At 63.2% G+C, this 114,025-nt stretch carries 109 protein-coding genes, 2 tRNA genes, 1 pseudogene and 1 riboswitch (2 of these 113 only partly in view); of the genes and pseudogenes, 61 read left to right on the forward strand and 51 right to left on the reverse strand.

The window, feature by feature from the left end; all coding sequences use genetic code 11:
• From SB659_RS00830 to SB659_RS00845, 4 genes are all read left to right on the forward strand, one after another.
• Nucleotides 1–475: the 3' portion of a GNAT family N-acetyltransferase gene (locus SB659_RS00830; RefSeq protein WP_284978972.1), read on the forward strand. Its footprint begins 137 nt before the window's first position; the window shows 475 of its 612 coding nt (coding positions 138–612); its start codon lies beyond the left edge, outside the window; the stop codon is at nt 473–475.
• Between the two features lie 135 nt (nt 476–610).
• A complete protein-coding gene (locus SB659_RS00835; protein WP_410549207.1) occupies nt 611–1,531 on the forward strand; it encodes a hypothetical protein in 921 nt (306 codons plus the stop codon).
• Nucleotides 1,532–1,534: 3 nt separating this feature from the next.
• Nucleotides 1,535–2,335 (forward strand): SDR family oxidoreductase, encoded by an 801-nt coding sequence (locus SB659_RS00840; RefSeq protein WP_410549208.1) that lies wholly within the window; start codon nt 1,535–1,537, stop codon nt 2,333–2,335.
• Between the two features lie 36 nt (nt 2,336–2,371).
• Nucleotides 2,372–2,447 (forward strand) — tRNA-Ala (locus tag SB659_RS00845).
• A 72-nt stretch (nt 2,448–2,519) separates the two neighbouring features.
• On the opposite strand, the gene SB659_RS00850 is transcribed toward SB659_RS00845, so the two are convergent.
• From SB659_RS00850 to SB659_RS00870, 5 genes are all read right to left on the reverse strand, one after another.
• Nucleotides 2,520–3,884, reverse strand: coding sequence for a protein kinase domain-containing protein (locus SB659_RS00850; RefSeq protein ID WP_410549209.1), 1,365 nt, complete (start codon nt 3,882–3,884; stop codon nt 2,520–2,522).
• Nucleotides 3,885–4,196: 312 nt separating this feature from the next.
• Entirely contained in the window at nt 4,197–4,922 is a 726-nt protein-coding gene (locus tag SB659_RS00855; protein ID WP_410549210.1) for a multidrug DMT transporter permease, read from the reverse strand.
• A complete protein-coding gene (locus SB659_RS00860) occupies nt 4,892–5,179 on the reverse strand; it encodes a hypothetical protein (RefSeq protein ID WP_410549211.1) in 288 nt (95 codons plus the stop codon). The genes SB659_RS00855 and SB659_RS00860 overlap by 31 nt, the downstream gene beginning before the upstream one ends.
• 9 nt (nt 5,180–5,188) lie before the next feature.
• The gene (locus SB659_RS00865) at nt 5,189–5,329 is read right to left on the reverse strand and encodes a hypothetical protein (protein WP_410549212.1); all 141 of its coding nucleotides are present in this window, start codon (nt 5,327–5,329) and stop codon (nt 5,189–5,191) included.
• Between the two features lie 12 nt (nt 5,330–5,341).
• On the reverse strand, nt 5,342–6,601 hold the full coding sequence (locus tag SB659_RS00870) for a phosphatidylserine decarboxylase family protein (protein ID WP_410549213.1): 1,260 nt from the start codon (nt 6,599–6,601) through the stop codon (nt 5,342–5,344).
• 449 nt (nt 6,602–7,050) lie between these two features.
• On the opposite strand from SB659_RS00870, the gene SB659_RS00875 reads away from it, so the two are divergent.
• Nucleotides 7,051–8,238 (forward strand): S-layer homology domain-containing protein, encoded by a 1,188-nt coding sequence (locus SB659_RS00875; RefSeq protein WP_410549397.1) that lies wholly within the window; start codon nt 7,051–7,053, stop codon nt 8,236–8,238.
• Between the two features lie 4 nt (nt 8,239–8,242).
• On the opposite strand, the gene selB is transcribed toward SB659_RS00875, so the two are convergent.
• From selB to SB659_RS00890, 3 genes are all read right to left on the reverse strand, one after another.
• Entirely contained in the window at nt 8,243–10,066 is a 1,824-nt protein-coding gene (gene selB, locus SB659_RS00880) for a selenocysteine-specific translation elongation factor (RefSeq protein WP_410549214.1), read from the reverse strand.
• 3 nt (nt 10,067–10,069) lie between these two features.
• Complete coding sequence (gene selA, locus SB659_RS00885; protein WP_410549215.1) at nt 10,070–11,461, reverse strand: L-seryl-tRNA(Sec) selenium transferase; 1,392 nt, start codon at nt 11,459–11,461, stop codon at nt 10,070–10,072.
• 35 nt (nt 11,462–11,496) lie between these two features.
• A tRNA-Sec gene (locus tag SB659_RS00890) sits at nt 11,497–11,591 on the reverse strand.
• Nucleotides 11,592–11,648: 57 nt separating this feature from the next.
• Here SB659_RS00890 and selD point away from each other — a divergent pair.
• Complete coding sequence (selD, locus tag SB659_RS00895) at nt 11,649–12,659, forward strand: selenide, water dikinase SelD (RefSeq protein ID WP_410549398.1); 1,011 nt, start codon at nt 11,649–11,651, stop codon at nt 12,657–12,659.
• A 4-nt stretch (nt 12,660–12,663) separates the two neighbouring features.
• Here selD and nrfD read toward each other — a convergent pair whose 3' ends face one another.
• From nrfD to SB659_RS00935, 8 genes are all read right to left on the reverse strand, one after another.
• Nucleotides 12,664–13,770, reverse strand: a complete 1,107-nt coding sequence (nrfD, locus tag SB659_RS00900; RefSeq protein ID WP_410549216.1) for an NrfD/PsrC family molybdoenzyme membrane anchor subunit — start codon at nt 13,768–13,770, stop codon at nt 12,664–12,666.
• Entirely contained in the window at nt 13,767–14,762 is a 996-nt protein-coding gene (locus SB659_RS00905; RefSeq protein WP_410549217.1) for a 4Fe-4S dicluster domain-containing protein, read from the reverse strand. The genes nrfD and SB659_RS00905 overlap by 4 nt, the downstream gene beginning before the upstream one ends.
• Nucleotides 14,763–18,062: a formate dehydrogenase gene (gene fdh / locus SB659_RS00910; RefSeq protein ID WP_410549218.1), complete on the reverse strand. Its 3,300-nt coding sequence runs from the start codon at nt 18,060–18,062 to the stop codon at nt 14,763–14,765. It lies immediately after the preceding gene.
• A gap of 83 nt (nt 18,063–18,145) precedes the next feature.
• Nucleotides 18,146–19,114 (reverse strand): NAD-dependent epimerase/dehydratase family protein, encoded by a 969-nt coding sequence (locus tag SB659_RS00915; RefSeq protein ID WP_410549219.1) that lies wholly within the window; start codon nt 19,112–19,114, stop codon nt 18,146–18,148.
• Nucleotides 19,111–21,798: an alpha/beta fold hydrolase gene (locus SB659_RS00920; protein WP_410549220.1), complete on the reverse strand. Its 2,688-nt coding sequence runs from the start codon at nt 21,796–21,798 to the stop codon at nt 19,111–19,113. The genes SB659_RS00915 and SB659_RS00920 overlap by 4 nt, the downstream gene beginning before the upstream one ends.
• A complete protein-coding gene (locus tag SB659_RS00925) occupies nt 21,792–22,814 on the reverse strand; it encodes a 3-oxoacyl-ACP synthase III (protein ID WP_284975914.1) in 1,023 nt (340 codons plus the stop codon). The genes SB659_RS00920 and SB659_RS00925 overlap by 7 nt, the downstream gene beginning before the upstream one ends.
• A gap of 291 nt (nt 22,815–23,105) precedes the next feature.
• Nucleotides 23,106–24,386, reverse strand: a complete 1,281-nt coding sequence (locus SB659_RS00930; RefSeq protein WP_410549221.1) for an ABC transporter permease — start codon at nt 24,384–24,386, stop codon at nt 23,106–23,108.
• 1 nt (nt 24,387) lies between these two features.
• Nucleotides 24,388–25,329, reverse strand: a complete 942-nt coding sequence (locus SB659_RS00935) for an ABC transporter ATP-binding protein (RefSeq protein ID WP_410549222.1) — start codon at nt 25,327–25,329, stop codon at nt 24,388–24,390.
• 229 nt (nt 25,330–25,558) lie between these two features.
• On the opposite strand from SB659_RS00935, the gene SB659_RS00940 reads away from it, so the two are divergent.
• The 5 genes from SB659_RS00940 to crcB are packed head-to-tail and all read left to right on the forward strand — an operon-like array spanning nt 25,559 to nt 29,169.
• Nucleotides 25,559–26,095 carry a PadR family transcriptional regulator gene (locus tag SB659_RS00940; protein ID WP_284975917.1) on the forward strand — a complete coding sequence of 179 codons (537 nt, stop codon included), beginning with the start codon at nt 25,559–25,561 and terminating at the stop codon, nt 26,093–26,095.
• Nucleotides 26,096–26,098: 3 nt separating this feature from the next.
• Nucleotides 26,099–27,811 (forward strand): ABC1 kinase family protein, encoded by a 1,713-nt coding sequence (locus tag SB659_RS00945; RefSeq protein ID WP_410549223.1) that lies wholly within the window; start codon nt 26,099–26,101, stop codon nt 27,809–27,811.
• Nucleotides 27,812–27,858: 47 nt separating this feature from the next.
• Entirely contained in the window at nt 27,859–28,371 is a 513-nt protein-coding gene (locus tag SB659_RS00950; RefSeq protein ID WP_410549224.1) for a universal stress protein, read from the forward strand.
• Nucleotides 28,361–28,801: a fluoride efflux transporter FluC gene (locus SB659_RS00955; RefSeq protein WP_410549225.1), complete on the forward strand. Its 441-nt coding sequence runs from the start codon at nt 28,361–28,363 to the stop codon at nt 28,799–28,801. The genes SB659_RS00950 and SB659_RS00955 overlap by 11 nt, the downstream gene beginning before the upstream one ends.
• On the forward strand, nt 28,798–29,169 hold the full coding sequence (gene crcB / locus SB659_RS00960) for a fluoride efflux transporter CrcB (RefSeq protein WP_410549226.1): 372 nt from the start codon (nt 28,798–28,800) through the stop codon (nt 29,167–29,169). Before SB659_RS00955 ends, crcB begins: the two co-directional genes overlap by 4 nt.
• A gap of 60 nt (nt 29,170–29,229) precedes the next feature.
• Here crcB and corA read toward each other — a convergent pair whose 3' ends face one another.
• Both corA and SB659_RS00970 read right to left on the reverse strand, forming a co-directional pair.
• Entirely contained in the window at nt 29,230–30,225 is a 996-nt protein-coding gene (gene corA, locus SB659_RS00965) for a magnesium/cobalt transporter CorA (protein WP_284978953.1), read from the reverse strand.
• 17 nt (nt 30,226–30,242) lie between these two features.
• Nucleotides 30,243–30,746, reverse strand: coding sequence for an Lrp/AsnC family transcriptional regulator (locus tag SB659_RS00970; protein ID WP_284978951.1), 504 nt, complete (start codon nt 30,744–30,746; stop codon nt 30,243–30,245).
• A gap of 154 nt (nt 30,747–30,900) precedes the next feature.
• Here SB659_RS00970 and SB659_RS00975 point away from each other — a divergent pair, with 154 nt between their 5' ends.
• Nucleotides 30,901–32,136, forward strand: coding sequence for an MFS transporter (locus SB659_RS00975; protein ID WP_410549227.1), 1,236 nt, complete (start codon nt 30,901–30,903; stop codon nt 32,134–32,136).
• Between the two features lie 17 nt (nt 32,137–32,153).
• On the opposite strand, the gene SB659_RS00980 is transcribed toward SB659_RS00975, so the two are convergent.
• Both SB659_RS00980 and SB659_RS00985 read right to left on the reverse strand, forming a co-directional pair.
• A complete protein-coding gene (locus tag SB659_RS00980) occupies nt 32,154–32,660 on the reverse strand; it encodes an Lrp/AsnC family transcriptional regulator (protein ID WP_284975925.1) in 507 nt (168 codons plus the stop codon).
• 68 nt (nt 32,661–32,728) lie between these two features.
• Entirely contained in the window at nt 32,729–33,952 is a 1,224-nt protein-coding gene (locus tag SB659_RS00985) for an MFS transporter (RefSeq protein ID WP_410549399.1), read from the reverse strand.
• Between the two features lie 159 nt (nt 33,953–34,111).
• On the opposite strand from SB659_RS00985, the gene SB659_RS00990 reads away from it, so the two are divergent.
• The gene (locus SB659_RS00990) at nt 34,112–35,086 is read left to right on the forward strand and encodes a LysR substrate-binding domain-containing protein (RefSeq protein ID WP_410549400.1); all 975 of its coding nucleotides are present in this window, start codon (nt 34,112–34,114) and stop codon (nt 35,084–35,086) included.
• Here SB659_RS00990 and SB659_RS00995 read toward each other — a convergent pair.
• Nucleotides 35,061–36,101, reverse strand: a complete 1,041-nt coding sequence (locus SB659_RS00995) for a nitronate monooxygenase (protein WP_410549228.1) — start codon at nt 36,099–36,101, stop codon at nt 35,061–35,063. The two genes, SB659_RS00990 and SB659_RS00995, sit on opposite strands and share 26 nt — an antisense overlap.
• Nucleotides 36,102–36,142: 41 nt before the next feature.
• Here SB659_RS00995 and SB659_RS01000 point away from each other — a divergent pair, with 41 nt between their 5' ends.
• On the forward strand, nt 36,143–37,090 hold the full coding sequence (locus tag SB659_RS01000; protein ID WP_410549229.1) for an N-acetylglucosamine kinase: 948 nt from the start codon (nt 36,143–36,145) through the stop codon (nt 37,088–37,090).
• Between the two features lie 30 nt (nt 37,091–37,120).
• Here the strand turns inward: SB659_RS01000 and SB659_RS01005 are convergent, their stop codons facing one another.
• Complete coding sequence (locus SB659_RS01005; protein WP_284978947.1) at nt 37,121–38,152, reverse strand: pirin family protein; 1,032 nt, start codon at nt 38,150–38,152, stop codon at nt 37,121–37,123.
• A gap of 50 nt (nt 38,153–38,202) precedes the next feature.
• Here SB659_RS01005 and SB659_RS01010 point away from each other — a divergent pair, with 50 nt between their 5' ends.
• From SB659_RS01010 to SB659_RS01045, 8 genes are all read left to right on the forward strand, one after another.
• Entirely contained in the window at nt 38,203–39,999 is a 1,797-nt protein-coding gene (locus SB659_RS01010; RefSeq protein ID WP_410549230.1) for a glycoside hydrolase family 35 protein, read from the forward strand.
• A 37-nt stretch (nt 40,000–40,036) separates the two neighbouring features.
• On the forward strand, nt 40,037–40,489 hold the full coding sequence (locus SB659_RS01015; protein WP_410549231.1) for an NUDIX hydrolase: 453 nt from the start codon (nt 40,037–40,039) through the stop codon (nt 40,487–40,489).
• 183 nt (nt 40,490–40,672) lie between these two features.
• The gene (locus tag SB659_RS01020; protein WP_284978946.1) at nt 40,673–41,767 is read left to right on the forward strand and encodes an ABC transporter ATP-binding protein; all 1,095 of its coding nucleotides are present in this window, start codon (nt 40,673–40,675) and stop codon (nt 41,765–41,767) included.
• Nucleotides 41,767–42,444 carry an ABC transporter permease gene (locus SB659_RS01025; RefSeq protein ID WP_410549232.1) on the forward strand — a complete coding sequence of 226 codons (678 nt, stop codon included), beginning with the start codon at nt 41,767–41,769 and terminating at the stop codon, nt 42,442–42,444. Before SB659_RS01020 ends, SB659_RS01025 begins: the two co-directional genes overlap by 1 nt.
• Complete coding sequence (locus SB659_RS01030) at nt 42,441–43,184, forward strand: ABC transporter permease (protein ID WP_284975932.1); 744 nt, start codon at nt 42,441–42,443, stop codon at nt 43,182–43,184. Before SB659_RS01025 ends, SB659_RS01030 begins: the two co-directional genes overlap by 4 nt.
• Nucleotides 43,181–44,137, forward strand: a complete 957-nt coding sequence (locus tag SB659_RS01035; RefSeq protein WP_410549233.1) for an ABC transporter substrate-binding protein — start codon at nt 43,181–43,183, stop codon at nt 44,135–44,137. Before SB659_RS01030 ends, SB659_RS01035 begins: the two co-directional genes overlap by 4 nt.
• A gap of 121 nt (nt 44,138–44,258) precedes the next feature.
• The gene (locus SB659_RS01040) at nt 44,259–45,479 is read left to right on the forward strand and encodes a pyridoxal phosphate-dependent aminotransferase (protein ID WP_410549234.1); all 1,221 of its coding nucleotides are present in this window, start codon (nt 44,259–44,261) and stop codon (nt 45,477–45,479) included.
• Between the two features lie 50 nt (nt 45,480–45,529).
• Entirely contained in the window at nt 45,530–46,384 is an 855-nt protein-coding gene (locus tag SB659_RS01045) for a polyphosphate kinase 2 family protein (RefSeq protein WP_410549235.1), read from the forward strand.
• On the opposite strand, the gene SB659_RS01050 is transcribed toward SB659_RS01045, so the two are convergent.
• Nucleotides 46,381–46,644, reverse strand: a complete 264-nt coding sequence (locus SB659_RS01050; RefSeq protein WP_410549236.1) for an exodeoxyribonuclease VII small subunit — start codon at nt 46,642–46,644, stop codon at nt 46,381–46,383. The genes SB659_RS01045 and SB659_RS01050 overlap by 4 nt on opposite strands.
• Nucleotides 46,645–46,673: 29 nt before the next feature.
• Nucleotides 46,674–47,951 (reverse strand): exodeoxyribonuclease VII large subunit, encoded by a 1,278-nt coding sequence (gene xseA / locus SB659_RS01055; RefSeq protein WP_410549237.1) that lies wholly within the window; start codon nt 47,949–47,951, stop codon nt 46,674–46,676.
• A gap of 223 nt (nt 47,952–48,174) precedes the next feature.
• Between xseA and SB659_RS01060 the strand changes: the two genes are divergently transcribed.
• On the forward strand, nt 48,175–49,035 hold the full coding sequence (locus SB659_RS01060; RefSeq protein WP_410549238.1) for a hypothetical protein: 861 nt from the start codon (nt 48,175–48,177) through the stop codon (nt 49,033–49,035).
• 27 nt (nt 49,036–49,062) lie between these two features.
• On the forward strand, nt 49,063–50,148 hold the full coding sequence (locus SB659_RS01065; RefSeq protein WP_284978940.1) for a 4-hydroxy-3-methylbut-2-enyl diphosphate reductase: 1,086 nt from the start codon (nt 49,063–49,065) through the stop codon (nt 50,146–50,148).
• Nucleotides 50,149–50,237: 89 nt separating this feature from the next.
• Here SB659_RS01065 and SB659_RS01070 read toward each other — a convergent pair whose 3' ends face one another.
• Nucleotides 50,238–51,482, reverse strand: coding sequence for a DNA recombination protein RmuC (locus tag SB659_RS01070; protein WP_410549239.1), 1,245 nt, complete (start codon nt 51,480–51,482; stop codon nt 50,238–50,240).
• Nucleotides 51,483–51,617: 135 nt separating this feature from the next.
• Here SB659_RS01070 and ychF point away from each other — a divergent pair, with 135 nt between their 5' ends.
• The gene (ychF, locus tag SB659_RS01075) at nt 51,618–52,703 is read left to right on the forward strand and encodes a redox-regulated ATPase YchF (RefSeq protein WP_284975941.1); all 1,086 of its coding nucleotides are present in this window, start codon (nt 51,618–51,620) and stop codon (nt 52,701–52,703) included.
• Between the two features lie 44 nt (nt 52,704–52,747).
• Here the strand turns inward: ychF and SB659_RS01080 are convergent.
• Together SB659_RS01080 and SB659_RS01085 are read right to left on the reverse strand one after the other, a co-directional pair.
• Nucleotides 52,748–53,018, reverse strand: a pseudogene (locus SB659_RS01080) (cupin domain-containing protein); the annotation flags it as partial.
• 31 nt (nt 53,019–53,049) lie between these two features.
• Entirely contained in the window at nt 53,050–54,267 is a 1,218-nt protein-coding gene (locus SB659_RS01085; RefSeq protein WP_410549240.1) for an MFS transporter, read from the reverse strand.
• Nucleotides 54,268–54,403: 136 nt separating this feature from the next.
• Here SB659_RS01085 and SB659_RS01090 point away from each other — a divergent pair, with 136 nt between their 5' ends.
• Entirely contained in the window at nt 54,404–55,303 is a 900-nt protein-coding gene (locus tag SB659_RS01090; protein WP_410549241.1) for a helix-turn-helix transcriptional regulator, read from the forward strand.
• Between the two features lie 22 nt (nt 55,304–55,325).
• Here SB659_RS01090 and SB659_RS01095 read toward each other — a convergent pair whose 3' ends face one another.
• A complete protein-coding gene (locus SB659_RS01095) occupies nt 55,326–56,390 on the reverse strand; it encodes an LLM class flavin-dependent oxidoreductase (protein WP_284978935.1) in 1,065 nt (354 codons plus the stop codon).
• 120 nt (nt 56,391–56,510) lie between these two features.
• Entirely contained in the window at nt 56,511–57,536 is a 1,026-nt protein-coding gene (locus SB659_RS01100) for a DUF6454 family protein (RefSeq protein WP_410549242.1), read from the reverse strand.
• Between the two features lie 346 nt (nt 57,537–57,882).
• Between SB659_RS01100 and SB659_RS01105 the strand changes: the two genes are divergently transcribed.
• The 4 genes from SB659_RS01105 to SB659_RS01120 all read left to right on the forward strand — a co-directional run bounded on the left by SB659_RS01105 (nt 57,883) and on the right by SB659_RS01120 (nt 63,362).
• Complete coding sequence (locus tag SB659_RS01105; protein WP_284975947.1) at nt 57,883–59,520, forward strand: ABC transporter substrate-binding protein; 1,638 nt, start codon at nt 57,883–57,885, stop codon at nt 59,518–59,520.
• Nucleotides 59,521–59,732: 212 nt separating this feature from the next.
• Complete coding sequence (locus tag SB659_RS01110; RefSeq protein WP_284975948.1) at nt 59,733–60,662, forward strand: ABC transporter permease; 930 nt, start codon at nt 59,733–59,735, stop codon at nt 60,660–60,662.
• Entirely contained in the window at nt 60,652–61,635 is a 984-nt protein-coding gene (locus SB659_RS01115; RefSeq protein ID WP_284975949.1) for an ABC transporter permease, read from the forward strand. Before SB659_RS01110 ends, SB659_RS01115 begins: the two co-directional genes overlap by 11 nt.
• A gap of 11 nt (nt 61,636–61,646) precedes the next feature.
• On the forward strand, nt 61,647–63,362 hold the full coding sequence (locus SB659_RS01120) for a dipeptide ABC transporter ATP-binding protein (protein ID WP_284978932.1): 1,716 nt from the start codon (nt 61,647–61,649) through the stop codon (nt 63,360–63,362).
• Nucleotides 63,363–63,455: 93 nt separating this feature from the next.
• Here the strand turns inward: SB659_RS01120 and SB659_RS01125 are convergent, their stop codons facing one another.
• Nucleotides 63,456–64,331 (reverse strand): SGNH/GDSL hydrolase family protein, encoded by an 876-nt coding sequence (locus SB659_RS01125; RefSeq protein ID WP_410549243.1) that lies wholly within the window; start codon nt 64,329–64,331, stop codon nt 63,456–63,458.
• 247 nt (nt 64,332–64,578) lie between these two features.
• On the opposite strand from SB659_RS01125, the gene typA reads away from it, so the two are divergent.
• On the forward strand, nt 64,579–66,495 hold the full coding sequence (typA, locus tag SB659_RS01130; protein WP_284975952.1) for a translational GTPase TypA: 1,917 nt from the start codon (nt 64,579–64,581) through the stop codon (nt 66,493–66,495).
• A gap of 80 nt (nt 66,496–66,575) precedes the next feature.
• Here typA and SB659_RS01135 read toward each other — a convergent pair whose 3' ends face one another.
• Nucleotides 66,576–66,812, reverse strand: a complete 237-nt coding sequence (locus SB659_RS01135) for a hypothetical protein (RefSeq protein WP_284978930.1) — start codon at nt 66,810–66,812, stop codon at nt 66,576–66,578.
• 134 nt (nt 66,813–66,946) lie between these two features.
• Between SB659_RS01135 and fdxA the strand changes: the two genes are divergently transcribed.
• The 3 genes from fdxA (at nt 66,947) to SB659_RS01150 (ending at nt 69,951) form a co-directional block, all read left to right on the forward strand.
• Nucleotides 66,947–67,273 carry a ferredoxin gene (fdxA, locus tag SB659_RS01140; protein WP_144648485.1) on the forward strand — a complete coding sequence of 109 codons (327 nt, stop codon included), beginning with the start codon at nt 66,947–66,949 and terminating at the stop codon, nt 67,271–67,273.
• A gap of 14 nt (nt 67,274–67,287) precedes the next feature.
• Nucleotides 67,288–68,436, forward strand: a complete 1,149-nt coding sequence (gene dapC, locus SB659_RS01145; protein ID WP_284978929.1) for a succinyldiaminopimelate transaminase — start codon at nt 67,288–67,290, stop codon at nt 68,434–68,436.
• 231 nt (nt 68,437–68,667) lie between these two features.
• Nucleotides 68,668–69,951 (forward strand): citrate synthase, encoded by a 1,284-nt coding sequence (locus SB659_RS01150; protein WP_284975955.1) that lies wholly within the window; start codon nt 68,668–68,670, stop codon nt 69,949–69,951.
• A gap of 69 nt (nt 69,952–70,020) precedes the next feature.
• Here SB659_RS01150 and galE read toward each other — a convergent pair whose 3' ends face one another.
• Entirely contained in the window at nt 70,021–71,064 is a 1,044-nt protein-coding gene (gene galE / locus SB659_RS01155; RefSeq protein WP_410549244.1) for a UDP-glucose 4-epimerase GalE, read from the reverse strand.
• An 83-nt stretch (nt 71,065–71,147) separates the two neighbouring features.
• On the opposite strand from galE, the gene SB659_RS01160 reads away from it, so the two are divergent.
• Complete coding sequence (locus SB659_RS01160) at nt 71,148–71,789, forward strand: TetR/AcrR family transcriptional regulator (RefSeq protein ID WP_410549245.1); 642 nt, start codon at nt 71,148–71,150, stop codon at nt 71,787–71,789.
• A 118-nt stretch (nt 71,790–71,907) separates the two neighbouring features.
• Nucleotides 71,908–72,519: a hypothetical protein gene (locus tag SB659_RS01165; protein ID WP_284975958.1), complete on the forward strand. Its 612-nt coding sequence runs from the start codon at nt 71,908–71,910 to the stop codon at nt 72,517–72,519.
• Nucleotides 72,520–72,553: 34 nt separating this feature from the next.
• Here the strand turns inward: SB659_RS01165 and SB659_RS01170 are convergent, their stop codons facing one another.
• The gene (locus SB659_RS01170; RefSeq protein ID WP_410549246.1) at nt 72,554–73,396 is read right to left on the reverse strand and encodes a hypothetical protein; all 843 of its coding nucleotides are present in this window, start codon (nt 73,394–73,396) and stop codon (nt 72,554–72,556) included.
• A 13-nt stretch (nt 73,397–73,409) separates the two neighbouring features.
• Nucleotides 73,410–74,435, reverse strand: coding sequence for a 2,3,4,5-tetrahydropyridine-2,6-dicarboxylate N-succinyltransferase (dapD, locus tag SB659_RS01175; RefSeq protein ID WP_410549247.1), 1,026 nt, complete (start codon nt 74,433–74,435; stop codon nt 73,410–73,412).
• A gap of 96 nt (nt 74,436–74,531) precedes the next feature.
• Between dapD and dapE the strand changes: the two genes are divergently transcribed.
• Complete coding sequence (dapE, locus tag SB659_RS01180) at nt 74,532–75,656, forward strand: succinyl-diaminopimelate desuccinylase (protein ID WP_410549248.1); 1,125 nt, start codon at nt 74,532–74,534, stop codon at nt 75,654–75,656.
• Between the two features lie 20 nt (nt 75,657–75,676).
• On the opposite strand, the gene SB659_RS01185 is transcribed toward dapE, so the two are convergent.
• From SB659_RS01185 to SB659_RS01200, 4 genes are all read right to left on the reverse strand, one after another.
• Entirely contained in the window at nt 75,677–76,528 is an 852-nt protein-coding gene (locus SB659_RS01185; RefSeq protein ID WP_284978924.1) for an amino acid ABC transporter permease, read from the reverse strand.
• Nucleotides 76,525–77,175 (reverse strand): amino acid ABC transporter permease, encoded by a 651-nt coding sequence (locus SB659_RS01190; protein ID WP_284975963.1) that lies wholly within the window; start codon nt 77,173–77,175, stop codon nt 76,525–76,527. Before SB659_RS01190 ends, SB659_RS01185 begins: the two co-directional genes overlap by 4 nt.
• Nucleotides 77,176–77,270: 95 nt before the next feature.
• Nucleotides 77,271–78,149: a glutamate ABC transporter substrate-binding protein gene (locus tag SB659_RS01195; protein WP_410549249.1), complete on the reverse strand. Its 879-nt coding sequence runs from the start codon at nt 78,147–78,149 to the stop codon at nt 77,271–77,273.
• A 52-nt stretch (nt 78,150–78,201) separates the two neighbouring features.
• On the reverse strand, nt 78,202–78,957 hold the full coding sequence (locus SB659_RS01200; RefSeq protein WP_410549250.1) for an amino acid ABC transporter ATP-binding protein: 756 nt from the start codon (nt 78,955–78,957) through the stop codon (nt 78,202–78,204).
• 182 nt (nt 78,958–79,139) lie between these two features.
• Between SB659_RS01200 and SB659_RS01205 the strand changes: the two genes are divergently transcribed.
• The 4 genes from SB659_RS01205 to SB659_RS01220 all read left to right on the forward strand — a co-directional run bounded on the left by SB659_RS01205 (nt 79,140) and on the right by SB659_RS01220 (nt 82,036).
• Nucleotides 79,140–79,979, forward strand: coding sequence for a TIGR00730 family Rossman fold protein (locus tag SB659_RS01205; RefSeq protein WP_284978921.1), 840 nt, complete (start codon nt 79,140–79,142; stop codon nt 79,977–79,979).
• Nucleotides 79,980–79,997: 18 nt separating this feature from the next.
• Nucleotides 79,998–80,339, forward strand: a complete 342-nt coding sequence (locus SB659_RS01210) for a DivIVA domain-containing protein (RefSeq protein ID WP_284975966.1) — start codon at nt 79,998–80,000, stop codon at nt 80,337–80,339.
• A gap of 80 nt (nt 80,340–80,419) precedes the next feature.
• Nucleotides 80,420–81,643 (forward strand): hypothetical protein, encoded by a 1,224-nt coding sequence (locus SB659_RS01215; protein ID WP_410549251.1) that lies wholly within the window; start codon nt 80,420–80,422, stop codon nt 81,641–81,643.
• 225 nt (nt 81,644–81,868) lie between these two features.
• Nucleotides 81,869–82,036, forward strand: a complete 168-nt coding sequence (locus tag SB659_RS01220; protein ID WP_284975967.1) for a DUF3117 domain-containing protein — start codon at nt 81,869–81,871, stop codon at nt 82,034–82,036.
• 95 nt (nt 82,037–82,131) lie between these two features.
• On the opposite strand, the gene SB659_RS01225 is transcribed toward SB659_RS01220, so the two are convergent.
• Nucleotides 82,132–82,764: an O-methyltransferase gene (locus SB659_RS01225; RefSeq protein WP_284975968.1), complete on the reverse strand. Its 633-nt coding sequence runs from the start codon at nt 82,762–82,764 to the stop codon at nt 82,132–82,134.
• A 204-nt stretch (nt 82,765–82,968) separates the two neighbouring features.
• Between SB659_RS01225 and sigE the strand changes: the two genes are divergently transcribed.
• The 3 genes from sigE to SB659_RS01240 are packed head-to-tail and all read left to right on the forward strand — an operon-like array spanning nt 82,969 to nt 84,935.
• Nucleotides 82,969–83,592, forward strand: coding sequence for an RNA polymerase sigma factor SigE (gene sigE / locus SB659_RS01230; protein ID WP_284975969.1), 624 nt, complete (start codon nt 82,969–82,971; stop codon nt 83,590–83,592).
• Nucleotides 83,593–83,599: 7 nt separating this feature from the next.
• Nucleotides 83,600–84,514 (forward strand): hypothetical protein, encoded by a 915-nt coding sequence (locus tag SB659_RS01235; RefSeq protein ID WP_410549252.1) that lies wholly within the window; start codon nt 83,600–83,602, stop codon nt 84,512–84,514.
• A 31-nt stretch (nt 84,515–84,545) separates the two neighbouring features.
• Nucleotides 84,546–84,935 (forward strand): Sec-independent protein translocase TatB, encoded by a 390-nt coding sequence (locus SB659_RS01240; RefSeq protein WP_284978917.1) that lies wholly within the window; start codon nt 84,546–84,548, stop codon nt 84,933–84,935.
• 33 nt (nt 84,936–84,968) lie between these two features.
• Here the strand turns inward: SB659_RS01240 and SB659_RS01245 are convergent, their stop codons facing one another.
• Genes SB659_RS01245 through SB659_RS01255 form a run of 3 tightly spaced genes read right to left on the reverse strand, consistent with a single transcriptional unit; the run spans nt 84,969 to nt 88,127 of the window.
• Entirely contained in the window at nt 84,969–86,096 is a 1,128-nt protein-coding gene (locus SB659_RS01245; RefSeq protein WP_410549253.1) for an Mrp/NBP35 family ATP-binding protein, read from the reverse strand.
• A gap of 2 nt (nt 86,097–86,098) precedes the next feature.
• Nucleotides 86,099–86,851, reverse strand: a complete 753-nt coding sequence (locus SB659_RS01250) for a DUF1003 domain-containing protein (RefSeq protein WP_410549254.1) — start codon at nt 86,849–86,851, stop codon at nt 86,099–86,101.
• A complete protein-coding gene (locus SB659_RS01255) occupies nt 86,844–88,127 on the reverse strand; it encodes a magnesium transporter MgtE N-terminal domain-containing protein (protein WP_284978915.1) in 1,284 nt (427 codons plus the stop codon). Before SB659_RS01255 ends, SB659_RS01250 begins: the two co-directional genes overlap by 8 nt.
• A 76-nt stretch (nt 88,128–88,203) precedes the next feature.
• On the opposite strand from SB659_RS01255, the gene SB659_RS01260 reads away from it, so the two are divergent.
• A complete protein-coding gene (locus SB659_RS01260; RefSeq protein WP_284978914.1) occupies nt 88,204–89,031 on the forward strand; it encodes a general stress protein in 828 nt (275 codons plus the stop codon).
• Between the two features lie 3 nt (nt 89,032–89,034).
• Here the strand turns inward: SB659_RS01260 and SB659_RS01265 are convergent, their stop codons facing one another.
• A complete protein-coding gene (locus SB659_RS01265; RefSeq protein ID WP_410549255.1) occupies nt 89,035–90,618 on the reverse strand; it encodes an aminopeptidase P family protein in 1,584 nt (527 codons plus the stop codon).
• Nucleotides 90,619–90,698: 80 nt separating this feature from the next.
• Between SB659_RS01265 and SB659_RS01270 the strand changes: the two genes are divergently transcribed.
• Both SB659_RS01270 and SB659_RS01275 read left to right on the forward strand, forming a co-directional pair.
• Nucleotides 90,699–91,544, forward strand: a complete 846-nt coding sequence (locus tag SB659_RS01270) for a PHP domain-containing protein (RefSeq protein ID WP_284978912.1) — start codon at nt 90,699–90,701, stop codon at nt 91,542–91,544.
• 67 nt (nt 91,545–91,611) lie between these two features.
• Nucleotides 91,612–92,220, forward strand: a complete 609-nt coding sequence (locus SB659_RS01275) for a MarC family protein (RefSeq protein WP_284975977.1) — start codon at nt 91,612–91,614, stop codon at nt 92,218–92,220.
• On the opposite strand, the gene SB659_RS01280 is transcribed toward SB659_RS01275, so the two are convergent.
• The 4 genes from SB659_RS01280 to thiE all read right to left on the reverse strand — a co-directional run bounded on the left by SB659_RS01280 (nt 92,158) and on the right by thiE (nt 97,303).
• Nucleotides 92,158–93,084: a DNA-methyltransferase gene (locus SB659_RS01280; protein WP_284978911.1), complete on the reverse strand. Its 927-nt coding sequence runs from the start codon at nt 93,082–93,084 to the stop codon at nt 92,158–92,160. The genes SB659_RS01275 and SB659_RS01280 overlap by 63 nt on opposite strands.
• 8 nt (nt 93,085–93,092) lie before the next feature.
• Complete coding sequence (locus SB659_RS01285) at nt 93,093–94,808, reverse strand: DEAD/DEAH box helicase (RefSeq protein WP_284978909.1); 1,716 nt, start codon at nt 94,806–94,808, stop codon at nt 93,093–93,095.
• 232 nt (nt 94,809–95,040) lie between these two features.
• Entirely contained in the window at nt 95,041–96,552 is a 1,512-nt protein-coding gene (locus tag SB659_RS01290) for an RNB domain-containing ribonuclease (RefSeq protein ID WP_284978908.1), read from the reverse strand.
• A gap of 67 nt (nt 96,553–96,619) precedes the next feature.
• A complete protein-coding gene (gene thiE / locus SB659_RS01295) occupies nt 96,620–97,303 on the reverse strand; it encodes a thiamine phosphate synthase (protein WP_284978907.1) in 684 nt (227 codons plus the stop codon).
• A gap of 26 nt (nt 97,304–97,329) precedes the next feature.
• Nucleotides 97,330–97,446, forward strand: a riboswitch (TPP riboswitch).
• On the opposite strand from thiE, the gene thiO reads away from it, so the two are divergent.
• The 3 genes from thiO to SB659_RS01310 all read left to right on the forward strand — a co-directional run bounded on the left by thiO (nt 97,439) and on the right by SB659_RS01310 (nt 99,783).
• Nucleotides 97,439–98,719 carry a glycine oxidase ThiO gene (gene thiO, locus SB659_RS01300; protein ID WP_284978906.1) on the forward strand — a complete coding sequence of 427 codons (1,281 nt, stop codon included), beginning with the start codon at nt 97,439–97,441 and terminating at the stop codon, nt 98,717–98,719. Its footprint overlaps the riboswitch before it by 8 nt.
• Entirely contained in the window at nt 98,716–98,952 is a 237-nt protein-coding gene (gene thiS / locus SB659_RS01305; RefSeq protein WP_410549256.1) for a sulfur carrier protein ThiS, read from the forward strand. The genes thiO and thiS overlap by 4 nt, the downstream gene beginning before the upstream one ends.
• Nucleotides 98,953–98,955: 3 nt before the next feature.
• Complete coding sequence (locus SB659_RS01310; RefSeq protein WP_284978905.1) at nt 98,956–99,783, forward strand: thiazole synthase; 828 nt, start codon at nt 98,956–98,958, stop codon at nt 99,781–99,783.
• Nucleotides 99,784–99,895: 112 nt separating this feature from the next.
• Here SB659_RS01310 and SB659_RS01315 read toward each other — a convergent pair whose 3' ends face one another.
• From SB659_RS01315 to SB659_RS01325, 3 genes are read right to left on the reverse strand one after another with little or no spacing between them, the layout of a single operon-like run.
• Nucleotides 99,896–100,198, reverse strand: coding sequence for a hypothetical protein (locus tag SB659_RS01315; protein ID WP_284978904.1), 303 nt, complete (start codon nt 100,196–100,198; stop codon nt 99,896–99,898).
• A 44-nt stretch (nt 100,199–100,242) separates the two neighbouring features.
• Nucleotides 100,243–100,467, reverse strand: coding sequence for a DUF3107 domain-containing protein (locus SB659_RS01320; RefSeq protein ID WP_144659727.1), 225 nt, complete (start codon nt 100,465–100,467; stop codon nt 100,243–100,245).
• A gap of 50 nt (nt 100,468–100,517) precedes the next feature.
• Complete coding sequence (locus SB659_RS01325) at nt 100,518–101,252, reverse strand: TetR/AcrR family transcriptional regulator (RefSeq protein ID WP_284978903.1); 735 nt, start codon at nt 101,250–101,252, stop codon at nt 100,518–100,520.
• Nucleotides 101,253–101,258: 6 nt separating this feature from the next.
• Here SB659_RS01325 and moeB point away from each other — a divergent pair, with 6 nt between their 5' ends.
• Both moeB and SB659_RS01335 read left to right on the forward strand, forming a co-directional pair.
• Complete coding sequence (gene moeB / locus SB659_RS01330; RefSeq protein ID WP_284978902.1) at nt 101,259–102,461, forward strand: molybdopterin-synthase adenylyltransferase MoeB; 1,203 nt, start codon at nt 101,259–101,261, stop codon at nt 102,459–102,461.
• Between the two features lie 47 nt (nt 102,462–102,508).
• On the forward strand, nt 102,509–103,498 hold the full coding sequence (locus SB659_RS01335; protein ID WP_284978901.1) for an SDR family NAD(P)-dependent oxidoreductase: 990 nt from the start codon (nt 102,509–102,511) through the stop codon (nt 103,496–103,498).
• A 16-nt stretch (nt 103,499–103,514) separates the two neighbouring features.
• On the opposite strand, the gene SB659_RS01340 is transcribed toward SB659_RS01335, so the two are convergent.
• On the reverse strand, nt 103,515–104,837 hold the full coding sequence (locus tag SB659_RS01340) for a glutamyl-tRNA reductase (RefSeq protein WP_284978900.1): 1,323 nt from the start codon (nt 104,835–104,837) through the stop codon (nt 103,515–103,517).
• 180 nt (nt 104,838–105,017) lie between these two features.
• On the opposite strand from SB659_RS01340, the gene hemE reads away from it, so the two are divergent.
• From hemE to hemL, 9 genes are all read left to right on the forward strand, one after another.
• Nucleotides 105,018–106,133 (forward strand): uroporphyrinogen decarboxylase, encoded by a 1,116-nt coding sequence (hemE, locus tag SB659_RS01345; RefSeq protein WP_284978899.1) that lies wholly within the window; start codon nt 105,018–105,020, stop codon nt 106,131–106,133.
• Nucleotides 106,134–106,138: 5 nt separating this feature from the next.
• Complete coding sequence (hemG, locus tag SB659_RS01350; RefSeq protein WP_284979040.1) at nt 106,139–107,629, forward strand: protoporphyrinogen oxidase; 1,491 nt, start codon at nt 106,139–106,141, stop codon at nt 107,627–107,629.
• Nucleotides 107,630–107,707: 78 nt separating this feature from the next.
• Nucleotides 107,708–108,409, forward strand: a complete 702-nt coding sequence (gene hemQ / locus SB659_RS01355) for a hydrogen peroxide-dependent heme synthase (RefSeq protein WP_410549257.1) — start codon at nt 107,708–107,710, stop codon at nt 108,407–108,409.
• Nucleotides 108,406–109,629, forward strand: coding sequence for a ferrochelatase (locus tag SB659_RS01360; protein ID WP_284978897.1), 1,224 nt, complete (start codon nt 108,406–108,408; stop codon nt 109,627–109,629). The genes hemQ and SB659_RS01360 overlap by 4 nt, the downstream gene beginning before the upstream one ends.
• Nucleotides 109,626–110,624, forward strand: coding sequence for a hydroxymethylbilane synthase (hemC, locus tag SB659_RS01365; protein WP_284978896.1), 999 nt, complete (start codon nt 109,626–109,628; stop codon nt 110,622–110,624). The genes SB659_RS01360 and hemC overlap by 4 nt, the downstream gene beginning before the upstream one ends.
• Nucleotides 110,611–111,486, forward strand: coding sequence for a uroporphyrinogen-III synthase (locus SB659_RS01370; protein WP_410549258.1), 876 nt, complete (start codon nt 110,611–110,613; stop codon nt 111,484–111,486). The genes hemC and SB659_RS01370 overlap by 14 nt, the downstream gene beginning before the upstream one ends.
• Complete coding sequence (gene hemB, locus SB659_RS01375; protein WP_284978894.1) at nt 111,483–112,463, forward strand: porphobilinogen synthase; 981 nt, start codon at nt 111,483–111,485, stop codon at nt 112,461–112,463. Before SB659_RS01370 ends, hemB begins: the two co-directional genes overlap by 4 nt.
• Nucleotides 112,463–113,539 (forward strand): LLM class flavin-dependent oxidoreductase, encoded by a 1,077-nt coding sequence (locus SB659_RS01380; RefSeq protein WP_410549259.1) that lies wholly within the window; start codon nt 112,463–112,465, stop codon nt 113,537–113,539. The genes hemB and SB659_RS01380 overlap by 1 nt, the downstream gene beginning before the upstream one ends.
• Before the next feature lie 67 nt (nt 113,540–113,606).
• Nucleotides 113,607–114,025: the 5' end (the start) of a glutamate-1-semialdehyde 2,1-aminomutase gene (gene hemL, locus SB659_RS01385; RefSeq protein ID WP_410549260.1), read on the forward strand. 901 nt of this gene lie beyond the right edge of the window; the window shows 419 of its 1,320 coding nt (coding positions 1–419); the start codon lies at nt 113,607–113,609; its stop codon lies beyond the right edge, outside the window.

The raw sequence follows: 114,025 nt of genomic DNA on the forward strand, positions 1-114,025 counted from the left end.
GAACCCGGAACCCGGGGGACGCCTGCCCAGCTACCGCCAAATGGTGGCGTCGCTCCATAACCAGGCAAGACAGGCCACTGCGCTGCCGTTCCTCATCACCGAACGGACAGCTGGCTACCGCGATCCTAAAATCGTCGGTCAACTGACTGTTTCCTCCATCATCTGGGGTTCGGCAATGATGGCAACCCTGGGTTATTGGGTTGACAAGGATCGGGCCGGCCATGGCATTGCGCCTACCGCGGTTGCCATGGCCACCGATCACTGCTTCGCGGTGCTGGGCTTGCACCGCATGGAAATCAACATTCGCCCTGAGAACGCGCCAAGCCTTCGGGTGGTGGAAAAGCTGGGGTTCCGTGATGAGGGGTACCGCGAACGGTATCTCCACATCAACGGGGAATGGGCCGACCATCGCTCCTTCGCGTTGACTTCCGACGAGGTTCCGGAGGGACTGCTCCGCCGCTGGCTCCGAGGATAAAACGGCAGGTCAAGCGCTGGTTTTGGACCTCGGAGCGACCCGGTTCGCCCGCATCTGCCGTCATTTGCCGACTCGGCCACGACACACCGACGGCAATGCGGCTGACCTCAGCTATTTGCTTCTACCGTTTTGAATGTGGACTTCCCTCTCAGCAGCTCCCTGGTGCTCGTTGTCACTGTCGCGCTGTGGATGGTGTGGGTGGCGCCCTATGTTTTGCGGAACAGGCGGCAGCAAGTCCTCACGGCCTCGCTGCCAGTTGAGGCATTCACCGACGAACCCAATCAACCGCACCCAGGGGTGGTACTGACTTTGGCACCTCAGCAGGAGAAACCGATGGAGACCATGCACGGCAAAGCACAGGCGTCGCCCACGGATTCCGGAGCGGTTGGGATGCCCAGGAAAAGGCCGGCAGCGGACCCCTTCAGCATTCGTTATGCCCGGTTCACCATTGCGCTTGCCGGGCTTGCCCTGCTGCTGACGGCCATTGTTTCAGGCGTCCTGCGGGTTCTCGGTACGGGCTCCGCTTGGGTGCCGGTGCTTTCCCTTTTCGGTGCGGTGATCGCCGTCGTTATCCTGCGCAGGCTCGCCCTCAAGGATCGCCGTGCCCGGCGGGCGGTGCGTCCAGCGCCGGTCCAGTCGCCAGCGTGGATCCGCAGGGAAGAAACCCCGGCGGCGCCGAAAGAAACCACAGTGTTCGACGCCGAAGCCGGGCGCAAAGAGCCGGCACGCCTTTCCGCTTCGGAACTTCGTCAGGCAGCCTTGGCTGTCGCGCTGGCCGCGGGGGATAAGCCGGGCGAAGCAACTCGAGAGGCAAAGGGAGCCAGTTGGGAGCCGGTGGAAGTGCCGAAGCCCACGTACGTTGATGCTGCCAAAGCGTCCCGCCCTGCTCCCGAACCGCTGGATCTCCCGGAATCCCCCAAGCCGGTGGGCAAGCCGGTCCTTAAACAAGGTGCTGAACAGGTCGAAGCTGCTGTTGCCGCGCAAGCATCGGTTACGGCCAAGGGCAGCAGTGCGCTGAGCAACCTGGACTCTGTGTTGCAGCGCCGCCGCGCCTGACCCATGGCCACCATTTGCGTCGCGGGGGGAACGGGGCAGGTGGGCCGTGAGGTTGTCCGTATGGCGGTTGCCGCGGGCCATACGGTTTCCGTACTCGCCCGCCATGTGCCGGCCTCCGGCTCGTCGCAGCACCACGACGGCGCCACCTACTTCGCGGGCGACGTCACCACGGGGGAGGGCCTGGACGCGGCCGTAGGCGGTGCCGACGTCGTTATCGATTGCCTTGAGGCTCAGTTCGGCAAGGCGCAGAAGCAATTCGCCGACGGCGGCGGGAGGCTTCTGGCTGCGGCCCACCGGGCCGGCGTGGCCAGGGTCGTCATGTTATCGATCGTCAACTGCGACCGCACCACATATCCGTACTATGCGTCGAAGGCCAAAAAAGAGGCGGTCTACGCGCAGGCATCCTTGGAAACAGTGGTGGTGCGGGCCACCCAGTTCCACAGCCTGGTTGCCGCGATCTTCCAATCGGGAGCGAAGCTTCGCCTGATCCCGGTCTTCAGGGGCGCGAAATTCCAGTCCATTTCACCCACCGACGTTGCCCGTGGCCTGCTTGAATCCGCGTTTGCAGTCCCGGACACGGAGCAGCACAGTGTCCGCACTCTCGGTGGCCCGGAGGTCCAGTCCATGCGGCAGATGGCTGAGCAGTGGCGCGAGATTACCGGACGAGGCGGCAGGATCGTAGAGCTGCCGCTACCCGGACGGCTTGGGGATTTCCTCCGCGCCGGACACAACCTGAGCCCGGGTGAATGGCGCGGAACGGAGACGTTCGTGTCGTGGTTGGAAATGCGCCGCGAAACTTTGTAGCCTAGGGACACTGGCTGCGCGGAAATGCATGGTCCGGGGGCTATAGCTCAGTTGGTAGAGCGCTTCGTTCGCATCGAAGAGGTCAGGAGTTCGAATCTCCTTAGCTCCACCATTGCAAGGGCACGCAATGCGCCGACGACGACGCCTAGTGTCGGTCGCTGGCGCCGTCTGCGGATGTTCCTTGTTAAGCGCGGCTGGCGGCGGTACTGTGCAGGCGCATCTCCAAGTCGTTCATCACAATCGCCGCAAGATCTTCCAGGGAGCGGACATCTTCCGCTGAGAATTCCCGGGCTTTCCTGTCCAGTACGCACATCGTCCCGAGGTTGTAGCCGTCCTGGGTCCGCAGTGGTACTCCTGCGTAGAATTTCAGCCCGAAGTCGCCCGCGACCAGTGGATTGGTGAGCGTGCGTGGGTCGGCGGGCGCGTTGGTGATGATCCACGGATCGTCCTGCAGGATCGCCGAGGCGCACAGCCCGGGGTCCCGGCTGATTTGCTCGACGTCAGTTCCGTGGTGGGATTTGAACCAGATCCGGTCGTGGTCCACGATGCTGACGATGGCGATAGGTACGGAAAACAACCTGGCGGCTAGGGACGTAATCCGGTCGAAGGCCCCATCGGGGGGTGTATCGAGAATGCCGTAGCGATGCACCGCTTCCAGCCTGGCTTCTTCGGTATCACCGCGACCGGAAGTGTCGCGGTGGCGCCCTGTGCCGGTGATGACTTCCTGCCTTAAAGCCAGTGAGACCTCTCGTGCCGAGGGCCGTTCCGCGGGCTCCCGTGAGAGCATCGCGGTCAGCACTCGGGCCCATGCCGGGGCGAGGTCTTCGGGGATGTGGGGATCGCGCAAGAGTCGGGCAAGAGCAGACTCCAGTGGCGCCCCCGGGTAGGGAACAATACCGGTCAGGCCCTCAAGGAGGACCAGGCCCAGGGAATAGACGTCACTGGCGGTACCTACGGGCTCACCTAAGGCTTGTTCGGGACTCAGATAAGCGGGAGTGCCTGAAGTTCCGGAGTTATCGTCTAGCCGGTCCTTGGCTGCGAGCATGGCGACGCCGAAGTCGGTGAGTTTGGCACGGACGCGGCTATCGTCGTTGTTGTAGTCGACCAACAGGATGTTCGCGGGCTTGATGTCGCGGTGCACAATGCCGTGATGGTGGATGTAGGACAAGCCGTCGGCGAGATCGTGGCCGATAAGGGCCATGTGCGCGGCTGATAGTGGCCCCTGGCGTTCCCTGACGCGCAGGTCCGGGCCGCGGACCAGTTCCATCACGAGGTAGCCCTTCCGGTCATCCGGGTCCGTCAGATCGGCGCCGGCATCGAGAAGGGTTACCAAGGCGTGGTGGCTTAGACCGGCCAGAATCCGCACCTCATTCTCCTGGCGCGGGATTTGGGCCGGTTCGGCGCCCACGTTCCGGAAAAGCTTCACCGCGACTTCCCGTAACAGGAGTTCGTCAGTGGCCCGGTAAACCGTTGCCAGGCTTCCGCGTCCGAGCACTTCGTGCAGGCGGTAGCGGCCCCCTAAGAGGAGCCCCGGTTTCAGCTCAGCCACAACAACCCCTCCAACGCCCAGTCCCGCAGTTACCCGTCATCACCAAATGATTCATCGTCGCCCCGCGACCCCGTCCTTTTGCTGTGACGTCCGCCTCATGGCCAAGCACTGCGAATACCCGGAGAATAGTAACCCTACTTACTATTCGGCGCAAAACGCCTCCCACTTGAGCGGTCCTCGGCTGAGGTGACGGTGATGTCTTATATCGGTGGTGACTCCGCGCGCGGTCGGCCAAGGGATTCAGTTTCAGGTGCCGCAGAGGGCTCCGGACCGATCGGGTCTCCCGGCGTCGGCTATTGCTGCCGCGTCCGGTTAAGGACGGGGAGACCCTTCGCGCGCGACCTTTAGGTCAGGGCTTGGTTGCTGGTTTTTGACAGTGGCCAGAAGGATGACTCCGGCGATGGCGACGGCGCCCGCGAGCCCGAAGCCGAGGAACGCCAATGGCGGGGCGGCGGCGGCTTCACCGAGGACGGTGATGCCAATGGTAACGGCGACGAGCGGATCGATGACTGTCAGCCCAGCAACGACGAGCTCCGGTGTGCCGCGGGTGTGCGCGTTCTGGACCAGAAACGTCCCGGACAGGGCGGCGATGATCAGCCCTGCCAGACAGCTCATCGACAGCCATTCGAAATCACCTTGGAAGAGCCGGGCGATGACGGTCTTGGCCAGGGCCGCGACAAACCCGAAGAGGATCCCGGCGCCGGCGGTGAACACCACCGCTCCCCAGCGGCGGCGCCACAGACCAAATCCCGTGCCCAATGCGGCGAGGACGACGCCGAGCAGGATCAGGATGGTGATGAGGTGACGGTCGCTGATCTCGACGTCCTGCGCGGATACGGCCGCGACAGCAACGAACACGCCCACCCCAACTATGCACAAAGCCACTGATGTGAGAGCCCGGCGGCCGGGGGACCGGCGGGTCATCCTGGCCGTGGCCAGGGTGGTGACGACCAAGGCCACAGCGCCGACGGGTTGCACGACGATCAGGGGTGAGAACCTCAGGCTGGTCAGCTGTAGAAGGATCGCTGCTCCGAGCATCCCGGTCCCGGCGAGCCAAACAGGTTTGCGCAGGAGAGCCTGCAGGCGGCCCCCGCCCATGCTTCCGGCCGCCCGCCCCGGTGCGGGCGGCCCCCGCCCATGCTTCCGGCCGCCCGCCCCGGTGCGGCCTCCTGGCCCTCGACGGCTTTGTGCTGGAAGAGCGTCCCGAGCGCCAGTAGGACGGCCCCGGCAACGGCGATCGGAATACCGAGCCAGTGATAGGACGACAACGCCGACACAGCTGAAACGTTGATCATGAACCAACCCTACTGATTCGTCGTTGGCGCTGCCCATCCCGGATCGCCAGGTCCGGCCGTGCGGGTTCCAGTGATGCCGGCGCGCACTTCGGTGGCCAGATTCTCCCGCTCGGTGCAACTCAAGAACCAGGTACTGGCCTTACCGTTCACCCAGTCCTCCTTTCAGGACTTGGCGGTTGCAATCTTTGACCGAACCCGCACAAGGGGAGCGTTCGGATCGTGCGGCTGGGGCAGCGCATTGAGGGCGAACTGGTCGATGACGCCGGGCCGGACGACCAGGCATTCCGTCGAGCCACCGAACTGGAAGTACCCCAGCTCATCGCCCTTATCTACATGGTGGCCGGGGACGATTTCCGGGTTGATAACGCACGACGAGACCTCGAGCATGCCCACCGGGATCACGGCCATGAGGCCGATGACCGGGTCGTCGGCCTGGATAAGGATGATCGCCCGCGCCGCGACATGGGCAAGATAGGACTGTGAGACAGTGGGCTCGACGGCGTCGGCGCCCTCGGATTCCGCCTCGGAAAAGTACGTACCGTCTTTGAGGTATGCACGCACGATCGTTCCCGCGACGGGAGCGTGCCACCGGTGATAGTTCAAGGCGCTCAAGAACGCCTGGTATACGGTTCCACCGACAAATTCATCCACGGACTCGTCCCGGGCGAGCAGGTCATCGAGTGAGTAGGGCTGGTTCTTGACCCAGAAGCGGCTCTGGCGTTGAACGTCGGAACTGATCTTGTAGGGGGTGGACTCGCAGGCGCTGACGATGACCTTGTCATCCTCGGGTGCAGCGACGGGCCTGGAAGTTGGAGTGAGCCGGCGGGCGAAGAAATCATTCCACGATGTGAAGCCCCAGTGCTCGGCGAGGGCATCGTGTTGGTAGTCGTCCATCCCGACGACCTGCCGGGCCTTTTCGGACATCCACCCCGACGGGGAATCGTTGAGCACATACAGCGAATCCTCGCTGGTCAGGAACTCGCACCATGCGTCCAGGACCTTGCGGAACATGGCCACGATCCGCGGATCACGGTGGGCTGCGAACCCCGCCTCGGTTCCCATCGTCCAGTCAAGGATCGCCGTCAACGGCGTGGTGACCATGCCGCCTTCGCTGAACTCGGGTGCCGTCGTCAGCACTTCATTGATCAGCCGGAGCAGCTGGTCAACGCTGGTGAGGTGACGTTTGCGGTAGGGCTTCGACTTGGGGACCTGGTCGATCATCTCGGTCATGTAGAGACGGACGACCGGGTCGCTGGCGATCAGTTCCTGGAACTCTACAATCACCGGGTGCAGAGGAGCGTCTTCGCCCCGGGCCTCGACCCGTTCGCGGTGCCCCGCGATCCAGTCTTCGAGGTCATCGTGGTTCTCGGGCAGCCAACCGCCCGGGCGTGGGACGCGGCGGGATGAAGTGTCGATAGTCATGACGCTGAGCCTACCCGTCCTGTTCTCGGTGAAGGCTTCGGGCCCGGGACGGATAGGTCGACTTTTACCTGAATCCCGTCCGGCCTGGTTGCTGGAATCGGCGGCGCAGGCATAGGGTACAAAGGTCGGTTCGTCAGCGCCGGCGCTATTGGGGGACGGGCATTCCGTCCGTTGGCGGGAAGGCCTTTTGTATGCTCCGTGGTGTGGTGGTGCGTGCATTGGTGTGCGTGGCTTTGGTGATAGCGGGCATATCGACGTTCCCACCGGTAGCAGAGGCCGCACCCGGAGGAAGGTCCCTCACCGCACCTGCTTCCTCCCTTCGGATGGCAACGACTCGCATGGCAACGACGAGCACGTCATCGGGCTCGTTCGCCGATGTTCCGCACGGAGCGCAGTTCTTCACGGAGATCCAGTGGCTGGCGGCGCAAGGCATCTCCACCGGCTGGATCATGCCTGATAACAGCAAACAGTATCGCCCGCTGCTTCCTGTGGCCCGCGACGCGATGGCCGCTTTCATGTACCGTCTGGCCGGCTCCCCGGCGTTCACGGCCCCGCAGAACTCACCCTTCACGGATATCACGCCGAGCACAAAGTTCTACAAGGAGATCACCTGGCTGGCCTCCACCGGCATCAGCACCGGATACGTCGAGTCCGACAAGTCCAAAACGTACCGGCCAGGGAACTCCGTGGGACGTGACGCGATGGCGGCGTTCATGTACCGCCTGGATGGCTCCCCGGCGTTCACGGCCCCGCAGAACTCACCCTTCACGGATGTGACGCCGAGCACCACGTTCTATAAAGAGATCACTTGGCTGGCCTCCACCGGTATCAGCACCGGATACACCGAGTCGGACGGCTCCAAGACGTACCGGCCACTCTTGCCTGTGGCCAGGGACGCCATGGCGGCGTTCATGTACCGCTTCTACCAGCTCACCCACCCAGCGGTGGGCAACGATGTCTCCTGGCCGCAATGCGGCTCGACTCTTCCCAGCGGACAGGCCTTCGCCATCGTCGGTGTCAATGGAGGCCGTGCGGACACCACCAATCCATGTCTCAGTACGCAGCTATCCTGGGCTGCCACCTCTTCTGGCGGGACCAGCCAGCCCGCAGTGGCCCTCTACGTCAACACCGGCAACCCTGGCACGTCCGGGTCGTGGTGGCCTCAGAGCAACACGTACGGCGGAAAAGCCGTCACCAACCCCTACGGCAACTGCACCCCCGGTTCGGTCGGCGCGGCCTGTTCCTATATGTACGGCTATGCCAAGGCTTATGACGATGCGACAGCGCGCGGGGTTGTAAACCCGGCTTCCTTCATTTGGTGGCTGGACGTGGAGACCAGCAACAGCTGGTCAACTGATACTGCTGCCAACAGGGCCGACCTCGAAGGAATGGCCGCCTACTTCATCAGTATTGGCGCCCGGACCGGGCTCTACTCGACCACCTTCCAGTGGAGCGGGATCACCGGCACCGTGCCCTTCACCAGCAACCTCTACACGCTGAACAGCTGGATCCCAGGGGCCGCGTCACTGGCCGATGCAAAAAGCAAATGCACCACCGCGCCGTTGACGGGCGGCGGCAAAGTCGCCTTGACCCAATACATCTCCGGTGCCTTCGACTACAACGTCGCGTGCCCTTGAAGGGTCAGCGCACCACACTTCGGTGACCGGCATCCAACCGTCGGGTCCAACCCCGTGAGTCAAGATACTCCAGGAGCGGAACTGCCACCCGCCTTGTTGTTCCCAGCGCCTGCCGGGCCTGGCTCGTGGTGAAGGGCTGCTCCAAGCGTGCGAGTTCGCGCATGGCCAGCGCCGGCGCCGTCGGCAGCAGGACCACACCATCGCCCAACCTCAGCAACCGCCCGGCGCGTCCGGCAGCAGCCAGCTCCCGTGCACCCAAACCGAGCGAGACCAGTTCATCGGCCTCAGGGGCCCTGAAGGGGGCTGAAGCGAGTTTGGCCTCCACAGCTGAGACGGCCGGTTCGACGGCGCCAAGCTCACCACCGCTGCCCGCCAACCGCACGTGACCACTGTCCTGCTCCAGGCCCGCATCGCGAACCACATGGCCCAGCAGTGCCTCGGCCGGAAGTTGCAGCAGGTCTCGTGCCGCACCTTGGGACAGGCCAAGGGTCAGCGGGTCCCGCTCATGCAATGCCTTTAGCTCCGTGCGCAACCGCTCTTGCCATGCTTGATAAAGCGGGGCGTGGACCCACCAACCGCCGATGACCTTCACCCCGTCGGGAGCAGCGGCGGTGGGAGCAGCGCCGTCGTGTCCGGTTTCATCGGCTGCGGGCAGCAGGCCTAGACGGCGCAGGTGCTGTTCCTCCATGGCACCACGGCCGGCGACTTCTCCGAGCAGATCTCCACCGGCGTCCAAGCGCGAAAGGCGCTTCGCCCACTGGAGGCCATCGCCGCGGCGGCGCAGTGCCGGGGGGTCGGCATCGAGGACTTGTGCACCGCCCAAGACCATTCGGCTCCCCGGATCGCGTAACACCAAGCGGTCGCCGAGGACCAGTGGCAAAGGCCGATCAAGAACGAGCCGCGCGTGGTCTGCATCAAAGGGCCGCAGCCGGCACGGCACCGCCGCTGTGCCAGCGTGAACCATCAGGCGTTCCGGTACGTCGGTGTAGCTGACGCCGGTGGTGCGTCGGACACCAAGGACGCTAGTGGCGGCCCAAGCGCCGGGGGTGAGCAGCGCATCGCCGCGCCGGACACCGCCAGCGGAGACATCACGCAGATTCAGTGCGACCCGGTTGACCGGCCCCAGCGACGAGTATGACGTGTCGCGGCTTTGCAGCCCGCGAACGGCAACGGAACGGGACCCATCGTGACCGAGCAATTCCAATCGGTCACCCTGAACGAGCGTTCCCGCTGCGAGGGTTCCTGTCACCACGGTTCCCGATCCCGCGATGGTGAACGAGCGGTCCACCCACAACCTGACCCTCCCCGAGGCGGTGGGCGAAGGCACCTTGGCCAGTACGTCGTCGAGGGTGGCGCGCAGTTCCGCTAGTCCGGTGCCCGCCGGGGCGGAAACGGCGACGGCGGGGGCATTCGCCAACCCGGTACCGGCCAACTCGCTCCGGGTTCTGGCGAGCACTTCGTCAACCCGCCCCGGAGCCCTGTCGATCCGGCTCAGGACTATGACGCCGTGTTCGATGCCCAAGGCGGCGACCGCGTCACGGTGGTCGCTCGACTGCGCCTGCCAGCCCTCGTCGGCGGCAACCACAAAGCAGACCACGGGTGCCGGTCCGATGCCGGCGAGCATGTTTCCGAGGAACCTCTCGTGCCCGGGGACATCCACGAACGCGACATCACGCCCGGATGGCAGCTCTGTCCACGCATAACCCAAATCAATGGTCAGGCCCCGCCGTCGCTCTTCCTCCCAGCGGTCCGGTTCCATGCCGGTGAGGGCCCGTACAAGGGTGCTTTTCCCGCAATCGACGTGCCCGGCGGTGGCGACAACATGCACCGGCTAGGCCGTCCGTCCGGCAATTTCTTCGGTGCCCGCCACCAAAGCACGTCCCGGGCCTCGCAGCTTCGCCGTGGCCTGACGAATTGCCCGGAGAACCAGGTCGTCGTCTTGTTCGGGCACGCACCTCAGGTCCACCAAGCAGGAGCCATCGTGGACGCGGGGGAGCACCGCCGGATCGCCGGTACGCAAGGTGTGGGCCAGTGCTGCAGGGAGTTTCAGTGCCCAGCCTGGCAGTGGCACACCGGGAGCGCCACCGCCGCCAACCCGGCCGTCATGCTCCACCACCGGTACCGCCAGCGCCGCGGCCAGTCGATCAGTCCGCCTCCGCAATTGCGCCGATGTTGCATGCAGCGCCCGGGCCACCGGCGGCTCGCCGCCATTGAGCGTGGCCTCGAGCGCGGCGAGAGTCAGTTTGTCGGCGCGGACAGCACGGGCCAGGGGGTGTGTGGCGAGCCGGGAGATCATCGCGGACGTGCCCAGCAGCAAACCAGCCTGGGGACCGCCCAGGAGCTTGTCACCGCTGGCTATGACGACGTCGGCCCCGCTTGCCAAAGCTGTGGCGACGTCGGGTTCTTCCGGCAGCAGCGGATCGGGCGCCAGCAGGCCGCTTCCCAAGTCCGCGACAAGTGTGGTCCCGCGCTCCGTGGCAAGGGCGCTAAGTTCGCGTAACGGCACGGCGGAGGTGAACCCGTCCACTCGGAAGTTACTGGGATGAACCTTGAGTATGCAGGCGGTGTTCGGCCCGACGACGGCCTCATAGTCGCGTAGGTGGGTCCGGTTGGTGGTGCCTACTTCGCGCAGAGTGGCACCAGTGGATTCGATCAGGTCAGGAAGCCTGAAGCCCGCGCCGATTTCCACCAGCTCCCCGCGGCTCACCACGACTTCCTTGCCGGGGCCCATGGGGGCAGTGCCTGCGGAAGCCGCTGCCAATGCGGTAGTGGCCAGTACCAGTGCTGCGGCGCCGTTGTTGACCACCAAAGCGTCCTCGGCCGCGGGACAGGCCGCCAGCAACGCTGCCCGGACTCCCGCTCCGCGGCGCGAACGCGTGCCCGTGGCCAGGTCAAGCTCCACATCTACATAACCGCTGGCCGCCAAGAGCGCTTCAACGGCCGCCCCGGACAGCGGAGCTCGGCCGAGGTTGGTGTGGACAACAACACCTGTCGCGTTCAGCACCGGGCGCAGGGTAGTCGCAGTACGCGCGGCCACCGCAGCCAGCAAGGCAGGTTCAACCTCATCGGGATGAAGCTCACCGCGGCGAGCCTGCTCCTGGACCTGGCGGACGAGTTCGCTGATGACGCGGCCGCTGAGCCGCTCCCGTGCGGTCTCGACGGCAGGAAGTCCCAACAGATCGTCGGTGCGCGGTATGCGGCGGCGCGGATCGATGTGGCTCATGGTCCCTCCTCGGTCCGCGGGTTGTTGCCCGTAGTTGGCGGAGGCGGACGGGAATCGAACCCGCCAGGCCGAGATGCTCGGCCTCACCGGTTTTGAAGACCGGGGGGCCCACCAGGACCCAGACGCCACCGCGTTCAATTTAGCAGATCATCGGCAGGGGTACGCTAAGGAGGTGAACCACGCCCCTATGTCCAGCCCGAAACTTCACGAGCATGCCGCAGGCGCAGTCCGACTCACCGGCTTCGCCCACGGGGGCGGGTGTGCGTGCAAAATCCCACCCGGCGAACTCGAAGACGCCGTTCGGGGCCTCACGGGCCAGCCCGGGGCCGATGTTCTCGTGGGTCTCGACAGTGGCGACGATGCCGCAGCCGTTAGGGTCGCGGACGGTCTTGCCGTCCTCTCCACGGCCGATTTCTTCACTCCCGTTGTGGATGACGCCTTTGACTGGGGCCGGATCGCCGCCGCCAACGCGCTCTCGGACATCTATGCCATGGGTGGTCGTCCCATCATGGCGATCAACCTCGTCGGCTGGCCCCGGGACGTGCTGCCCATGGAACTGATGACCGAAGTCCTCCGGGGCGGCCTCAGCATCGCGTCCGAGGCCGGGTGTCCGGTCATCGGCGGGCATTCCATCGACGATCCAGAGCCGAAGTACGGCATGGCGGTAACCGGTCTGGCCCACCCGGACCAGCTGCTGCGCAACGACGCCGCCACTGCTGGATTGCCGCTCACGCTCACCAAGCCCATCGGCGTCGGACTGCTCAATAACAGGCACAAGCAGACCGGTGAAGTGTTTGCGGAAGCCATTGCAACCATGACGGGCCTGAACCGCGACGCCGCCACTGCCGCGGTGGCGGCAGGCGCCCGTGCGGCAACCGACGTCACGGGTTTTGGTTTGCTCGGACACCTTTACAAGATGTGCCGGGCGTCCGGCGTCGGCGCGGTGATAGACGTGGCTGCAGTGCCCGTCGTCGACGGCGCCCGGCAGGCACTGCGGGACGGTTACGTCTCAGGTGGAACAAGGCGCAACCTCGATTGGGTGCGTCCACAGCTGCGGTTCGCCCCTGGAGTCAGCGGGGATGACCTGCTGCTTCTCGCGGACGCGCAGACCTCCGGCGGCCTGCTGGTGGTCGGAGAATTGCCGGGATATCCCGTGATCGGACACACCACTGCCGTTCCTGGGATTGAAATTCGCTGATCACTCAGTTGGCGGTGGTGATCGAATCGTTGGTGACGCCGGCGGCCCGGCGCGCGGCGAGCCGCTTCTTTTGCGGTTCGATCGTGTAGCGCGGATCCCTTGCTGAGGAAAGCCCCGCTTCGAAGACACCGAACCGGGTCAGCGCGGAGGCAGTCAGTAACGCCACACCGGAGGCAGCGGCGACCACTCTATGGCGTCCTCCCAGCAAAGTCCCCAGAGCTCCTGCGATGGCCAGCCGTTCGCTCCACTTAAGCATGGTCCCCGCTTTGCCCAGGTGCAGTGGCTCGGCAACCACGGGATCCATCCTGTGCTCCATGACGCGCATGGCAAGGACATCCCCCATAACCCCGACGACGGCAAGTTTCCGTGCCGGACCGGCCTCATAGACGGGAGTGGTGATCATGGCAAGCCCGGCAGAGGCCAAGGCGGCGGAACTGACGAAGACGAATGGCAATTCCTCGTGGGCTGCGTTCCATGTGGGCGTGGCCGTATCGCCGAGCAGCACCGCCGTGTACGCAGCCAAAGGTCCGGCGAAAATGGCTGCCTCGAATCCTGCAGGGCCTTCCACTGCCCGCAAGACAGTCCGCAGCGGACCCAACGGCAACCGGGCCCCCGTCAGTCGATCGAGCTCCGCCACAGCAACCACGCCGGCGCCGGCACTGAACGCACTGAGGATCCAGGAACCCACACTCATGGGTGATGTCACCTTGAAGGTGCGCAGCATGTTCAGGAAGCGCTCAGGCCTGCCAAGGTCCTTGACCAAGGCAACAGCACCCAGCCCTACAGCCCCAAGCGCACCCAGCCGCGCATTCCGGCGGAGCGTGGGACGGCCGGTCAGTTGCCCGCCGAGGCCAAGGAGCGCCGAACCGGCGGCCACGCCACCTAAGAACAGATATGCTGCAACGTCCTCTGCCCAAGGCGCTGGTTTGACCACGGGACGGCCATAGTACGAGCTGAATTCCGGCTCCGGGACCATGGACATTTCCCGTGAGCCGTCACCGCCGTCGCGGCGCCGTCCATTGCTGCGCTGTCCGTTGCTGCGCACGCCGCCCGTTCGACGACGACGCGCCGGCTCAGGGGGACGGAAGGCATCGAACTCTGAGTGGGTCACGCTTTTCCTCCGAGGAAAGCAAAGGCGGCGGCAGCGACCATGCCGGCGACGGCCATCCCTGCGCGGCGGTACATCTGGGGTAGGTCGGCCGTGGGCACCCGTGGGTCCGGCGGGAGTCCGTACACTTCGGGTTCGTCCAGCAGCAGGAAGACCGATCCGGTTCCGCCGACGCCGTCGAGCTCGTTGGCCCCGTAAAGCCTTGCCTCGGTGAGGCCTTGCGCGTGCAGTTCTGCCACCCTCTCGCGGGCGGTCTCAACCATCGTGTCGTGGTCACCGAACTTGATGGACGTCGTCGGGCATGCCTTCGCGCAGGCAGGTGTCTCATCGTCGACAAGCCGGTCGTAGCAGAGTGTGCACTTCTGCGCGACGCCTACGTTCGGAATAGCAGGATGATCGGTGTGCTGTTCCTTCCGTTCGGAGGCGACCATGGCCGTGCCGTCGCTGCGCCGTTCAATCACGCCGAACGGGCATCCGGCAACGCAGGTTCCGCAACCGTTGCATACGTCGTCTTGAACCACCACCGTGCCGAATTCGGTGCGGAAAAGGGCTCCTGTGGGGCAGACGTCGAGGCAACCGGCGTGCGTGCAGTGCTTGCAGACGTCCGAGGACATCAACCAACGGAAATCAGCCGTGTCAGGCGGCGTCGTATCCGCAGACGCAAGGTCCGGCTGAGAGGGAGGACCGAATTTGGGCATTCCCAAACTCACGAGTGCCCGCCCTGTCTCGCGTGCTTCCTTGATGCGTTCCTGCCCCTGCTCCACGAACGCTACGTGCCGCCATGTGCTTGCCCCGAGTGCCCCGGTGTTGTCGTAGGAGGATCCGAGGAGTTCCAGGTTCCCGTCTCCGGGATTGTGGTTCCACTCTTTGCACGCTACTTCGCACGCCTTGCAACCGATGCAAATGGACGTGTCCGTGAAGAACCCCTTGCGGGACTCGTGGTGCTCCCAGTGGGCGTCCACGGCCGGGTCCGTTGGTCCTGACAGCTGTCCCATCTAGTCCTCCAACGTCGAGCCGCTGCCCGGATCGGTGATTCGGGCATTTCCGGTTTCGGGCGTTATTCCTGCACGTGCTTGGTATTCCGCCACCAGGGCGAGCAAGTCCGCGCCCCGTGGCCGGCGGCCAGGTCGGATATCACACGAGGCTGCCTTGGATTCCTGGATCTGGACGTTCGGGTCCAGTGTCACGCCCAGAAGGTCGTTGGCGGCGTCACCGCTGACAATCGCGTTCGTTCCAACTCCCCAGTGATAGGGGAGCCCAATCTGGTGAACGGTGTGGCCCGCTACGGTCAGGGGCGTCATCCGGTCGGTGACCAGCACCTTCGCTTCAATGGCGGAGCGTGCCGAAATGATGGTGGCCCAACCAAATGGTTCAAGTCCGCGCTCGGCAGCGAGCTCGGGCGATACTTCGCAGAACATTTCCGGCTGCAACTCCGAAAGGTAGGGCAGCCACCGGCTCATCCCGCCGGCCGTGTGGTGCTCGGTGAGGCGGTACGTGGTGAAGACGTACGGATAGATGTCCGCACCGGGGCTGCCGGCACTTGGTGCACTCAGATTATCCTTGCGGCCGTACGTCATCCGTCCGGGATTCTGCTGCTGCGGATAGAGCGCGTTGGACACAGGCGATTCCTGTGGCTCGTAGTGCGTGGGCAGCGGGCCGTCCACGAGTCCCTTGGGGGCGAACAACCACCCCTTCCCGTCGGCTTGCATGATGAAAGGATCATCTCCAGCCAATGCGGCCGAACCACCGAGTTCCGGGTCGGGCCGGCTCCCAGGGGCACGGTCAATCGGGAAGTCGGGGACGTCGTCGCCGACCCATTGGCCCTTTTCCTGGTCCCACCAGACGTACTTCTTCCGCTCGCTCCATGGTTTCCCGGCCGGGTCCGCTGATGCACGGTTGTAGAGAACACGCCGGTTGGCCGGCCATGCCCAGCCCCATTCAGGCGCTACCGGCCCCTGTTCCTGGCCCGGCTTCCTGTTGGCGGCGTGGTTTACACCGTCTGCGTACACGCCGGTGTAAATCCAGCATCCCGAGGACGTGGAACCGTCTGCACGTAACTGGGTGTAGGCGGAAAGCGGCTTACCGGCATCCGGACCGGTCAGATGGCGGCCGTTAATCTCAGCGAGCACGGCTTCGGGCTCCGGATCGCCGTGTTCGTCAACTGGGTAGTCCCACGTCAGGTCAAGGAGCGGGCGATCCCGTTCATCGGTGGAGCCAGCCAGCTTTTCACGGATCTTTTGCCCCAACAAGAAGAAGAACTGCAGCTCGCTCTGGCACTGTCCCGGTGGCGCCACGGCCTGGTGGCGCCATTGGAGGAGCCGCTGGGTTTGCGTAAACGAGCCAGCCTTCTCCACGTGGGTTGCTGCGGGCATGAAGAACACTTCGGTCTCGATGTCCTCGGTCCGCAGTTCTCCGGATTCGATCTCGGGGCCGTCCTTCCACCAGGTCGCGGACTCGATGAGGTTCAGGTCGCGGACAACCAGCCACTTCAAGTGGGACATGCCCATGCGCTGCATGCGGCCGTTGGAAGATCCGACGGCGGGATTCTGACCGAGAATGAAGTAGCCCTCCACCTTGTCCTCGAGCATGGACATCACGGTCTGGTAGGTACCGTGCGGCCCGTTAAGCCTGGGCAGGTAGTCGTAGGCCCAGTCGTTGTCCTTGGTTGCGGCGTCGCCCCACCAGGCCTTCAACAGGCTGATCGTGTAGGCATCAGCCTCAGCCCAAAAGCCCTTCTGCTTCTTGGACCCGATGGATTCGACGAACTCACGGAAGGTGTCATGACGGCCGGCGCTGGGCATCGGCAAGTATCCAGGCAACAAGTTGAACAGCGTGGGGATGTCGGACGAGCCCTGGATACTGGCATGGCCACGGAGTGCCATGATTCCGCCGCCCGGGCGGCCCATGTTTCCCAGCAACAGCTGCAAAATGGCAGCAGCACGGATGAACTGCGTTCCCAAGGTGTGCTGTGTCCATCCAACGGCGTAGGCAAAGCACGTTGTCCGGTCACGTCCGGAATTTTCCGTGATGGCACGCGCCATGTACTCGAAATCCTCCGTGGTGATGCCACACATCTGCTGCACCATCTCCGGCGTGTACCGGGCGTAATGCCGTTTCACGATCTGGAAGACGGTCCGCGGGTCCTGCAGGGTGTCGTCCCGCTGGACTTTAGCGTGCTCCAAGGGAGGGCCACCGCTGCCGAACTGATGGCCGGCGGCACGGTCCGAAGCATCGGAGCCGTGTTCCGTTCCTGGGCCGGGCTCGTCGATGGTGTCGCCGCCCTCTTCTGCGTAGGACCACGAAGAGGGGTCATACGCACCTGTTTCGGGATCGAATCCGGAAAACAGGCCGCCGAGGTCTTCGGCGTCACGGTAATCGGCATGAACCAACGTTGCCGCATTGGTGTACGCGCTCACGTACTCCTTGAACCAGAGGTCATGAGAGATGACGTAGTTAATCAAGGCACCCAAAAGCACGACGTCGGAACCAGCCCGGATGGGAATGTGCTTGTCAGCTACCGCGGACGTACGCGTGAAACGGGGATCCACGTGGATGACTTTAGCTCCGCGTGCCTTGGCTTCCGCTACCCACTGGTAGCCCACGGGGTGGCACTCCGCCATGTTGGAACCCTGAATGACGATGCAGTCGGCGTTAGCCATGTCCGGCAGTGATTGAGTCGCACCACCTCGACCAAATGAGGCTCCCAAACTGGGAACCGTGGCGGAGTGTCAAATGCGGGCTTGGTTCTCGATCTGCACGGCCCCGGCGGCGGTGAAGAGCTTCTTTATCAGGTAGTTTTCTTCATTGTCCAGAGTTGCGCCGCCCAGGGAAGCAATGCCCATGGTGCGGCGGAGCAGGCGGCCTTCCTCATCTTCCTGCTCCCAGGTTCTGCGCCGGGTCTCAATGAAACGATCTGCCACCATGTCAATGGCAGTGTCGAGGTCCAAGGTCTGCCATTGCGTGGAGCGGGGCGCCCGGTACAGCACGCTGGTCTGGCGCCCGGGGGAATTGACGAGCTGCTCGCTGGCTGACCCCTTGGGGCACAGGCGGCCGCGGGAAATCGGCGAATCGGGATCGCCTTCGATCTGGATGACCTTCTCATCCTTGACGTACACGCGTTGCCCGCAGCCAACTGCGCAGTAGGGGCACACGCTCTGTACAACGCGGTCTGCGGTGGCGGTCCGGGGGGTGATCGCTTGTGTGTGCGGCGAAGTCACAGAGGGCCCACGACCCAGTAGATCGCCCGAAGTCACCTGCCGGACGACCGGCCACTGAAGAAAACTGCGGCGTGCCATGTCAGGAGCTTATCCCAGGCCGCGGCAGAATCAACAGACCCCGATCCGGCGTGGTGGCGGAAAGTACGTCAGGGTGTGCCGAATCAAGCGCGGTAGTAGTCCGCTAGCCGGGCCAAACCTTCATCGAGGGTGACGGCGGGCTTCCAGTCGAGGAGCTCGTGCGTTTGGCGCTGGTCGAACCAGTGGGCAGTGGAAAGCTGCTCAGCGAGGAACTGCGTCATGGGTGGTTCTTCTTGGCGCCCGGCCCAGGTCCAGGCTTTTTCCACCAGTTTTCCTGCCGTACGTGCCAGCCGCCCAGGAACAGCCCAAGGAGGAGCGGGCACACCGCCCGCGGCACATATACCGGCCAGCAGCTCGCCGATGGGGCGGGGCTCGGCGTTGGTTACCACCAAGGCCTTGCCGTGAACGTAGTCCATGCGGCCAAGGGCTGCGACGATCGCTGCCGCCGCGTTGTCGATGTAGATGGTGTCGATCAGGGCCGCCCCGGCGTCCAGAAGCGGCAGGCGACGGCGGCTGGCCCGGTCAAGAACCCGTTCGACCAGTTGGGTGTCACCCGGGCCCCAGACGATATGCGGACGCAATGCCGTCACACGGAATCCTGGTGCGTCAGCAGCCAAGGCCAGAAGTTCCGCCTCAGCTTTGGTCCGTGAGTACTCGCCATGGGCGTGCACGGGGTCAGGCGGCTCCGCGCCCAGCCCGGCGATCGCAGTTCCTGAGTTCGCAACGGAAGGGGAGGAGATGAAGACGAGATCCCGCACCCGTGCCCGCCGGGCATGATGGACCAAGCGGCTGGTGCCTTGGACGTTGATGGCATCGAACTCTGCGGCCTTGCCGGTGAAGGAGACCTTCGCGGCGAGATGGATGATTCCTTCTGCGCCCTGGACGGCATCCCGGACCGCTTCATCGTCCGTGACCGACCCGCGCACGTCAGTAACGCCGTCGACTCCGGAAGCCCTGCGTTGAAAGGTCGTGACGTCGTGCCCATGAGTCACGAGCAACCGGGCCACTTCCCGGCCCAGCAGCCCGCTTGCTCCGGTGACCAGGACCCTCATGGCTTTCCGGGGCGGCCGCCGGCAAGTACGCGCGTAGCCCACCGGGACAGCCGGCTCCTGTCGATCTTGGCGTTGTGCCTGATGTCCGTGGGAAGGGTGGGAACCACCAGGACAGCGGACACGGCGACTCCCGCCTCGCGGGCTGCAGCACGAACCCGCTGTGCGAGTTGGGGCGTGGCGGGACCAGCGGTGCGGCTGGCCGGCTCAGTTTCGACGACGGCGACGACGACCTGGGTCCCTGCGGGCCCGACGCCACCTATGGCTGCCGCCTTGATGCCGTCCAAGCGTTCGATGCATTGCTCGGAGCCCACCGGCGTGACCACAGCGTCCGGCGCGGTAACCACATGTGCCAGGCGCCCCTCAACCCACAGGCGTCCTGCCCCGTCGAAGTGTCCAACATCGCCGGTGCGATGCCACCCGGGGACGTCGGTGCTCCCTTGCTGGGTCAGCCAAAGCCGGTCGTACGAGTCCTTCACGTGCGCAGCGCTGACCAGGATTTCTCCTGTCACTCCCGCATCCGTTAGGGGTGTGGAGGCGGGTGCGCTGCCGTCGCTCGCCAAAGGCACGATTGCCACCCGGGCACCGTGGACGGGCCAGCCGACGCACACGCCGTTACCGGCGCCGACGACGATGCCTGCGGACGCATCCGAGGCCGCGGCTTGGATCTGCTCAAGGGTGATGTCGGCGACGGGCAGCGCCTCGGTCATCCCGTAAGGGGTCCGCAGTGACGCCGCGGGCAGCAAGCGCTGGACTTCTGCCAAGAGCGGTTCGGGGATGGGAGCACCGGCAGAGAGCAACAGGTCCACGCCCGCCAGTCCTTTCCGGTCTGTCTCCCGCAGGCCGTCTTGGGTTGCCAACACGTTGCGCAACGCTGCGGGCGAGGCAAAAACGACCGTAGCATTGATGGCAGCAATGGCGTCGGCCAATGCTCGTGCGGTCAGCGTGCGGGGGGAGGTGACGTCCATCGCGGGCGTAACGGAAACGGCGCCTAGTGCGGGCCCCAGCAATGCGAAGGGCGCGAATCCAGCCACCAGCCGGGCACCCGAACGGATTCCGAAGGTCGCGGCCAGCGTGTCCCGGGTCGCGGCCAACTGCTGGTGCGTGTAGACCACGCCTTTCGCCGGGCCGGTGGAACCGGAGGTAAAGAGGACCGCGGCCGGAGCTGTGGGGTCGCCGACGGCCCCAGGAGTTTGCCCGTCACGTCCAGCTGAAGGCCTGCCCAGGGAGGTGAGCGAGGTGCGCACTCCGAGGAGCCGACGCCGGGCGGCTGGAAGGTCGTTAACGCTGATACGCTCACCGGGCCAGCCCAATGCCGAGGCTGCAGCCAGCGCCTTATCGATGCCAATGAGGAAATCGGGTGTGGCACCTTTCACGGCACGGCTGAGGCCCTTGGTTCCCAGCCCGGCGTCGGCAACGATCACGACGGCACCCAACCGCAGGCAGGCGTACAGGGCAACTGTCAGATCCACGCCTGGCGGAACCATCAGGCTCACCCGGCTGCCAGGGCCCACTCCGGCGCCAGCTAGTCCGGCAGCGAGATCCAGGACGTTTCGGCGCAGTTGTTCCCAAGTCAGGGAGCGGGCAATGGTGCCGTCCGCGGCCATTTCCACGACGGCGGTTTCGGCACCGCCGGGCGACAAAGCCTGCTCGTCCAGGAGGTCCCAGAGGGGTCGGAAGCCTTCGGATGTGGTTGCGCCTGCCAGGCCCGTGTCTTCGGCGCCTGCATCTTCTGCCGCGCCGGGGGACCCTGCAACGCCCTCGTTCGCGGCGAGCCATTGGAAGATTGGTCCGGCAATATCCCGGTCTTCGGCCACAAGGTGCCCAGCACCTTCGAAGCGGTGCACGTCCGCATGGGGCAGGCGGTTGATCAAGTCCTTGAGGTACCGGTCCGAGAAGATAGGGTCCCGCGGGCCCCAGAGCATGAGGGCGGGGACATCCAAGGTGCGGAGGCCTTCGGCGATGTCCTGCAGCGCCGGAAAACTCGGATGGGACAGGGTGCGCGGAATATCTTCCACGAAGTTCCCCACTCCGGCCCTGCGGTGCCGTCCCCGGTACGGCGCCATGTATGCCTTCCGGACATCGGCGGGCAGCGGCGGGTGGGCCAGAGAGTGTGTCACTCGCAGGAAGGCGTCCGACGTCGTCGTTCCCCATTGGTGCACGGCCGGGTGCAGGGCGAGCCGGAGCGCCGCGGGGAGCGGGCTCGTAGCGGGCTGATGGACGGCCGTGTTGGTCAGGACCACGCCCGTTACCAGCTCAGGATGGGCCAATGCCCAGCCCAGGCTGATCACGCCGCCCCAGTCATGGCCAACCGTCACCACCGGTCCTTCCACACCGAGCGCGGCGGTCAGGTCTCCAAGGTCATTGACCCGGTCCGGCAACCGCCTAAAAGTGTTGGTGCGGGCCGAATAGCCCATGTCCAGTTGGTCCACGGCGATGACGCGCCACGGATGCGCGGGATCGGATCCGGCGGCCAGCAGGGTTCGCCACAAATAGGACCAGGTGGGGTTGCCATGCACACAGAGCAACGTGCCGACAGGAACCAGGCCACGGCGGGAGAGCTGGGCCTCGTTGTCAAGCAGGTGCCACCGCCGGACTGTTCCCGGAGCATCAACAGCTGTTGTGGATCTTACGGATACGGTCCGGGACCATTCCGGATCAACGCCTGGCCAATGTGCGGTTACCATACGATTTCCAGCATGCCCGCATTCAGTCCTGAGCCGACGCCCATGCACAGGACGCGGTCCCCGGCGCTCAATGATTGGGCCTCCGCAGCCAGTGTCATCGGCAGGGACGCCGGGCCCACGTTGCCCCAGTGGGGGAACGTGATGGGGACCCTGTCCGGGTCCAGGCTGATGGCATTAATGATGGCCTGCGTGTAGGCGTTGCTGACCTGATGGGTGACATAACGGTCCATCGTTGCCCAGTCCCATTCGGGCTGCGCTTCGTGCCACGCGTCGACTACCAGTTGCAGGCCGCCGTCGAGCAAGCCCTTGGTATCGGTGGTCATGCCATCGATACCGCCGACGCATAGTTCGTGGTGCTCGGTGCCGGCACGCATGACACCGCCCACCAGCCGGTGGCCGCCCTGGTGCTCGTCCGCCGGGCCGAGAACGGCTGCAGCCGCGCCGGATCCAAGCGTGAGGGTGGCAAACTCCCGGCTGAAGTCTTCACGGGTGGTCTCGGGCCTTTGGAGTCGCGCCAAGGTGGCCTCTTGGGTGAGCTGGGAGTCCTCGCCATTGACGATGATGGCGTACCTGATCTGGCCGGAGTCGATCATGTTGGCTGCCAGGATCAGGCCGTTCACGAAACCAAGGCAGGCGTTGGCCAAGTCAAAGTTCATGGCCGAGGACGGGAGCCCGAGCTCGTGGTGGATCTTCACTGCCACGGAAGGTTCGAGGTTGCGCCGCGTCACGGACGTATTGATCAACAGGCCGATCTCGGAGGCTTCGACGCCGGATTCAGCCAAGGCTTTGGCGCCTGCTTCCACCGCTGCGTCGTCAAAAGACGTGCCGTCGGCCCACCAGCGCCGGTGGGTAACGCCGGCCACCCGCTCCAGTAGGCGGGGAGGGAACTTCAGTCGTCGCAGTGTCGGGGCAAGTTTGTGGTCGAAATCCTTGGAACTCACGATCCTCGGAGCTTCGATGCTGCTGATCGAGAGCAGCGCGGTGTTGCTGTGCCGGAAGGTTGCGTTCCCTGCCAATTCAAGCCCCTGTTCATTTCCGTCCTGCAGTCTTGCGGTGACTGTACCCCGTAAGACTGAGCCCAAGCCCATTGCATGTGGTGCTTTTGGTGGGTGCCCCATCCTCGGCGCAGCCTAGGCAGCCGTTAAGGCGCCGAACGGTGTTAGCACACCCAGCGGTTTTAATGCACCGATCGGCCTTAACGCACCCATCGGCCCTTAATGCACCATGCAGGCTTTTAATCATGACAGACAACCGGAGCAGTTCTGACCGGCCGTGTAGGCGGACAGTGCCAGCGACAGTGCCAGGGTCTACTTCCCGGCGAGTTCGGCAGGCCGCCGTCGGAGGGTTTTGGTGATGGAGAGTTTGGAGCCGTACTGGATGGAGCCGTAGCGGAAAAGGTGCACAGCAAGGCGCAGGATGACTATTCCCAAGAGGAAAAGCATGGCGATGACCACTATGGCTTCACCGGTGCTCAGTGTCCCGAACCCGTTCCGGAGCATGGCCGTCACCGGGGCGGAGAGCGGGAAGAAAGTAAAGACCCGGACGATAGGCGCGGAGGGATCGGACAAGATCAGGCTAATGGCGTAAAACGGCACAAAGATCAGGGCCATGAGGGGGCCAAAGACCACTGCCGCCTCCTTGGCTGTGGGCATGACCGCGCCGATCGCCACCAGTACGGCGGTGAAGAGGGTGAAACCGCTGATCAGTAACAGCGCCCCGACGATCATGGGACCGGGTTCGAACGTCAGCGAGGACAAATCCACGTCCGGGAGTGCAAGCCGGTCACGGAAAAAGAGATAACCGATCACGATCGGAGCCAGGAAAACGGTGACTTGGACCAGCCCTACCAAGAACAGGGAGATGATCTTTCCCACGATCAGTGTTGTGGGGTTCAGGGTGGTCAAGATCATCTCGGTGACCCTGTTTTCCTTCTCTTCAAGGGTGCTGTTCAGCATCTGGTTGGAGAGCAGGATGATGACTACATAGAACAGCAGCAGGAACATCAACGGCGGGAGGGCCGCCCCCAACCCTCCTGATGGTTGGCCTTCCCGGAAAGTTTCAGTGTCCACACGAACGTCGCCCCCTGTAGCCGCGGTGAGTGTGGGAGAACCGATCTTTTCCTGCGCCGCGACGGCCAAGACTTGCTTGGCGACTGCCTCGTAGGTGTTGTTGGCGAAGACGCCTTTGTCCACGCCGTACACCTTGACAGGGTCCTTGGCCGGATTCGCTGGGTAGGCAAAGTAGGCCTCGCTGGTGCCGCTTTTTACTGCCGCCAAGGCCGTGGCCGGGTCCTGTGCCTTCTTTCCGCCCATGGCTCCGGCGAGGGATTCAGGGATGATGCCGGAAGCGTCGGTGTACATGAAACTCAGTGCGGCGTTCTTCTGCGCCTGGGTGGTTGCACGGGTTGACGAGTTACTGGCAAAGACCAGCACGAAAATGACGGCCATGACCACGGGGATGGCCAAGGTGGCGATCCAGAACCGTCTTTTCTTGATGGTGCGGGTGAATTCGAAGCCCACCACTGTCCCCAGGTTGTGGTGGGCTTTTGTGGTTCGCCCTGCACGGGCAAGTTTGGGTGCCGGTGTCATGTCAGGCCTCCGTTAAGGTGTTCTGGTCGCCGTACACGCGGATGAAAATCTCCTCCAACGAGACCCGTTCCGTAGTGAAACGCTTGACCTCGACGCCGGCTCGGATGAGTTCACGAACGACGGCGGCTTCGGTGGCGCCCTGCAACGGAACCAGATCGGCTGTGCCGTTGCTGGTGGATGTGACTCCGGTGGCGCGATACAGCGTCGACGGCGGGAGGTCGCCGTCGTACGCCACGCGGTAGACGGTCCCGCCGAACTGTTCCTGAACGGCGGAAATGGTGCCGTATGCCTTGGCGGTTCCGTCTTTGAGGAGGATCACACGGTCGCAGAGCCGCTCCACCTCTTCCATCTGGTGGGTAACCATGATGACCGTAGCGCCGGCGCGTTTGTGCTCTTCGATGATGTCCATCAATAGGCGTCGGTTGACGGGGTCGAAGCCTTTGGTGGGTTCGTCGAGGATAAGCAGTTCGGGGTTATTCATGATGGTGACGCCAAGCTGGATCTTTTGCTGTTGGCCGCCGGAGAGCTTGTCGATATTCACTGCGGCCTTGTCCGCGAGTTGCACACGTTCGAGGTATTCCAGGGACCAGTTGCGTGCCGCGGCCTTGCTCAGGCCTTTGAGCCGGCCGAAGTAGACCATGACGTCCAGGACGCGCTCCTTCTTATACAGGCCGCGTTCCTCGGGCAGGTAGCCCAGGCGTGCCCCGTCCCGTGGTTCAAACACTTTGCCGGCGATATGCAATGTGCCGGCAGTGGGCTGGTAGATGCCCAGGAGCGCCCTCAGGGTGGTGGTCTTTCCGGAGCCGTTGCTGCCAAGGAAGCCAAACGTTTCACCAGCGTAGACATCGAAGGAAAGGTCCTTGATGACCGTTGTGTCTCCGAAGTCCATCCGGAAATTCTCGATGTGCACCAACGGCTCTTTGGCGCTGCCCCCTGCAGTCATAAACTCACTGTATAAGTTCTTGAAATTTTTGCGTCACGATTCGATGCGGAAGCGCACTGTTCCTTTAGGAGTCTTCTATCTGTTCCTTTAGAGGTGTTCTATCCGTCGGCGCCATCCCTTCTTGTACTGGGGTGTTTGACCTTTTCCTGGACCTTGCTGTGGCCCTTCCCGTTGAGTATGTCGTTGGCTATCGTTGAGTATCGTTATCGATCAAATTGAGGTGGGCGCGATGCGTGATTCATTCCCTGGCACCGGTTTCATTGGAAGTAATCTGGACGGCATGTGGCAGGCGGTCGAAGAGTTCCGTTCAAGGTTCGAAAAGCGGTCGGGCACACGTGCCGGGCGGGGCGAACTGCGCACTGCAGTACTGGCGCTGCTGGCCGAACGTCCCATGCACGGGTACCAGATCATTCGCGAAATCGAGGAACGTAGCGGCGGCAACTGGAAGCCCAGTGCGGGTTCGGTCTACCCGACGCTCCAGCTGCTCTCAGATGAGGGCTTGGTCAGTTCCGAGGAGTCCAACGGCAGGAAGATCTACTCACTGACGGAGGCAGGACGTGAGGACGTTGCTGGCGCCGAAACGTCGTCGCCCTGGGAGTCCGCGGCCAGTGGACCCGGGTTTGCAGCGTTGCCCAAGGCGGGCGTGGAGCTTGCCCAAGCGGCGGCCCAAGTAGGCCGCACCGGAACGCCGAAGCAGGTGCAGGAGGCAGTGGGAGTGCTCGAGGACGCCCGGCGACGGTTGTACGCAATCCTCGCCCAGGACTGACGGTTGGCGTCGGTTCACCACGCTCGGGCTGATCCGGACACCCGTGCCGGAAACACCCGTGCCCGTTACCGTCGGATCCTACGCTTCGCGGCCTGGCAGCTCGCAGTAGCGTGGTGGTTCGAACTTTTCCTTCCCCGGATCGGCCTGCGCCATATTGCGGATCGGAACCGGTCCGATCGGATGCTGAGGTTTGCACGGCGATTCCGCAACCTCGCGGTGGATCTGGGCGGCTTGATGATCAAGGTGGGCCAGTTCATGTCCTCCCGGTTGGACGTCCTGCCGCCGCAGATCACCGCTGAGTTGGAGGGCCTCCAGGATGAGGTCCCACCTGTGCCCTTCCCGGCAATCCGCGCGCTGGCCGAGGCGGAACTCGGTGCACCACTGGAGACGGTGTTTGCCTTCGTGGAGGAGACACCCATGGCCGCCGCCTCCCTTGGCCAGGCGCACCGGGCGCACCTCCTCCCCGGCAACGCCGCAGACACGGGACTCGGACGCGTTGTGGTTAAGGTGCAGCGCCCGGGGATCGCCGCAATTGTCGACGTCGACCTCGCCGCCCTTCGCAAAGTGGGCCGCTGGCTCAGCCGAATCCGCGCGGTAGCCAACCGCGCCGACGTGCCGGCCCTGGTGGAGGAGTTCGCGCAGACCAGCCTGGAAGAAATCGACTACCTCAACGAGGCCGCTAACTCGGAACGCTTCGCCGCCGACTTCGCCCACGATGACCGGGTGACCGTTCCAGAGGTCGTCTGGGAGCGGACCACCCGGCGGGTTCTAACCTTGGAAGACGTCACGGCAATCAAGATCACTGATGCCGCGGCCCTCCGCGCGGCCGGCATCGACCCCGCGGAAGTGGCCCCGGTGTTTGCCGCCGTCATGTTCGACCAGCTGTTCACCAACGGCTTCTTTCATGCAGACCCCCACCCGGGAAACATGTTCATTACCCCCGTGGCCGGGTCCACGTCGGGGCATCCATGGAAGCTGACGTTCATCGACTTCGGCATGATGGGGGAGGTGCCGCCACAGACCAGGGCGGGGCTGCGGAAACTGTTGATTGCTGCGGCCGCCCGCGATGGCAAGGGACTGGTAGCGGCGATCCGCGACGTCGGCGTGCTGGTTCCGTCCGCGGATCCTGCCGGGCTCGAGCGGGCCATGACCCAGCTTTTCGCCCGCTTCGGCGGAATGGGATTTGCCGAACTGCGCGACGTCGACCCCAGGGAGTTCCGGGACTTTGCAGCCGAATTCGGAGATGTGGTCCGTTCACTGCCGTTCCAGCTGCCCGAGAACTTCCTGCTGATCATCCGGGCGATGTCCTTGACCTCCGGAGTATGCAGTTCCTTGAATGCGCGCTTCAATCTCTGGGACTCGGTGGAACCGTATGCTGCCCAGTTGTTGCGCGACGAGCGCGGAAACCTTGTCAGGGACGTCGCTGCCCAAACAGTCGACACCGTCTCGCTCGCTTTGCGCATGCCCCAACGCCTCGACAACGTCCTCAGCCGGATTGACGAGGGCTCGGTGCAAGTGGCCATCCCCAGGCTCGAACGGCAGGTTTCGCTGCTGGTGCGCATGGGTCAACGGGTTGCCTATGCTTTGGTCTTTGGAGCGCTGTTGCTGGCTGGCGCCGTGATCCGGGTCAACGACACGGCGCTGAGCAACGTGCTCATGATCGGCTCCGTGATTCCGCTGCTCTTCGGGCTTGTGCTGGGACGCCGCCGGCCGTAGACCAGCGGAATCCCGAAGGACAGCCAGCGTTCGTGAAAGGATGTGCCATGACCGAACCCCCGGCTTCGAGCTCCCCGACCCTCAACGGGCCCGTCGTAGTGGGCGTCATGCCCGGGCAGCGGCCCGCCGTCGTCGAACAGGCTGCCAGGCTGGCGGCCAGTGCGGGACTGGCGCTGGTGTTCGCCTATGCGGATGTGACCGTTTATCCGGTGGACGGTACTTTGGGCGGACCTGCAGCCCCGATCGATCCCGACGGCGTTGACGACGTCGCAGCAGGCTTCCCCGAGTCCCTGGCAGATGACCTCCGGCGGCAGTTGGCGCCCTTCGGTGTTCCCTGGTCCACCGTGCTCCTGGCCGGCGAACCCGCCCACGCACTGGCGCGCGAAGCTGCAAACGTTGGAGCGTCGATGATCGTGGTGGGCACACGCGGGCACCGGTTATCGGCAACGCTGAAGGACTTGGCGGGCTCGGTGGCACGTCAATTGCTTCGCCGCCAGGACAGGCCGGTGCTGGTTGTACCCGTTGATTCCCGGGGCGCGGACCGTCACGATGAGCACTAAGCCTAAACGCCCGGTCCATCTTCACTGGGGCTTTATAGGAATCGTGGGGCTAGGGGGCATTGGGGGAGCGCTGGTGCGGTATGGCTTGGGCCTGGTGCTTCCAGCGCCCGGTGGTTGGCCGCTACCCACGCTGTTCATCAACCTCACCGGGGCGTTGGCGCTCGGCGCCCTTCTGGAAGGGCTTTCCCGTAGAGGGCCCGACGTCGGACGCCGCCGGGTCCTGCGGCTCGCCTTGGGGACGGGCTTCTTGGGGGCGTACACAACGTACAGCACCCTGTCATTGGACGCCGTGCATTTGTTCGCTGCCGGGGCTGCTCCGGCAGCAGCGGGCTACCTTGCCGCCAGCTTGCTTGGTGGTGTCGTGGCCACCACTGCAGGCATCTGGCTCGGCGCCTGGCAGCACAGGCGTGTCCTTGGTCGGGTCCGATGACGGTGGTGCTGCTGGCCCTGGCCGGGGGACTTGGTGCCATCGCACGGTTCGTGGTGGATGGGCTCCTCCGGGCCAAAGTGCGCACAGCCCTCCCGTGGCCCACCATCCTGATCAACATCTCAGGCTCGGCGCTCCTTGGCTTTCTCGCCGGACTGGTGATGCGCGGGGCCGCGCCCCAGTCGCTGCAACTGGTCCTCGGGACGGGTCTCATGGGCGGCTACACAACGTTCAGCACAGCGAGTCTGGAAACCGTCCGCTTGGTGCAAAGCGGACGGACGGGGTTGGCCTTGGTGAACGCGCTGGGGTCGATGGTGGCTGGCGTCCTGGCAGCTGCCTTCGGCCTAGGGGCGGCGTTGATGTTGCCCTGACCACTGGTGCCCTGACGAAGGTTGCCCTGACGAAGGTTGCCCTGACCACTCCGTGGGACGTTACAACCAGCCCTTGCGCTTGAAGATCAGGAACATCACCAACGCGGCGCCGATCATCATCCCGATCGCCATGGGATACCCGTACGCCCAGTGCAGTTCCGGCATGACATCGAAGTTCATCCCGTACACCCCGGCCACAAAGGAGGGGGCAAAGAAGATCGCTGCCCAGGACGAGATTTTCTTGACCTGCTCGTTTTGCGCGGCGCTGGCCTCGTTCTGCCGATTTGCCGTGAGCGTGCCGTCAAGGGTCAATGCGTTTTGGAGCAGGTCCCTGAAAGCGTTGGCCCTGGAGATGAGGTGCTGGACGTGGTCCTCCACGTCGCGCAGGGAGCGTTGGAGTTCGATGTCCACCCCATATTTTTGGAAGCCCCCTTCAAGGAGGCTGATAATGTCCGGAATTGGCTGGATGGCCCGCTGGAACTGGATGACCTCGCGGGCGAGCTCGTAGATTCGCCGGGAAACGGTCGAATCGCCGGCGAAGAGCTGGTCTTCGATCTCGTCAATGTCATTTTCGAGCCCGGCGACAACCGGTCCGTAGTCGTCCACCACCTGGTCAAGGAGGGCATACAGAACGGCCTCGGGGCCGTGGCACAGAAGGTCCGGACGTTGTTCCAAACGATGGCGTACTTGGGCGACGCCAGGGGTTTCCGCGTGCCGGATGGTGACCACGAAGTTCGGGCCGGTAAAGACGTGCAATTCACCAAATTCGACCGTCTCCGCTTCATCCACGTACCTCGCTGGCCTCAGGACGGTGAAGAGGTTGTTGTCGTAGCGTTCCAACTTGGGTCGTTGGTGTGCGGAAATGGCATCCTCCACGGCGAGTGCGTGGAGCCCGAACTCTGCGGCTACTCCAGCCATCTCCTCTTGCGTGGGCCGGTAGAGCCCGATCCACGCCATGCCTCCGTGCCTGGCAAGGGTCTCGAATGTTTGCTCAAGGCTATCCGGGGTGGCTGTCCGTACACCGTCTACGTAGACGGCATTGTCGATAATGGTCACGGAAGAACGCTACTCCATCACTGGGGCCGACCCGCCCCGGCAGCCATCCGGCCGATCAGCGGCTCGGTCCTGTAAGGGATGTGGGTGTGCAGCGCCAACACGGTTTCAGTCCGGATGACGCCTTTGGTGCGGAGAACCGAGCGCAAGGCCGATTGCAGGTTGTGGGTGTCCGTTGCCACCACCCGGCACCACAAGTCGCCGCGACCGGAAATTTCGTGCACTTCCAGTACCTGCGGTATCAGGCGGAGGGCGCCGATCACGCCGTCGAGCTCCCGGTGCGTCACTTCGATAGTGACGAAAGCGACGACGTCGTATCCCACCTTCTCCAGGTCAACTTCCCGGCCCGCTGCGTGCAGCACACCGGAACGAAGCAGTCGCTTCAGGCGGCTCTGGGCTGTGTTGCGGGCAATCCCCAACGCCTCGCTGAGTTCCGCGATCTGGATCCGCGGGTCCTTGATGAGTTCGAGCAGGATTTTCAGGTCCATCGGGTCGAGGGTGTTCAAATGATCACTCCAGCTCATTGGTGAGGCACGTCTTTGCTTGTTTTGATCAATCTTCGCATCTCATTCGTTCTTGCCGCGCAGTGATGCGGCATTCTGTTGCCACCAATACGTTGCTGCCCGGAAACGTCCCACAAGGATGGAGCCGGTTGCTGATCAGCCCGAGGACATGGAAATGACTGTCTTAAGCGAACTCCGCATGCGTCCGGCCACCGCCGGGCGTGCGGGATGGGACGCGTCCACCACTGCCAGGCTGGTGCTGGCCGGCGTCGTAATCTTCACGTTGCTGGTGGGCGCCAACCTCGCCACGCCCCTGTATCCCTTGCTGCAGGCCAGGCTGGGCATGTCCTCGCTGGATGTGACGGTCGCTTTCTCCAGCTATGTGCTGGCACTCGTGGGCGTCCTCATGGTGGCCGGGCATTGGTCGGACTATATCGGCCGTCGGGCTGCCTTGGTGTTGGCGGTATTGGTGGGCCTTGCAGGTGGCATGATCTTTGCCGGTGCCCACAGCCTGGTGGAGCTTTGCCTTGGACGCGCGCTGCAGGGCGTGGCTGTTGCGCTCGCAACAGGAGCCAGCTCAGCTGCTTTGCGTGAGTTACTCCCGCAACGGCCTGACTGGGCTTCCCGGTTTACGCTGCTTTCCTCGGCCGGGGGAGTGGCCGCTGGCCCGGCGATCGGCGGCATGTTGTCGCTTCTTCCCGATCCGACACGGACGCCCTACTACATTCACTCGGCAGTGCTGCTCGCTGCCCTGGTTCCGTTATGGATGCTGAAGGCCAGGCCCGCCATTGCGCCCGCCCCGGCGACCAAGGCGTTCAAAGTCCTGGCGCCACGAAAGCCATCGGTCTCCCGGGACGCCCGCGGAGCCTTTTGGATGGCGGCCTCCACCGGCTTCCTCAGCTTTGCCGTTTTCGGGTTCTGCTTGTCCTTGGCACCGGGCTACTTCGCCGTCGTGGTGCATGCAGACTCCCGGCCATTGATCGGTGTGCTGGCCGGAGTCACGCTGGGCTCGTCGGCCCTCAGCCAATTGCTCGGCGTCCGTGGCCGATTGGTTGTTCCGGTCAGCTTGCTGGTGCTCGGAGTGTCCGTTGTCTTGGTAGGCGCTGCAGCAGCCTGGTCCAGTCCTTGGCTCCTCGTGCTGGCAAGCATCACCGCCGGCATGGGCCAGGGAATTGCCTTCCGCCAGGTTTTCAACGAGGTGGCCGGAAAAGTAGAGGCGGCACGCCACGCACAAGTCATCAGCACGGTCTATGTGATCACCTACTTGGGAAGTGCTGTTCCGGTGATCGGCCTCGGCCTGGCCGTTTCCACGGTCGGGCTCCAAGCCGCCGTCGTCGGATTCACGGTGCTCTGCGGTGCGGCAGCGCTGCTGCTTGCCGCTGTCTCCTTCAGGCAAACAGCACGCGCCTAAGGGGCACTCAACCCGAACTATTCCGGCAGCGGTCCTCGGTTGCCGGGGATGTGCTGGAAGACCATGGTGGTTTCCGTGTGGCCCACCACGGGGTCGGTGGCCAGGTTGTCCAGCAACCAGTTGCGCAGGTCATCGGTGTTTGCGACGGCGATGTGCAGCAGGTAGTCGACCGAACCCGTTGTGTGAAAGGTCGAAATGACGGCGGGAAGTTTGGGCACCCGCGCGGTGAAACGATCAATCTGGTCACGGTCGTGAGCCCGGAGGCGCACAGCGATCAGCGCCTGAACCGAGCGGCCGATCGCCGGAAGGCTAAGGACCGCCTCGAAGCCTTCAATAATGCCGCGTTCCGACAACGCCCTGGTCCGCATCAGCGCTGTGGAGGGCGCGATCCCCACCAGCTCGGCGAGTTGTTTGTTGGAGATGCGGGCATCATCCACCAAGGCTGCCAGGATCCGTTCGTCGATAGCGTCCAGCGGTTCTGCAGCGCCCGTGTTGGGGCGAATATTCTTCGCGGGGTTGCTCACGAATCCTCCTGAAAGTGCGTTTGATTCATCCTAGTGGCTCATTTCAGGCAATCGTCCCACCGAGCGGATCAGGTGGCGCGGCGTCCCGGGCGGTGCACTACCCAGATGACTGCCGCCGTCGTGCAGGAGAGGACGATGACGCCGCCCGCCAGGGCCTGCCAACCAAAGGTTTGGAATGCCAGTCCGCCTGCCCAGCCGATGACACTGGAGCCAAGGTAATAGGACAAGTTGTACAGCGATGCTGCCTGTGCGCGCCCGGTTGTGGCAATGGCTCCCGTCCAGCCTGAGCCGACGCTGTGGGCGGCGAAGAACCCGCCAGTGAAGATCACCAGCCCGGCCAGGATGGCTGGCAGGTTGCCGGCGAGCGTCAGTGCCAAGCCTGCTGACATGATCGCGATCCCGCTGACCAGGACGTTACGGCGTCCGTAGCGAGTGGTCAGTCCGGCGGCCCATCGGGAGCTCAGGGTCCCGGAAAGGTAGGCCACGAAGATGAGGCTGACAAGGGAAGCAGGAAGGGCGAACGGTTCTGCATGAAGGCGGAAGCCGAGGTAGTTGTACACGGCAACGAAACCGCCCATGAGGAGGAACGCCTGCAGGTAGAGGGACAAAAGCCGGGGGTTGCGGGCATGGCCTGCCAGAGTCCGTAGCGCTCCGCGAAATCCCATCGCCGCTGCCGGGCTGAACCGGCGTTGCTTGGGGACAAGGACCAGGAACAGGATGGCCGAGATGGTTGCGAGCACCGAGACGGCCCAGGTGGCCGCACGCCAGCCCCACAATTCGCCCACCGGGCCGGCCACCAAGCGGCCGGCAAGGCCGCCAAGGGTGGTCCCGGCTACGTAGCTCCCTGCCGCGAGGGCCGTGTGCATTTTGGTGACTTCCTCGTTGAGGTAGGCAATGGCAATTGCCGGGATACCTCCCAAAGCCATGCCTTCCAAGGTCCTGATCGCCAGCAGCAGGGGCAAGCTGGGGGCCAACGGAACCAGCAGGCCAAGCAACGTTGCCGCCGCGATGCCGATAGCCATGGCACGGACCCGTCCAATCCTGTCCGCTACGAAGGACCAAGGCAGTACGGCGATGGCCAGGCCGACGGTTGCCAGGGAGATGCTGAGAGCGGCCTCGGCCGCAGTGATCCGGAGATCGCTCGCCATGATCGGCAGGACAGCTTGGGTGGAGTACAGCTGCGCGAACGTCGCCACACCGGCCAAGGCCAACGCGATCAGAACCCGGCGATACCCGGACGAGCCTTTTGCATGGCCGTCCCACTTATCGACGCCGGTTTCCCCTGTACTGATTTCTGCTGTACCGATCTCTGCTGTACTGATCCCTGCTGTGCCCAGCTCCGCTCTATCCACCCAACAAGGCTAGGCGGGGCCGAACCTGCTATCCAATGCATGAGTTGCCTAGAATTGATGCACTAATGCATGAATAACGTCAGTTGGCAGGGGAGCCCCGTGGAACCGGATCATCAACAGCTCGTACAACTCCTACCCCTCATGCCCTTACTGGCCGAACTCGGGCGCACCGAGCACATGACGGAAACCGCGGAGGTCCTGGGAGTTCCACAATCGACCGTCAGCCGGGCGGTATCCCGTGCCAGCGCGATCATCGGCATGGACCTTCTGGTCAGGGACGGACGGGGAATTCGCCTGACTCCCGCCGCAAAAACACTGTTGCCCTATATCGAAGCAGCGCTGGAGGACTTCCAAGCCGGGCTGGACAGGGTCCGGCAGGAATCGGATGTAGTTCGGGGACGCATCGGGGTCTCCTTCCAACACACCTTCGGTGAGGCAACGCTTCCATTGCTTATCAGTGCGTATCGCAGTGACCATCCGCAGACCCTTTTCGAACTGCGGCAAGGGCCCCGAGATGATTGCCTGAAGGAACTGGCCGCGGGCGAAACGGACTTTGCCCTCACTGCACCCCTTGCCCCCGAAGGTAAGGGCATCCGCTCGCTGCCGCTTTACCGTGAGCCGTTGCGGGTAGTCCTTCACTACCGCCATCCTTTGGCGGAGCGGTCCAGCATCCACCTTTCTGAACTGCGGCACGAGCCCTACGTAACACTCCCGGTGGGCGTGGGCCTGCGGTCATTGGGTGAAGCGCTTTTACGGGAGGCCGGCTTCCGTCCCCGGATCGCTTTCGAAGTCCAGGAGTCCACCTCTGCGCGGGGCTTGGTTTCAGCCGGGCTGGGATTCAGCATCCTGCCACCCGCTGGTCCTGGTTACGGCACCGGCCAGTTCCTGCCCAAAGCGGAACTCGGCCTCGTTGAAGTGGCGATTGAATCCGACATGGCGTTCCGGCAAATCGGCATTGCGTGGCGCGAACGGAGCTTCGAGCCGGAAGCGGTCCGCCTGTTCCGCCAATTGGTGGCCACGCGGGGTGAAGCCTTGTTGTCAGAGTTGGTCAGAGCCCGCTCAGGAACTCACTGACTATCACTCGGGCAGGTCGTGTACCGGCATTCCGCCAGCCGGTCCCCGCCCAGAGGTTCAAACGGTGCGGATCGCCTGCTGCGGATGCCGCAGAGCGGATCGAAGAGGTCAGGTGATGGATAGCCGGGTAGCCCTCCGGTGCATCCTCATGGTCACGCACGAAGTCGTTGACCAACGCACGCGCCCAGCGCCCGGTAAAGGCCCGGGTCATGGTTGTCCGCGTAAAAGCAGGGTCACCCAAGGCATCCTTATGCAGCTGCCTGGCACCACTTTCCGGGGTCCGAACCAATGCAGTTCCTATCTGCCCGGCCACGGCTCCCGCTGCCAGCACCTTACTCAGGTCAGATCCGTCCATGATCGAACCCGCCGCTATCAGCGGAAGTCCGACGGCGGCACGCACTTGGGCGACCAGTTCCGCCGTGGTGCTGGCAGCCGGCGAAACCGCAGATCTGTCCGCCGGAAGGAAGGCCGCGGAGTGCGCGCCCGCAGAGGCGTGCTGCACAACGAGGGCGTCCGGACCCTCCTCCGCAGCTGCCAATGCTTCGGACACACTTGTGACGCTGGATATGACGCGGGAACCTGCTTTCTGCAACGCGCGGACCACGGCCCTGCCCGGCAGTCCGAAAGTGAAGCTCACAGCTTCCACCGGGTCTTCCAAGAGGGCGTCGATCTTGTCCCGCCAAGCGTCGTCATCATCGAAGCGGAGAGCGGGTAAAGGCACCCCGAACCTGGCGGACTCAGGCTCGAGCGTGGCGCGGTAGGCCGCAAGCCGGGCCTTGGTTTCGCTCGACGGGGCAAGTTGGGCCACATCCGGCACGAATACATTCATGCCAAACCGGATGCCCAGCGCCTCGGCCGCCGCGATGTCCGCCGTCATCGCCGTCGGACTCTTGTAGCCGGCGGCAAGGAAACCGAACCCGCCGCCGTCGTGAACTGCCTGGACCAATGCGGTGGTGGAAGTTCCACCTGCCATCGGTGCTCCAATGAAGGGCGTATCAAACAAGGAATCAGACATGGGCGGTTTCTCCTCCGGGCGCTCCACGCTAGTCTTTCACGGTGAACAATCCTGACTCCTCAACGCATTCCCGCACGCAGCCGGACTCTACCGACAGCTCGGTAGGCGGCACGGTCATCGGACTCGACATCGGGGGCACCAAGACCCGGGGAGTGCGGTTCGAACACGGCACAGCGGTACGGGATGAGAGCGCCGGAAGTTCCAACGTCCAAAATGTCAGCCGCGACGTGGCCGCAGCGAACCTCGCCGAGCTGTTCGGCAAGATCGGCGGGGGCGAGGTGGACGAGGTCTACGCGGGGGCCGGCGGTATCGACACGGACGAGGACGCCCAGGCGCTCGCTGACTTGATCGCACCACACGTGCCCGGAGCGCGGATCACGGTGGTTCACGACTCACGGCTGCTGCTTGCAGCCGGTGGCGCGAGCACAGGAGTCGCCGTTATCGCCGGTACCGGCTCGGCCGCCTGGGGAAGAAACGACGCCGGAGAAGAAGCCCGCGCCGGTGGTTGGGGCTACCTGCTGGGGGATGAGGGAAGCGGGTACTGGCTGGGACGCGAAGCGGTACGGCACAGCCTCCGGCTCATGAACAAGGGCCTCGCGCCGGACCGCCTGAGCAGTGCGCTCCTGGAGTCCTGCGGGTTGGACGAGCCAGGCAAATTGATCGCACTCTTCCATTCGCCGGCAACAGGCCGCCGGTACTGGGCGCAGCAAGCCAGGGTTGTTGTCGAGGCCGCGGACGACGGCGATCCGACAAGCCAAGAGATGGTGGACCAAGCCGGGCGGGACCTGGCAGTCCTGGCTGAGCAGGTGGTTCGCCAACTGGGCCTGGACGGACCTGTCATCTTGGGCAGCGGGCTCGGGATGAACGTGCGGCGGCTACAGGAGGCGTTCATTGCCACGTTGTCCGGGAGGGGCATTGAGGACGTGCGGATCCTCGCCCAGGACCCCGTGTTCGGCGTCCCCCGGCTGGTGGCCGAGCAACGGGGCTAGCAGGCCAGGCCGGACAGCCCGTCAGCACACTCAGCCGCGGGTCCGCGGACGAAGCTTGACCCCCGGGAGCTGAGGGGCGGGTATGCGGCCGGCCTCGGGACCTGCGTCCGGGCCGTGGCCCGGCACCAAGCCGAAGCGTGAGGCGGCGGCAGCATCGTCGTCGAGCAATCCCTCGGCTTGCCATTCTTCCCGGGCTTTCTCCACTTCCTCGTGCGTGCGCCCCACGAAGTTCCACCACATGAGGAGGTCTTCGCCGAACGGCTCGCCCCCGAGCAGCATGAAGCGGGTCTCCGCAGCAACCTCCAGCCGGAGGTTGGAACGGCCTGCGCCGAGATAGGCCAAGGGGCCTGGTTGGACGTCGACGCCGTCGATCACTGCGCTGCCGTCCAGAATCAAGATTGCATGTTCGAAATCCGGGCGCAGCGGCAGTTCCAGGCTTCCGGTCCCAGTGATGTCCGCTCCAACGATAGGGCTGAACATTGTGGCAGGGGAGCTCTTCCCGGCGAATTCGCCCACCATGACTGTGGCGGTGAAACCGGGGCCCTCGGCCACCGGGAGGTCGCGCTGCTGCTCGAACGACGGCGCGCGGTGCCGGTGCTCCTCGGGGAGGGCCACCCAGAGTTGAAGTCCGCGGGAGACAGGGATCTCATCCACCAGGGGGCTGGATCCATCCGGGGTGGTGGCAGGCAGGGCCGAAAACTCGGAGTGGGAAATTCCGTGGCCCGCGGTCATGATGTTGAGCTCGCCGGGCTGGACCACGACGTCGCTCCCAACGCTGTCCCGGTGGCGCACTGCACCCTCGAGCGGCCAAGTAACGGTTTGCAAGCCCATATGCGGATGCGGCAGGACACTCATGGCCACACGATCCGGACCAAATCTATCCAGGAAGCACCAAGCGCCCACGGTGGGAAGCCCGCGCTGGGGCAGGGTCCGGAAGACGTTCATGGCGCGAACACCGCCCAAGGGAACCTCGCGCTCGGGCCACAACTGGACGCATGGTCCTTGACCCTCCGGCGCAGCGGGGCAAACTTCCTGCGCCGGGGAAATGTCGAGATTGGTCATTTGTTCATCACCTGTGCATAAATGTTGTATTTTGAGCTAATCTGCTCACTATGAACAACGCCCTGCTGAGCTATGGTGACGCTGTCCTTTACCGCTCGGGTGAACCGTACCGCATCCTCGCAGGAGCCATCCACTATTTCCGTGTCCACCCGGAACTCTGGCAGGACCGGCTGCGTCGGCTCAAAGCGATGGGTGCCAACACCGTGGATACCTACGTGGCGTGGAACTTTCACCAACCCAAGCGCGGCGCGGCTCCGGACTTCACTGGCTGGCGGAACCTCGGCCACTTTATCGACCTCGCCCAGCAGGAGGGCCTGGACGTGATCGTCCGTCCGGGTCCGTACATTTGCGCCGAATGGGATAACGGCGGGTTCCCGGCGTGGCTGACAGGTATCCCCGGAATCGGCCTCCGGTGCCTTGACCCGATGTTTACGGCCGCCGTCGAGGAATGGTTCGGTCACCTTCTGCCCATCATCGCCGCCCGGCAGGCGGCCAATGGCGGTCCGGTGGTCGCCGTGCAGATTGAAAATGAATACGGCAGCTACGGCGATGACCATGAATACATCCGCTGGAACAAGCGCCTGCAGGAACAAGGCGGCATCACTGAACTCCTGTTCACGGCCGACGGCGGCACGGACTATTTCCTCGACGGCGGCTCAGTGGAAGGAACGTGGGCGACGGCGACGCTGGGAAGCCGGGGCGATGAAGCCGTGGCGACATGGAAACGACGGCGGCCTGATGAACCCTTCTTCAACGTCGAATTCTGGGGCGGTTGGTTCGATCATTGGGGCGAGCCCCATCACCGACGCGACGCCGAAGAGGCCGCACAGGAAGCCCGCAAGATCCTGGATCTCGGCGGTTCTTTGTGTGTCTACATGGCCCATGGAGGAACCAACTTTGGCTTGGGCTCGGGCAGCAACCACGATGGCACCAGGCTTCAACCGACGGTGACCAGTTACGACTCCGATGCTCCTATTGCCGAGAACGGCACGCTGACATCGAAGTTCCATGCCCTGCGCCAGGAGTTTTATGGAGCGCAGAAAATAACGGAGCTGCCTGAGCTCCCGCCGGAGCTGCTCGCGGATAATCCAATTGTTCCTGCGCGATCGTTGCCGCTATCCGGAGGGCAGGACGTGCTGACGCTGGCACGGGGTGCCGGCGAGCCGGTCCACAGCGCCAGGCCGCTCAGCTTCGAAGAGTTGGGGCTCGACGGCGGGATGGTCCTCTACGCGGCAACGGCCATCCTGCCGGGACTTCCGGATGCACCCGCCGAGTGCCGGTTGAGAATCACCGGGCTTCACGACCGCGCCTATCTTTGGATCGACGGGATGTTTGCCGGGGTACTGGACGACACATCCGGGGACGAGGGTGTGGTGGCTACCGGCACAGGAGCTCCGGCAAAGATCGAGATCCTGGTGGAAAACCTTGGCCGGATCAACTACGGGCCGCTGATCGGACAGGGGAAGGGGATCCTGGGCGGCGTCCTGGTCAACCAGCGGTATACGTTCCATTGGACGCACATTCCTCTTGCGCTCGCCGAGTGGGAACCCGCACGCCTGGAAGGCCTGGCCGTGGCCGAGTTCGACGTGGACGTTCCTGCCGATACCTACATTGCACTCCCGGATTCGGGCAAAGGATTCCTGTGGCTCAATGGCTTCTTGCTGGGCCGTTATTGGAACAAAGGTCCGCAAGTCACACTGTACGCACCGGCCCCCTTGCTCAAGGCCGGACGCAACAGCGTCAAGGTGCTCGAACTGGGCAAGCCGGGGACCGTCGTCGAACTTCGGGACGCGCCGGACCTGGGACCCGTGGAAGCGGGCCCTATCGCGGCAGCGGAACTCCCTTAACGTCCGGCCGCCTGGAGCGCACCCCTAAGCTGGCATCATGAGCCTGGACTTCGACACCCGCCCTGCCGCCTACGCCGTCATCATCCGCGATGGCCTGATTCTGTTGGCCTATTGGAAGCAGGACAACAAAGAGGGTTGGACCTTGCCCGGCGGCGGGCTGGACCTCGCCGAGCATCCCGTGGACGGGTGTCGCCGGGAAGTTTTCGAAGAAACCGGATATCACGCCAAGATCGAACGGATGCTGGGAATCGACGTCGGGCACTGGCCCCGGGGCGTTCAAGCGGACGGTTCCGTCAGGGACTTCCAAGCTCTTCGGTTGGTCTATGAAGCCACTGTGGTGGGCGGTGAACTAACCCATGAGGTGGATGGCAGCACCACGCATGCGGCCTGGATTCCCTTGGAGAAAGTGCCGGGGCTACAGCGGGTGTCCTTGGTGGATGTCGCCCTACGGCTGTACTGGGAGCGTCCGGTGGACGGAAAACTCGCCTGAAGACAGCAGGAAGATTGCCGATTCATTACGGAATACGTGGCGCCGCTGACATCCTCGGCCGGGCTGGTTACTCTGGGGGAAGATTTTACTGTGCGGCCAGATAGCAGCGTTGCGGCCTCTCAATAAGAGTGACGGTCGTTAGGCTCCACCAAAGTTGTCCTCCACAGATAGGTAAGCCCGGGTATGGCTGAAGCCATGATTGAGTTCCAGAGCGTCACCAAGCAATACCAAAGTGGGCAACCGGCCGTGGACGCCTTAACCATGTCCGTGGACAAGGGCGCTATTACCGTATTCGTGGGTCCCTCGGGGTGCGGCAAGACCACCTCCTTGCGGATGATCAACCGTATGGTCGAGCCCACCAAGGGGACCATCACCGTGGGCGGCAAGGACGTTTCGCAAGTGCCCGCTGCTGAGCTTCGCCGCTCCATGGGCTACGTGATGCAGTCGGCCGGGCTGCTGCCGCACCGTTCGGTACTGGACAATGTGGCAACAGTTCCGCGGCTCAACGGAGTTTCGAAGGCCGTGGCGCGCAAGCGGGCCGCGGAACTGCTCGACGTCGTGGGGCTCGATCCGGTACTGGGCAAACGCTACCCCTCACAACTCTCGGGCGGCCAACAACAGCGCGTCGGCGTTGCCAGGGCGCTGGCGGCGGATCCGCCTGTGCTGCTCATGGACGAGCCTTTCAGCGCAGTGGATCCCGTTGTCCGCGACGAACTCCAGCAGGAGTTGCTGCGCCTTCAACGCGAACTTGCCAAGACCATCGTCTTTGTCACGCACGACATCGACGAAGCGACCGTCCTCGGTGACAAGGTGGCCGTGTTCGCTGTCGGGGGCAAACTCGCGCAGTACGCAGCGCCCGAGGAGATCCTCCGGGCCCCCGCCAACGACTTCGTCGCGTCATTCGTCGGTCGCGACCGCGGGTTCCGCCACCTTGCCTTCAACGTGGCAGACGCCGTGACGCTTCACCCCGTTGCAACGGTCAGCGCCTCCGACGGAACAAACGCCGGCCGGGAAACGGGGGAGTGGGCGCTTGTTGTGGACGCGGACTCGCGTCCTTTGGGTTGGTCCTCGCCCCGGGATGGTGCCGGACTGATTCCCGGTGGCTCCCTCTTCCGCAAGGGAGACACCTTGCGCCGCGCGCTGGACGCAGCGTTGTCCTCGCCGTCGGGCCTCGGTGTAGCGGTGGACGACGACGGCCGGGTGGCCGGAGTCTTGAAGGCGCCCGAGGTCCTGGCGCTGATCGAAGAAGTCCGCCACCACAGGGAGGACGCCACCTGATGGAATGGTTCCTGGCTAACAGCGGCATGATCTTTGGGTTGGCCGGACAGCACCTGCTGCTGGCCGTCATCCCTATGGTTTTGGGACTCGTGATCTCAGTTCCCTTGGCTCAGTTGGCCAGGCAAAACCGGGTCCTGCGTTCGGTGGTCACAACGGCCACCTCGCTGCTCTACACCATTCCTTCGTTGGCCCTTTTCATCATCCTTCCCACGATCCTGGGCACCAGGATCCTGGACCCCCTCAACGTGGTGGTGGCCCTGACGATCTATGCAGTCGCACTGCTGGTCCGGGCTGCCATGGACGCCTTTGACTCCGTGGATGATCAACTCCGCAACGCCGCCGTGGCCATGGGCTTCAAGCCCACCGCTCGCTTCTTCCGGGTGGATTTGCCGTTGTCACTTCCAGTGCTGTTCGCTGGCCTGCGGGTTGTCTCGGTCAGCAACATTTCCCTGGTCAGTGTCGCCGCCCTCTTGGGCGTCGGTAACCTCGGTATCCTCTTCACGGACGGCCTCCAGCGCAACTTCGTCACCGAGGTGGTGGTGGGAATCCTCGCCATCCTGGTTCTCGCCCTGCTCATGGACGCGGTCCTCGTTGTCCTGGAGAGGCTGCTGACGCCTTGGACACGGGCACTTGGGGGCAGCAAGGCTGTGCCTAAACCGGCGGGAGCGCCCGTATGAACATCTTCGCCGACACTCTTGCCTGGCTAGCTGATCCCGCACACTGGCGCGGCATCAGCGGCATACCCAACCGTCTTCTTGAACACCTTCAGTACAGCGCCTTGGTATTGGTTATCGCAGCCGTGATCGCGGTTCCGATCGGCCTGTTCATCGGCCACACCGGCCGTGGTCGCGTGGTCGCTGTCGCCGTGGCAGGTGCCCTGCGCGCACTGCCCACTCTTGGGTTGTTGGTGCTCTTCGCCTTGCTGGCCGGGAGCGGGCTGATGCCGCCTGTCTGGGCGCTCGTCATCCTGACGGTGCCGCCGTTGTTGGCAGGAACGTACGCCGGCATCTCCAGCGTTGATGCCACAGTGGTGGACGCTGCCCGGGCCGTGGGCATGACCGAACTCCAGGTCTTGTTCCGGGTTGAGTTGCCCAACGGCCTTCACGTGATGTTCGGCGGTATCAGGACGGCCGTCCTGCAAGTGATTGCAACAGTGTCTGTAGTGGCCTACCTGCCGTTGGGCGGATTGGGACGCTACCTGTTCGATGGCCTTGTCCTGCAGGATTTCCCCAGGATGCTGGGCGGCTCGTTGCTGATCGCTGCGCTGGCGATCGCTGTAGACCTCATCCTTGCCGGGGTGCAGAGACTGGTTCTCTCGCCTGGCTTGACTCTCGACTCACGCGGACGCCAGACGGCGGCCGACGATCTCGCAGCCCCAGCTCCCGCCGGAGCTGTCCTTCAAGGAGGTACACCATGAAAAACCCTGTATCCATGCCCCTGACCCGCCGTGGGTTGGGTGGGCTCGCCGCCGGCATCGGCGTGGCCCTCGCCTTGAGCGCCTGCGGTGGCAGCCCGCTGGCCACGCCCTCGACGTCGGCAGCGAGCGGGGGCGCCGCCGGCGGTCCGTTGGTTGTCGGCTCTGCCGACTTTCCGGAAAGCCAGATCATCGGTGAAATCTATGCCGGTGCCTTGAACGCCGCAGGCATCACTGCCACCACCAAGCCCAACATCGGATCCCGGGAGATCTATTACAAGGCCGTCCAGGACGGTTCCATTGACCTTGTTCCGGACTATTCCGGGAACCTGCTGTCCTATTTGGACACGTCGGCTACCCAGGTCTCCGCCGATGACGTGTACAAGGCGCTCCAAGGGAAGCTGCCGTCCGGTCTTGGGGTGCTGGATCCGGCGAAGGCTGAGGACAAGGACGCCATGGTGGTGACCAAGGCGACGCAGCAAAAGTACCAGCTCAAATCCATCGAGGATCTTGCCAAGGTCTGCAAGGACCTCACCATGGGGGCCCCGGCAACTTTCGAGACACGGTCCTACGGGTTCCCTGGCCTGAAGGCCAACTACAACTGCGAGCTCAAGGGCCTGCAGCCGTTCAACGACGGCGGCGGGAACCTGACCCTGCAGGCTCTGCTTTCGGACCAGGTACAGGTGGCAGATATCTTCACCACCACACCGTCAATTGCGGATAATGACCTTGTCATCCTCGAAGATCCCAAGAACAACTTCAAGGCCCAGCAGGTGCTGCCCCTGTACAGCAAGGCCAAGATGACGGACAAGGCCAAGGATGCACTGAACAACGTGTCCAAGATCCTCACCAGCGACGACCTGGTGAAGCTGAATCGCGCCGTCAGCGGCAACCAGAAGCAAAGTGCCAAGGATGCAGCTGCCGCTTGGTTGAAAGACAAGGGAATCGTTAAGTAGGTCTCCTAAAAAACAGCGTACGACGACGGCGACAGACCCAGGCGGGTCTGTCGCCGTCGTCGTACGCGTGTGTGACGGACATCTCCGAAGGAGTCCATCACCCATGTGGCATATTTGAGGAATGGCGAATTTCAAGCAGTCCACGAAGCTTCATAATGTCCTCTACGACATCCGTGGACCGATCCTGCAGGCCGCCCAGCAGATGGAAGCCGAGGGTCACCGGATCCTCAAACTGAACATCGGCAACCCGGCGCCTTTCGGTTTCGAGGCGCCCGACGCGATCTTGGTGGACATGATCCGGCACCTGCCCAACGCCCAGGGATACAGCGATTCGCGAGGTATCTTTTCCGCTCGCACGGCGGTCTCGCAGTACTACCAGACGCGTGGCATCCAGAACATCCACGTTGACGATATCTACTTGGGAAACGGCGTCAGCGAACTGATCACCATGTCCCTCATGGCGCTTTTGGACGACGGTGATGAAGTCCTCATCCCCACGCCCGACTACCCCTTGTGGACCGCGTCAGTGGCCTTGGCCGGCGGCCGTCCTGTGCACTATTTGTGCGACGAGAACTCCGGCTGGCAGCCCGATCTTGAGGACATGGAGTCAAAGATCACGCCCCACACTAAGGGAATCGTGGTCATCAATCCCAACAACCCCACGGGTGCCGTCTACCCCGAAGAGACGCTCAAAAAAATTGTGGCCTTGGCAGAGAAACACGGGCTGGTGGTGTTTGCCGATGAGATCTACGAAAAGATCCTGTACGAAGACGCGGTCCACGTAAACCTGGCGTCACTCACCGGCGATGACGTCCTCTGCCTGACCTTCAGCGGATTGTCCAAGGCGTACCGTGTGTGCGGTTACCGGGCAGGCTGGATGGCCATTTCCGGCCCCAAGAAAAATGCTTCGGACTACCTTGAGGGCATCAATCTCTTGGCCAACATGCGCCTGTGTGCCAACGTTCCGGCACAGCATGCCATCCAGACGGCGCTCGGCGGGTACCAAAGCATCAATGACCTCATCCTGCCCGGCGGCAGGCTCTTGGAACAGCGCAACAAAGCCTACGATCTCCTCAACGCCATCCCGGGCGTCAGCACCCAGCAGGCACGGGGGGCGCTTTACCTCTTTCCGAAGCTGGACCCCGAGGTCCACCACATCAGGGACGACGAGAAGTTCGTCCTGGACCTTCTCAAGGAACAGAAGATCCTGGTGTCGCACGGCAGGGCGTTCAACTGGGTCCGCCCTGACCACTTCCGAATGGTCACTTTGCCCAACGTCAAAGACATTGAAGAAGCCATCAACCGCATGGCGGACTTCCTGTCGAGGTATCCGGGCAACTAGCCTGAGGTCCAAGGCGAGCCACGGGGGCCGCCGGGCAGAAAGGCATGCCAATGGTAGATGCACTTGAGTTCGCCAAGAGTCCCGCCAAGACCCTGAAAGTGGAGCCCGGGTTCTCGCTTGCCGGCGTCGATCCGAACTCCACGCCCGGTTACAAGGGCAAGAAGTCCGATGGCAAGCAGCTTCTGGCCGCCCAAAAGACCCGCCTCGCCGGACTTCAGGAAAGGCTCTTTGCCGAGGGCAAGTTCGGCAGCGACAAACGGCTCCTGCTCATACTCCAAGCCATGGACACAGCGGGCAAAGGCGGAATCATTGGCCACGTGGTGGGTTCGATGGATCCACAAGGCGTGCAGTTGGCGGCCTTCAAAGCCCCGACGGATGAAGAGAAGTCCCATGACTTCCTCTGGCGGATCGAAAAGCGGTCCCCTGAGGCCGGAATGGTGGGCGTTTTCGACCGTTCCCATTACGAGGACGTACTGATCCACAGGGTCCATGGGTGGGCTGACGCCGCCGAACTGGAACGGCGGTACGCCGCCATTAACGACTTCGAGGCCCGGCTGGTCGAGGATGGCACTACCATCATCAAAGTCATGCTCAACATTAGCCAGGACGAGCAAAAGAAACGCCTTATCGCCAGGCTTGACGATCCCAGTAAACACTGGAAATACAGTCAGACTGACCTGGCCGAGCGGGCGTTCTGGGGCTCCTATATGGATGCTTACAGCGTTGCTTTCGAGAAGACCTCCACCGGGATGGCGCCGTGGCATGTGGTTCCGGCCAACAAGAAATGGTATGCGCGCATCGCCGTGCAGCAGCTATTGTTGGAGGCTCTCGAAGGCATGTCCCTGACGTGGCCGTCCGCAGAGTTCGACGTGGCGGCCGAACGCACGCTCGTCATGAACTCCTAGGGCTGCGGCTTCGTCCGGTCTGCGTTGGGGTCCGTCTGGGCGTCCCGTGCGCTGGCCAGGCGCTTGCGGGCACCCTCAAGCCAGTCCTCGCAACGCTTGGCCAGTGATTCGCCCCGTTCCCAGAGGGCGAGTGACTCCTCCAAGCTCGCGCCGCCGGCTTCGAGACGGCCCACGACGGCGACCAGTTGTTCGCGGGCTTCCTCGTAGCTGAGGGCATCCAATGAGTCGTGGGCCGGCGCTGCCGGAGTCTTCTCAGTCATGGTGATCCTTACGTCAGGTGTTTCGAAATTCATGGTTCGGCGATTTCGCCATGACCGGACGACACCGCCCGGAAACGGCCTTCGGCCACGCGTATGGCCAATTCCGTGCCTTTTGGGGCTTGCCTCGGGCTGCTCACCACCGTATGCCCTGCGTGGTCTGCCCCGACCACTTGGACCACCGCGTAGCCCCGGTCCAAGGTCTTTTGGGGGGACAATGCCCGTACTTGGGCGCGCAGGTGATGCACTTGGTCCAAAGACCGAACAAGCGCAGTGGACACTGCTGAATGTGCCCGCTGTTGGAGACGTGCAACGTCATCCGCGCGGGTGGCCACCATCGAATCCGGCGACGCCAGGACAGGCCGGGACCTCAACGAGTGGAGCCGGTCCGTCTCCCGATCCACCATGCGGCCCACACTGCGCCGCAAGTGCTCGCGCGCTTGGCGCACCACCGCCAATTCCTCGCTCACGTCGGGCACGATGCGCTTGGCGGCGTCCGTGGGCGTGGAGGCACGGAGATCGGCCACGTCGTCCAGGATAGGGCGGTCCGCTTCGTGGCCGATTGCGCTCACCACAGGAGTGGAAGCAGCGGCTACGGCCCGGACGAGGTCTTCATTACTGAACGGCAGGAGATCCTCCAGAGCCCCTCCACCACGGGCCAGTACGATGACGTCAATGTGTGGGTCGGCGTCCAGCGATGTGAGGGCGGCGATGATCTGCGCTACGGCCGTGTTGCCCTGCACCGCAACCTCCCGGACATCGAATTCGACGGCGGGCCAGCGGAGTGCCGCGTTACGCAGCACATCCTTTTTGGCATCGGAATCACGGCCCGTAATCAGCCCGATTCGGTGGGGAAGGAGCGGGAGCTTCCGTTTTCGGGAATCCGCGAACAGTCCCTCTGCTGCCAAGGCCTGCCGCAGGCGTTCGATCCGGGCAAGGAGGTCGCCGAGGCCGACGGGCCTGATGTCTTTGACGGACATGTTGAGGCGACCAGTCTTTACCCAGAAGTCCGCCTTCACCAGCGCGACCACCCGCGAACCCCGTTCCAGGGGCACCGGCTGGCGGTCCAGGACAGTGGACCAAACAGAAGCAGGCAAAGAGATTTCGGCGTCGACGTCGCGCAGCGTGAGGAACGCATTGCCGCCCCGGCGGTTCAGTTCGATGACCTGGCCTTCGATCCAAGCGGCCGGTGCCCTTTCAATATGGGCTTTCAGCTTGCGTGAGAGCAACTGAAGGGGCCACGGGTTGTCCGGGCTGGTTTCTGCCGCGGTCCCAGGCAGCGTGGATTCCGGGGAGGCGTCAGCGGACATGTCTGCTCCGAACCTGAGCCAGGGGCCGCAACGGTGATTCCATGGTGATAGTCCTTGCTAGGGGTACGGCGCTTGATCCAGGGCGTTTGTGTGAGTGCGCTTGTCTTGGGGTGCTTGGGTGCCGGTCAGTCTTCCAACTCTATCCAGCTATAGCGTGTGGCTGAGACATTTTTCCTATCCTGTGGACAGTCCTAGGATGGTTCCTTGACCCCCGACTCAAAGGATGGCTTTGCGAACTTTTGTCTCAGCGTTGGGAGTGGTGGTCGCCTTGCTGCTCACCGCCGTCGCAGTTCCTGCGGCTTGGGTGGACGAGAACATCGTCAAAGAGGACGGTTTTGTCCGTCTGGCGGGTTCACTAGGTAGCGATTCCGATTTCCAGAGCCGCCTGGCCACGGCCGCCGTCGGCAGTTTTGAGTCCTCGGTTAATCTTCCCGAACCGGTCCGATCCCTCGCCGCGGGAGTCCTCAAAAGTGCCACCGCGGGAATGCAATCATGGAGCGACTACCCCCAGGCGTGGCAGGACACTGTGAGGAACAGCCATCGCCTCAACTTCGGCGCCGCCGCCCAACCGGGGAGTGGTTCGTCCAGTACGGCCCTTGTCCTCGACGTCGGACCCTTGGTCAGACTGGTGCGCGACCACGTCGCCGGCACTACTGGATTCAAACTGGACGTCCCATCGGAAAATCTGGTCACTCTAGGCCAACCCTCGCAGAGGCAACTCGTTGAGCGGGTCTCGGCCTTCGCGCCACTGTGGTGGGTGGCCGCACTTGGCGCCGTGGTATCTGCCTTGTTGGCGTTGGTGTCTGCCCGTCGGCGCGCCCTGGTATTGCTGTTCTTGGGGCTTGGAGGACTCGCATTGGCCGCGCTCTGGATGGCCGGATCCCAGCTTGCCGGTGGAGTGGTAGGCAATCTGTCGAGTTCGAACAGTGTGGCGGAGCTTTTCAAACAGGAGTTCCTCTCAGCAGCAACAAAGGGCTTTGGTGAATGGGTGTGGGACGCTGCGTTCGCCTCGGGCATCCTGCTCGTCGTAGGCCTCGTAGGTCTGATCGTCTCAAGGCGACGATGGTCACGTTCCGCCCGTTAGCGAGGGTCGGGCCGCTACCATTGAAGGATGACCAGCACAGCCGTTTCCATTCCCATGCCCACGGTGCCCCGCCGGCGGCGTTCCCCGGAAGAGATTCAGGCGGCGGCTCCCGTTACAGGACCCAAGAAGGTTCTCCTGGCAGCCCCCCGGGGTTACTGCGCCGGCGTTGACCGGGCCGTCATCGCCGTCGAAAAGGCTTTGGAACACTACGGCCCTCCGGTGTACGTCCGCAAGCAGATCGTTCACAACGTGCACGTCGTGTCCTCGTTGGAAGAACAGGGCGCCATCTTCGTTGACGAAACGGACGAGGTGCCCGAGGGCGCCTTGGTGATCTTCTCCGCGCATGGTGTTTCTCCTGCCGTGGTGCAATCAGCGGAAGATCGAGGGCTGCGCACCATCGATGCCACGTGCCCGCTGGTCACCAAGGTTCACCGCGAAGCTGTTCGCTTCGCCAAGGAGGACTACGACATCCTTTTGATCGGCCATGACGGCCACGAGGAAGTCGAAGGAACCGCCGGCGAAGCCCCGGAGCATATCCAAATCATTAACGGGCCCCATGAGGTAGACAAGGTCACGGTCCGCGATCCTGAAAAGACCATCTGGCTATCGCAGACTACCCTCAGCGTGGATGAAACCATGGAGACCGTACGCCTGCTGAAGGACCGGTTCCCCACTCTGCAGGATCCGCCCAGCGACGACATTTGCTACGCGACCACCAACCGCCAAGTGGCCATCAAGAAGATCGCCCCGCAGGCCGATCTCGTCATCGTGGTCGGTTCGGCAAACTCCTCCAACTCGGTCCGGTTGGTGGAAGTAGCACTTGAATACGGTGCGCGAACCTCCTACCGGGTGGATTTTGCCAACGAGGTTGACGAGGCGTGGTTTGAGGGCGTGGCCACTGTCGGCGTGACATCAGGGGCCTCCGTTCCCGAGGTGCTTGTCCAGGACGTTCTGCGGCTCTTGGCCGACTACGGCTATGGCGAGGTCCAGGAAGTGGTCACAGCTGAGGAAGACCTGCTCTTCTCTTTGCCCAAGGAGCTGAGGGCAACCCTAAAGAAGGCTGGCGATGTGTCCAGGGCACTCGGCGGCCGCGGGAGCCGTCCCACGTCCTAGAGCCACCGTGCCGACGTCCTAAGAACCACCCGCAGCGCAGCCACCCGCAGCGTGCCCCCGTTTCCGGGGACGCACTGCGGGCGAGTTCGTTAAGCGGCTGATTCCTCGGTGTCCACCGTGAGCAGTTCAGGGGCGGCCAAACCGCGGGGGACGGCCTCCACGGACATTGGCGTGGCCAAACCGGAGTCATCCATGCTATTGAGCTTCCGGGCCGTGGGAAGAACCCGGGCCTCCAAGGTCCCTACCAGGGCGTTGTAACGGTCGACGGACGTCTTGAGGGAACTTCCGAGTTTCCCCACGTTCTCCCCGAGGGTGCCCATGCGCTCATACAGCTGCTTGGCAAGCTCGAAGAGTTGGTGGGCGCTGTCCGTCAGGACATCCTGGCGCCATGTGAAGGCCACGGATTTGAGGACTGCCAGTAGCGTTCCAGGCGATGTGAGCACCACGTTTTTGGACAAGGCGTACTCAAGCAACCCGGGATCGGCTTCGAGGGCCGCAGCCAAAATAGACTCCGCCGGGAGGAAGCAGATCACCAGCTCTGGTGAGCTCCCGGGAATGTCCCAGTACTTCTTGGCTGCCAGGGCATCGATGTGTGCCTTGAGGGCCTTGGCATGCTTAGCGAGGAGCACCTTGGGGTCACGCAATCCGGAGTTAAGCTGCCCGGCCGTCGCCACTGATTCGCCTGCGGAGCCGCCGTCGTTGATTTGCTCTTGGGCCTCCAAATAGGCCGAAAGCGGAACCTTGGCATCCACTACCAGTTGCTTGCCGCCCGGCAGTTGAACCACGAGGTCCGGCCGCAGGGTGTTCTCCGTGCTGCCGGAGTGGACCTGCTCATGGAAGTCGACGTGCCGGAGCATTCCGGAGGCTTCCACCACTCGGCGCAGCTGGACCTCGCCCCACTGTCCGCGTGCACTGTTGGACCGGAGGGCCGAAGCCAAGGCATGCGTGGATCGCAGCAGTTGTTCGTCGGACAACCGGGCATCTTGGAGCTGCTGGGCGAGCTGACCATATTGCTCTACCCTGTCCCGTTCCAGGAGTGCGACTTGTTGTTGAACGGCCGTCAGCTTTTCAGCAACGGGAGCCAAGGCCTGGAGCACGTTGCTGTCGGTGTTCCTGGCAGCGCTGAGTTCACGGTTCTGGGTAAACAACAGGCGCCGTTCGGCGTCGGCCGCAGCCAGTTGTGCCGTCACCTCCGAGAGCCGCGACGATACGGCGTCGAAGTCTTCCTCCAACCCCACGCCCCGACGCCGGAAGAGCACGTAACCGGCACCGAGACCGACGACGGCGCCGATCAGCAACATCAACAGGGCCAAGACCAATCCAAATCCATCCATGGAGCAACCCTGTCACAGGGGTACGACAGTTTTAGCAAAGCAGGCGCGCCGTGGCACTGCGCCGGGCACCGCGGCTGGGGCGTGCTTTGGGAGCGGTAGGCGCCGAGAACACCCCAACGGGTAGAATCTATGCTCGTGGCTCTTACTATTGGCATCGTCGGACTGCCCAACGTCGGCAAATCAACTCTTTTCAACGCACTGACCCGTAACCAGGTGCTTGCTGCGAACTATCCGTTCGCAACGATCGAACCGAATGTCGGCGTCGTGAACCTGCCGGATCCCCGTTTGGCTAAGCTCGCGGAGATCTTCGGTTCGCAGCGTCTTTTGCCGGCGCCGGTCTCCTTCGTGGACATTGCCGGGATCGTTAAGGGCGCATCGGAGGGTGAGGGCTTGGGCAACAAGTTCCTCGCAAACATCCGCGAAGCCGAGGCTATCGCGCAGGTGGTGCGCGTGTTCGACGACCCGGATGTTATCCACGTGGACGGCAAGGTAGATCCGCGCTCGGACATGGAGACCATCAACACCGAGCTCATCCTGGCCGATCTCCAGACCATCGAAAACGCGATCCCGCGCATCGAAAAAGAAGTCAAGATCAAGAAGCGCGACGCAGCGGAACTGGCCGCCATCAAGGCCGCACAAGCTGTACTCGAGCGCGGTGACACCATTTTCTCGTCCATCAAGAGCGACAAGTTGGAGATGGCACACCTCAAGGAGTTGGGCCTCCTCACCGCAAAGCCCTTCATTTACGTCTTCAATGCGGATGAAGGAATTCTCGGAGATCCGGCAAAGCAGGACGAACTCCGGGCCCTGGTGGCCCCTGCGGACGCCATCTTCCTTGATGCCAAGCTGGAATCGGACCTCGTTGAACTGGACGAGGACGAAGCTCGCGAGATGCTGGAAATGAACGGTCAGACCGAATCCGGCCTCGACCAGCTGGCACGCGTCGGTTTCCACACGCTGGGCCTGCAGACCTACCTGACGGCTGGCCCCAAGGAAACCCGTGCGTGGACTATTCGCCAAGGCGACACCGCACCCCAAGCCGCTGGCGTGATCCACTCCGACTTCCAACGCGGGTTCATCAAGGCCGAAGTTGTTTCCTTCGACGACCTCATCGACGCGGGTTCCATGTCTGAAGCCAAATCCCGGGGCAAGGTTCGGATCGAAGGCAAAGAGTATGTGATGGCCGACGGCGACGTGGTGGAGTTCAGGTTTAACGTCTAGCGTTTACCTCCTGAAGCTTCTGCGACCCCCGCTGAAGTTGTCATCTACCTGCCGTTGTACTCGTCGGCGGTGACGTGCTCTCCCCGGTCGTCGGGCGGAGGGGTCTTCGCCGGTTTGGAGGGCGATGTGTTCCATGAAGCAACCGGGGGCGGCCGCGTGCCAGTGCTCCTGGGTGGACCTCGATGACAGTGCCATCCCGGCCTCCGAAGCGGGCCACACCTGGGTGACTGGAAGGTACTGGCCATGTCTGTGGGAGTGCCAGGCGGTGCGGGCTCCGGGAGCGAAGCGCACAGTGGCAACTACCATCGTCTGGTCGGTCCTGCTCGTGGCGTACTGCGATCGGGCATCATTGACCTTTTTTCGGTGACGAGTTGGGGAGGAACGCCGTGCGGCGTCCGTAGATGGTCAGTAGGAGTGCGGCCAGACCGCCGACGATCATCACGATCGTGAGTACCAAGGCGCTGAAGTTCGTCAGCAACGCGGCTCCGAGAACGCCGGCGGTGAAGATGGCGAGGTTGAACGCAACTGGCAAGAAGGAGTTTGCGACGTCGGAGTCCGCGCCTCCAGTGACAATTAGCGCAGCTTGCAGCTGGGCAGGAGCCCCGCCGAATGTGATGCCCCACAGGATGGTGGCCGCGATGATCGCGGGGCCCGACGTATTGCCGAAGAGCAGCACCACTGCCGCGGCGATGAACGCGATGACGCTTCCGTGCAAAAGGGGGCGGGGGTGGCGGTCCAGGACCGCACCGGTAATGATGATTCCGGCGATCGAGGCCACACCGAAGATGAAGAGTTCGACGTCGGCCGTGAGACTGGTGCCTGTGGTCCTCAGGTACGGTGCGATGTAGGTGTAGATGGTGTTGTGGGCCAGCATCCACGTGAAAATGACCGCTAGGATCACTGCGATACCCGGAATGCGAAAGACCCGGACCAGGGGGAGCGGTGAGGTCCCGGATTGCCCTGGTGCGTCGGGCGCGATCACAGCAATTAACGCAGCAGCGATGAGGGCAACCCCTGTGAGGCCGGCGAATGCCCAGCGCCAGCCAAGACTCGTTCCGATCCAGGAGCCAAGGGGTGTGCCGAGTGCGAATCCGACGGGCGCCCCGACGGAGACGACCGCCAAGGAGAGCCCGGCTCGGGAGGGAGGGCTGATCTTCCGGCCGTAGGCGGCCAGCATTCCCCAGATGATTCCGGAGAACGCCCCAGCCAGGAAACGCGATGCCAGGGAGAGGGCTACGTCGCTTGAAAGGGCAGTGGTGGTATTAGCCAGGATGAGGCCGCCGATAGCGCCGAGGAGCAATGGCTTCCGGCGCATGCCCCGGGTCAGCGTAATTGCGGGGATGGTGACGATCACGGTGCCTAGGGCATAGGCGCTGACGAACAGTCCGACGGTGCCTTCGCGTATGTCCATTCCGGCGGCAATGACCGGCAGCAGCCCCGCCGGCATGGTCTCCATCGCGACCAGTACAAAGCCTATGACGGCAAGAGCGGCCAAGCTGGCTAAGGGCAGCCGTTTCGGCTCGTCGGCTAACTTCAGGGACGGTGCCGGGGCGGTGGTGGTCATTCTTCTCCTTGTTCGCGACTCAGGGTGTCGGGATCCTTATCCAGTCAACACGCGGCGTCTCAGGGGTGGGAGTCTCCATCAAACGGTGTACCAGCAGGGGACCCCAGCGGAGTTTGGAGGGACGTATTCTCGTGGCATGGACAATAAAGCCGAGGTACGCGAGTTCTTGATGTCGCGCCGGGCAAAGATCACCCCCGAGCGGGCCGGGCTTCCTGCCGGCCCGAACAGGCGCGTTGCCGGGCTTCGCCGCACTGAGGTTGCCGCGCTCGCGGACGTCAGCGTCGAGTACTACGCAAAGCTCGAACGTGGTGCCCTCGGAGGAGCCTCCTCATCCGTGCTCGACGCCATTGCGCGCGCACTTTTCCTCGATGACACGGAGCGGACCCACCTCTTTGACCTTGCCCGCGCGGCCGACGGCATTCCGCTGTCCGGGCGCCCCCGCCGCCGATCAACGAGTAATGTCGCCAGTCGACCCAGCTTGCGCTGGGTGCTCAACACAATTACCGACGGCGTTGCCTTCGTTCGGGACCAGCATCAGGATCTCCTTGCCACGAACGAGCTCGGACGTGCTTTCTACGCACCCCTGATCGGTTCCGGGGGTCGCACTCCGAATCTGGCCCGGTTCCAATTCCTTGACCCTGCGTCCAAGGACTTCTATCCGGATTGGGAGCTCTTCGCCGGGATGTGCGTGGCGATCATGCGGACCGAAGCCGGACGGGACCCCAACGACAAAGACCTCCAGAACCTCGTTGGTGAGTTGTCAACGCAGAGCGACGTATTCCGGCGGCTGTGGGGCGCGCATGACGTCCGGACCCACGGGGCGGGCACAAAGCGGTTCAACCATCCCGTGGTGGGCGAGCTCACCCTTGCTTACGAAGAACTCGTTATGACGGCCGATCCGGGGTGCGTGCTCATGATCTACACTGCGGAGCCAGGCTCGCCCAGCGCTGAGCGATTGCGGTTGCTGGCCAGTTGGGCAGCTAGTGGAGCCGTAGCAGAGCCGCCCCATCAGGAAACCTCCAAGACAGTCAGCTGATGTGTCGGTCCCCTCGGCCGGGCTACGCGTTGGCTCGCGCCGGCGCGGTTGCTCCGGGGGCCCACCCGAGGGCTGGTCCTAGTTTGGTGGCGATGTCAGAAAGTATTTGTATGTAGTCTTCGTGGTCGAAGCTAAAGGGCAGCGCGAACGCCACCTCGTCCACCTCTTGGAAGCCCGCGTGCGCATACAGCTGCTCCGCGATCTCATCACTCGTACCAATAAGGTCCGGCGCGAACAGCATGCCTTTGGGCCCTTGGGGAGCCAGGGTCCGGGGAGTCCGCTCGTCAACGTATCGGTGGTACTTCTTCCGTTGTTGCGCCGTGGCTGAATCGGTGGGTATGACCACCAAGCCCTGCGAGACGCGGGCTGGTCCCTGTGCTTGGGCCGATGCCGCCGCGGCTTCGCGGAAGGCGCGGATCTGGTCTTGCTGGATGCTGGCGAACACCGGCTCCTGATCCCGCTCGGCGAAGACCACACTGCTGGAGAGTAGGTTGAATCCGTGGGCACCGGCCCACGTTGCTGATTGCCTGCTGGCCGCCCCGTACCAGAGGCGTTCGCGAAGCCCCTTCGAGTGCGGTTCCACCCGGTTCGAGAACTCCTCAACCACTCCCTGCTTGCCGGAAAACTCCCGTACCGGTTCGCCCGCAACCAAGCGTGCCAAGCGTTCCAATCGTGTGTAGCTGAAGTCTTCCAGCTCCGCCGAATCCGGGTATAACTCGTGTTTCACAGTGCCATAGTGCATGGGTTCGCCCACGCTCAGGCCTGGATTGATTCGGCCGCCCGCGAGAAGGTCCACAGTGGCTAAATCTTCGGCCAAACGCAGCGGGTTTTCCCATCCCATGGGGGTTACCGCGGTTCCAAGTTCGATGCGCGAGGTGCGCTGGCTGGCCGCCGCCATGATGGCAATCGGGGAAGAGATGCCAAACTGCAGGTGGCGGTGGCGCAGCCAGGCGCTGTCGAAACCGAGCCGCTCACCCAACTCGATGATCTGCAATGTCGATTCGTGGCCCGCGCCTGGATCCGCGGGATCGAACAAACCAATGGTGAGGAATCCCAGTTTGCGTAGCGGTTGCGAGGAGTGGGGCATGGCTTCCCTTAGACGATGGACCGGCGACTGATCATCATCATAAGGCGGCGGCCGCCGTCGTGAATCCGTCAAGCGGCGCTCAGCGGCGGCGCCCGGTGCTCCACGACGGCGGCTCCGTGTTCACTGGGCGGGGGCGACCGTTGCTTCGTAGGTGAGGATCTCGGTGCCGTTGCCTTCGTCGCCGTTGTCCGGAGCGACCTTCATGGTGAGGTGGTTTCCGTCCGCGGTCATTTTGAAGGGATTGCGGGTGGCTACGTGCCCCGCAGTGGACCATTGCTGGAACGGAACGTCACGAACCACGTTGTGCGACTTGAGGTCGATCATGGCGATGCCACCCAATTCATATGTCGCGCTGGTTCCGCCCGCTGCAGGCGTCTGCGGGAGGTTGGTGATCCCGGCGCACAACATCTTGGACTGGGGTACGTACTGGCAGTCCTGGTAGTCGATGAAGTAGTTGGGGTTGTCCCAAGTAGCGAGCTGCTTGCCCTGCAGGTCCCACTCAGCGAAACGGCGCGAACCCCAGGTGTTGCCGACAAGGTGGCCCGTCTCTTTGTCCATGACGATGCCGCCGAAGTGGTCCTTCACCTCGAACTGCTTGTGCACGTCCATGGTCTTAGCATCGATCCGGTAGATGATGGCGCTGCTGTTGGGCCGGTACTGTGCCACCGGGACCCATACATTGGTGCCGTCGAAGTCGATACCACCTGGGTGGTACATGTCGCCCTCACCCAGGACAATGTCCTTTTGCAAATTTCCCGCCTTGTCCATCACGAACAAATGACCGATGCCCTTGCCGGGAGTGCGGTCAAAGCCGCCTTGCGGAGTGGCGAATTTGACCGTCGGCTCAATGATCTGGACGGACGACAGGAAGATGTGGTCCTGGCTGAAGGCGATTCCCTCGGTGTGAAACGTGGGGAAGTTCAACTTCAGCTTTGATGTCTGTTGCCACGAGGTATTGCGGTCGACGCCGCCGAAGGCAGTTGCCAGAGCGGTGTCCGTTTGGCCGCGTCCTTCGGACTGGTCTTTCCTGCCGTTCTGGTCGTTTCCATTTGACGCCTGCGCAGCCGCAGTGCCAACGACGGCGGATGCGGCCAGAATGATCGCGGCGACGGACGTGATGATGGTACTGGTTTTTTTCGTGCTCATGCGGAGGCTCCCAAGATGGTCTGGCAAGAGCCTTCGACGCTACTGACCAGTAATTAATCTCCGGGTGCGGCAGGGCAAACTGTGGGTGAACACCGCAGGAGGTGCCCTGTCCTGCTGTCAGACAGCGAATGCTACCACCGAGTAACGTTTGACTTGAAATCCCCGACAATTTAGGCATCCGGAGGTTGCGGAACGGTTACGGTTTGCCCGGCATGTTCCAACATTCGGACACAATGTGGGTAGGCTTACACTCACATGTAGGCAACGTCACAGTAGCTAGCTGTGTCCGCGCCTGGGGGAGATCATGAATTTTCCCTCCTCAACTCCACGACTCATAGGAGGCGGAATGCGTTTCTCGCGCACTTCCAAAGCTCTAGGCGTAGCGGCGATCCTCGCCCTCGCAATGTCCGGTTGCAGTGGCGGCTCCGGTAACAGCTCCAGTTCATCAACGGGCAACAGCAATAAGGTCATCATCGCCGACGGCTCCGAGCCGCAGCGACCGATCATGCCCGCCGACATCAACGAAGTGGGCGGCGGCAAGATCGGCACCCTGATCTTCGCCGGCCTGGTCAGCTACGACGCAAACGGCAAGTCCGTCAACGAGTTGGCCGACTCCATCCAGGCGCCTGACGCCCAGCACTTCACCATCAAGATCAAGAAGGACCAGAAATTTACCAACGGCGAAGCCATCACGGCCAAGACGTTCGTTGATTCCTGGAACTTCGGTGCCGCTGCGAAGAACGCACAGTTGAGTGCGACCTTCTTCGAGAGCATCAAGGGCTACGACGAGGCGAGTGCTACGGGCTCCACCGTGACAACGATGTCCGGCTTGAAGGTTGTTGACGACACCACCTTCACCGTTGAGCTCAAGCAGCCCGAATCAGACTGGCCGCTCCGCCTGGGCTACACAGCCTTCATGCCTGTTCCGTCCGCTGCCTTGGCTGACCCGAAGACCTACGGCGAAAAGCCGGTAGGTAACGGTCCGTACAAGATGGCCGAGAACGGCTGGCAGCACAACGTTCAGATCTCGCTTGTTCCGAACCCGGACTACAACGGTCCGCGCAAGGCCAAGAACGGTGGCATCACGTTCAAGATCTACCAGAACGACGACGCCGCGTACCAGGACCTGCTCAGCAACAACCTGGATGTCCTTCAGACGATTCCCACCAGCGCTGTCGCGAACTTCAAGTCTGACCTGGGCGACCGTTCAATCGAAAAGCCCTACGCTGGTAACCAGACCATCGCGATCCCGGAGTACCTGCCGGCCTGGAGCGGTGAAGCCGGTAAGCTTCGCCGTCAGGCCATCTCGATGGCGATCAACCGCGACGAAATCACCAAAGTCATCTTCAGCGGTGGCCGCCAGCCCGCCAAGGACTTCACGTCCCCCGTGCTGGATGGCTACAGCGACAACGTTCCGGGCTCTGACAACCTGAAGTTCGATGCGGCCAAGGCAAAGGAACTCTGGGCCAAGGCAGACGCCATCCAGAAATGGGACCCGAACACCACCTTCACCATCGCGTACAACGCGGACAAGGGTGGCCACAAGGCTTGGGTCGATGCTGTTACGAACCAGCTGAAGAACAACCTCGGCATCAAGGCGGAAGGCCTTTCCTTCCCGACCTTCAAGGAAGCACGCGACCTGGCTACCTCCGGCAAGCTGACGGGCGCAATCCGTGCCGGCTGGCAGGCTGACTACCCGTCGCTGTACAACTTCCTCGGCCCGATCTACAAGACCGGCGCAGGATCCAACGATGCCCGCTATGACAACCCGGCCTTCAACAAGGCAATCTCCGACGGTCTCTCCGCATCCTCCGTGGCTGACGGTAACAAGGCCATGAACAAGGCGCAGGAGATCCTGCTGCAGGACCTCCCCGCCATCCCGCTGTGGTACCAGGTTGCCCAGGGCGGCTGGAGCACCAACGTCAGCAATGTCGACTATGGCTGGGACGGCGTCCCGCTGTACTACGACATCACCGGTAAGTAAGTAGGGAACGACGGCGGGGGTGCTCACGTGAGTACCACCGCCGTCGTGCCAAGCCCCACATCAATAACGCCCAACTCCGGTTGGGCGTCCTTGTGCAGGCGGCACTTGCCGCGGCAGGTCCCGCCCGCACATCAGACGAAAAAAGGTTCTTCGATGAACAACTCCGCTGCACTCTTGGATCGGGTGCCTGCAGACAGGGGTGTGACGCGCTAATGGCGACGTACATCCTCAAAAGATTCCTCCAGTTGCTGCCGGTATTCATAGGCGCAACATTCCTGGTGTATTTCCTGGTTTTCAGCCTTCCCGGTGACCCTATCGCTGCCCTGTTTGGCGATAAACCGGTCAATGCCGCTGTTGCCGCCAAGCTGCGCTCGCAGTACCACTTGGACCAGCCCTTCATTGTCCAGTACCTGCTCTACCTCAAGAGCATCTTCACTTTTGACTTGGGTCAGGACTTTTCCGGCCGATCGATTGCGGCCGTCCTCGGTGAAGTCTTCCCCGTCACTGCCCGGTTGGCCGTCATGGCGCTCATTTTCGAGGGTGTCTTCGGCATTGCCTTTGGTCTGGTCGCTGGACTGCGTAAAGGCAAGTTCTTTGACGGAACAGTTCTCATCGCGTCCCTGATCGTGATCGGCATCCCGATCTTCGTTCTGGGCTTCCTCCTGCAGTTCTTCATCGGCGTGCAGCTTGGCTGGGCGAAACCGACAGTGAGTTCCGCCGCTTCAGTCCAGGACCTGATCCTGCCCGCGATTGTGCTTGGACTGGCATCGTTCGCTTACGTTCTGCGCCTGACCAGGACGAGCGTTATCGAAAACATGAACGCCGACTACGTCAGGACGGCCACGGCCAAGGGATTGTCCCGGTTCCGAGTGGTTAATGTGCACATCCTGCGCAACTCGTTGATTCCAGTGATCACCTTCCTCGGTGCGGACCTCGGCACGCTCATGGGCGGGGCAATCGTCACGGAGGGCATCTTCAATGTTCCCGGCGTCGGCAACCGCCTGTACCGCGCGGTGCTGTCCGGAGAAGGTCCCACCGTGGTCTCGATCGTCACCGTTCTGGTGCTGATCTACTGTGTTTCCAACCTTATTGTTGACCTTCTCTACGCTTGGCTTGACCCGAGGATCCGCTATGACTCCTGAAAATAACCTGACCGGTCAGGACACTGGCCGCCGGCACATCGAGCACTTTGTCGCCGACCTCGACGAGACCCCGCTGCAGGCCACCGACAAGGTCAAGGAAGAGAACGCCCCCTCGAGCTTGTGGGGTGAAGCGTGGAAAAACCTCCGCAAACAGCCACTGTTCATCATTTCCGTGATCATGATCCTCGTGGTGGTTGTCGTTTCGCTGTTTCCCGGGCTTTTTTCCCCGATCGATCCTTCCTCTGAGGCCTGCCAACTGGCGAACTCGAATGGGGGATCGATAGCGGGCCATCCCCTGGGGTTCAACAAGCAAGGTTGCGATGTCTATGCTCGCGTTATTTTCGGCACCCGCTCCTCCGTCACGGTGGGCCTCTTCACCACAGTCGGCGTGGTGGTCTTCGGTGGCATCGTAGGGTCTTTGGCCGGTTATTACGGCGGCTGGCTTGACGCCTTGCTGGCCCGGCTCACGGATATCTTCTTTGCCCTGCCCCTGATCCTGGGTGCGATCGTCATGATGCAGCTTCCCGTCTTCCGTGCCAACCGCACCGTGTGGACGTTGGTACTGATCTTGGTCATCTTCGGGTGGCCTCAAATTGCCCGCATTACCAGAGGCGCGGTGATCGAAGTCCGGAATGCTGACTTCGTGGTCGCAGCCCGTTCCCTGGGTGTGTCCCGTTTCCGTTCGTTGCTGCGGCACGTGCTTCCAAACTCGTTGGCTCCGATCATCGTCGTTGCCACTATTTCCTTGGGCACGTTCATTGTTGCTGAATCGACGCTTTCATTCCTGGGCATTGGTTTACCTGCGAGTGTCATGTCCTGGGGTAACGACATCCAAGCCGCCCAAGCGTCACTTCGGTCCAACCCGTTGCCGTTGCTGTATCCGGCTATCGCCCTATCCCTCACGGTCTTGAGCTTCATCATGCTTGGCGATGCTCTTCGTGATGCTCTTGATCCGAAGGCGCGCAAGCGATGAAAGGCGAAGCCATGAATGCATCAGTCCACATCAGGGAAGAATCGTCCGACGCCGAGCGTCCGTTGTTGGAGATCAAGAACCTCGCCATCAACTTCGTCACGAGCAACGGTGAAGTCAACGCGGTACGCAACGCGCACCTGACCGTGATGCCAGGGGAAACCGTGGCCATCGTGGGGGAGTCCGGTTCAGGGAAGTCCACGTCGGCGCTTGCCGCCATCGGGTTGCTTCCGGGCAACGGTCGCGTCGCCGCAGGCGAAATACTGTTCGACGGCGAAGACATCGCCCATGCTTCCGAGAAGCGCATGATTGAGCTCCGCGGAAGCCATATCGGCATGGTTCCCCAAGACCCGATGTCAAACCTGAACCCGGTCTGGAAGATCGGCTTCCAAGTGCGGGAGACGTTGAAGGCCAACGGTCTTCCCTCCGGACCCGAGGACGTCGCCAAAGTCCTTTCCGAGGCAGGGCTTCCGGACGCCGCGCGCAGGGCAAAGCAGTATCCGCATGAGTTCTCGGGCGGCATGCGGCAACGTGCGCTGATCGCGATCGGCCTGTCGTGCCAGCCGCGGCTGCTCATCGCCGACGAGCCGACATCCGCGCTGGATGTCACAGTGCAGCGCCAGATCCTTGATCACTTGGACAAGATGACCACTGAACTCGGCACAGCTGTGCTGCTCATCACCCACGACCTTGGGTTGGCCGCTGAGCGGGCAGACAAGGTGGTTGTGATGTACCGCGGCCAAGTGGTGGAAGCGGGGCCTTCCCTTGAGTTGCTGCAAAACCCGAGGCACCCTTACACCAAGCGCTTGGTTGCTTCAGCTCCGTCGTTGGCGTCACGGCGTATCCAGGTAGCCAAGGAACAAGGCATCGAGTCGGAAGATCTTCTGGCTCCGACGGAACCGGTTGTTGTCAAGGAGGCCCTTCCTGAGGATGTCCTGGTTGTCGAAAATCTGACCAAAGTCTTCAAGCTGCGCGGGGGAATCGGTAAAACCACGGACTTCACTGCCGTCGACTCTGTGTCGTTCGCGGTCAAGCGTGGAACCACTACCGCGATCGTTGGCGAGTCAGGCTCCGGAAAGTCCACAGTGGCCCAGATGGTGCTCAACCTGTTGGAACCGACCTCCGGAAAGATCACTTTTGATGGGGTGGACACGTCCACGCTGAACAGCAAGGACCTGTTCAAATTCCGGCGCCGTGTACAGCCGATCTTCCAGGATCCATACGGTTCGTTGGACCCGATGTACAACATCTTCCGGACCATCGAAGAGCCGCTGCGAACCCACAAGATCGGCAACAAGGCGAGCCGGGAAAAGAAGGTCCGGGAGCTTTTGGACCAAGTGGCACTGCCCCAATCGACCATGCGCCGCTACCCCAACGAGCTCTCCGGTGGCCAGCGCCAGCGTATTGCCATCGCCCGCGCCCTCGCGTTGGACCCCGAAGTGATCATTTGTGATGAAGCGGTCTCGGCACTGGATGTCTTGGTCCAAGCGCAGGTGCTCAACCTGTTGGCCGACCTCCAGGACAACCTCGGCTTGACGTACCTCTTCATCACCCATGACCTGGCGGTGGTTCGGCAAATCGCCGACCACGTCTGTGTGATGCAGAAGGGCAAGCTCGTGGAAACGGGCAGCACTGACGACGTGTTCGATAACCCCCGTGAGGCATACACGCAGGCACTGCTGGACGCCATCCCGGGTGGTTCCCTGCTCTTGCCGCCTGAGGTGGCCTGACCGACGTCGTACGTCGCCAGCGCCGTGGCATGAGAGCAGCACCGCGACATGAGAGCCGGTGGTTCCCCACAAGGGGAGCTGCCGGCTCTCTTGCTATTTCGGCGTTTTGCCGGTTCCGCCCGGGCGGGCGGCCAGTCCTAAAGCCAGGAGTTGCTTGGCCAGGGCACTTCCGAGTTTCGCGTGGCCTGACGGTTTTACATGGACACCATCAATGAGGTCTCCCACAGCGTTGTAGCGGGTCAACCAGTCACCGGTGCTGACGAACGGAATTCCGTGGTTGGCGGCAATCCGGCCGATCAAGGCGTCCACCTCCGTGCGGCGTCCGCCTCCATTCCCGGCGCCGCGGGCCAACGTGCCAATCATCGCCAGCGCGGCGTCTGGGTAGCGCTGCTTGAGGGCTGCGAGCAGCCGCTCGGCGTTCGCAGTAATCTGGCCGTCCGTGGCGTGCTGCGTGGCATCATTCCCACCGCCCTCGACGACGACGAGGGGTGGTTCACCGTAGGGGAGGACCCAGTCGCCGCGTTGCAGCGCATCGATGTAGTTGGCGGTCTTCCCGTTGCCGGCGACGTACCCTGTGCCGCCCATGCCTGCGACGTAGAGCTTGTACCCCAAGGCTGCTATGCCTCGCTGGGGCCAGGAGTCCTTGGGCATTGCTTGGGAATCGCCAATCAGGACGGCTGTATGGTCGACGTCGGCCAGGACCACTTCGCTGCGCTTGCTGACGTGATTTTTGAACAAACCACCCACAGGCACGTTGAGGGGCACGAGCTCGGAGGCGACCCTTTGGGCGCTGCCGGCGGAGGCGGCTTGCCCGGAGGGCGAGGCAGGGGAGGAGTTGGGTTGGGACTGGGGGCTGGGTCCGCAGCCGGCCAAGAGAACGCCGACGGCGATCAATGGAGCAAGCATGCGGCGCCGGGCCGAAGCTGGGGGCATCGAGGGGTCTCCGTGGGGCACTGGTACTGCTGCCATAATGGTCCACCGTTGCCCGAAAATCCAGCATCAAGACGTGAGGTTTCGGCCACACAGCCGCATGTGAGCGGCGCCACATCCAGAGGGTGGATAGCTTGCTTTTTAGGCTCAGAAATGCAACTGCGTTTAGACTTGTGCTAGGTGCCCTGTGTCCCGGGGTCTTTTCGCTGTGTGTTCCGATCAAGTCGATCAGGTATGCGCGCGGATACAAACAGCTGATTTCACCACTGAATCGAGTCATTACCGCATGTCTGAAACCATCACCAACACTGCGTCGCGTAGCGATCTGCGCAACGTCGCGATCGTCGCACACGTTGACCACGGCAAGACCACCTTGGTCGACGCCATGCTCAAGCAGACCAACTCCTTCGCTTCCCACGGTGAGGTTGAGGACCGCGTCATGGACTCCGGTGACCTGGAACGCGAAAAGGGCATCACGATCCTCGCGAAGAACACCACGGTTGCCTACAACGGCCCGTCGTCCAACGGCGAGACCATCACCATCAACGTCATCGACACCCCTGGCCACGCTGACTTCGGTGGCGAGGTGGAGCGCGGCTTGTCCATGGTTGACGGTGTCGTTCTGCTCGTGGATGCATCCGAGGGCCCGCTGCCGCAGACCCGCTTCGTTCTCCGTAAGGCGCTGGCAGCCCACCTTCCCGTGATCCTCCTGGTCAACAAGACCGACCGTCCCGATGCCCGCATCGATGAAGTTGTCCACGAATCCATGGACCTCCTCCTCGGTTTGGCTTCTGACCTTGCCGACGAGGTCCCGGACCTTGACCTGGACAAGATCCTTGAAGTTCCGGTCGTCTACGCTGCTGCCAAGGTTGGCCGCGCATCCCTGGACCAGCCTGCTGATGGGCTGGCTCCGGAAAACGAGGACCTTGAGCCGCTGTTCAAGACCATCATCGAGCACATCCCGGCTCCTACGTACAACCCGGACGGCGTGCTGCAGGCACACGTGACCAACCTGGACGCTTCCCCGTTCCTTGGCCGCCTCGCCCTGCTCCGCATCTACAACGGCACCCTCCGTAAGGGCCAGACTGTGGCCTGGGCACGCGCCAACGGTGAACTCAAGAACGTCAAGATCACTGAACTGCTGGCCACCAAGGCCCTGACCCGTGTTCCTGCCGAGTCCGCAGGCCCCGGTGAGATCGTCGCCGTCGCCGGTATTGAAGACATCACCATTGGTGAAACCCTCACGGACGCCGAGAACCCGCAGCCGCTTCCGCTGATCACCGTGGATGACCCCGCGATCTCCATGACCATCGGTATCAACACCTCCCCGTTGGCCGGCAAGGTCAAGGGCGCCAAGGTCACCGCCCGCCAGGTGAAGGACCGCCTGGACAAGGAACTGATCGGTAACGTCTCCATCAAGGTACTTCCCACCGAGCGTCCTGACGCTTGGGAAGTCCAGGGCCGTGGCGAGCTCGCCCTGGCAATCCTCGTGGAGCAGATGCGCCGCGAAGGCTTCGAGCTGACTGTTGGCAAGCCGCAGGTTGTCACCAAGACCATCGACGGCAAGATCCACGAGCCGATGGAACACATGACCATCGACGTTCCGGAAGAGTACCTCGGTGCCGTCACGCAGCTCATGGCAGCCCGCAAGGGCCGGATGACCAACATGGCCAACCACGGTACCGGCTGGTGCCGCATGGAATTCATCGTTCCTGCCCGTGGTCTGATCGGTTTCCGCACCAAGTTCCTCACCGACACCCGTGGCGCCGGTATCGCTGCTTCCATCTCCGAGGGCTACGAGCCGTGGGCCGGCCCCATCGAATACCGCACCAACGGTTCGATGATCGCCGACCGTGCCGGTGTTGTGACGCCGTTCGCCATGATCAACCTCCAGGAGCGCGGTTCCTTCTTCGTGAAGCCCACCTCCGAGGTTTATGAGGGCATGATCGTCGGCGAGAACTCCCGCGCTGATGACATGGACGTGAACATCACCAAGGAAAAGAAGCTCACCAACATGCGTGCCGCTTCTTCCGACACCTTCGAGAACCTGACGCCGCCGCGCGACCTCACCCTCGAAGAGTCCCTCGAATTCGCCCGCGAAGACGAGTGTGTCGAGGTGACCCCGGATTCCATCCGCATCCGCAAGCTCATCCTTGACTCCAACGAGCGTGCCAAGGCCAACCGCGCCCGCGCCAAGTCCTAAGTGAACGAAGGAGCCGCCAGAACGCTCCGGGGCATTGCCTCGGCCGTTCCGGCGGCTCTTTTCGTTGGTGCTGCTCGTCTTTAGCGGGACTCGCGGCGCTGCGGTGGGGGCGGAACTTCCTTAGCCGCAACCACCAGCGCCAGGGGGATTTCGACGTCGGACGTCCGCGTTCGTACGGTGCAGCTGCTATCGCTGGTCTCCACCAGGTAGCCCAACGCGTCGGTGAGGCCGCCCTCGATTTTGTACCTGACCACCAGCCGAATGCCTGGCTGGGCACTGAGGAGGAACTGTCGGGGCTGCGCATGCGGGGGAGTCACCGTTTCATACTAAGACGCGGGCTAGGTTGGCGTGAGCGCACTGTTGGATAATAGGCTCAGAAGTTGAGTGCCCGGCATGCTGCCGGCAGTATCACCCGGCCATGGCCGGGACTAACCGTTGAGAGGTCTGGGACGTGACGTACGTAATCGCGCAGCCGTGTGTGGATGTCAAGGACAAGGCATGTATCGAAGAATGCCCTGTGGACTGCATTTACGAAGGTGAGCGTTCCCTCTACATCCACCCCGATGAATGCGTCGACTGTGGTGCCTGCGAACCTGTTTGCCCCGTGGAGGCCATCTACTACGAGGATGACACCCCGGAAGAATGGGCTGACTACTACAAGGCCAATGTCGAATTCTTCGACGATCTTGGCTCGCCGGGTGGCGCCGCCAAGATCGGCAACACCGGCAAGGACCACCCGTTCATTGCTGCGCTGCCCTTGCAGAACCAAGACCACTGAGGGCGGTTGCTTCCTTGATTTCCGCCGCACCGGCTTTCGGCCTGAACCTGCCTGACTACCCGTGGGAGGCTATGGCTCCGTATGTTGCCACGGCCGCCAAACACCCCGGGGGAGTGGTAAACCTTTCCATTGGGACTCCCGTGGACCCCACTCCGGGGCTCATCCGGGACGCACTGGACGCGGCCTCCGACGCCCACGGGTACCCGACCGTTCACGGCACCGAGGGTCTTCGCCAGGCTGTGGTGGAGTGGTTCGCCAGCCGCCGCGGCGTGCCGGGGCTGGACCCTAAAGACGTCATGCCGACCGTTGGGTCCAAAGAGTTGGTGGCCTGGCTGCCGTTCCTGCTTGGACTAGGCAGCGGAGACGTGGTGGTCAGGCCCTCCGTCGCCTACCCGACGTACGACATCGGAGCATCCCTGGCCGGTGCCACTGCCATCGCTGCCGATGACTTGGATGAGCTCGACGCCGCTACCCGCGCGAAGGTGCGGTTGGTGTGGATCAACTCCCCCGGGAATCCCACGGGAAGTGTCCGGGACGTCGAGTCACTCCGGAAGATCGTGGCACAAGCCCGGGAGCTTGGTGCCGTGGTTGCCTCTGATGAGTGCTACGCCGAGTTGGGCTGGGGCGAATGGGACGTCCAGCGTGGGGGCGAGGCAGTCCCCAGCGTCCTGGATCCCCGTGTTACCGGCGGATCCACAGAGGGTTTGCTCTGTGTCTACTCATTGAGCAAGCAATCCAATGTCGCGGGGTACCGGGCCGCCTTCGTGGCCGGAGACTCTGCCATCATGGCCAACCTGGTCAACAGCCGTAAACATGCCGGGATGATTGTTCCCTACCCCGTCCAAGAGGCCATGCGCGTGGCCTTGGGCGACGCCGCACATGTCGTGGCCCAGAAAGATCTCTACCGTGGACGCCGCGAACGGATTGTTCCGGCCTTGGAGCGATTTGGCCTGCAGATCCACGAATCAAAGGCGGGCCTCTACCTCTGGTCCACGGCAGGCGAAGCGACATGGGACACTGTTTCGCGGTTCGCGGACCTGGGCATTGTGGTGGGCCCCGGGGTCTTCTACGGCGATGCCGGCGAAGGCTTCGTTCGCGTTGCCCTGACAGGCACGGACGAACGCATCGACGCAGCTGTTGCGCGCTTGGGTGCCAGCTCATAACAAAGCTGTGACTTAGGGCACTAACAGGGCCATTCCGCCGGTAACCGGACCTCACGGATTAGTTCCGTGGGGTTACTGGCGGTAGCTTTTAACTGACTATCAATGGTGGCCTTCGCTAAGAAAGCACTTCGGCCGTTGGAGCCCTGCAACAGTAGGGCCGGGGGCCGCGACACCAGACGTTGGTCGGACAAGCGTTCGATAGAGGCCTTGAGGCCTCATGAAGGGGACTCCATGACTGAGACCACCAGCGCGACACTGCGCCATGCCGGCGGCGAACTCGAACTGCCGCGTATCAAGGTTGTAGAAGGAAACGAAGGTTACGACGTTTCCAAGCTGCTGAAGCAGACGGGCGCCGTCGCTTATGACCCCGGCTTCATGAACACTGCGGCCACCACCTCGGCCATCACCTACATCGACGGCGACGCAGGCATCCTGCGTTACCGCGGTTACCCCATCGAGCAGCTCGCACAGCACTCGAGCTTCCTTGAGGTTTCATACCTCCTCATCTATGGCAACCTGCCGACTCCTACTGAGTTGGAAGAGTTCGATCAGCGCATCCGCCACCACACCCTCCTCCACGAGGAATTGAAGGGCTTCTTTGGTGGCTTCCCGAGGGACGCGCACCCCATGCCGGTGCTTTCCTCAGCCGTCTCCGCGTTGTCCACGTTCTACCAGGACTCGCTGGATCCCTTCAACGCCGAGCACGTGGAAGTTTCCACCATTCGCCTGATGGCGAAGCTGCCGGTGATTGCCGCTTATGCGCACAAGAAGTCGGTAGGGCAACCGATGCTCTACCCGGACAACTCCATGAACCTCGTGGAGAACTTCCTCCGCCTCAGCTTCGGCCTTCCCGCCGAGCAGTATGAGATGGACCCTGTAGTGGTTAAGGCATTGGACCTCCTCCTGATCCTGCACGCTGACCACGAGCAGAACTGTTCCACGTCCACCGTCCGCTTGGTGGGTTCGTCCAACGCGAACCTCTTTGCTTCGGTGTCAGCCGGTATCAACGCCCTCTTCGGCCCCGCTCACGGCGGCGCCAACGAAGCTGTGCTCAAGATGCTTCGCCAGATCCAAGCCGACGGCATCAAGCCTGAGGATTACATGGAGAAGGTCAAGAACAAGGAAGACGGCGTCCGCCTCATGGGCTTCGGGCACCGCGTGTACAAGAACTACGATCCCCGCGCCAAGATCATCAAGGCAACGGCTCACGAGGTACTCGGCAAGCTCGGCGGTAACGACGAACTGTTGGACATCGCCATGCGCCTCGAAGAGAAGGCCTTGGCCGATGACTACTTCATCCAGCGCAAGCTGTACCCGAACGTGGACTTCTACACCGGCCTGATCTACAAGGCCATGGGTTTCCCGGAGAAGATGTTCACCGTCCTGTTCGCCATTGGCCGCCTCCCGGGCTGGATTGCCCAGTGGCGCGAAATGATCAACGATCCCCAGACCAAGATCGGCCGCCCGCGGCAGCTCTACACAGGGGAGCCGGAGCGCAACTACCCGGTCAACTGATACGGCAAAAACGTCATTAACGACGTCGGCCGCCCACCTCGCGCGAGGTGGGCGGCCGACGTCGTTAAGCTACGGGGCCGTGGCTGCGGACGCGGGCTGGGCCGCGTTGTAACCGAAGGGGTTGTTCTTCTGCCAGCGCCAGTGGTCCTCGCACATTTCGTCCACGGTCTTGGTGGTGGACCAGCCAAGGTCTGCCAGGGCCGAGGAGGCATCGGCCCAGAACGCGGGCAGATCGCCCGCTCGCCGGCCCGTGATCTCGTACGGGAGCTCGTGCCCCACGGCCTTCTCAAAGGACCGGAGAACCTCAAGCACGGACGATCCCTTGCCGGAGCCCAGGTTCCAGCGGCGCACACCGGCGTGTGATGCGATGAAGTCCAAGGCAGCAACGTGGCCCTCGGCCAAGTCCACCACGTGGATGTAGTCCCGCTGGCAGGTACCGTCCGGGGTGTCATAGTCGCCGCCGAACACCATCAGCTTCTCGCGACGTCCCACTGCCACTTGGGCGATGAACGGCACCAGGTTGTTCGGGATGCCCTGAGGGTCCTCGCCGATGCGGCCGGACGGGTGGGCGCCCACAGGGTTGAAATAGCGCAGCAGTGCGATATGCCAGCGGTCATCGGCGTTGCCGAGGTCGGAGAGGATGTCCTCGATTTGCTCCTTCGTACGCCCATAGGGGTTGTTGGCGCCGATCTCCATCTTCTCGATGTAGGGGATGGGGTTGTGTTCGCCGTACACAGTGGCCGAGGAGCTGAAAACGATTGACCTGACGTTGTGCTTGTCCATGGCGCGGAGCAGGTTCAGCGTTCCCACGATGTTGTTGTAGTAGTAAGCGAGCGGCTCCTGCACGGATTCGCCCACCGCCTTCAGTCCGGCGAAGTGGATGACGGCGTCGATCCGGTGCTGGTCGAACACGGCCTCGACAGCGGGCTCGTCCACCAGGTCAACCTTGTGGAACACGGCGCTCTTGCCGGTGAGCTCAGAGACGCGGCGGAGGGATTCTTCGCTGGAGTTCACGAGATTGTCCACCACGACGACGTCGTGGCCAGCCTCTTGCAGGGACAAAACGGTGTGGGAACCGATGTAGCCGGTGCCGCCCGTGACAAGGATTTTCATGGGTCCTACGCTATCGGAAAGTGGAGCCACGCCGCTCGCCCGCCGGTGACCAGCGTAGAAGCACGTTCGTGCTAAAAATACTAGTGCCCAAAATTGTTGATGCCGAAGCCCGGCGCCAGGAAGTTGTCCACGCTGTGTTTCGAATTATTGCCAGTGATGGCTTGGAACGGGCGTCCCTCCGGGAAGTAGCTGATGAAGCGGGGCTGGCAGTGGGTTCAGTACGGCACTACTTTGCCAGCAGCGACGAATTGCTGGTCTTCTCTTTCGGGGTTGTCGTGGACCGAATCGTAGGACGGTTGGAGTCCGCCATGGCGGCCGTGGAAGGGGAAGGCTCCGGAAGCCCGGAACAGCACGCCGCTATCCTGTCCCTCCTCGGTCAACTCCTGCCGTTGGACGAAGAACTGGCAGTAGATGCCTGTGTGTGGATGGCATTCCGCAACGCGGCGCGCATCAAACCGGTCCTGGCACCCGAGGCCGAGCGCAGCCACCGGGCTGTGGCCGCCGTCGTCGGACGACTGGTCATGATCCTGAACAGGGAGTCTACCGAGGGCCAGCATGCCGACGGACAACAGGCACTGGTCAACGAGGCCGAAAGGCTTTTGGCCACCATGGACGGCCTCTGCATGCATGCGCTCCTCCACCCCGAGTGGATGACGGCACGGATGTGCAGCGACGTCCTCACGGCACACCTCAGGTCAATGGAAAGTGCGGCCGCTCCCGTGTGAGGGCCCGTCCCGCGCAGAAGGCCCGTATCCCAAGTGAGGGCAACTTTCCCGTTCCGCCTGACTGCAAGGGGAATAGACTGGGATTTGTTGGGAATCTGCTGCCAAGGGAGGCATTCGGATGCACGAAACGGGCGGCCCGGGGTGGCGAATTACCTTGGACACATCGGGACCAATGCTCATCGCACTGTACCTGCGGGATGTAGCGGGATTGGACGGTGCGGGCAAGCCCACCCTCTCCCACGCCGCTCCCAAGGTCAGGCACGCGGACCACACCCACCTGACCGCCGACGTCGGCGGCCTACCGGCCCTGAAGACAGAATGGGAGGCCTGGTGGGAGAACCTGGTGAAGTCCTACCCGAACGAAGCCCTTGAGCTTTCGCCCCCGGGTTTCCAGGCCTTTGGCAACTCTCCTGCCTTGCAACGGGTGCTTCAGGCCCACTTTGGTTCAGCGTTGGACTGGGCTACTGACCGGATCGAAGAGTACGCAGACATCGAGGCTGCCCGAGAAGCCAATGGCGTGACGGAAGTGCTCGGTGAGATGGTGGAGGACAGGCTGCTGGAGGTGGGGCGCAGCTCCCGGGACTTCGACCTCACCATCATCGAGCTGCCGCTCGCCGAACCCCGCGCTTGGTATCTGGAACCCAGCACCATGATCATGAGCCACCGGCTCTTGTCGCAACCGGATGTGTTTCGAAGCTACGTCCAACCCGTGGTGGAGTTGCTCGCCTAGCGTTCGAATGCTTGCCTGACGTTCGGAAACCCGCCTACGTGGGTGGCGCCGAGACGGTGATGGTCACTGATTCCGAAGGAGCCACAGAGGCTTGCCAGCCGTCGCGTTTTTGACGGTTCCACGTTTGCCCTGCGACATCCACTTGGGTGATCGACAGGTTCTTCGCGTTGGCCACGGCCCACTGGGCCACCGCCCACCCTTGGGCGCCGGAGATCCCGAGGTGGACCGAGCGGCCCTGGACTGTCGCCTGCTGGGTGCCGAACGCCGTCGTGATGCCTTCGACGACGGCGCTTGGGTCACCAGCTGCGTCCGGCATACGAAGCACGCAGTTCAGTGCGGATTCCGAGTGGCCGGTCAGGGCGGAGGCAAATGCCCGGGCCATGTCCTCGTGCTGTGAGTAGGCCTGGGGAAACGCGGAGCGTTGGACGGCTTGTGCGGCCTGGGTGATATCCATGGTTTGGTATCCGGGCACCTTCACCAAACGATCGAAGAAAGCGTTGGTGGCATACACAGGGTCCATCACCTGGGCTTCCGTGCCCCAGCCTTGGGAAGGACGTTGCTGGAACAGTCCGCGGGAGTCGGGGCCGGCCTGATCGCCATAGTTGATGTTCCGCAGCATAGATTCCTGCATGGCCGTCGCTATGGCAATGCTCGCAGCCCGGGGTGGCAGTCCGCGCTGCACGGAGATCGCCGTAATGAGGGAAGCGTTCGCGGCTTGGTCGGTGGCGAGCTCGTGGCTGGCCGTTCCGGCAACCGCCACGCAGCGCTCCGAGACCAGTGTTTCGGAGCGCTGCAGGACAGCGAAGACAGCGAAGACGGCGCTGGCAACCAAGGCCAACGCCAGCACCACAATGACTGCGCGGCGCAGGCGGCGCATGGGTTTTCTCCTGCTAGTTGGCGTGGAGCGCCTCATTCAACTCAACAGTCTGGCCCTTACGGGGCAGGACCTCGACGCCGCCAGTGGTGGAGTTGCGTCGGAAGAGCAGGTTCGGGACGCCGGAGAGTTCCACTGCCTTGATGATCTTGCTGGTGTCTTCACCGTTCTCGTCCTTGGGCCCGGGAACGCGAACCCGGGTACCGGCGGTGACGTAAAGGCCGGCTTCCACCACCGAGTCATCGCCAATGCTGATGCCCACACCCGAGTTGGCGCCCAGCAGGACGCGCTCACCCAGGGCGATCTTCTCCTTGCCGCCGCCGGACAGCGTGCCCATGATGGATGCGCCGCCTCCGACGTCGGTCCCGTCACCGGCAACGACGCCGGCGGAGATCCGTCCTTCCACCATGGAGGTGCCGAGCGTCCCGGCATTGAAGTTCACGAAGCCTTCGTGCATCACTGTGGTGCCTTCGGCGAGGTGCGCACCGAGGCGTACGCGGTCGGCGTCGGCAATACGCACACCGGTAGGAACCACGTAGTCCACCATCCTGGGGAACTTGTCCACGCCGTAAACCACAACGTTGCCGCGCTTGCGCAGGCGCGCGCGGGTCAGTTCGAAACCCTCCACCGCGGCTGGACCGAAGTTGGTCCACACCACGTTGTGAAGCTTGCCGAAGAGGCCGTCGAGGTTGATGCTGTTCGGTGCAACCAAGCGGTGGGAAAGGAGGTGGAGGCGCAGATAGGCGTCGCCGGTGTCAGCCGGTGCGGCGTCGAGGTCGATCTGTGCGAAGACGACCTTTTGTTCTGTGCCGCGCTCGGCATCCTTGCTGTCATCGGCGAGTGCAAGCAGCGAGGGATCGGCGTTCTCGACGTCCCGCAGGGTCTCCGCAGCAACGCCGAGGGCCGGGGCCGGATACCAAACGTCCAGCACCGTTGCTTCGCCGGAGGCTGAGGTGGCGATGGTGGCAAGTCCGAATCCATAGGCTGATCGATCGTTGGCGGGCGCGGTCGCGGGCGCAGCGGAGGAAGCAGTTTCAGTCATGGGCCAAGTCTATCCAGCAGGCCAATCGCGGCTGAAACCAGTCTCATACTGAACAAGTCGCATTTGTGGCATATTCGTGGGCGTTAAGGTGGAAGGGTGACCCAGAATCCTGCCTTCGCGCCTCTTGACCTACGCCAGGACGTGGCCGTGCTCACGGCCGCACTTATCGATATCAACAGTGTGTCCGGTAACGAAACCGAACTGGCCGACGCCGTCGAGGATGCGTTGCGTGCCATCGGCGAATACTCGGTGGTTCGCGATGGAGATGCCATTATCGCCCGGACCGAACTTGGCCTACCCGAGCGCGTGATCCTTGCTGGACACCTTGACACCGTCCCGTTGCCCACCGTGGAGGGATCGCTGGGCACAGTGCCTGCAACCTGGGAATCCGGGCGTGCGGGGGAGGGCGTACTCTACGGCCGTGGGACAACGGACATGAAGGGCGGCGTGGCTGTACAGCTCGCTCTTGCTGCGACACTGTTCGACGACGGGCGGCAGCCCGACAGGGATGTCACCTTCGTTTTTTATGACCATGAAGAAGTAGAGGCCGTTAAGAGCGGCCTGGGCAGGTTGGTCCGCAACCACGGGAACCTGCTGCAGGGTGATTTTGCCATCCTACTGGAGCCCACCCACGGCACCGTGGAAGGCGGCTGCAACGGCACGAGCCGCTTCGAGACCACCACCACCGGCGAAGCAGCCCATTCTGCCCGCGCGTGGATGGGCAGCAATGCCATCCATGCTGCGGCGCCCATCTTGGCCAGGCTCGCCGCTTACGAGCCGCAGACCATCACTGTCGATGGGCTCGACTACCGGGAAAGCCTTAACGCGGTGAAGATCAAGGGCGGGACGGCAGGAAACGTCATCCCCGATCGCTGCGTGGTGGAGATCAACTACCGTTTCGCCCCCGACAAGACGCCGGATCAGGCCGAAGCCCATGTGCGTGAGCTCCTGGAGGGCTTCGACGTGGTCCGAACCGACGCCGCCGCCGGTGCCCGGCCCGGCCTCAACCACCCTGCTGCCGCCTCCTTCGTGGCCGCCGTCGGCGCCGAGCCGAAACCGAAATACGGATGGACCGACGTCGCGCGGTTCAGTGAACTCGGCATCCCGGCGGTGAACTTCGGACCCGGCGATCCGCTGCTGGCCCACAAGGATAACGAACACGTCGACGCCGATGCCGTCCGGGAGTGCCTTCGGGCACTGCGGACATGGCTGGGGCAGTAGCCGGGCCGTTTGGACTGGTGCTACTGCGGCGCGTTGACGTCCAAGTCGACTGTCTTGATGGCGGAGGCGACGCCGCCGGCGGCTTTCTTGGTACCGCGCCGTTCGATCATGATGGCAAGCCGGGAAACGGACAGGTTGATCAGGATATAGATGGCCGCGCCTACGAAGAACGCAGAGAACAGCAGGCTGGGTTCAAGGTCGGCTATCAGCTTGACCTTACGCAGCAGTTCCTCGTACGCCACGATGTAGCCCAGCGACGTGTCCTTCAGGAGGACCACCAACTGCGCAATCAGCGAGGGAAGCATGCGCCGGATTGCCTGCGGGAATTCGATGCTCATGCGTGACTGGAAGCTGCGCAGGCCTATGGCCAAACCGGCCTCCCGCTGCCCCTTGGGCAGGGACTGGATTCCGGCCCTGAGGATCTCGGCAAAGATCGCGGCGTTGTACAGGACGAGGCCGCTCACGACGGCGGTGAAAGGGCTCGTGGCGAAAACCAGGAGTACAAAGAGGATCATCAGCACCACGGGCATGCCGCGCAGGAATTCGAGGACCACCTGGGTGGGGATCCTGACCCATGGGATCAGCGAGATCCGCAGGAGGCAGAAGGCAACTCCCAGGGGGAACGCGATGACCGCGGCGACACCTGCGGCTTGCAGCGTGGCAAGGACGCCAAGGCCCAGTTGGGTCCACACGTCAGCGGCGTAGTCGTTGACGAAGACTTCCCACCGGGACGAGTTGAATATCCCCTGCGACGAGAGGATGACGATGGCCCCCACCACGCCGGCGGCAATGATGACGGAACCGATGATCGAACCGATGAGGGAGATACGCCGGGCTTTGGGACCGGGAACGTCGTAAAGGACTGAAGTCATCGGGCGATCGCCACCTTTTTCTCGATGAAGTGGGCCAACAAGCCCAATGGGACGGTGATCAGCAGGTAGAAGAACGCCACGCCGATCAGGATCCACATGACGGCGTCGCCATGGCTGTTGGTGAGTTGCAGGCCATAACCGAAGAGTTCCATGACGAAGAATGCCCCAGCAACGGATGAGTTCTTGACCAGGGCGATCATGATATTGATCAACGGCGGCACCACTGTTCGGAGGGCCTGGGGCAGGATGACCAGGCCAAGGACCTGGGTGAACGTCATGCCGATGCTGCGGGCCGCTTCGGCCTGCCCTACAGGGACGCTGTTGACGCCGGACCGCACGGCCTCGGCGACGAAGGCCGCGGTGTAGGTGCTCAGTGCGATGATGGCGGCCACTTCGAATTGCTCGAACTTGATGCCCAGCCTGGGAAGCACGATAGCCGAGAAGAAGAAGATGATCGTCAGGGGAGTGTTTCTGGCGACTTCAACGTAGAAGGTGCTGAAGCCCCGCAGAGCTGCTACCGGCGAGACGCGCATGGCGGCCAGGATGGTACCGACGATCAGGGCGATGACGCCCGAAATGACGGCGAGGAAGAGGGTGCGGAGGAATCCGTCCCAATATTGGGGGAGGCTTTCGAAGATGGCGTCCATGGCTTCTTTCGGCTACGGCGGAAAGGGGAATGAATCCGTGGAATCCGCGGTTGCCGCCGCTCCCGTTCAAGGGCCGGCGGCAACCACGCGATTCTTTAGTAGCGGCTGATGGCGGGCAGCTCAGGAGCGGTCTTGATGACCTTTCCGGCTGTTGCTTCCCATGCCTTCTTGTACGTGCCGTCCTTGCCGAATGCCTCAAGCTGATCGTTGATCCAGTTGCGGAACACGGTGTCGTCCTTCTTGAGTCCGATGCCGTACGGCTCCTTGGTGAACGTCTGGTCCGAGGCCAGCTTGAAAGCGTCCGGCTCCTTGTCCACGTACCCGGCGAGGATGACGTTGTCCGTGGTGACGGCCACAACTTGCTTGTTGCGCAGCGGCTCCAGGCAAGCAGTGTAGTTAGCGGCCGGAACCAGATCCGCGCCGTACTTGTCAACGATGGTCTTTGCCGGCGTTGAACCCGTTACGGAGCACACCTTTTTGCCCTTGACGTCCTCGGGCTTGGTGATGGAGTTGTCGTCCTTGTTCACCAGCAGCGCTTGCCCTGCTTGGTAGTAGGGGCCAGCGAAGGACACCTTCTGCTTGCGGGCATCGGTGATCGTGTAGGTCGCAATAACGATGTCAACCCGGCCTTGTTCGATGAAGGACTCACGGTTGGCCGATACGGTTTCCACCCATTCGATCTTGTCGGCCGGGATGCCCAGCTTGGCGGCGATGCTCTTGCCGATTTCGACGTCGAAACCAACCGGCTTGCCGTCCAGGCCCTTCTGTCCGAACAACGGCTGGTCGAACTTGGTGCCGATGACGATCTTGCCGGCCTTGTTCAACTTCTCCATGGTGGTGCCTGCCGCGAACGAGGGCTTGTCGACGGGAGCCGGTGAGGACCCGCTTCCGCCACCGCAGGCGCTCAGTGAGAGGGCAAGCGCGGCGGATGCGGCAACCAGGAGAGACTTCCTCCGGGTGATGAGTGACTTCATGACGTTCCTTTCATTGGATGGCCGAAAGGGCCGGGTGCAAGCGATGGGGAAGCTAGTGGGTCAGTAGCTTGGAGAGGAAGTCCTTGGCCCGGGCACTCTTCGGGTTGGTGAAGAACTCCTCGGGTGTGGCATCCTCGACGATCTGGCCGTCGGCCATGAACACGACGCGGTCAGCAGCCTTCCGGGCGAAGCCCATCTCGTGGGTGACCACGATCATCGTCATGCCTTCCTTGGCGAGCTGGATCATGACGTCGAGGACCTCGTTGATCATCTCGGGATCCAGCGCCGACGTGGGCTCATCGAACAGCATCACCTTCGGCTTCATGGCCAACGCGCGGGCAATGGCCACACGCTGTTGCTGGCCACCGGAGAGCTGGGCGGGAAGCTTCGGGGCCTGGTGCCCGACGCCGACGCGTTCGAGGAGTGCCATGGCCTCCTTTTCAGCCGCGGCTTTGGCCATGCCCTTGACCTTGATGGGGCCCAAAGTAACGTTCTCGAGGATCGTTTTGTGGGCGAACAGGTTGAAGGACTGGAACACCATTCCGACGTCGGCGCGCAGGCGGGCGAGGTCCTTGCCTTCTTCGGGGAGCTTCTTCCCGTCAATGGCGATATCGCCGTCGTCGATCGTTTCGAGCCGGTTGATGGCACGGCACAAGGTCGACTTGCCGGAACCGGACGGTCCGATGACCACCACCACTTCACCCTTCCGGACGTGGAGGTTGATGTCTTTGAGGACGTGGAGTTGACCGTAGTGTTTGTTAACACCATTCAGGGAGACCAGCTCATCGCCGGACACTTGTGTAGTCATATTAAGAATCTAGCGAACGAAGTTCGTCCTATGACCGTGGTCACGGCACTTGTTCAGGATCGTGATTGAACAGAAACCTTATCTCCAGATTAATTCCAGCCTTAAGTGGTGGCGGTCCGGGCGTCGGCAACGGGACGAGTCGCTGCGCAGGGGCTGCGGCCGATTAGCGCTAGCCTTGGGCAATGAGTATGAGCCAGCACCCAGTTCCTCGTCCGGACGCCAACGGCAGCGTCCCGGCCGGCCAAGCACCCCTCCCCTCTGACGTCGCCCCGGCGAAATACAAGGGCCCGCTGGAACTTCGCCGCAAACAAGCTGATTCCGGTATGTCCGATCAGCACTTGTTGGATTCAAACGGAGCTGATCAGTTCATCCATACTGATCCGTGGCGGGTGCTGCGGATCCAAAGTGAATTCGTTGAGGGTTTTGGTGCCTTGGCAGACCTCGGCCCGGCCGTCAGCGTCTTTGGCTCCGCGCGCACCAAACCAGGAACGGCCTACTACGACATGGGGGTGGAGGTAGGGCGCAAGCTTGCCGAAGCGGGCGTGGCCGTCATCACCGGCGGCGGTCCGGGTTCCATGGAAGCCGCCAACAGGGGCGCCGTGGAAGGCAACGGTGTGTCGGTGGGGCTCGGTATCGAGCTTCCGTTCGAACAAGGCCTCAACCAGTGGGTGGACCTGGGGATCAACTTCCGGTACTTCTTTGCCCGCAAGACCATGTTCGTCAAGTACGCACAAGGGTTCGTGGTGCTGCCGGGTGGTCTCGGTACCTTGGATGAGCTCTTCGAAGCAATGGTGCTGGTGCAGACCCGAAAGGTCACCTCGTTCCCCATCGTTCTGTTGGGCGTCCGTTTCTGGGGGCCGATGCTTGAGTGGATCAAGGGCACGTTGGTGGAGGAGGGGATGGTCTCCGAAAAAGACCTGGACCTGATCCAACTGGTAGACGATCCGGCCGACGCAGTTCACCGCGTGCTCCATGGGGCGCCCCTCCCGCCGGCGGCCAACGGCAATCAACGCCCTGAATAGCCGCGTCTTTCTGGCACCATGGACCCTGTGAGCTTTTTCCTGGTGTTTCTCGCGATCGTCCTTGTTGGAGCCGCGCTCTATTTCGGGGCGGGCATCGTGCAGGGACGTTCCCTGGGGTCCGGCCTGGATGATCCGGTGCCGAACCTGCCTCCCGTGCTGCTTGCCCACAATCCGGAAGCGCGCGACGTCGATGCCGTTCGCTTTGCGCTGGGGCTGCGGGGTTACCGGATGGACCAGGTGGACCAAGTCCTCGATGAACTGCGGGACCAGCTGCAGGCAAAAGACCGTGAAATCGAGAGGCTGCAAGCGTTGGTGGAGGCACTTCCCGAGGACAGCGCCTCCGCCCCTGGCCCGCAGTGATGAAACCTGCGGCGCGCCCTGCGGGTCAAGAGGGCGCCACGGACGCAGTGTCCCGGTGGCTGTCTACCACGGTGTGGCGGATGTCCGGTTGGCCGTGGTGGCTGCAGGTCTTGGTGGTCTTCGTGGCCGCACGGCTGGTGAGCGCGTGCATCTTTGCCGCCGCTGCCCTGCACCAAGGGACCAACCCGTGGTTCGCCCCTGCGCCCGATTACTGGAACTTCATCACCATTTGGGATGGGCGCTGGTATCAAACCGCCGCTGATGAGGGCTACCCGTCCGTCTTGCCACTGGATGAGAACGGAGTGGTCAAGGAGAACACCTGGGCGTTCTACCCGCTGTTCCCGCTGCTGGGCCGAGGACTGAGCGCCCTCACGGGGTTAGGCACCTTGCAGTCTCTCACCACCGTTGCGATGGTAGCGGGCTTGGGTGCGGCCCTGGTCATCTACAGGCTTTTCCTCGAGTTCACCGGCAGGCGCACCGCATTATGGGGGGTTGTCTTCGTCTCCACCTTTCCGGTGTCGGCGATCCTCCAAGTTCCGTACGCCGAATCCCTGAACCTGCTGCTGCTCGCTGCGGCGCTTTTGTTGGTGGTACGCGGCCGATACCTGAGCGCCATCCCGGTAGTTCTGCTGATGTGTCTTTCCAGGCCCACCGGTGTGCCGTTCGCGTTAATGCTGGGACTGCTGCTGGTGGGGAAGTTGTGGCAGCGTTTCGGACCCAACCAGGCTGTACGTCCAAGAAAACAAGCCGAACAAGCCGAACAACCCGGTCAAGCCGACCAGCCGACGTCGTTGGTCCGCTTGGTGCCGTTAACAGTCTTGGTGGGGGTCGCCGCGTTGGGAGCTCTGGCCTGGCCGGCCATCGCGTGGGCTGCCACGGGGGACCCGACGGCCTACACCCGCACTGAAACCGCTTGGCGTGGTACGGACTTGGTGCCCTTTAAGCCATGGTTCGACGCCGGCCAAATGCTGCTTGGACCCGTCGCCGGGGTATTTGCGCCCTTCGTGTTCGTTGGGCTTTTCGCGCTTGTCATGGTCTCCAAGCCGGTCAGGGCTTTGGGAACTGAACTGCGGCTCTGGTGCGCCTGCTACATGGGCTACCTTCTGGTCTTCCTGCAACCGCAGACCAGCACTTTCCGGATGCTCCTGCCCATGTTCCCGCTGGCACTTGGCGTCGCCTTCCTTTCGAAGTCCAAGGCCTACCGGGGCACCGTGGTGGTGATGTTCATCCTGCTCCAGATAGTGTGGATCGTCTGGCTCTGGGCTTGGGCCCAGTTGCCCGGCGGCGGTGATTACCCGCCCTGACGTGGCGTTATAGGGCCCGGACGCAGTAAGTACAGAGTCCGGACGAATATGCCGTTGATTCGCTACCGGGCGTTAAGTACGGGATAATGGGGTAATAGCAAGAAGAAGCACCCTAACAGGTGCCCGGCCAAGGCGGCCGCCCCGTGTGCCGCCGGCTGGAATTGCGATGCGCATCCAGCCCGGCCGGGTTGGCGTGACATAGGACAAATGGAGGGGATTTTCCTAATGGCGGCTATGAAACCACGAACTGGCGACGGCCCTATGGAAGTTACCAAAGAGGGACGCAGCCTGATCATGCGCGTGCCGCTCGAAGGTGGAGGCCGGCTTGTGGTCGAGCTCAACGCCGCCGAAGCGGAAAACCTCAGGGAATGCCTCGTAGGCGTTACTGGCTAGGACCTTTACCAGCCAGCTTCATAGGGCAGGGCCCGGCGTGAGCCGGCGCCCTGTTTTGCGTTGGGAAGCACTCGGTTTTGCGTGGGAAGCCCCCGCTACTTCTTGACTGCCACCAAGAGTCCGTCTCCTGTCGGGAGCATGGCTGAGGCGAGGCGGTCGTCGTCGCGAATCGACCTGCCGATCTGGCGGAGGACCACCGTGGTGGCGTCCCGCGCCGCCGGGTTGGAAACCCGGTCTTTGTCCAAAGCATCATTGATTACCAGCGTTCCGCCGGACTTGAGCAAACGGACGGCCTGCTCAACGTAGACGGGGAAGTTTGGCTTGTCTGCGTCGATGAAGACGAGATCGTACGCGGCATCGGTAAGCCTGGGGAGGACGTCCGCCGCGCGGCCGGAAATGGTGCGCGTCCTGTTTGCCGGACTGCCGGACTCAAGGAAGGCCTCCCGCGCGGCCTTGAGGTGTTCGACGTCGAGGTCGATGGTGGTAAGGACTGCTTGCGATCCGAGTCCACGCAAGAGGCACACGCCTGAGACTCCGGCGCCGGAACCGACTTCAACCACGGTCTGCGCCTTGGAAGCGGCCGCCAGCACTGTGAGCACCGCACCTACACCCGGGCTCACCGGGGTGACACCGAGCTCGTAGGAACGTTCCCGGGCCCGCAACAACACGTCATCTTCGGCCGGCAGATCTTCTGCGTAGGACCAGCTGCTTGACTTGTCGGCACTCATGAAGGGATTCGCTCTCCGCGTGTAGGGGTGTTGTACCAGACTACTGTGTCCCGCGTGCCGGCCGGGTTCGCGCCGTTTCGCCGAGCGTGGAAAATGTTGGTTGATCAGGCAATTCCCAGACAAATCTGGGATGATACTTGTCCGGTCATCCATGAGGTGGACGGCACCGGGCTACGGTGTACCACAGTTTGAGGGGAGTGGACGATGCCGGCATCGCATGCTGAGCCAGTCCAAACATCGGAAAGCCTTGAGGCAGTTGCCGAGTGGGTGATGCCCAGCTGGGAGGACGTGGTGGCCAACCACTCCGCCAAGGTCTATCGACTTGCCTACCGCCTGACGGGCAACAAGTTCGACGCCGAGGACCTCACCCAAGAGGTGTTCGTCCGGGTGTTCCGGTCACTTGAGAATTTTAAGCCTGGCACGTTGGATGGCTGGTTGCACCGCATCACCACCAACTTGTTCCTCGATCAAGCCCGGCGCAAAAGCCGGATCCGTTTCGACGCCCTCGGAGAAGATGCCGAGTCCCGCCTTCCCGGCCGAGAGCCTGGCCCGGAGCAAAGCTACGAACACAACAATCTTGATCTTGACGTCCAGCGGGCTTTGGAAGAACTGCCGCCGGATTTCCGTGCTGCTGTGGTGCTGTGTGATCTGGAAGGCCTCTCTTACGACGAGGTTGCTGAGGCCTTGGGCGTGAAGCTGGGCACCGTCAGGTCCCGAATCCACCGCGGCCGGACGATGCTGCGCGAGAAGCTGGCCCATCGTGATCCGCGGCCCGTCACCACGCGCAAGCCGCGCCTGAAGATGCCGCGCATCGCTGGGCTTCACTAGGACTCCAATGCCTCGTCGCCATCTCCGGCTTGGCGCGCTCCGCCGGTCGTCGTGGCGCGCCCTACGCCACACGCGCAATCCCACGCATGTCGCTTCGTGTGCCCGGTGCCAGGCCGCCCATCTCCGCGAACAGCAATACTTGGAACGGCTGAGGGGCTCCAGTGTGCCCGAAGCCAGCCAAGACCTCGCCGCACGCTTGATCCAACAGACAGAATCGCTGGCCAACCAGAGGGATACTCCTTGCAGCGCGCGATCGAGGCAGCCGCACGTCCGCCGGTCCCTGCGGATCACGGTGGTCGCTGCTGGAACGCTGGCGCTCAGCGCAGGAGCGCTTGCCGCCACCGCCTACGCCGTGGGGGGCGACGCGGAACCGCCCGCCCGCACCGCTGCCAGTGACGCCGCGCCACTGGCCGGCGGTATGGAGACGGGCCCGGCCGAGCTCATTTTCGACTCCGCTCCCACCACCAATACTGCAAGCTTGAGCCCTGAGCAGATTGGTCTTTTACGGGCCAACGGCTGGGCCTGCCCGGAGATGGCCCCATTGGGTTTCCACGTTATCGCCGCCCGCGCCACTGAGGTGGATGGGAACCCGGTCGTCGAGCTGGATCTCGAAAACAACGGCCACTCGGCCACGGTGCTGGAGGAGCACATGCAGGGCCAGGATCGAGGTGATTCCGAGCAACATGCCACTGCGCGGCTTTCCATTACGCAGGGATCACCCTGGCAGGCCGTCTACACAACATCGTCCGCCATCATCAAGTACACCGCCGACCTGCCGGCAACCCAAGCCGCGGACGCAGTTCCGGAACTGGTCAGGGCGGGGGACTCCATGAGCCTGGAATCAGCAACGCGTCCATCCGAGGCCGGGTACCAGAGGCTGCTGCGTGGGCTCGAGGCCCTCCTGCGTCCGGCTGGTTTATGAGCGGCACCACAGACAAGGTAATCTTCGAAGCGTGTTTGGAATCAATGGCCCGGAGTTCATCGTCCTTTTGATCATCGGCGTGCTCGTCATCGGTCCCAGCCGCCTGCCCGAATACACCCAGAAGCTCGCAAACTTGGTCAAGGAAGTGCGCCGGATGGCCTCCGGTGCACGGGAACAGATCAAAGAAGAAGTCGGCATCGACATCGATGACGTCGACTGGAAGAAGTACGATCCCCGGCAGTACGATCCGCGCCGGATCATCAAGGACGCCCTGCTCGAAGACGATCCTAAGCCTGTCAGTGCCGGAGCACCAGCCGCTGCCCCCGCGGTCGCTGAACCAAGCAGGCCGAAGGCTCCCGAACGGATCATCCAGCGGCTTGCGGACGGCGAAGCAGCACCGTTCGACACGGAAGCCACCTAAGGGAACAGGCCCAGGAAAGAACCGGCCCAGGAATCAGCGGGGTTCGATCCCCAGCTTCATCCCGGACAGCCCCCGCGGACGAGTTGCCAGCTTAGCTGCGATATCGATCAGTGCCGCACCGGCCGCGCTTTCCCCGGCTCCGAGGACCACCGGTTTTCCGGCATCCCCGCCTTCGCGCAGGCGGATGTCCAAAGGGATCTGCCCCAGCAGCGGGACATCCGTGCCAACCGCGCTACTCAACCGTTCAGCCAGTACCGCCCCACCGCCGCTTCCGAACAGCTCCATGCGGCCGCCGTCGGGCATGTCCAGAAAGGACATGTTCTCGATGACTCCGGCCACCTTCTGACCAGTTTGGGTGGCAATGGTTCCGGCACGTTCGGCGACGTCGGCGGCGGCTGCCTGGGGCGTCGTCACCACGATGATCTCCGCTGTTGGAAGCAATTGCGCCACTGAGATGGCGATGTCGCCCGTGCCTGGCGGGAGGTCGAGGAAGAGCGCATCGAGGTCCCCGAAGTAGACGTCCGTGAGGAACTGCTCCAAGGCCCTGTGCAGCATGGGCCCGCGCCAGGCCACCGGTTGGTTGCCCACCACGAACATGCCGACGGACACCACTTTGACGCCGAAAGCCACGGGAGGAAGGATCATGTCATCCACCTGCGTGGGCTTCTGCGTGATGCCCATAAGTCCCGGTACCGAGAATCCGTGAACGTCGGCGTCGACAATGCCGACACGCAGGCCTTGGGCCGCGAGGGCGCACGCCAAGTTCACAGTGACCGTTGACTTGCCCACCCCGCCCTTGCCGCTGGCCACCGCGTACACCTTGGTGAGGGACCCGGGCTGCGCGAAAGGTATGACCCGCTGGGCGCCTGGACCCCGGAGCTCGTCCCTGAGCGCTTGGCGTTGGGCGGGCGTCATCACCTTCAGTTCAACGTCCACGGCTGAAACGCCGGCGACGCCGGAGAGCGCTTCAGTGGCGTCCCGGGTGATGGTGTCCCGGAGCGGACAGCCGGCGATGGTGAGCAGGACTGCCAGGCGCACTGTACCGTCTTCGGCAGCCGATACCGACTCGACCATGCCGAGCTCCGTGATGGGGCGGCGGAGCTCCGGGTCGATGACGGTGGCCAGCGCAGCGTCCAGGGCCTGGGAGGATATTTGCCCCACGCCTATGCCAAGCTTTCCGGAGCGTCGGGCGCCTCGGGAGTTTCGGGTCTCCTCAAGGGCTTGCCCGTGGAATGCTGCGGGCCTGAGCCCTTGGGACGAACCTTGGGGATCTGTTGGGTTCGCGGACTGCGGGATTTATCCCGCTTTTCCTTGATCCGCTCCTTTACTTTCTCGCGCGGGGATTCCGTTTCGTCCGGAGCGGTTTCATTTTCCCGCAGTTCTTCCTGGGCATCGATGATGTCTTCCAACAAGCCGCGGAGCTCTGCACGGACGTAGTCGCGCGTGGCCACTTCCCGCAGTGCGATCCGCAGGGACGCCAGTTCACGGGTCAAGTACTCGGTGTCGGAAAGGTTCCGTTCGGCCCGCTGGCGATCTTGCTGCAGGGACACGCGGTCCCGGTCGTCTTGCCGGTTCTGTGCAAGGAGCAAGAGGGGAGCGGCGTAGGAGGCTTGCAGGGACAACATCAACGTCAACAGCGTGAAACCAAGCTCCACGCGGTCGAACTGCCACTCGGTGGGGGCAAAGGTATTCCACACAAGCCAAAAGACGCAGAACACCGTCATGTAGACGAGGAACTGCGGTGTACCCATGAACCGCGCGAAACCCTCCGTTGCCTTGCCGAAAGCGTCCGGATTGGGGGACAACTTGGGAAGGAACCGCTGGCGACCCGTCAGCGGAGTGTCAAGGCTCCCGTAGCTGTTGCCTGCTTGGCGTGCGATGGCCTTGGGGGAACGGGTGGAGTTGTTCTCAGCCAATGCGGCCTCCCAGTTTCCTTATTGGGGCGTCATCATCATGGGCGCGCCAGTCATCCGGCAACAAGTGATCCAACACGTCGTCAACAGTCACCGCCCCCACAAGGCGCCCATCGTCGTCGACGACGGGAAGCGAATTGAGGTTGTAGGTGGCCAAGGTGCGGGCGACTTCGCTGATGTGCGCTTGGTCGGACAAGGGCTCAAGGTTCTTGTCGACGAGGTTTCCCAGCGGCTCCGGCGGGGGAAAGCGCAAAAGTTGTTGGATGTGCACCACGCCCAAGAACCGGCCAGTGGGCGTTTCGAGCGGGGGACGGGTAATAAAGATGGAGGAAGCCAAAGCGGGTGAAAGTTCCTCCCGCCGGACGTGTGCCAGCGCCTCCGCCACGGTGGCTTCCGGGGGGAGGATAACCGGGACCGGCGTCATCAAGCCACCGGCTGTGTCTTCGTCGTATTCAAGGAGACGGCGGACGTCCTCAGCCTCCTGCGGCTCCATCAGTTGCAGGAGTTCCTCGGCCTGGGCCGAGGGAAGCTCTGCCAGGAGGTCGGCGGCGTCGTCGGGATCCATCTCCTCGAGGATATCCGCGGCGCGTTCAACGTCCAGGGCAGAGAGAATCTCCACCTGGTCATCTTCCGGGAGTTCCTGCAGGACATCGGCGAGCCGCTCGTCCTGCAGTTCGCTGGCTACTTCGAACCGGCGCTTGTCGCTCATCTCCTGGAGGGCTTCGGCGAAGTCGGCCGGTTTCAGGTCCTCGTGGGTGGCCACGAACTGCGTTGCCGCCTGGGGCTCGTTCGGCGCTTCGGTGCGCGCGTCGGCCCAGTCGATAATGAGCGTTTCATTGCGCCGGAGCCTGCTGAGCGGTGACATGGAATGCCCACGGCGGACGAACAATTTGCTGACGAACCAGTCTTTTGAACGGTGCTGGTCCATGGCGATGTCCTCGATGGTGGCGTCCCCGCTGCCATCGGCCAACGTGACGCGGCGATCGAACATCTCCGCCACGACCAACATTTCCGCCCCGCGCTGCTCGAAGCGCCGGAGGTTGACCAAGCCCGTGCAAATGATCTGGGTTTGGTCGATAGAGGTGATCCGGGTCATCGGCACGAATACCCGTTTTTTGCCCGGAACTTCCACAACGATGCCAACTACATGTGGAGCCCCGCGCGTACCGCGTGAGAGCACCACGACATCACGCAGCCGGCCAAGACGGTCGCCCAAGGGGTCGAAGACGTCCAGTCCGAGCAAGCGCGCGACAAAGACGCGTGAAGGATGTGTGCTCATGTTCATAGGCTACCGAGTCTGCACTCTTTTAGCTGAATTCCAGCCGCTTCCCATGTCGATGCGACACAATGGGGCTATGTCTAACATTTTTGGTGCTCCCAAAGCCCTTGAGGAATCCCGCAGTGTGCCGCAAGGAGACACTGTTGGCTCGTATACCTCGTATTTGGATGCCCAGAAGGCGGTGGACTACCTCGCGGACCAGCAGTTCCCGGTTCAGCACGTCTCAATCGTGGGTAACGACCTGAAAATGGTGGAGCGGGTCACCGGCCGGCTGAGTTACCCGCGGGTGGCCTTGTCTGGTGCCCTGAGCGGCATGTGGTTCGGCCTCTTCGTCGGCGTCATGCTCTCCTTCTTCACTCCCGCTGGCGGACCGTTTTCGATTATCACCTCTGTGTTGATGGGCGCGGCCTTCTTCATGCTGTTCGGCATCGTTACCTACGCCACCCAGCGTGGAAAGCGTGACTTCACATCGACCAGCCAAGTTGTGGCCACCAATTACGACGTCATCGTCGCCTTTGAAGCTGCCCACGAGGCACGCAGGTTGCTCCAGCAGCTGCCAATGAACTCGTCCCAAGCCGGCGGCCGCCCAGGGCCCTACAGCACACCGAGCGCGCCGTTCCAGCAGCCGGGCCAGGCCCCGGAACGTCCCTCGACATGGCACGACCCCTATGGCCAGCGCACCCCTGGTAACGATGGCTCCGGCACTCCTGCAGGCCAGAATGTGCCTACGTCAGGGGCAACTCCAGCGGACCAGGCTCCGCAAAAGCCCGTTTCCGGCGCCGTTCGGTACCCGGACCTCCCCGACGGTCGCCCCCAATACGGGGTCCGTGTGAACGAAGGTAATTCAGCACCGCAGGGCGACGCCCAGCCGCCTGCTGCCGGGGAGAACCCCCGGCAGCAGTAGTGGTTAGCCCGCGGCCTCTTGGTAAATCCCGGCCATCCATGATTCGACGTCCTCGACCGTACGGGGGAGGGCGGCACTGAGGTTCAGTGGGCCGTCCGCGGTCATCAGGATGTCGTCCTCGATCCGGACGCCGATGCCGCGGTACTCCTCGGGAATAGCCAAGTCCTCGTTCTTGAAGTACAGTCCCGGCTCGATGGTGAAGACCATTCCCTCGGTGAGGACCCCGTCCAAGTAGAGTTCGCGCTTGGCTTGTGCGCAGTCATGGACGTCCAGGCCCAGGTGGTGGCTGGTTCCGTGCGGCATCCAGCGCCGGTGCTGCTGGCCCTCGGGGCTGATCGCTTCTTCGACAGAGACCGGCAACAGGCCCCACTCCGCCAGGCGTTCTGCGAGCACCGTGGTGGCAGCGGTGTGGATGTCGCGGAACTTGACGCCCGGACGCGCAGCAGCGAATCCGGCGTCGGCGGCGTCGAGGACAGCTTCGTAGACTTTGCGCTGAACGTCGGTGAACGTGCCGGTGGCCGGCAGGGTGCGGGTGACGTCCGCGGTGTAAAGCGACTCCGCCTCCACCCCGGCGTCCAGGAGGAGGAGCTCCCCAGCCTTGACGGGGCCTGAGTTTCGGGTCCAGTGGAGCACCGTGGCGTTGTTGCCGGATGCCGCTATGGTGTCATAGCCCAACTCGTTGCCTTCTTCGCGTGCCCGGGCAAAGAAGGCACCTTCAACAACCCGTTCGCCGCGCCGGTGGGTCAGTGCGCGCGGAAGGGCGCGGACGACGTCGGCAAAGCCTTCGACGGTGGCGGCCACGGCGATCTTCATCTGCTCGATCTCCCACTCGTCCTTGATGAGGCGCAATTCAGAGAGTGCTTCGCTCAGCTTTTCATCGAGTGCGTCGAGTTCACCAAGGTCAAGGTTTTCCGGGTCCTTGGCGGTGTTGAAGCGGGCAGTGTCCACCAGGGCATCGATGTTCTCGTCTACTCCGCGGACCAGGCGGATGGAGATCCCGCCGATCTCCGGAGCCCCGACGTTCTTGGTGATACCGACCTCCAGTTCGGAGATGTCGGCGGTGGGGAGGCCCAGCCGGGCCTCGAATTCAGCGAGCGTTGGACGTGCACCGATCCAGAACTCACCGGAGCGCGAGTCGGCGTAGAACTGTTCTGTATCGCGCCCGGCGAGCGGCCGGAAGTAAAGCGTCGCCGCGTGGTGGCCGGCGTCGTCGCCCTTTCCTTCAGCGACAGGCTCGAGGATCAACACGGCGTCGGGCTCGTGGTCCAGGCCCAGCCCGGTGAGGTGCGCGAAACCGGAGTGCGGGCGGAACCGGTAATCGCAATCGTTGGAGCGTACCTTCAGTGGCCCCGCCGGGATGACCAGCCGTTCGCCCTTGAACAGTTCGGAGATGGCACGACGGCGGCGGGCAGCGTGGTCAGCGACGGCGTCGCGCGCAGGGGTTACCTGCGGGGCGGGCGCCCAGTTGCTGGCCATGAAGGCCTTGAAGGCCTCGGATGTGGGCCGCTGGGAACGGTTGTTCACGCGTTCTTGCAGGGGCTGGGAATTTGCGGAGTCCATGTTTTGGGTGTTTTCGGCATCGTTCACCGTTACATCGTCCCACCAGTGAGTTGATGTGGCCAACGGCGCACCGGCGTATGCGGCCGCGCATCCAATAGGCTGGGAAAGTGAGGATCGACCTGCATACGCACTCCAATGTTTCCGATGGAACCCAGTCCCCGGCGGAGGTGATTGTTTCCGCCGTTGCGGCGGGGCTCGACGCCGTGGCATTGACGGACCACGATTCCACGGACGGCTGGGAGTCTGCGGCTGCAGCGGCGCAGGACAATGGGATTGCCTTTGTTCCCGGGATGGAAATTTCCTGCAGGACAAAGGAAGGGATCAGCGTCCATCTGCTGAGCTATTTGCACGATCCCGCGCACCCCGGCTTGCTGGAAGAGATCACCAAGTCCAAGGACGCCCGCCTGACCCGTGCCGAGCACATGGTCAGCCTGCTGTCCGAGGATTATCCGCTCACGTGGGATGACGTGATTCACCATGTTGCGCCCGGGGCCACCGTGGGCCGCCCGCATATCGCCGACGCGCTGGTCGCTGCCGGAGTTGTGGCGGATAGGACGGAAGCGTTCACGTCGATCCTCACGTCCCATTCACGGTACTTCGTCCAGCACTACGCGCCGCACCCGGCCCTCGCCGTCGAGCTCGTCCGGGCAGCGGGCGGCGTGCCCGTCTTTGCGCACCCGGTGGCGTCATCGCGCGGACGGATCGTGGGGGAGGGCGTTTACCAGGAGATGATCGACGCCGGACTGCTGGGCGTGGAGGTGGACCACCGGGACAATCCCGAAGAAGGACGCACGTTCCTTCGCGAACTGGCCGCGACCCATGGACTGCTGGTCACGGGTTCCTCGGATTACCACGGGGCCGGCAAGCCGAACCTGATCGGCGAGAACACCACGCGACCCGAAGTCCTTGCGCGGATAGAGGAATTGGCAACCGGCAGCAGGGTAATCCGGTGAGGCAGGGTAGTCCGCTGAAACAAGGTAGTCAGGTGGAACACGATACCTGCGCCACAAGGGTGGCCTGATGGACGTCCAACTACTCGCATCCGTGATCGTCACGCTTTTCGTCATTATGGACCCGCCCGGAACGGTGCCCATTTTCATGTCCCTAACGGCTCAAATGTCGGCGAAGGACCGGAACCGTTCTGCCTTCCAGGCTCTCCTGGTAGCCACGGGCGTCATTGTGCTCTTCGCCATTTTCGGGCAGTCGATCCTGAACTACATGCACATCTCGTTGGCCGCCCTTCAAGGAGCGGGCGGATTGCTGCTGGTTTTGATTGCCTTGCAGTTGCTTACGGGGTCCACCAGCGGCGAGGAAAACGCCGCCAAATACAAAAACGTGGCGTTCGTGCCCTTGGGGACCCCGCTGATGGCCGGGCCCGGAGCGATCGTGGCGGTCATGGTTTTCGTTCAGCAGTCCCACGAGGTCTCGCAATACCTTGCCGTGGGATTGGGAATCGTGGTGGTGCTCGCCTCGCTGTACCTCGCCATGCGGTTCGCTGGTCTGGTTCAGCGGGCCTTGGGCGAGAACGGCGTGGAACTGGTCACCAGGATCGCGGGTCTGTTGCTCTCAGCCATCGCCGTGCAGATGATTGCCAACGCCGTGCAGGCGTTCGTCAAAAGTGCTGCTTGAAACGGCTGGATGGAAGGCTGCTTTGGCGCCCAGCCGTTTGCGCATGACGTCAATCGCCTGTTCATTTTGGTCGACGCAGACGAACTTCCGTCCCAGTTTGGCCGCGACCGCGCCCAGGGTTCCTGAGCCTGCAAAGAAGTCCAGGCACCAGTCTCCTTCACGGCTGGAGGCCGAGACGATCCTGCGGACCAAACCTTCGGGCTTCTGGGTGGGGTAGCCGGTTTTCTCGCGGCCCGTCGGCGACACAATGGTGTGCCACCAAACGTCCGTCGGCAGCTTCCCCAGCTCGCGTTTGGCTGGCGTGACGAGCCCCGGGGCCATGTACGGCTCCCGGTCGACCTCTGCGTTGTCGAAGTGGTACCTGGCCGGGTTCTTGACGTAGACGAGGATGTTGTCATGCTTGGTCGGCCAGCGGTTCTTCGCGCGGGCGCCGTAGTCGTACGCCCAAATGATCTCGTTCAGGAAGCATTCCCGGCCGAAGATGGAATCGAGCATCACCTTGGCGTAGTGCACCTCGCGGTAATCGAGGTGAAGGTACAGCGTGCCGTCATCGGCCAAAAGCCGCCAAGCTTCCAAGAGCTTGGGCTCCAGGAACGACCAGTAGTCGCTGAACGCGTCGTCGTAGCTGTGCAGGGCGCCCTTGATGGTGTCGTAAGAGCGACCCTTGAACCCGACCCGGTCGCCGTCGCCGTCCGCGTTGCGGACCATCCGCGTTTCCTGTCGGCGTTGGACCCGCCCGGTGTTGAAGGGCGGGTCAACATAGATGAGAGTGAAGGCGCCGTCCGGCAGGGTTGGCAGGAAGTCCGCGTTGTCCGCGTGTACCACCAGATTGCTGCCGTCCGGCGCCCAAACAGTGTCAGTCATTGAGGACTTTAGGCCTCGGAGTTGCCGGACTGGGTGCCTGCGGACTCACCGGAAACCACTTCACCGTTGCGGCGGCGCGTGCGGGTACGGCGTGCGCGTACCGGCTTTTCTGCGGCGTCCCCGGAAACCGGTGCCTCGGAGGCAGCTGCTGCTGGAGCCGCTTCGCCTTCGGAGGTACGACGACGGCGGGTGCGGTTGCGTCCGGCGTCCGCCTTTGCTTCGCTTGAGTCGCCGTCCCCGGACTTGCCGGAGCGGCTACGGCCAGCATCGCGGCCCCGGCCGCTGTCACGCCCACCGTCGCGCCCGCCGTCGCGGCCCGATCCGCCCGAGCGTGAGTTCTTCTTGCCCGTTTCCCCGAGGTCCTCGAGAACTTCGGCGTCCACACCGGCAAGGACCCGCTTGTTCCGCGGGAGGCGGCCCTTGGTGCCCTCGGGAATGTCCAGGTCCGCGTAGAGGTGCGGCGAGGAGGAGTAGGTCTCGACCGGCTCGGGAACGCTGAGTCCCAAGGCCTTGTTGATCAGGCCCCAGCGGGGCATGTCGTCCCAGTCCACGAACGTGACGGCAGTGCCCTTGTTGCCTGCGCGGCCGGTGCGGCCAACCCGGTGCAGGTAGATCTTTTCGTCTTCCACGCACTGGTAGTTGATGACGTGCGTGACGTCGTCGACGTCGATGCCGCGGGCGGCGACGTCGGTGGCGACGAGGACGTCCACCTTGTTGTTGCGGAAGGCCCGCAAGGCTTGTTCGCGCGCGCCTTGGCCGAGGTCACCGTGAATGGCTGCCGCAGCGAAGCCGCGGTCCACCAACTCCTCGGCGACCTTCGCGGCGGTGCGCTTGGTCTTGGTGAAAATGATGGTTCGTCCGCGGCCACGGGCCTGCAGGATACGTGCCACGACTTCGGTCTTGTCCATGCTGTGCGCACGGTAGATGAGCTGGCGGATGTCGCGCTTGGTGAGGCCCTCGTCGTCGGGGTCGGCTGCGCGGATGTGGGTCGGCTTGGTCATGTAACGGCGGGCCATCGCGATGACGGGGCCGGGCATGGTGGCCGAGAAGAGCAGGGTCTGACGAACCGCGGGAGTGCCGGCGATGAGTGTCTCGACGTCCGGAAGGAAGCCCAGGTCCAGCATTTCGTCTGCCTCGTCAAGGATCACCATCTTGACGTTCTTCAAGCTCAGGTGCTTCTGCTTATAGAGGTCGATCAACCGGCCGGGTGTACCGACAACAATCTCGACGCCCTTTTGCAGCGCGTCCACCTGGGGCTCGTAGGCCCTTCCGCCGTAGATCGTCGCGATACGTGCATTGCGTTGGCGTGAGGCAGTCTGGAGGTCGTTGGCAACCTGGACCGCGAGTTCACGGGTGGGGACGATCACCAATGCCTGCGGCGCGCCGGGAACTGCGAGCTTGGAGTATCCCGGGTCATCGCGTCCTTCAACCCGTTGCAGGGCAGGGATGCCGAATCCCAACGTCTTACCGGTACCCGTTTTGGCTTGGCCGATGATGTCGTGGCCGCTCAGCGCCACGGGCAAGGTCATGGCCTGGATGGGGAAGGGATGCGTGATTCCGGCGTCGGCCAGAGACGCGACGATGTCGGCGCGGACGTTGAAGTCGGCGAATGTCTTCTCTTCGATCTCGTGGGGCGTCTCGGTGGAGACGATGGTTTCCTCGGGTTCGAGAATTTCGGTGCCGGTGGAGTCGGTGAGGACTTCATGGGTATGCAATTCACTCACAGGGAGTTTCCTTATTCATTTAGGCATTGGCGCTGCATGCTCAACGGGGGCAGCGAAGCCGTTACCGGAGCACGAACGGGCGCACATGCAATTCCAGTGGAAGCCGATCGCGGGCTATCTAGTTACTGGCACTGGTGACCAGCCGGTATATCTCAAGATCGCGTAGGGGCGGGCTTGTTGAGTTCAAAATCATCTGAATCAACGACCGGGCATCCATTACTACTGGCTCAGTCTATCCTCTGGCAGCCTCAAAGCCCGGATCGTCCGTTCCATGGCTTGGCGGGAGCAACTCGAACCTGATCTCGCGATTGGCAATGTCGGCCTGCGTCAGGCGCACCCGGACTTTGGTCCCTGACTCCATTTCACCGTCGCATCGGGCCGTCACGGCCGGATCCGCGATCTGGACGAGGCCGGAAGGGCCGCTCCCGTTGCCGTTTCCGTTTCCGTTGCCTGCTTTGGACCCGGAGATGACCACAGCATCGAATTCCTGGCCGATGAGGTTGGCCACGAGCGCCGCCTCTACCGTGTCAACAGCCAACCGTTCGAGCCGGCCTGCGAGCTGGTCCGAGGTCGCCATGATCTCAGGCAGTGAGGGGAGGGCTTCACGGGCCCAGGCCGGGATTTCCCGCTTGTTGCTGAGGGCCTCGCAGATGACCAGGACGAATCTGTCCACGAGCCTTCGGAGGGGCGCCGTGGCGTGGGCATACGGTGCGCCGATGGCCGCCTGGAGGACCTCTGCGGGAACATCGCCGTCGAAGGGAGTGTAAGCGGCCCCACGGAACAGGGAGCCTGCCGAATGGAGGATGGCCAACTGCTTGGGGTCGGTTGCATCAAGGGTCCGCAGATACTCGCCATAGCTCACCTGGCCGTCCCAAGGCTTGCCGAGGGCCTGTGTTTGCCTCTTGAAATGCAGCAGCGAGCGTTCGTCAGGGGCCGGCATGGTCCGGAGGATCCCCACCTTGCCCGCCAGCATCAGTTGCGCAGCAGCCATCCCTGTCATGAGGGAAATCTGCGCGTTCCAGTCTTCCACGGGCAAAGAGGGGGCGGCTACGATCTTGTACCCGCCGCCGTCGTTCGCTTGGACGATTTCCTGTTCGGGCATGTTCAGGCTGGCCCCGCCACGCAACCGTTCCAGTTCCACCCGCTTGAGGCCGACCTCCTTGAGCAGTTGCAGCGTAGCCGGTGCGGTCCCGGCGTCGATCTGTTGCTGGACGCCGTGATAGTTGAGTTTGGCCCGGCTCCGGACCGTGGCGCGAACCACGGTGACACTGACGACGTCGGCCGCCTGGTCCAGCGCGAAGTTCCACACGAAGGCTCCGCAGTCCTGTCCCTCCAGCAGGCTCCCGGCCTGTTCGCTGATGATTTCCGGGTGCAGCGGAATACGTCCGTCCGGCGCATAGAAGGTCTGGCCCCGGTGGCGGGTCTCCGCGTCAAGGGCACCACCTGGCACGACGAAAGAGGGCACATCGGAGATGGCGTACAGGACCTTGTAGCCGTCTCCGGCACGGTCGATGAACAGCGCTTGATCGAGGTCGGTGGAGGTCGCAGGATCGATGGTGACGAACGGAACATCCCGCATGTCCGCTGCAGGCAACTGGTGGTTTTCCACCGCTTTCCGGGCCTCGGCCACAGCCGCATCCGGATAGGGGCCCGGCAGTTCCAATTCGGTCCTCAGCGCGGCCAGCGCCGCAGCGAGCTGGTCTGTCGGGTCGATGACGTTGGGTGCTATCCGATGATGTGACACGAAAGTCAGGTTAGCCCGAAACGGGCCCGGAGTCTCGAAACCCGGGCAGCATCAATTTGCTGTGCGGCTAAGCGGCGTCCAGCGCTTCGATCAGTGACTTGGCCGCCGTCGTCGGATCAGTGGCTTCGGTGATGGCGCGGACGACGACGACGCGGCTGGCCCCCGCGGCCACCACCTGTTCCACGTTGTCAAGATCGATGCCGCCGATCGCGAACCAGGGCAGCGGTTCGTTCCTCCCAGCCTTCTCCTCCACACGCTTCACGGCTTCTGCGGCATATGTGACCAGCTCCAGTCCGACGGCGGCACGGCCAGGTTTGGTCGGCGTTGCCCAGACCGGGCCAACACAGAAATAGTCCAAGGCTGCCGTGCCCGCAGAAGCGTTGATGGCCGCATCGATCTGCCGGGGATCGTGGCTGGAAAGGCCGATTGCCGTGTTGCCGCCGAGAAGCCCGCGGGCAGCACCCAAGGGGAGGTCTTTTTGCCCGATATGGAACACGGGAGCCCCGGAAACACTGGCGACGTCCGCCCGGTCGTTCACGGCCCATAACCGGCCGTGACGCTCGGCAACCGAACGGAGGATGGCAAGTTTTTCCAGCTCCTCCGCCGCTTCCAAGGTCTTATCCCGCAATTGGATGATGTCCACGCCGCCCTGGAAGGCCGCGTCCACGAAGTCTTCAAAGTCGCCCTGCCTCGCCCGCGCATCAGTGCACAAGTAGAGGCGGGCAGAGGCAATGGCTTGGTGCTGGGTCATGGAACCACAGTAGTTCCTCTAAACTGGGCACGTACTGCGGGAGCCGGAAAACGTCATATGACCGTCCGGCTGAGAGGGCTTCAGCGCCGACCGCTTGACCTGATCCGGCTAGTACCGGCGTAGGGAAGGAAACAGATGGCAGAATCCAGCCACATCCAGGGCGGCGAAGGGCCCCTGCATGCCGACGTCGCCGTGATCGGTGGGGGAGTCATCGGCCTGGGCATCGCCCACGAAGCCCGTCGACTCGGCCGCTCGGTGGCACTCATCGACCCCCGCCCCGCTACCGGAGCGACCTTTGCTGCCGCCGGCATGCTGGCGCCGGTCAGCGAATTGCACTACCAGGAGGAAGCCCTCCTGGAACTCATGCTCGAATCGTCCCGCTTGTGGCCGTCGTTCGCCGCCGGCCTCCCTACAGCTGGCGGGAGCACCGGTTACCGCACGACGTCGACCCTTGCAGTGGGCGCGGACGCGGCGGATCGTCGTGCACTGATGGACCTCCGTTCCGCGCAGCTCGCCGCCGGGCTGGCGGTGGAACCCATGGCCTTGCGGCAGGCGAGGGAGCGTGAGCCGCTGCTGAGTCCACATATTTCCTGCGTCTTTGATATCCCATCCGACCATCAGGTGGATCCACGGAAGCTGGCAGCCTGCCTGTTGGCCCGACTGGCCATGCATTCACCAGCAGACACCACCTGGGTGGCCGGGGCAAGGGACGGATTTGGGGTGGCGTCCGCAGCAACCGGCCTGATGCGGGACGGCGAACGCGTCACCGGCGTCGAACTCGACTCCGGCTCGGTTGTTGTGGCGGAAGAGACGGTGCTGGCCAACGGGCTGGGCGCCCGGCAGTTCCCCGGACTCCCGGACGGGCTGACACTGCCGCTGCGTCCTGTGTATGGCGATATCCTCAGGCTTCGGGTGCCGGAGCACCTCCGGCCTTTGGTCACCTCAACCGTCCGGGGAGTGGTCCGTGGCGTGCCCATTTACATCGTTCCCCGGGATGACGGAACGGTGGTCATTGGGGCAACACAAAGAGAAGACGGATTATCGTCGGGCACCGATGCCGTCTCTGCCGGCGGTGTGTACCAACTCCTGCGGGACGCCCAAGCACTGGTTCCGGCGGTGGCCGAACTCGAACTCCTGGAAGTCACAGCCCGCGCCAGGCCGGGCACCCCGGATAACGCACCGCTCCTTGGGCGCGTCGCCGCTTCCACGGGTCACACTGAAGGGCTGGTCATCGCCACCGGATTCTTCCGCCATGGTGTCCTCCTGACACCAGTCGCCGCCAAGATAGTGGGCGGATTGCTTGATGGCTTCTCGGACCCGCGCTGGTCAATCTTCCGGCCCGACCGGTTCGATCCGCGGCGATCTGGCCTCACGCATTCTGAAAACCCTCAAACGCTCAACCTAGGATCAGCATGAACATCAAACTCAACGGTGCAGACCACGCGGTCGCGGAGGACGTCTCCGTTAGCACGCTCGTCACCGCCATCACAGGGCGGGTCTTGGACCACCGCGGACAGGCTGCCGACGGCGGCAAGCTCGGTGTCGCCGTCGCCCGTAACTCCGAGGTTGTGCCCCGCAGCCAATGGGCTGCAACGGCGCTCGCCGATGGGGACGACGTAGAACTTGTTACCGCAGTCCAAGGAGGCTAAAGCATGACAACGGCATCAACCGCAGCGCAGGAAACAACAACAACGCCGTCTTCCGGCGATCACGATCCCTTGGTAATCGACGGCGTCACGTTCGGCTCTCGACTGATCATGGGCACAGGGGGTGCGCCGAGCCTGGACGGGCTGGGCGCCGCCCTTTTGGCCTCCGGCACGGAACTGACCACTGTCGCCATGCGGCGGTATTCCCCAGCGGAAACCGGCTCGCTGTTCCAACTCCTGGTGGACAACAACATCAAGGTACTGCCCAACACCGCAGGGTGCTTCACGGCAAAAGATGCCATCATGACGGCGGAGCTGGCCCGTGAGGCATTGGAGACCGACTGGGTGAAACTGGAGGTCATTGCCGACGAGCACACGCTGCTTCCGGACGGCGTGGAGCTCGTGGACGCCACCGAACAGCTGGTGAACCGCGGCTTCAAAGTCTTTGCCTACACCAATGACGATCCCGTCCTGGCCCTGCGGTTGGAGACGTTGGGAGCCACAGCAGTTATGCCACTGGGTGCACCCATCGGGACGGGCCTGGGCATCCTGAACCCGCACAATATTGAACTCATTGTTTCCCGCGCGTCCGTTCCCGTCGTCCTCGACGCCGGCATCGGGACAGCCTCGGATGCTGCACTTGCCATGGAACTAGGCTGCGATGCTGTCCTCCTGGCCACAGCCGTCACCCGGGCCCAGAACCCGGTGCAGATGGGCGCGGCGTTCAAACACGCAGTCATGGCGGGAAGGTTGGCGCAACGCGCCGGCCGCATCCCCAAACGTGAACATGCCCTCGCGTCATCGGCCATGGAAGGCCGGGCCGAGTTCCTGTAGAGGCGCGTTCAGCGGACCTGTTAGATGTGCCCGAAGGTGTTGTTGAAGGTGCTTAATAGCGGAGGGCCATCACCCATAAGGTGATGGCCCTCCGCTATTAAGTGAACCGCGGCTAGAGCCGCAATGCCCGGGTGAGCGCAGCAGTGTCGATCTTGGTCCGCGTACGTCCCAGGAAAAGCGCCACGGCCACCGCGGCGATGGTTCCCAACACGATAGGCGCGACCCAAGGAATCCACGTCAGGCCCGGCTGGTATCCCCAGCCGACGCTGATGAAGATGATCCAGGCCAGGGCACCGACGGTGGTCGCGACGCCGGCCGGCAGCACAGTCCCGTATCTACTGTGACGCTTGTCAGCTCCCCACACGATGAAACCAGCGGCAATGGTAGCCAAGACCACGATGACGAGGGAAAGCATGGGCGCTCCTTGTGGGACTGCTGCTGGGTAGGACTGCTGAGCTTCTAGAGTGCGCCGAAGCCGACGCGGCGGACCTCTTCAGCCCCAATTTCGACGTACCCCAAGACGTTGCCGGGGACGATGATCTGGCGGCCCTTCTCATCCGTGAGACGGAGCTCTGAGCCCTTGGACACTGCCTCGGCCACAATCTTGGCCACAGCGTCAGCATCGAGGGCCGATTCGAGCACGATTTCGCGGCCGACGTTCTGAATGCCGATCTTTACTTCCACAGCAAGGCCTCCAAGCCAATCAAGTGTTAGGTCTGTCCTCTATTTGTAGCCTAGGACTCTTTAGGGAAACGACTGATTCCGCGCCAAGCTAAACGATAGATCAGGTCGCTGGCCACATCGAGGTCCAGGTTACCGTCGGTTTCCAGCCAGTACCGGGCGCTGACCTGCGCCATGCCGGCGAGCCCACGCCCCAGGAGCTGGGCCTCCAGCGGAGGCAGCTTGGTGTCTTCGGCGATCACGTGTGCGACGGCGTCGGCGAAGGTCTTGTTGAACGTCTCCAAGCGCGAACTGACATCGGGATCGTTGATGAGGTCCGATTCGAACACCAAACGGTGGGCTTGGTCGTCGTCGGCAATGAACCTGTAGTACGCACGCATGACGGCCTTGACGCGCTCTTTGTTATCCGTAGTGGAGTTCAGGGCGCTGAGCATGAGCTCGGTCAGGGTGGCCAGATGGCTGTCCAGGAGAGCCATATACAGTTCGCGCTTGGACGGGAAGTGCTGGTACAGAACGGGCTTGCTGACGCGAGCTGTCTCTGCGATCTCATCCATGGCGGCCCCGTGGAAACCGTTGGACACAAAAACCTCCAGGGCGGCGTTGAGCAACTGTGCCCGACGTTCGTCCCTTGGCAACCTGGGTGACCGGGGCGATCCTGCCCGGTCCGGCTTCGCTGCTGCCCCATCGTTTGCCCGTGTGCCGTCAGCCACAGTCAGCCGCCTTTCCCTTGCAGTTATGACCACTCTACCGGTGGGTAATATGACCTGGCGGCATCGGCGGGCATACATTGGGGTATGGCCTCAATTGTTGCTGCCCACTCCGCTGCGCCCGCTGTCCTGCCACCCCTTGTTGAACCGGCCGCCGGGCTTACGCCGGCCGAGGTTGAGCGATATTCGCGCCATCTCATCATTCCGGAAATTGGCGCTGTAGGCCAACGCAGGCTTAAGAACGCCAGGGTCCTCGTCATTGGCGCGGGAGGGCTGGGCTCGCCCGCTTTGTTGTACCTGGCCGCCGCAGGCGTGGGAACCTTGGGAATCGTGGACGACGACGACGTTGACCTCAGCAACCTGCAACGGCAGGTCATCCATGGCGTCAAGGACGTGGGGACGCCCAAGATCGAGTCCGCACGCAAGGCAATCGCCGAGCTCAACCCCCTGGTCAACGTGGTCACCCACAATGTTCGCCTCGATTCCTCCAACGCGCTGGAGCTGTTCGCCCAGTACGATCTCATCCTCGATGGCGCAGACAACTTCGCCACCCGGTACCTCGTGAACGACGCCGCGGCCATTCTCGGCAAGCCCTACGTGTGGGGATCCATCTTCCGCTTTGACGGCCAAGTGAGTGTCTTTTGGGCCGAGCACGGGCCCAGCTACCGGGATCTTTATCCCGAGGCGCCTCCCGCCGGCTCGGTGCCGTCCTGTGGTGAAGGTGGCGTTTTTGGCATGCTGTGCGCCGCCGTCGGTTCCCTGATGGTGACCGAAGCCGTGAAGCTGATCACCGGCGTCGGGCGTTCGCTGCTGGGCAGGGTGGCGCTCTTTGACGCCTTGGGCGGCAGCTGGCGGGAAATTAAGGTGTCCAAGGACCCGGAAGCTGAACCGGTCACGGAGTTGACCGACTATGAGGCCTTCTGCGGTATCACGCCTCCTGCACCGACAGACCAGGATCACACTGTCTCCGCCAAGGATCTCGCGGCCATGCTCGCCGAACGTGATGCAGGTGACCGGGACTTTGACCTGGTGGATGTACGCGAGTCCGGGGAACACAGCATTGTCAGCATCGACGGCTCGGTCCTCATTCCTCAGGGCCGAATACTTTCCGGTGAAGCGTGGGTGGAGCTGCCCCAGGATAGGGACATCGTGTTCCACTGCAAGGCAGGGACGCGCTCGGCTGCCGTGTTGGAGGCTGCGCGCAAGGCCGGCTATACCCGGGTCAGCCATCTCGACGGCGGCATCCTCGCCTGGGTTCGGGACATCGAGCCGGAGAAACCTGTCTACTGATCGTTTATTGGTTGCCCACCCTCTGCGCCATCTGGGAAGCTCAACGCATGATCAACGAATCGAACATCACCCCGCAGTTGCCCATCCATTCCGGCTTCGGCCATGGCTCGACTGCTTCGGACGTTATCGCCGGCATTGATTTGTCGGGGAAGACAGCCATCGTTACAGGTGGCTACTCGGGCCTCGGCTTGGAAACCGTGAAGGCTTTGGCCTCCGCTGGAGCGGAGGTCACGGTTCCCGCCCGGCGCCCCGATCATGCCCGCACCGTGCTGGCCGCGGCAGGGGTGGGCGATACTGTGGTGGTTGAAGCCCTTGACCTGGCAGACCAGTCAAGCGTCAAGGATTTTGCGGCCCGGTTCCTGGCATCGCACAGCACCTTGGACATCCTGATCAACAATGCAGCCATCATGGCCAGCCCTGAGCAGCGTTTGGGTCCGGGCTGGGAAGCGCAGTTTGCCACCAACCATTTAGGGCACTACACCTTGGTCAACTTGCTGTGGCCGGCCCTGGTTGCCTCCGGAAATGCCAGGGTTGTGTCGCTGTCCTCAACCGGCCACAAGCTGTCCTCGATCCGTTTTGACGACATCAACTTTGCCGGTGGCTACGACAAGTGGAAAGCCTATGGCCAAGCAAAAACAGCCAACGCCTTGTTCGCCGTGGAGTTGGACAGGTTGGGCCGGGACTCGGGCGTGCGCGCTTTCGCGGTGCATCCAGGGGGCATCATGACCGAACTCCAACGGCACCTGCCCAAGGAGGAGATGGTGGCCGCCGGGTGGATGGATGCCGAAGGGAACGTCCGCGAGGGCTTCAAGACACCGGAGCAAGGAGCGGCCACCTCCGTGTGGGCGGCAACGTCACCGGCTCTGGACGGCCATGGCGGGGTCTACTGCGAAGATTGCGACATCGCCAATCCCACGGACCCTGAATCGCCCCTCGCCAGGTACCAAGGAGTAGATGCCCACGCGATCGATAAAGCCGATGCACGGAAGCTGTGGGAACTCTCTGCAGAGATGACCGGCGTGAACGCGTTCGCCTAACCGGTAATTTAGCCGGTTATGCGGTCTCGGAGCGGAGTTCCTGGTGGTCCACCGGGCACTCCGCGGCCGGGGCGGGGGACTGCGGCTGCTCTACCTGAATTCCATAAAGAGCCTCAAGCGCCGCGACGTACTCCTCCTGCTGGCCGTTCGCTGCAAGCTCGCGTGCGCGAACAGTGGGAATATGCAGGAGTTGCTTGACCATGCGGCGGAGCGCAAACTCCACCTCCTCGGCTGCAGCGGTGCAGCCATGCCGGGCGCGGACCTTTTCCATCTCTGCGTCCAGGACATTCATGGTGTGCCGGCGCAGTGCCACAATGGCCGTGTCCACTGAACGGGCTTCACGCTCGGACTCGAATGACTGGGCGGCCTTGGTCACTATGGAACTGGCCTGCGTCAGGGATTCGGCTTGCTCCTGGGGTGCGGCAAGGCGCACGGACTCAAGGGTGAGGAGCTCGACGTCGTCAAGCTCGCCAACCGCAGGATCGAAATCGTGGGTGAGGGCAAGGTCGATGGCGATCAGCGGCTTGCCGGAGTTGGCACGGACACGGGCGAGGTCTTGAGCCTCGACTTGGTTGTCCGAGCCGCTGCAGCCAATCATGACGTCGGCCTCCGCAACGGCAGCCGGAAGGGAGTCGGCGTCGAGCGCCGTTCCGCCGCGCGTGGCGACGAATCCCTCGGCGCGTCCGGAGGACGAGTAAACGGAGATGTCCGTGCAACCCCGTTCGCGCAGCAGGGACATCGTGGCGCCGGCATAGGCGCCGGTCCCGAAGACCACGACTTTCTTGGTTGACCAATCGTCGTTCTCAGCCAGGTCCGTGGCGAGGTCCAAGGCAACGGAAACGATGGAAAGTCCGCGCGAACCAAGGGCGGTTTGGGCACCCACGTCCTTGGCGGTCTTGGAAGCAGCCTGGAAGAGCCGCACGAGGCCCGAGCTCGCAGTACCTTTTTGCTGGGCGCTGATGAGTGCCCGGCGGACTTGCCCGGCGATTTCACGTTCCCCCACCACGGCAGAGTCCAATCCGGCGCTGACGGCAAAGAGGTGCCGGGTGACGTCGGGGCCCACATGGGTGGAGAAGGAGCGGGAGACCATCTGCTCGTTGAGGCCGCTGAGTTCGCTGATCTGCGAAACGAGGGCTGAACGGGCCGCTTCAAGGTCGGCGGCGCTGGACGTTTCGCCGTATACCTCGTAGCGATTGCAGGTGGCCAAGACCACTGCTCCGGAAACCTCAGGGGAATCCGTCAGGGTTGCAGAGGCAAGCTCGGAGGAACCGTTGCTCAGTTGAGCGACGGTTTCGAGATCGATGTCGGCGTGTGTAGCCACCAATGAGAAAAGAACCACAGCAAACCCATCATAGCTTTTTCGTAGGCTGGTAGAACAATACGGGACCGTGGCAATCCACACGGGAGGCAGTGACGCCCGCCACGCCGGGGATCGCATCCGAAGCCCGGTCCGGGCTTCAACCTGGACGTGACAGGCTGTCGTTATCTTTTGCCGGCGATTTTGGGGACAATCGTAGGCATGACTTCTAGCCCGGCAGCACCCCAGAGTACGGCCACCAGCGTTCCAGCCGGAGTTCTCGGCGCAACCCATCCGCTGATGGATGGCCGCACCTCGGACTCTCCGCTGATCACGGCTTACCGTGGCGGCAAGCCCTCCCGCCGTCCCGTATGGTTCATGCGCCAGGCCGGACGTTCCTTGCCGGAATACCTCAAGGTCCGTGAGGGAGTCGCCATGCTGGACTCTTGCCTACGCCCTGAACTGGCGTCCGAGATCACGCTTCAGCCGGTGCGCCGCCACGATGTGGACGCCGCAATCTTCTTTTCGGACATCGTTATCCCCTTGAAGCTCGCCGGCGTCGGCGTGGACATCGTTCCCGGCGTCGGGCCTGTCTTGGACAAGCCGGTCCGCACCGCAGCGGATGTTGCGGCCTTGCCCACGCTGACGTGGGAGGCCCTTGAGCCTATTCGTGAGGCCGTACGCCTGACGGTCGCGGAATTGGGCTCCACGCCGCTCATCGGCTTCGCCGGTGCGCCTTTTACGCTTGCCGCCTACATGGTGGAAGGTAAGCCGTCCCGGGACCACTTGGGGCCACGGACCATGATGCACGCCGATCCGGAAACCTGGACGGCTCTGGCCAACTGGGCGGCCGACGCCTCCGGACTCTTCCTCCAGGCGCAACTCGAAGCCGGTGCCTCAGCAGGCCAGCTCTTTGACTCATGGGCCGGATCCCTGGGACTGGCAGATTACGTCAAGTACGTTGCACCAGCCTCGGCCCGCGCGCTGGACCATGTCCGCGGCCTCGGCGCACCCCTGGTTCACTTCGGTACCGGCACGTCCGAATTGTTGGTGGCCATGCGCGACGTCGGCGTTGACGTTGTCGGCGTCGATTACCGCCTTCCGCTGGATGAGGCGAACCGTCGCCTGGGCGGTACCGTCCCCCTGCAAGGCAACATCGACCCGGCCCTCCTGTCCGCTCCGTGGCACGTCCTGGAGGCCCACGTTCGCGAGGTCATTGCCGCTGGTGCCCACGCCCCGGGCCACGTCCTCAACCTTGGCCACGGAGTTCCGCCGGAAACGGATCCTGCTGTTCTGACCCGCGTGGTGCAGCTGATCCACTCGATCCCCGCGGAGTAGCCATGATGCGCGGGGAGCATGTCACCGCCAAAAAAGGCACACACGGACCCACCGCAGTGGTGGTGGGTGGCGGAATATCCGGCCTGATAGCGGCGCGCGAACTTGCCAGGGCCGGACATTCGGTCACCGTCCTTGAAGCAACCGACGCCTGGGGTGGTTGCGTCGGCAGCCACGTCGTTGCCGGGCTGCAGTTGGACAGCGGAGCGGAGTCCTTCGCCACCAGATCCACCGCGGTGGCGGACCTCGCCCGCGAGCTCGGCCTGGGGGATGCCATCGTGGCCCCGCACCCCGGCGGTGCGTGGGTGCAACTTCCGGATGGGCCACAAGAGCTCCCCAAAACGGGCGTTCTCGGTATCCCGGCGAACCCTTGGGATCCTGAAGTCCGGCGTTCGCTGGGGCTCATTGGTGCACTCAGGGCCTCACTTGATCGATGGCTTCCGGCCTCCCTGGGAACTTCCGCTGATGTTACGAGCGTCGCGGCGCTGGTGCGGGCCAGGATGGGCCGCAGGGTACTGGAGCGTTTGGTCGCACCAGTGGTCGGTGGCGTTCATTCGGCAGACCCGGCCCTGCTGGATGTTGACATGGTTGCCCCTGGCTTGCGGGCAGGCCTCCGGGCACAGGGTTCCTTGGCTGCCGCTGTTGCTGCGCAACGTCAAGCTGCCGGCAAGAAAGCCGCGCCTGGGCCTGGGCCGGGGCCTGGTTCCGTGCCGGCAAAGGCGGGCTCCGCCGTCGCCGGTTTGAAGGGCGGCATGAACACTTTGGTGACAGCGTTGGTCGCCGACCTCCGCCGGCGCGGGGTCGAACTGCTGCTTTCCACGCGTGCTACCGGAGTGCTGAAGACGCAGGACGGCTGGAGGGTCACCGCGGGTACCGAAACGTTCGACGCCGGCAGGCTGGTAGTTGCGCTCGACGGCCCGGCCGCCGTCGGCCTGTTGCAGGAGTCCCTGCCCGCCTTGTCCGTTCTCCGCCCGGCGCCGGGGCCGCTGGTAAGCCTCGTGACGCTGGTAGTCGACCTGCCGGAGTTGGATAGCCGTCCGCGTGGCACGGGAGTGCTCGTGGCGCCGGAAACGCCGGGCATCATGGCTAAAGCGCTGACCCACGCTACGGCAAAGTGGGATTGGCTTGCCGATGAGGCTGGTCCCGGCACGCACGTCCTCCGCCTGTCCTACGGGCGCCGCGAGGAGGCGGGAGGATCGGCCGATATCGTCCTGGATGACGAATCGCTGCTCCAGGCCGCCTTGGCGGATGCTTCCGCGCTGTTGACCGTTCCCGTGTCCCGGACGGACATTGTGGGTTGGGATGTGGTCCGTTGGGCGGGGGCGTTGCCCTTTGCGGCAGTCGGTCACAAACAGCGTGTTGCTGAGGTGCGCAAAGTGTGCGCGGAGGTGGGAGGCCTGACGCTTGTTGGCGGGTGGCTGGCTGGAAATGGCTTGGCCGCAGTGGTGGCAGATACACGCGCCCAGCTTGCCGTCGACCGCCTGACGCCTTCCCGCTGAGTATGATTTACATCACTTCTACGTCTTGTAGAACTAGTTCGTTTCGACTTAGCGGCCAGCGCGGGGCAAACTTGAACCATGAGCCACACTTCTGCCGAATCTGTCACTAAAACTGCCGGGCCCGAAGAGCAGTTCTTCACGCTTTGGACGGTCTTCAAGCGCTCGTCCGACGTCCTGCGCAGCGGCGAGGCTGCCCAGGAATTCGAGGCCCTCACAGGATCGCTCGCAGAGGGCGGAGTGGTGCTGCGAGGCAGCTATGACGTGTCGGCAATGCGCTCGGATGCGGACATCATGGTGTGGCTCCACGGCGCGAAGCCGGAAGACCTGCAGGCCGCCGTCCGTTCCATCCGCCGCAGCAAGCTGTTCGCGGGCACCGAGATCGTCTGGTCCGCCATGGGCGTGCACCGTGAAGCCGAATTCGCCAAGAACCACGTGCCGGCATACGCGCGCGGCGTTGAGCCCAGCACTTGGCTCTGCGTCTACCCCTTCGTCCGCTCTTACGAGTGGTACATCCTTCCGGCAGAAGAACGCGGCGAGATGCTCCGTGACCACGGCATGCTCGGCCGTGACTTCCCCCAAGTCATCTCCAACACGGTCTCCTCCTTCGCTTTGGGGGACTGGGAGTGGATCCTCGGCCTCGAGGCACCGGAACTGGTCGACCTCGTTGACCTGATGCGCCACCTTCGCGCCACTGATGCCCGCAACCACGTCCGGGAAGAAATTCCGTTCTACACCGGCCGCCGCGTGACGGCCGCCGAGATTGCCGAGGTCCTGGCATGAGTGAGCTCACCATTTCCACTGAGCCGAACCAGGTAACCGAGCGCGGCCGACAAGAACCCAAGCAGTACGACGCCGTGTTGCTCGCCTCTTTCGGTGGCCCCGAAGGCCAGGAAGACGTGATCCCGTTCCTGCGCAACGTCACCCGTGGCCGCGGCATCCCCGATGAGCGCTTGGAAGAGGTCTCCCACCATTACCGCGCTTTTGGTGGAATCAGCCCCATCAACCAGCAGAACCGTGAGCTGAAGGCTGCGATCGAGGCAGAACTGTCCAAGCGCCGCATCGAGCTGCCGGTACTGTGGGGCAACCGGAACTGGGAGCCCTACATCGCCCCGGTCCTGCAGGACGCCTACGACGCCGGCCACCGCCGCATCCTGATGCTCACCACCAGCATCTACTCCTGCTACTCCAGCTGCCGCCAGTATCGGGAAGACATCGGGCTGGCACTGACGGAAACCGGCCTGGACGGGAAGCTCCAGGTGGACAAGATCCGGCAGTACTTTGACCACCCGGGCGTGGTTCAGCCGTTTATCGAAGGCACCACGGCAGGTCTGGCAGAGGTCCGCGGCAAGCTTGCTGCTGCCGGCGAAGCCGACCCCGACTCGAAGATCCGCGTTCTGTTCGCCACGCACTCCATCCCCACCCGGGACGCTGAAGCTGCGGGAAAGTCCGACGACGAGCCCCGCGAGTTCGCCGAAGGGTCCGCCTACGCCGCCCAGCACCTGGCCAACGCCAAGGCCATCATGGACGTTGTTGCCCCGAACGTCGCTTGGGACCTCGTGTACCAGTCGCGTTCCGGTGCGCCGCACATTCCCTGGCTGGAGCCCGACATCAATGACCACCTTGAGGAGATCGCTCCCCAGGGTGTGCGCGGCGTCGTCATCGTGCCCCTCGGGTTCGTCAGCGACCACATGGAAGTGGCCTGGGACCTCGACACCGAGGCACTGGAAACGTGCAAGAACCTCAACATCGAAGCAACCCGCGTTCCAACCCCCGGTACCCATGCCGCCTTCGTCTCCGGCTTGGTGGACCTCATCTGCGAACGCACGGCGGAGAACAATATTGCCGAACGCCCCCACGTCACCGATCTCGGGCCGTGGTACGACGTGTGCCGTCCCAACTGTTGCGAGAACTTCCGTGGTGCCAAGCCGGTCATCGCCGAGGTTGGTACCAGGATCGGACTCGACCACGACGAGTACCCCGCAGCCGAGGCAGCCAAGTGACCGTTCGCATCGGCACCAGGGCCAGCAAACTGGCTTTGACGCAGACGCAGCAGACCGCCGATAAGTTGGCAGCTGTTGGTGGCTTCCCGGTAGACCTGGTGCACATCAGGACCGAGGGCGACGTCAAAACCGGCTCCCTCTCCCAGATGGGAGGCACCGGCGTGTTTGTAGCGGCTTTGCGTGACGCGTTGTTGGCTGAGACCTGCGATGTTGCCGTGCACTCCCTCAAGGATCTCCCAACCGGGGCCGCACCCGGGTTGAGTATTGCTGCAACGCCCAAGCGTGTGGATGTCAGGGACGTGCTGTGCGCACGCGATGGCATGACGCTCGCTGAACTCCCGGGCGGAGCGAAGGTGGGCACAGGTTCTCCACGCCGGGCAGCCCAGCTGAGAGCCGCGCGCCCGGACATTGAAGTCCTCGATATCCGCGGCAACGTGGATACGCGTCTGGGACGCGTCCCGGGGCTGCCCGGAAACACCACGGCTGAGGTTGTTCCCGGCAAGTCCTGCGACCTCGACGCCGTGGTCCTCGCCGCTGCGGGACTGGAGCGAATGGACCGCTTGGACACCGTGAGCGAGTTCTTCGGTACCGATCTCATGCTGCCCGCGCCCGGTCAAGGCGCGCTCGCCATCGAGTGCCGCACCGTAGACGCACCGCCCCAAGCAGGATCCACCGAGGGCTCCAATGGTGTGTTGGCCCAGGCCCTGGCCGCACTGAACGACGACGACACCCGGCTGGCCGTCACGGCCGAACGCGCAGTGCTTGCCAGGCTTGAAGCGGGGTGCGCGGCCCCCGTGGGCGCCTATGCGTTCCGTAAGGGCAGCATGCTGCACTTGGAAGCGGCCGTGTGCGCCGTGGACGGCACCAAGATCGTGCGTGAAAAGAAGGCGACAGACGGCCTGACAGTTGTGGGCGCGACGTTGCTGGGCATCGAAGTGGCGGAATTGCTGCTGGCGGCAGGTGCCGCGGAGATCGCGGATCTTGCCGCTTCCTAAGCCTTCGGCTACCTCAGCTGTGACCGGTCGGCGCATCCTGATCACCAGGACCGCCGACCGGGCCCAGCCCCTGGCTTCGCTCCTCGGAAACCTGGGCGCGGAGCCCCTGCTGCTGCCACTGATCGACTTCGAGCGGGCCCAAGACCAAGCATCCCTGGACGCCGCCATGGACGCGCTTGCCGCCGGCGGCTTTGACTGGCTGGTGGTCAGCAGCAGCACCACGGTGCGTGCGCTGATGGAGAACGCGGCGGGACGCGGCGCCGCCCTGGTCGACCTTATTCCCGCTGGAACCCAGGTGGCCACCGTTGGTGCCTCGACCCAACGCGTCCTCGAATCAGTCGGCCTCCGGGTTGCTTTGGCGCCCTCGGAGACCCAATCCGCCGAGGGCCTGCTTGCCCTGTGGGATCCTGCACCGGCACGGGTCTTCCTGCCGCAGGCCGACCTCGCCGCACCGGGCCTTCGGCAGGGATTGGCAGCACGGGGCGCGGACGTCACCGCCGTCACCGCGTACCACACCGTCGATTTCCCGGCGAGCGAGGAACGGCGCCTGACCGCTGAGCTGCCGGCCGGCGTCGTGCCTTCCGAAACAAGTACCCTTGTCCTCACGCCGCTGGAGGTTGGTCACGAGCTCGAGGCCGGAAGGATAGATGCTGTTGTAGCTGCGTCGCCCAGCGCCGTGCGTCGCATCGCCGGCCTTTTTCCCCAGCTGGCTGGCTGCTGCTTCATCGCGATAGGACCTCCGACGGCGGCAGCGGCCTCCGCGCTGGGCATCACTGTTGCGGCCATCGCCCCACAACCAACTCCGGACGGCATCGTGTCCGCCCTCGAATCTGTTTTCGCCAACGAAGGGAACCTGCCATGAGCTTTCCGAACCACCGCCCCCGCCGCCTGCGCACAACACCGGCCATGCGGCGGCTCATTGCCGAAAACCGCCTCGCGCCGGCAGACCTGATCCTCCCTGCCTTCATCCGCGAGGGCCTCACCGAGCCCAGTCCCATCAGTTCCATGCCCGGCGTTGTCCAACACACCACGGAGTCGTTGAAGCGGGCGGCTGCTGAGGCCGTGGAGCTGGGTGTCGGTGGCATCATGCTGTTCGGTGTACCTGCAGTACGCGACGCGCGGGGAACCGCTTCGCTTGACCCGGACGGCGTCCTGAACAAGGCCATCCGCGATGTCAGGGCCGAAGTGGGCGACGACCTGGTGGTGATGAGTGATGTTTGTCTTGACGAATTTACCGATCACGGCCACTGCGGAGTCTTGGATGATGACGGATATGTGGATAACGATGCCACGCTCGCCATCTACGGACAGATGGCTGTGGCCCAGGCTGATGCCGGTGCGCATGTCCTGGGGCCTTCGGGCATGATGGACGGACAGATCGCCGTGATCCGCCAGGCCCTGGAAGAGTCCGGGCACAAGAACACGGCAGTCGTGGCCTACGCGGCAAAGTACGCGTCCGCTTTTTACGGGCCGTTCCGCGAAGCCGTTGACTCCCAATTGAAGGGGGACCGGCGGACGTACCAGATGGATGCGGCCAACCGTCGCGAGGCCATCCTGGAAGTTGAGCTGGACCTTGAGGAAGGTGCGGACATGGTCATGGTCAAGCCGGCCATGAGCTACCTGGATATCCTGGCCGACGTTGCCGCCATGAGCCCTGTGCCTGTCGCGGCCTACCAGATCTCAGGTGAGTACGCCATGATCGAAGCGGCAGCCGCCAACGGCTGGATCGACCGGCGCGGCGCGATCACTGAGTCCGTGCTCGGGATCAAACGGGCCGGAGCGGATAACATCCTTACCTACTGGGCCACCGAATTGGCAGGTTGGCTGAAGGAGTCCTGATGAGCGCCGTACCCACCGATCCTTCGGCCCCCGTTGGTGCCAACCGGATCCTGCTTGGAGTGAACACTTTCGGTGACGCAGGGCTCGACGCCGACGGGAACCCGAAGGAGCACGCGCAAGTACTGCGTGAGTTGCTGGAAGAAGCCAAGTTGGCCGACGCCGTCGGAATCCACGCTTTTGGCGTGGGGGAGCACCACCGCCGCGATTTCGCGGTGTCCGCGCCTGAGGTCTTCCTTGCCGCCGCCGCTGCGGTGACGTCCCGGATCCGGCTGGGCTCCGCCGTGACGGTGCTGAGCTCGGATGACCCCATCCGCGTCTTCCAACGGTTTGCCACGGTGGATGCGTTGTCCAACGGCCGGGCCGAAGTGATGCTTGGCAGGGGCTCGTTCGTGGAGTCGTTTCCGTTATTTGGCCTGGACCTAGCCGATTATGAGGTCTTGTTCGAGGAAAAGCTGGAACTCTTCGACAAAGTGCGCACCCAAAAGCCCATCCACTGGGAAGGGCGGACCCGTCCCAACGTGAGCGGGCTCCAGGTGTATCCGCGACTGCAGCACCATCTGCTGCCAGCGTGGATCGGCGTGGGAGGGACGCCCGAATCCGTGCTGCGCTGCGCCGAATATGGCTATCCGATCATCTTCGCGATCATCGGAGGGGAGCCGCGCCGCTTCGCCCCGCTGGTAAACCTTTACCGGGACGCGATGGCAAAGTACGGCCACCCAATGAGGCAAATTGCCACGCACTCCCCAGGATTCATTTCGGACACCGATGAGGCCGCCCGCGAGGAGCTATTCCCGCACTGGCTCGCCCAACGCAACCGGATCGGCGCGGAGCGCGGTTGGGGCCCGGGCAACCGCGGCGAGTTCGATGCAATGTGCGGCCCCGAGGGTGCCCTCTACGTGGGATCTCCCGAAACGGTCGCCCAAAAGATTGCCCTGCTCAAGCGCAACCTCGGAGTGGACCGCTTCGACCTCAAATACAGCAACGGCACACTGCCACATCAATCCATGATGCGGTGCATAGAGCTATACGGCACCGAAGTGGCGCCCCGGGTTGCCGAGTTACTGGCCGCAGCCTAGTCACGGCGCTCCCCGGCGGTTCCGCCACTGGCCTTATTGCTCCTGAATCACTGAAAGAATAGGAACCATGACTTCAAACACCCCTGTCTCCGATCAGCTGTTCGACCGCGCCCGGTCCCTGATGCCCGGCGGCGTGAACTCCCCGGTCCGTGCGTTCGGATCAGTGGGCGGTACTCCGAAGTTCATGGTTTCGGCCAAGGGCGCCTACCTCACCGACGCGGACGGCAAGGACTACGTGGACCTCGTGTGCTCGTGGGGCCCAGCGTTGCTTGGCCACGCACACCCGGCCGTGCTCGACGCCGTGCACGCAGCCGTGGACCGGGGCCTTTCCTTCGGAGCTTCCACCCCGGACGAGGCCAACCTCGCCGCCATCGTCAAGGAGCGCGTCGCCGCGGTCGAGCGCCTTCGCATGGTCTCCACCGGCACCGAGGCAACCATGACGGCGGTACGTTTGGCCCGCGGGTTCACGGGCCGCAACCTCATCAT

Source organism: Arthrobacter sp. SIMBA_036 (genome assembly GCF_046535135.1).
Classification (GTDB): Bacteria; Actinomycetota; Actinomycetes; order Actinomycetales; family Micrococcaceae; genus Arthrobacter.

Bases quoted from the DNA above. Each gene is read 5' to 3' on its own strand.
- SB659_RS00840 (WP_410549208.1), top strand. From the start codon at position 1,535: ATGGCCACCATTTGCGTCGCGGGGGGAACGGGGCAGGTGGGCCGTGAG.
- SB659_RS00855 (WP_410549210.1), bottom strand. From the start codon at position 4,922: ATGCTCGGAGCAGCGATCCTTCTACAGCTGACCAGCCTGAGGTTCTCA.
- SB659_RS00860 (WP_410549211.1), bottom strand. From the start codon at position 5,179: ATGATCAACGTTTCAGCTGTGTCGGCGTTGTCGTCCTATCACTGGCTC.
- SB659_RS00870 (WP_410549213.1), bottom strand. From the start codon at position 6,601: ATGACTATCGACACTTCATCCCGCCGCGTCCCACGCCCGGGCGGTTGG.
- SB659_RS00875 (WP_410549397.1), top strand. From the start codon at position 7,051: ATGCCTGATAACAGCAAACAGTATCGCCCGCTGCTTCCTGTGGCCCGC.
- selA (WP_410549215.1), bottom strand. From the start codon at position 11,461: ATGAGCCACATCGATCCGCGCCGCCGCATACCGCGCACCGACGATCTG.
- selD (WP_410549398.1), top strand. From the start codon at position 11,649: ATGTCCAGCCCGAAACTTCACGAGCATGCCGCAGGCGCAGTCCGACTC.
- SB659_RS00905 (WP_410549217.1), bottom strand. From the start codon at position 14,762: ATGGGACAGCTGTCAGGACCAACGGACCCGGCCGTGGACGCCCACTGG.
- SB659_RS00915 (WP_410549219.1), bottom strand. From the start codon at position 19,114: ATGAGGGTCCTGGTCACCGGAGCAAGCGGGCTGCTGGGCCGGGAAGTG.
- SB659_RS00920 (WP_410549220.1), bottom strand. From the start codon at position 21,798: ATGGTAACCGCACATTGGCCAGGCGTTGATCCGGAATGGTCCCGGACC.
- SB659_RS00930 (WP_410549221.1), bottom strand. From the start codon at position 24,386: ATGACACCGGCACCCAAACTTGCCCGTGCAGGGCGAACCACAAAAGCC.
- SB659_RS00935 (WP_410549222.1), bottom strand. From the start codon at position 25,329: ATGACTGCAGGGGGCAGCGCCAAAGAGCCGTTGGTGCACATCGAGAAT.
- SB659_RS00940 (WP_284975917.1), top strand. From the start codon at position 25,559: ATGCGTGATTCATTCCCTGGCACCGGTTTCATTGGAAGTAATCTGGAC.
- SB659_RS00950 (WP_410549224.1), top strand. From the start codon at position 27,859: ATGACCGAACCCCCGGCTTCGAGCTCCCCGACCCTCAACGGGCCCGTC.
- SB659_RS00955 (WP_410549225.1), top strand. From the start codon at position 28,361: ATGAGCACTAAGCCTAAACGCCCGGTCCATCTTCACTGGGGCTTTATA.
- crcB (WP_410549226.1), top strand. From the start codon at position 28,798: ATGACGGTGGTGCTGCTGGCCCTGGCCGGGGGACTTGGTGCCATCGCA.
- SB659_RS00970 (WP_284978951.1), bottom strand. From the start codon at position 30,746: ATGAGCTGGAGTGATCATTTGAACACCCTCGACCCGATGGACCTGAAA.
- SB659_RS00975 (WP_410549227.1), top strand. From the start codon at position 30,901: ATGACTGTCTTAAGCGAACTCCGCATGCGTCCGGCCACCGCCGGGCGT.
- SB659_RS00995 (WP_410549228.1), bottom strand. From the start codon at position 36,101: ATGTCTGATTCCTTGTTTGATACGCCCTTCATTGGAGCACCGATGGCA.
- SB659_RS01005 (WP_284978947.1), bottom strand. From the start codon at position 38,152: ATGACCAATCTCGACATTTCCCCGGCGCAGGAAGTTTGCCCCGCTGCG.
- SB659_RS01010 (WP_410549230.1), top strand. From the start codon at position 38,203: ATGAACAACGCCCTGCTGAGCTATGGTGACGCTGTCCTTTACCGCTCG.
- SB659_RS01015 (WP_410549231.1), top strand. From the start codon at position 40,037: ATGAGCCTGGACTTCGACACCCGCCCTGCCGCCTACGCCGTCATCATC.
- SB659_RS01020 (WP_284978946.1), top strand. From the start codon at position 40,673: ATGGCTGAAGCCATGATTGAGTTCCAGAGCGTCACCAAGCAATACCAA.
- SB659_RS01025 (WP_410549232.1), top strand. From the start codon at position 41,767: ATGGAATGGTTCCTGGCTAACAGCGGCATGATCTTTGGGTTGGCCGGA.
- SB659_RS01030 (WP_284975932.1), top strand. From the start codon at position 42,441: ATGAACATCTTCGCCGACACTCTTGCCTGGCTAGCTGATCCCGCACAC.
- SB659_RS01035 (WP_410549233.1), top strand. From the start codon at position 43,181: ATGAAAAACCCTGTATCCATGCCCCTGACCCGCCGTGGGTTGGGTGGG.
- SB659_RS01040 (WP_410549234.1), top strand. From the start codon at position 44,259: ATGGCGAATTTCAAGCAGTCCACGAAGCTTCATAATGTCCTCTACGAC.
- SB659_RS01045 (WP_410549235.1), top strand. From the start codon at position 45,530: ATGGTAGATGCACTTGAGTTCGCCAAGAGTCCCGCCAAGACCCTGAAA.
- SB659_RS01050 (WP_410549236.1), bottom strand. From the start codon at position 46,644: ATGACTGAGAAGACTCCGGCAGCGCCGGCCCACGACTCATTGGATGCC.
- xseA (WP_410549237.1), bottom strand. From the start codon at position 47,951: ATGTCCGCTGACGCCTCCCCGGAATCCACGCTGCCTGGGACCGCGGCA.
- SB659_RS01060 (WP_410549238.1), top strand. From the start codon at position 48,175: ATGGCTTTGCGAACTTTTGTCTCAGCGTTGGGAGTGGTGGTCGCCTTG.
- SB659_RS01065 (WP_284978940.1), top strand. From the start codon at position 49,063: ATGACCAGCACAGCCGTTTCCATTCCCATGCCCACGGTGCCCCGCCGG.
- SB659_RS01070 (WP_410549239.1), bottom strand. From the start codon at position 51,482: ATGGATGGATTTGGATTGGTCTTGGCCCTGTTGATGTTGCTGATCGGC.
- SB659_RS01085 (WP_410549240.1), bottom strand. From the start codon at position 54,267: ATGACCACCACCGCCCCGGCACCGTCCCTGAAGTTAGCCGACGAGCCG.
- SB659_RS01090 (WP_410549241.1), top strand. From the start codon at position 54,404: ATGGACAATAAAGCCGAGGTACGCGAGTTCTTGATGTCGCGCCGGGCA.
- SB659_RS01095 (WP_284978935.1), bottom strand. From the start codon at position 56,390: ATGCCCCACTCCTCGCAACCGCTACGCAAACTGGGATTCCTCACCATT.
- SB659_RS01100 (WP_410549242.1), bottom strand. From the start codon at position 57,536: ATGAGCACGAAAAAAACCAGTACCATCATCACGTCCGTCGCCGCGATC.
- SB659_RS01105 (WP_284975947.1), top strand. From the start codon at position 57,883: ATGCGTTTCTCGCGCACTTCCAAAGCTCTAGGCGTAGCGGCGATCCTC.
- SB659_RS01110 (WP_284975948.1), top strand. From the start codon at position 59,733: ATGGCGACGTACATCCTCAAAAGATTCCTCCAGTTGCTGCCGGTATTC.
- SB659_RS01115 (WP_284975949.1), top strand. From the start codon at position 60,652: ATGACTCCTGAAAATAACCTGACCGGTCAGGACACTGGCCGCCGGCAC.
- SB659_RS01120 (WP_284978932.1), top strand. From the start codon at position 61,647: ATGAATGCATCAGTCCACATCAGGGAAGAATCGTCCGACGCCGAGCGT.
- SB659_RS01125 (WP_410549243.1), bottom strand. From the start codon at position 64,331: ATGGCAGCAGTACCAGTGCCCCACGGAGACCCCTCGATGCCCCCAGCT.
- typA (WP_284975952.1), top strand. From the start codon at position 64,579: ATGTCTGAAACCATCACCAACACTGCGTCGCGTAGCGATCTGCGCAAC.
- SB659_RS01150 (WP_284975955.1), top strand. From the start codon at position 68,668: ATGACTGAGACCACCAGCGCGACACTGCGCCATGCCGGCGGCGAACTC.
- galE (WP_410549244.1), bottom strand. From the start codon at position 71,064: ATGAAAATCCTTGTCACGGGCGGCACCGGCTACATCGGTTCCCACACC.
- SB659_RS01165 (WP_284975958.1), top strand. From the start codon at position 71,908: ATGCACGAAACGGGCGGCCCGGGGTGGCGAATTACCTTGGACACATCG.
- SB659_RS01170 (WP_410549246.1), bottom strand. From the start codon at position 73,396: ATGCGCCGCCTGCGCCGCGCAGTCATTGTGGTGCTGGCGTTGGCCTTG.
- dapD (WP_410549247.1), bottom strand. From the start codon at position 74,435: ATGACTGAAACTGCTTCCTCCGCTGCGCCCGCGACCGCGCCCGCCAAC.
- SB659_RS01185 (WP_284978924.1), bottom strand. From the start codon at position 76,528: ATGACTTCAGTCCTTTACGACGTTCCCGGTCCCAAAGCCCGGCGTATC.
- SB659_RS01190 (WP_284975963.1), bottom strand. From the start codon at position 77,175: ATGGACGCCATCTTCGAAAGCCTCCCCCAATATTGGGACGGATTCCTC.
- SB659_RS01195 (WP_410549249.1), bottom strand. From the start codon at position 78,149: ATGAAGTCACTCATCACCCGGAGGAAGTCTCTCCTGGTTGCCGCATCC.
- SB659_RS01200 (WP_410549250.1), bottom strand. From the start codon at position 78,957: ATGACTACACAAGTGTCCGGCGATGAGCTGGTCTCCCTGAATGGTGTT.
- SB659_RS01205 (WP_284978921.1), top strand. From the start codon at position 79,140: ATGAGTATGAGCCAGCACCCAGTTCCTCGTCCGGACGCCAACGGCAGC.
- SB659_RS01210 (WP_284975966.1), top strand. From the start codon at position 79,998: ATGGACCCTGTGAGCTTTTTCCTGGTGTTTCTCGCGATCGTCCTTGTT.
- SB659_RS01215 (WP_410549251.1), top strand. From the start codon at position 80,420: ATGTCCGGTTGGCCGTGGTGGCTGCAGGTCTTGGTGGTCTTCGTGGCC.
- SB659_RS01220 (WP_284975967.1), top strand. From the start codon at position 81,869: ATGGCGGCTATGAAACCACGAACTGGCGACGGCCCTATGGAAGTTACC.
- SB659_RS01225 (WP_284975968.1), bottom strand. From the start codon at position 82,764: ATGAGTGCCGACAAGTCAAGCAGCTGGTCCTACGCAGAAGATCTGCCG.
- sigE (WP_284975969.1), top strand. From the start codon at position 82,969: ATGCCGGCATCGCATGCTGAGCCAGTCCAAACATCGGAAAGCCTTGAG.
- SB659_RS01235 (WP_410549252.1), top strand. From the start codon at position 83,600: ATGCCTCGTCGCCATCTCCGGCTTGGCGCGCTCCGCCGGTCGTCGTGG.
- SB659_RS01255 (WP_284978915.1), bottom strand. From the start codon at position 88,127: ATGAGCACACATCCTTCACGCGTCTTTGTCGCGCGCTTGCTCGGACTG.
- SB659_RS01260 (WP_284978914.1), top strand. From the start codon at position 88,204: ATGTCTAACATTTTTGGTGCTCCCAAAGCCCTTGAGGAATCCCGCAGT.
- SB659_RS01275 (WP_284975977.1), top strand. From the start codon at position 91,612: ATGGACGTCCAACTACTCGCATCCGTGATCGTCACGCTTTTCGTCATT.
- SB659_RS01280 (WP_284978911.1), bottom strand. From the start codon at position 93,084: ATGACTGACACTGTTTGGGCGCCGGACGGCAGCAATCTGGTGGTACAC.
- thiE (WP_284978907.1), bottom strand. From the start codon at position 97,303: ATGACCCAGCACCAAGCCATTGCCTCTGCCCGCCTCTACTTGTGCACT.
- thiO (WP_284978906.1), top strand. From the start codon at position 97,439: ATGGCAGAATCCAGCCACATCCAGGGCGGCGAAGGGCCCCTGCATGCC.
- thiS (WP_410549256.1), top strand. From the start codon at position 98,716: ATGAACATCAAACTCAACGGTGCAGACCACGCGGTCGCGGAGGACGTC.
- SB659_RS01310 (WP_284978905.1), top strand. From the start codon at position 98,956: ATGACAACGGCATCAACCGCAGCGCAGGAAACAACAACAACGCCGTCT.
- SB659_RS01315 (WP_284978904.1), bottom strand. From the start codon at position 100,198: ATGCTTTCCCTCGTCATCGTGGTCTTGGCTACCATTGCCGCTGGTTTC.
- SB659_RS01325 (WP_284978903.1), bottom strand. From the start codon at position 101,252: ATGTATGCCCGCCGATGCCGCCAGGTCATATTACCCACCGGTAGAGTG.
- moeB (WP_284978902.1), top strand. From the start codon at position 101,259: ATGGCCTCAATTGTTGCTGCCCACTCCGCTGCGCCCGCTGTCCTGCCA.
- SB659_RS01335 (WP_284978901.1), top strand. From the start codon at position 102,509: ATGATCAACGAATCGAACATCACCCCGCAGTTGCCCATCCATTCCGGC.
- hemE (WP_284978899.1), top strand. From the start codon at position 105,018: ATGACTTCTAGCCCGGCAGCACCCCAGAGTACGGCCACCAGCGTTCCA.
- hemG (WP_284979040.1), top strand. From the start codon at position 106,139: ATGCGCGGGGAGCATGTCACCGCCAAAAAAGGCACACACGGACCCACC.
- hemQ (WP_410549257.1), top strand. From the start codon at position 107,708: ATGAGCCACACTTCTGCCGAATCTGTCACTAAAACTGCCGGGCCCGAA.
- SB659_RS01360 (WP_284978897.1), top strand. From the start codon at position 108,406: ATGAGTGAGCTCACCATTTCCACTGAGCCGAACCAGGTAACCGAGCGC.
- hemB (WP_284978894.1), top strand. From the start codon at position 111,483: ATGAGCTTTCCGAACCACCGCCCCCGCCGCCTGCGCACAACACCGGCC.
- SB659_RS01380 (WP_410549259.1), top strand. From the start codon at position 112,463: ATGAGCGCCGTACCCACCGATCCTTCGGCCCCCGTTGGTGCCAACCGG.